A 115343-nucleotide genomic window follows, 5' to 3' on the forward strand; every position below is an offset into this window, starting at 1 on the left:
AGCAGTTGGGCTTTATTTTCCAGGATTCAAACCTGCTCGATACCCTTACAGCGCGCGAGAACATTGCGCTGCCGCTAACCATCGGGCGTCTTTCTGCTGACGAGACGCTCATGCGCGTGCAGGAGATGGCTGCACGCCTCAATATCTCCGATGTACTGGATAAATACCCCTTCCAGCTTTCCGGCGGCCAACAGCAGCGCGTGGCTGCTGCGCGCGCTTTGGTGACAAACCCCAAGCTTGTTATGGCCGATGAGCCCACGGGCGCCCTCGATTCCAAGAACGCTCGCATGCTGTTGGAGAACTTCGAGAACCTCAATCGCACCTATAATGCAACGGTGCTCATGGTGACGCACGACGGCTATGCAGCGAGCTATACCAATCGCGTGCTGTTCATTCGCGATGGCCGCATCTTTACCGAGCTGCGCCGTGGTGACGATACGCGTCAAGCGTTTTTCAACCGCATCATGGATGTGGTTGCCATTATGGGCGGCGAGGTGTCCGATGCTTTGTAAACTTGCCTGGGGAAACGTTCGACGTGCCAGTCGCGACTACCTCATTTACCTGCTTACGCTCGCTTTGGGCGTGACGGTCTTTTATGCCTTCAATACGATTTCACTGCAGGTTGATATCGCGGGCATCAAGACTGCCGGCATGCGTGAGGTCATGTCCGAGCTGCTCTCCGGGCTCACCATCTTCCTTGCGGCCGTTATGGGCATTTTGATGGTCTATGCCAATAACTTCATCATGAAGCGCCGTAAGCGCGAGTTTGGCTTGTACCAGGTATTGGGAATGACGCGCGGACAGGTGGCGCGCATAATGGCCTATGAGACGTTTATCGTTTCGGGGGCGGCACTCGTTCTTGGCATCATCTGCGGCATCGCCCTTTCTCAGCTCATGGTGTTTTTTACCGCATCGCTCTTTAAAACCCAGATTTCGAATTTCCATTTCTTTATCTCGCCGAGCGCTCTGTTTATAACGATAGAATGTCTTGTCGCGATTTTTGTAGTGGCTTTGTTATTCAACTTGCGTGTTGTAGCACGCGTCAAGCTTGTGGACCTCATGGGCGCCGAGCGCAGACACGAGAGCATCAAAACCAGAAACCCCCTGTTGTCGGGCATCGTTTGCTTGGTTGGCCTTGCGCTGATCATTTGGGCATATTGCCGCCTGTTGCACGATGGCCTGCCGCTTACTGCTCCTGTAGACCAGATTGATTTTGCCACGAGGCGTTTTGGAATCACTACGCTCATGGTGACTGCGGGCACGGTTGCCTTTTTCTTTGGACTTTCAGGACTACTCCTCAAGCTTTTGCAGACCATGCGCAAAGTGTACTGGCGCGGCCTCAATATGTTTACCGTGCGCCAGCTGGCAGCAAAGATCAATACCATCTCGATGTCCATGGCAATCATCGCAATGATTTTGTTTTTTGCAATCACGTCGGTTACCTGCGGTATGTCTATAGTGAGCGCTATGAACGCGAGCCTTCTTCGCTGCACGCCGGCCGATTTTTCGTGCAACGTCATGTACAACAACTCCGAGTTCGTCGATTCGGGCGAAGATGGCGAGATAACGAAGTACGTTATGCCGAGTGAGCCCTACGATGTGCAGGCGGCGCTGGAAGAGCAGGGCGTCGATTTCGCAAAGATTGCCAAGGGCGTCCAACAGGTCGATATCTACTCTTCAGTTCCTGCGGGTGAAGAAGACCCCTCGATCATGCTTGACGATTTAATTCGCCGTTCAAAAACGACGTTGCCGGCAGGCATGGACGAAGCTACTGTCATGTATCAGGGTATCCCGGTTGTCAGGTTGAGTGACTACAACAAGTATTTGGCGTTTCGTGGTTTTGACCAACTTCATCTGGCGGATAACCAGTATCTCATCACCTGCGATATGGGCGATACACTTGATGACATGTTCAATAGCATTCTTTCTGCTGGTACGACGATCACGCTGGGCGGCAAGACGCTTGTCCCGGGGGCGGACAAAGTCGACCCGCAGGCGGGGGCTTTTTGCAATTCGGCAATGGGCCTAAATTCCGGCACCGTGGTTTTGCCCGATGCGGTTGTGAATCAGATGGGATTTGCCCTGCAGAACAGCTCGCTGCTGGTCAATTACAAGGATGGGGCCGATGCCCAGAAGATCGATGCCGAGTTTGCAGATTTGGCCTCCACGAATGGTATTGGAACGGGTGTCGGTGCAAATATTTCCCAGGACGATGGTTCCAATATTGGCTTTTGGGGCGAGTCGATCAATCGCAACGAGATGATCGAGCAAGTCGATGGTATGAACGGTATGATTAGCTATCTTTGCATATACATCGGTTTTGTGCTGGTAATTGCTTGTGCGGCTATCATTTCCATCCAGCAGCTCTCGAGCGTGGCCGATTCTTCCAAGAGCGTTCGCGTGCTTTCTGAGGTGGGATGCGATAGGCTGGCTATCGACCATTCGATTCTTTTGCAGCAGGCGGTGCTCTTTTTCTTCCCACTGGGTGTCGGTCTGGCACATTCGCTGGTCGCGCTGCGGGTGATCATCAGCCTGGTATTGCTTTTTGGCGGGTTTGATATCGGTGGCACCGTGGGTCTTATCTGTGTGGTCTTTCTTATTGCCTATGGTGGCTACTTTGCGCTTACCTATGGCATGAGCAAGTGTATCGTGCGGGGGGCCGTGCGCGTGCGCCACACCGAATAGGGCATTGCCGCTGCCGTTTGGTAGCAAAAACATGCAGGTCGGATAAAGGATGCTCGCAGGCAATGCGCCGGGCGAGCATCCTTTCTAATTGTTCCAGAAGGCCTTAGTGAGGCTTGCGCGGTCGGCGCAACCGGTTTTGACCATGATGTTGTGCACATGGGTCTTAACCGTTCCCAGGGCGAGGAAGAGTTCCTTTGCGATTTCCTGGTTGTTCTTGCCCAGTACAACGAGCTTGAGAACTTCCGATTCACGTTTCGAAAGCTTGTGCTTGGAGGTAAAGAACTCCATCTGCTCATCGACATGGCGCTCGAGGTCGGTCACATCGTTTTTGTCGGGTGCTTCGCGCAGGCGAATCGAGAGCACGCTAAAGGCATAGCGAATGATGAGCACGGCGAGGTAACAGGCAAGGATATTCTCGGAGATATTGCGCTCAGAGAGATAGAGCATGATGTCTTGGTAGTTGGTCCCCATGGGTGCCCAAAGGATATTGTAGGCATCTTCTAGGAGCACAAATACGAGCATGATTGCGGTAACAATGAGGTGTTTCTTGTAGCGGCCAAGGCGCATGCGTTGATTTTCATCTTTGGTAGTCGTGTAGTGATACACGATGTAGCCCAGGACAAAGAACAGGAACACCTGGCGCGTGGTGTAGTACGCAAACTGCATAAAAAGTCCTGCCGGCATGAGGGTAAGGATGAGGGCCTCGGCAGCAAGGAAGACGGTCGGAGGGATAACGAGAAGCTTTTGGGAATGCTTGTCGAGGGCGCGCAAAACTGTGGCCCAGATAAACGCTTGGGAGAGTGTGGCGATGAGCGTGCGCAGGATAGGCATGCTCACGGCGTAGTACTCATAGACGGTAAAGGCGAGGTTTTGCGAGATATGCTCGTTGAAGAAAATCTCGATGATTTCCACCGTGTAGCAAATGAAGGCGCCCGAAGCGTAGATAAAGAGCTTGCGTCCAGAAGATGCCCAGGCAGCAATTGACAGGACAGCCGTGACAATAAAAACGATCAGTATACCCAGGGTGTAGAAGAAGAAAATCGAGCTTGCCATGAGCGCCCCTTCCTAATCCCTCGGCTCGTGGGGGAACATCAACAAAAGGTCCCTGCATTATTTGGCGAACGGTGTATCAAAAATATCCTAAACCATGCGCTGGTAATTTAAGCTGCTTATTTAAACCGGTTTATCCAGGTTATAACTTTTTAAACGGACTTTAATCCGGAATAAACTAACGCCTCGTGGCCTTTGGGACGATGATAAAAGAGCGAGGACCCTGCTTGATCTTGAGCCTCGCGGCCGCTGCCTGCCCGTCGGCAAGCGGTCCCGCTCTCCTCATGAAGGGACCAGGCGTATGCTTGGAAAGAAGTTTTCTCTTATAGACGTGGTGCTGTCCGTTATCTGCGTGGTATTTACCATTGAGGCCGCAGCCCCCGCTTCCGCCATGGGTAACGTTCAGTTCTTCTGGTGGGGGTTTTTGATCGTTACGTTTCTGCTGCCTTATGGCTTGGTGGTGGCAGAACTGGGTACCGCGTATGACTCATGCGGCGGTCTGTACGATTGGGTCCGCGAAGGTTTGGGCGACAAGTGGGGCGCTCGCTGCTCCTTGTGCTATTGGGTTAATTTTCCCCTGTGGATCGCAAGTCTTGCCTGTATGGCGCCGAGCATCATTCACTCTCTGTGGGGCATCGAGCTGACGCTGGGGGTCAAGATCGCACTCGAGCTCATCTTTGTGTGGGGCGTAACGCTGCTGGCTTTCTCGCCCGTTTCCGATTCTGAGTGGATCATGAACGGCGGGGCAATTATTAAAGTCTTTGTCGTGCTGGTGGTGGGTGCCTGCGGCGTCTGGTTTGCTTGTACGCAGGGTTTTGCCAACGATATGAGCCCTCAGACGTTCATTCCCGATTTTTCGGATACAAAATCGTTAACGTACCTCTCGATCATCCTCTTCAACTTTATGGGATTCGAGGTTGTAGCAACCTTTGCCGGAGCCATGAAGGATCCCTCGCATGATATCCCCCGAGCCATTATCGTAGGCGGTATTGCCATTGCTGCGATTTATATACTGTGCGGCATTGGAATCGGCGCGGCGGTACCCACCGAGCAGCTCTCGCTTGACTCAGGGATAGTGGATGCCGTGGCGGCTATGCTGGGATCGGCGCATCCTCTAACCGCCGCGGTCGGAATCGCCTTTATGGTGACGCTGTTTGCAAATATGACCTGCTGGTCGTTTGGCGTAAACCAGGTGGCTTGCTATGCCGCGGGGCACGGCAACATGCCCAAAATCTTCTCGCTGTGCTCCAGGCGCACAGGTATGCCAATTGGCGCCGCTATCATGAACGGGGTTATCGCAAGCTTGGTGCTGCTGCTTCAGATGTTCTTGGGCGAGGATTCCGACGTGTTTTGGGTCTTGTTTTCCACCAATGTCGTGTTTTTGCTCTTGAGCTATATTCCGATGTTTCCTGCTTTTTGGTGCTTGCGTATATACGACAGCAAGACCAAACGCGTTTTTCGTGCTCCGTTTGAGGGCAAGGTATTGGCCGCAGCGTTGGCCCTACCTGTAATCGAGCTTGTTTTGGCTATCGTTGCCACCATCGTTCCTTTGGGCATGGGCGCAGAAGAGCTCGCGAAGCTCCCCATGCTTTTGAGCGTCATCGTTCTCGCAGCGGTGGGGGAGGGCGTCCGTATTTACTCGAAGCGGGGCCGTACGAGCGATTTTCCTGGTGTGGCAAAGCGCTAGCGTGTTTGTGGCCTGCGTGCATCGGGCCCAAGTCTTGCTAAAAACAATGAAATAGAACGCAAAAAAGCGCGGTCCGAAGGCTTTCGGGCCGCGCTTGCGTTTGCTTACAAGGGCGTATTTCGACGTATCAGAAGATAATTACAGTGAAGCAGAAGCGACGTGACCAAGGTAGGTGCGATCTGCCAGATGCCTGCGAGGGGCCGTGCTATCAAAAGCGCACGTGGAGCAAAGATCCGCAAAAAAGGTCTGAATCGCAAGAACAAAGGAACTGATTGCTGCCACTGCCACTCCAAGTCGTTCGTCTATAGCCCATGTACCTGGGCATGTTGTCAAATCTACCAAACAGGAGTGTACCGGGGGCGCTTGTTCCCGTTAAAGGAGAGTCGCGATGCGCACAATAAATGCAACGCGAGAGCACAAAATTTAAACAATTAGAACGACAGGGATGAGGAAGGTTTAGTCCGGAAGCAGACGGCCTGGAGACGGAAAAAGGGGTTTGAAAAAATGCTTTAACTGGGTAAAGTAAGCGAATTTGAGATAAACCGCACACGGACGGTGAACGGTCGTTCAAGATGTAATGAAAAAAGGTGTACTGCATCTACCTGCTGGTTTGTGCAGGTTTAGGGAAGGTCTATTTCTTTAGGCGGCCTTTAATCTCGAATAAACTAACGCTTTTCCGCCAATGTGGGAATCATGGAGTTAGCGACAAAGCGGATGCGAAATAGATCGTGTCCACAAGGAAAGTCGGTGCTGCCGACGGAAAGGAATCGCAATGGCGCTGCCCAAGGATTTTCTCGACACTAATGACTTCACCAAAGAGCAGATTCTCGCTATTGAGGATCTTGGCCTGGCAATGAAGAAGGCCATCAAGGTTGACGGCTTCTATCCTCACCTGCTCCGTAACAAGAGCCTTGGCATGATCTTCCAGCAGGTCTCCACTCGTACCCGTCTTTCCTTTGAGACCGCCATGTGCGACCTCGGTGGCCACGCTCAGTTCTATGGTCCTGGCACCATCCAGCTCGGTGGCCACGAGTCCCTGGGCGACACTGCTCGCGTCATGGGAGACCTCCTCGACATCATGATGGCTCGCGTTGACCGTCACAAGGACGTCGTCGGCCTCGCCGCTGGCTCCGCTGTGCCCGTCATCAACGGCATGTCTGAGTTCAACCACCCCACTCAGGAGATGGGCGACCTCATGACCATGCTTGAGAACCTCCCCGAGGGCAAGAAGATTGAGGACTGCACCCTCGCCTTCATCGGCGACGCTACCCAGGTCTGCCTCTCCCTCATGTTCATCTGCTCCAAGATCGGCATGAACTTCGTGCAGTTTGGCCCCAAGGGTCACCAGATCTGCGACGGCGCTCTGCATGTTGGTACCCCCGAGGAGCGTGCTGAGTTCGGCAAGAAGCTCATGGCCATCGGCGAGGAGAACTGCAAGGTCTCCGGCGGCTCCATCGTCATCTCTGACGAGATCGACTGCATCAAGGGTGCCGACTTCATCTACACCGACGTGTGGTATGGCCTGTACGACGAAGAGGTCGAGGGCGAGAACTACATGGACGTCTTCTACCCCAAGTATCAGGTCACCATGGACATGATGAACTTCGCTGGCCCGAACTCCAAGTTCATGCACTGCCTGCCCGCTACCCGCAACGAGGAAGTCGTCGACGAGGTCATGGACGATCCCGAGCGCTCCCTGTGCTGGGTCGAGGCCGAGAACCGCAAGCACTCCATTCGCGCCATCCTGGCTGCCCTCGGCAACCGCACCCCGATCAACGACGAGAACGTCGAGTACTCTGCCAAGGCGGAGCTCCACGCCGCTCTCGACGCTCTCGAGCAGCTCTAAGCTATCGCCTTTCTTTCTGATGGGCGGCAGATGCTCGTCTCTTGCCGCTCATCATCTGCGCCACTGCGCATGAGCACTGGTGCGCTGTCTGAAAACGACTGAGCAAAGGACTAATTATGAGTGACGGAAAGAAAAAGCTTTCCTTCCTGACGGTCATTTCGACCATCATCTGCGTCGTCTTCGTGTGCGAGGCCGCCGCTCCTGCTGCCGCCATTGGCAACCAGCAGTTCTTCTGGTGGATCTTCCTGATCCTCACGTTCCTGCTTCCCTACGGCATGGTTGTTGCCGAGTTGGGAACCACCTATGACGGTGACGGCGGCATTTACGACTGGGTCCGCGATGGCCTGGGCGATAAATGGGGCGCTCGTATCTCTTACTACTACTGGGTCAACTACCCCCTGTGGATTGCTTCTTTGGCAACCATGTTCCCCGACATCCTGGGCATGGTTTTTGGTGTTGAGTTCAACATCGTCGCCAAGATGGGCATCGAGCTTGCCTTCGTGTGGATCGTCTACCTCATGGGCCGCTCCAAGGCTGCCGACTCCGAGTGGGTCCTCAACGGTGGCGCCCTGATCAAGGTCGCCGTGGCAATTATCGTTGGCGCTCTGGGCATCTGGTTTGCTATGGAGAACGGTTTTGCGAACGATATGTCCGCAACCACCTTCCTCCCCGAGCTCACCAACACCAATGCTTTGGGCTATCTGTCCATCATCATCTTCAACTTCATGGGCTTTGAGGTTATCTGCACCATGACCGATGATATGGCCGATCCTGCCAAGGACATCCCCAAGGCAATCATCGTCGGCGGTCTGTCCATCGCTGTCATCTACCTGTTCGCTGGCTTCGGCATCGGCGCAGCTGTGCCCGCCGATTCCATCGACCCCGACTACGGCATGATCGTTGCAGTCCAGACCATGGTGGGCAACTCCATGCTCTTCAAGGTCATCTGCATCGCCTTCCTGATCACCCTGTTCGCCAACATGGCCGCTTGGTCCTTCGGCGTCAACTCCGTTGCTCGCTATGCTGCTGAGCACGGCAACATGCCCAAGGTCTTCGCTTCCATGATCTCCAAGGACGACATGCCCAATGGCGCCAACCTGGTCAACGCTGTCGTTGCCTCTTTGGTTCTCTGCCTGCAGCTGGTGCCCATCGACGCCATTTCCAACGGTGTCTTCTGGATGCTCTTTGGTACCTCCGTTGTCTTCCTGCTGCTCACCTACATCCCGATGTTCCCGGCGTTCCTCAACCTTCGCAAGAACGACCCCAACCGTGAGCGCATCTTCAAGTTCCCGTTCAAGGGCGCGATGATGAAGGTCATGCTGGCCATCCCCTGCATCGAGCTCATCCTGGCCATCGTTGCAACTCTGGTTCCGTTCTCCGCCGACGAGTTTGGCGACAAGATCCCGATGATCGTCATCTTCATCGTGCTTGTGCTTATCGGCGAGGTTGTCCGTATTGTCTCCGCTAAGGGCCGCAAGGAAGAGTACAAGGGTCTGACCCCTGAGCTCGCAGCCCAACGCCTGGCTGAGGAAGCCGAGGCTGGCGACGAGGAGTAAGGCATTTGCCCCTTCTCGGTGCCTACCACCTTATTTTCGATGAGATGGGCTGCGCACCCCTGTCTCCTTGCGCGGCCCGAACTCACCGCCCACGAGTGCGGATATCGACTCGTTGAGGTAATCAAGTGACGTTGCTCTTGAGCTCTCCCTGTGCTCATCTCCTCTCTCGGCGTCATCGGGTCCTCAAACTAACCGGTCGTCCGGCGGGTGCGACCAAAAACAAACCCGCCGCACTTTGGTGTTTTGCCGCGGGCACTCGCGCCTGCGGTGCGATCGCTACGGTTTGGAGGAAATCACATGCGTACGATCACTGAATCCGAATCCACTCCTAAGGCCGATGGCTTCTTTATGCCTGCAGAGTTTGCTCCGCAGGATCGCGTGTGGATGGGCTGGCCCCACCGCACCGACACCTGGGCTCATGGCGCCAAGCCTGCTCAGAAGCAGTACGCCGCCATCGCTCGCGCTATCGCCGAGTTCACTCCGGTCTTCATGTGCGCCAACCAGGTTGACTACGCCAACTGCAAGGCTGTCTTCGAGAACGACGAGAACGTCACCGTCATCGAGATGACCACCGACGACGCTTGGTTCCGCGACACCGCTGCCACCTACGTCATCAACGGCAAGGGCGAGAAGCGCGCTAACCACTGGCACTTCAACGCTTACGGCGGCCTTGTCGACGGCCTGTACTTCCCGTGGGACAAGGACGAGCAGATCGCCCTCAAGATGGCTGAGCTCTCCGGCTGCCGCCGTTATCGTCCCGACGACATGATTCTCGAGGGTGGCTCCATCACCGTCGACGGCGAGGGCACCCTTGTCGTTACCGATCAGTGCCTCCTGTCCCCCGGTCGCACCTGCTCTGCAGTGCTCGAGGAGGAAGAGGATCCCGAGTCCATCTGGCCTAAGTTCAAGAAGAAGTTCGAGCCCTGGAGCGAGGAGCTTCGCGAGTACATGAACGAGCACCTCAAGGATTACCTCGGTGTCGAGAAGGTCATCTGGGTCAAGGAGGGCATCGATCCCGAGGAGACCAACGGTCACATCGACGACGTTGCCACTTTCATCGCCCCGGGCGTCATGGCCTGCATCTGGACCGACGATCCCGAGTACCCGTTCTATGATCAGTGCCACGCTGCTTACGAGACCCTCTCCAACGCGGTTGACGCTAAGGGCCGCAAGATGAAGGTCTACAAGCTCTGCATGCCCGTGAACCCGCTGTTCATGGACCAGGCTTCCTGCGACACCATCGACGCCGACGAGAACGCTGAGCCTCGCGTCCCCGACGAGCCGCTGATCGCTTCCTACATGAACTACCTCGTGACCAACCACGGCGTTATCGTTCCGCAGTATGGCGACGAGAACGACCAGCTGGCCGTCGATATCCTCCAGAAGATCTATGACGAGGTCTGGGGCGAGGGCGTCTACAAGTGCGTGGGCGTTCAGTCCGAGCAGGTCGTCTTCGGCGGCGGCAACATCCACTGCATCACGCAGCAGGAGCCTTCCGCTTAATGTGACAAAAGTCCTCAGACTTGATTTGTCATATTTAGCCGCGTAATAAAACGCCTTATTCGGGCGCCCCTTCGACTCTGCGCCGGGGCGCCCGTCTGTTTTTCACCCTTCTTTGGTTCGAAAGGAACGAGCTATGTCTAAGCCTCTCGGCAAGCCCGACCGCATCGTCGTCGCCCTCGGCGGCAACGCCCTCGGCAACACCCCGGCCGAGCAGATCGAGGCCGTGGGCAACACCGCCCACGCGCTTCTCGGCCTCATCGAGCAGGGCAACGAGATCATCATCACCCACGGCAACGGCCCGCAGGTCGGCATGATCCAGAACGCCTTCGCCGCCGCCCACGACGTCATCGGCACCCCCTCCATGGACCTGCCCGAGTGCGGCGCCATGTCCCAGGGCTACATCGGCTACCACCTGCAGCAGGGCATCGGCCGCGAGATGCATCGCCGCTACAAGCGCTGGCACGCCGCCACCGTCGTCACCCAGATCGAGTGCGACCCCGACGACCCCGCGTTCAAGAACCCCACCAAGCCCATCGGCCCCTTCTACACCGAGGAGCAGGCCAAGCAAATCATGGCCGAGGACCCCGAGATGACCTTCGTCGAGGACTCCGGCCGCGGATGGAGGCGCGTCGTGGCGTCCCCCGAGCCCAAGAAGATCGTCGAGGCCGACTCCATCCTCAACCTGCTCGATAACGAGTTCATCGTCATCGCCTGCGGCGGCGGCGGAATCCCCGTCGTGCGCGACTACGAGAACAAGGGCTGCTACAAGGGCGTGCCCGCCGTCATCGACAAGGACCTGGGCGGAGAGCTGCTCGCCGAGGACTGCTCCGCCGACGTTCTGTTCCTGCTCACGGCCGTCGAGCACGTGGCCATCAACTTTGGCAAGCCCGACCAGCAGGAGCTCGAGGAGCTCACTGCCGACGAGGCCGAGCGCCTGGCCGACGAGGGCCAGTTTGGCAAGGGCTCCATGGAGCCCAAGGTCCGCGCGGCCATCAAGTTCGCCCGCTCCCGCAAGGGCCGCACCTGCATCATCGGCGCCCTGGACAAGGCCGCCGAGACCATGGCCGGCCTCTCCGGCACCCGCATCACGGGCTAGTTTCGCCCATGCGCTGGGGTGGGGGATATGCGTCTCCCACCCCTCCTTTCTTTGGCTGGATTTTGCGCTGAAGACAGCGATCGGCATGTCTTTGGCGTAAAGGTCATCCACAGCACATATCAATGAGCGAAAGGTCCGGTAGTGAGCGCGTTCTACTTCTTCTACGGAATCACGTTCGTCTTGGTTTGCATGGTGGCGGTGTGCGTATCGGTATGCACGTACCTCGTCTCACATCGAACAAGCTACTTGACGGTCTCGGCCTTCTTTTTCTTTGACATGCTCGAAAGCGCCATCGTATTCCTCGATGAGTATCAGGGCCGTAAGATGATGGCGGATATCCTCAGCAACCAATTTCCCATGACTCATCCCATAACAAAACTCGTCCTATCGATTGGAATCATGACGAGCATGTGGGCATTTGCATTGGCGATCGTAAACAAGACGAGCCGGCTTCACGTGCTCGTGCCCTGCATCGCCTTTTCTGCTTTCGAGGCTATGTCGCTTGTATTGCAGCCCGATTCAATCAAACAACTCACCTTTTATGCGTTGCGCTCCTTGTTCATGTCGTGGCGTTTGGCATGATTTTCGTCTGTTACCGCAAAAGCAAGCCGATGGCGCGAAAGAGCTTCTACGCACGCTACGGTAGGTTTCTCATTGTGATGGCCGTGTTGACGGCGTTTGTTCTAATCGAGGATGTACGCGCTCTCGGGCTGAATATCGGGTGGACCGAAGGCATCGATTACCTGTATTTTGTCTGCGGCAGAAACATCCCAGAGAACATCATGAGCGTGGTAGCCGCGATATATACCGTTCGCACGGCGTCGCGGATCTTATCGTTGCGCTTTTCTGCTCCGCCCACAACGTCTGGCACCTCTGCCAAGCAGATTGCGGAGCTCCGTTTCTCGGCATTCTGTGACCAGCGCGGTATCTCCGCGCGTGAACGCGAAGTGCTCGACCTTCTGCTCGATGGCCAGGATAACCGCGCCATAGCGAATGATTTATTTATCTCTGTCGGCACGGTCAAATCGCATGTTCACACGATATTCCGTAAATGCGGTGTCTCATCGCGGTCCGAGCTTCTTCAGAGCTTTTGGGCAGGTTAAAGGCAGGGTTATAGGGGATATAAGCCTCCGCTTACGGCAATAACCCCGTTTGTGCAGACAAGTTTATTCCCGGGGGCGTTATTCAGGTGATAGCAAGCGTCGCGAAAGCGCGGCGATGTCAACAGAAAGGTGGGTAATATGAAGACCTCTATCCCTCCCGTTTCTCGTAGAAGCTTTCTTGGCCTGAGCACGTTGGGCGCTGCGGCTGTTGCGGTGGGTGCCGCCGGTTGCGCCAACAATTCTTTAAATGCCGGAAGCACCGGCAGCGCGATTTCCGATAAGGCATCCATCGTCTTTCGTAACGGCACGATTCAGACGATGGTCAAAGAGGGCGACACCGCGGCCGCTCTGGCTGTTTCGGGCAACAAGATCGTATATGTAGGCGAAGACTCCGGTGTTGACGAGTACATCGATGACAACACGCGCGTCATCGATCTTGATGGCGGTATGGTGACCCCCGGCTTTATGGACGGCCATATCCACGCTCCGGGCAACTGGGTGACCGCGCTGTACGAGATCGATCTTACCGAGGGCACCACGATCGATGAGTATAAGAAGGCGATCAGTGACTTTATAGCCAAGCACCCCGATGATAAGGCTTACGTTGGCGGCTCGTTCATGATCAACGCCTTCGATCAAGAGGATGGCACCAATCCCGGCCCCAACAAGTCCATCCTCGATGAGATCTGCTCCGATAAGCCCATCATGCTATGCGATGTTTCCTATCATTCGGTGTGGGTCAACAGCCGTGCGCTCGAGCTTGCGGGCATCGATAACGATACCCCCAATCCCACGGGCGGCATCATCACCCGCGATGCAAACGGCGAGGCGACTGGCTACTTGATCGATTCTGCTGCCACTATGGTGAGGGAGGTTGTCTCCGTCGAGCATACGGACAAGGAGCTTGAGAACGCTATCGACAAGTACCAGCAGGCGGCTGCGAAATACGGTATCACCGGCATTACCAACCTGAGCGCCGTGGGAGCGTCTACGGCACAGGATTGCCAGTTCTATACTGACCTTGAGAAAGATGGCAAGCTTAACCTGCGCATGCGAGTACTTCCTACCATTACGCCCGGCATGACGGCTAAAGAGGCCCTTAAAACCGTGAAGGATCTCAAGAAGTTCGATAGCAACATGATCTCTACCGGTACGGTCAAGATCTTCTCTGATGGCGTTACCGAGGGCGGCAGCGCCGTGATGCTCGAGCCATATACCTCCGCCGCCGGTAAAGGCGATAACTGGTACGGCGAGTCCGTCTGGGATCAGCAGGAGTTCAGCGACATGGTGGCCGCCCTCGACAAAGAGGGTGTTCAGATTCATGTTCACGCGATCGGCGACGGCGCCGTCCACAATACGCTCGATGCCTACGAGCGCTGCGCCAAGGAGAACGGTGAGCGCGATGATCGTCGCAACACCATGACGCATGTGTGCGCAATCACCGACGAGGACATTCAGCGCGTCGCTGATCTCGACATCGTGTGCGCGCTGCAGTTCCTGTGGATGTATCACGATTCTTTGTGCGACCTCGAGATCGCCTTTGTGGGCGAGGATCGCGCCATGAAGTTCTACCCCGTCAAGAACATGCTCGAGGCCGGCTGCTTTATCTCCGGTGCGAGCGATGGCCCGGTCACCGGCTATGCGCCGCTCGAGGAGATCGAGGTGGCCGTTACGCGCAACAGCCCGTATCCCGAGGAGGAGGACACCGATATGTACCGTTGGCCCGAGCAGGCCATCACGGCATATCAGGCGCTTGAGGCATATACCAAAAACGTTGCCTTCGAGAACTACATGGAGGATAAAATCGGTACGCTCGAGGTGGGCAAGCTCGCCGACCTCACGGTGCTCGACCAAGACATCCTTCATTGCGATCCCAAGAAGATCTCCGACACCAAGGTGCTCTTTACCATCTCTGATGGCCGCGTTGTTTACGAGGGTTAATCGGTAGATAGCAGTCGGATTCAAGCGGGCGCCCGACCAAGCGGTCGGGCGCCCGCTTTTTATGGCCCATCTACGTGTCGCGCAGGCGTGCCACAAGACCCATCCTGTTTGAGACTCCCAGCTTGCGATAGACGGCATTGACATGCTTTTTGACGGTGGATTCAGAGATGAATAGCGACTCCGCCATCTGTTTGTTGGTGTATCCGTCTGCCATTAGTTGGAGAATCTCCATTTCGCGCGGGTTGATGCCCACTTGCTCGGCAAGGGCGGCGATGGGGCTGATATTTCTCGCTTGAACAACAAAGCCGCGCGGATAAAGCTCGCCCAAGCGCAAGCTCAGGTGCCGTGCAAGCTCTTTGAGAATGTGCATCTCAAAACCGGTGAAATCCCCTGCCTCGCGCTCGCGAAAGAGCGTGACGGTACCTAAGGGCGTGCCGTGTGCTGCCAGCGTGGCGCTGCAGCCAAAGTACACGCCTTGCGGCTGCATCCACTCGCGGAAGATGGGGGTTTGATCGCGACGGTCGACGTCAACGAGATCGAGGTCTCGGTATACGTTGACGGCATGAAGGTCAAAGCTCCACGTGGTGTAATCCATGGCGGCATAGCGTTGGTAGTAGGCATCAAGCTCTGCTTGGTCCATAGTCGTGCTTATGGGGTCGATATAATCCGTTTGACCATCTTTCCCCATCGTTACAAGATCGAACATCGAGATGCGATGGGGGATGATATCTTTAATGTGCTCAAGGCTTCCCCGTTGAATATCTGCGAGCTCGTGCTGCGCGTGAAGCCATAGGGAGAACTCGTTGATTGCCTCCCATGCCTTGCTGTCCAGAGGTTGCTTCGGGTCAAGTTCGTTGTGCGCCACCGTGCGTCTCCTGTATTTCGGCTGTCTGTGGCTATTATCGCACGCTGTTGAACACTAGAACTTTAGGGTAACAAAAGGTGCCCATTCGTTCGGCGAAAGGGGAGACAAGGACCATTGAGGGGTCTTTTTCGCAGGGGCATGCTATGTGCTGTCCACAAAAGGCTTTTCGAAAGGAGACGTCCCCATGAAGACCATCTACGAGAGCGAATCGACGCCCAAAAAAGACGGCTTCTATATGCCCGGTGAGTATGAGGAGCAAGAACGCACTTGGATCTTGTGGCCGCACCGTTCGGACGTGTGGCGCTGCGGCGCCAAGCCCGCTCAGAAGGTCTTTACCGAAATCATCAAGACCATCGCTCGCTTCCAGCCCATCACGGTAGGCGTGAACAGCGAGGACTTTCCTGCGGTATGCGAGATTTTCGATGGTGTGGAAAACGTCCGTGTGATCCACATGGAGTACAACGACTCCTGGATTCGCGATCCGGGTCCGGCCTTCCTGGTCAATGATAACGGCGATGTGGCGCTTTCGCACTTCCACTTCAATGCATACGGTGGCTTTGTTGATGGCCTGTACTTCCCGTGGGACAAGGACGCATCCATCGGTCTGCAGGTGGCTCAGCTCGAGCAGGTTAACCGCTATCGTCCGGATGATTACATTCTCGAGGGCGGGTCGTTCAACTGCGATGGTCAAGGCACCGTGGTGACCACCGAGATGTGTTTGCTCAACGAGGATCGCAACCCGCAGTACACGCGTGAGCAGATTGAGGAAAAGCTTGCCGAGTACTTGGGTATCGAGAAGGTCATTTGGATTCGCGATGGCATCGATCCGTTTGAGACCAACGGCCATGTGGACGACGTCGCGTGTTTCTCTGCTCCGGGCGAGGTCTGTTGCATGTGGACCGACGACCCCAACCACAAGTTCTACAAGGAGTGCCAGGAAGCCTATAAGACGCTTTCTGAGGCAACGGACGCGCGCGGTCGTAAACTCAAGATTCACAAGGTGATTATGCCGGCTACCTCGGTATACATGACTGAAGAAGAGGCTTCGACCATCGATCCGGTTGAAGGCGTGCTGCCCCGTACCCCCGAGGATGCCTTTGAGCCGAGCTACCTTAACTTCCTGCCTATCAACGGAGCCGTGCTCGTGCCGCAGTTTGGCGACCCCAACGATGCCCAAGCCCTCAAGGATATCCAGGCGGCATATCCGGATCGCGAGGTTATCGGCATCATGACGCGCGAGGTTATCTATGGCGGCGGTAACATCCACTGCATCACGCAGCAGCAGCCGCGCGCTCGTGTGAAGTAGCAGCGTTCCCCTACAGCAACGGGCCCGTTTCGGTGCTATATGCCGAAGCGGGCCCGTTATCGTTTGCGCAGGCGCCTTGTGCGGTTGGGTTCGCTCTAGGCGAGATCACCGTAGATGTAGACGATAAAGCCATCGCCGGTATCTTGGCTATGGTCTTCGGCGACGCGCTCCATGCCTAGGTGCTCGTAGAATTCCCAGTCGGAACGGTTGTCGGTCATGAGGAAGAATCGCTTGCATCCAAGCTCGCGCATGTGCTCGCGCGCGACTTCGATTAGGCGACGCCCAAGGCCGCAGCCCTGGTACTCGGGCAAAATGATAATGAGGTTAAGTTGGCCATCGGCATAGGGGCTGTCGGATGCACCAAAGCGATTGCCGGTGGCTTTCTCGCGAGAGTCGCCAAACAGGGAGCCTTCAAGATTGTCGTCGGCGGTCTGTGCACGAACGGTTGCTTGATTGAACAGATCATCGTAAGTTTGCTGCCAATAGGGGTTTGTGCGCGGCGCGCCATTGTCGTAGACGCCAACGTAGCATGCAGCGATGACCTTGCCATCCACCTCGGCAACAAGGGCGATGGGCGAGCACTGTGCCTGCATCACGGTATTGAAGCGCGCGACAAGACGCTCGTCCTCTGTGAACCCTCCGCGTCTGAGCCAGCTGCACCATAGCGCAGAATAGATGTCTGCGATCGCATCGGTGTCCGCAAGCTCTGCCGGTCGAATCACAACGTTGTTCAAGTCCATTGAAAACTCCTTGATAGAGGGGGTTATCTAAATGATATGCATGAGTTGCGCAAAGGCGTGCCACCGATTCGGCATCGGTGGCCGATACCTCGGCAAACGCACTGTGCTCCCTGCGGCGCGACGGTATGTTTCGCATATGTGGCCGAGATGTCATTTTTGCCGGTAAAAGACGTTGCACTTTAGTGGGCAAAAGTGGATAATCCAACACATTCGATTTCTCTGGTGTCAGTACCAGGGCGCCACAATACGAAAGCAACAGGTGCATGCCATGGCTATGAATTTCAAGCGCAGGCTTCCCATTCCGATGGAGATTCGCGAAGAGATGCCCCTCGGCCCCGAGCTGATGGAAAAGAAGAAGGACTTCGACGCCGAGGTTGCGCGCATTTTTGCGGGCAAGGATTCTCGAAAGGTGCTCATCATTGGCCCGTGCTCGGCCGACCGTGAGGACTCGGTGCTCGAATATGCCACGCGCCTGGGCAATCTTGCCGAGGAGGTCAAGGACAAGCTCATCATCATTCCGCGCGTGTACACCAATAAGCCACGCACGAAGGGCACGGGCTACAAGGGCCTGCTGCACAATCCCGACCCCGAGTCTCCAGACGATCTGCTCGCAGGCGTAAAGGCCATCCGCCATATGCATCTCCGTGTAATCCAGGAAACGGGCATGTTCACTGCCGACGAGATGCTCTATCCCAGCAACTACCAGTACCTCGTCGATCTGCTGTCCTATGTGGCGGTGGGCGCTCGCTCGGTCGAGAACCAGGAACATCGTTTGGTTGCGAGCGGCATTCCCGTGCCCGTGGGTATGAAGAACCCCACGGCTGGCTCGACCTCCGTCATGCTCAATTCCATCTATGCCGCTCAGGCACACCAGTCGTTTATCTTCCGCAATTGGGAGGTCGAGTGCGACGGTAACCCGCTGGCGCACGCTGTGCTGCGCGGCTATATCGGTCTTGATGGGCGCACCTACCCCAACTATCACTACGAGCACCTGGAGCGCCTGGCCGAGCGTTATACCTCGGAGAAGTACGCGAATCCTGCTGTCGTGGTGGATTGCAATCACGACAACTCGAGTAAGCGCCCCTTGGAGCAGATCCGTATCTGCAAAGAGGTGCTTGACTCTTGCCGCCGCAATGAGGCCGTGGCCGGTCTGGTCAAGGGCTTTATGATTGAGTCTTATCTGGAGGATGGCAACCAGGCGGTTGACGGAGCGGTATTTGGTAAATCCATCACCGACCCCTGCTTGGGTTGGGAAAAGACCGAGGCTCTTATTCGCGAGCTTGCCGAGCGTCTTTAGAACAGTCGGCCCTTAGAGTAGGCGATTGATTGCGCCCGTCGCGAGCGAGTCACGGCGGGCGCTTTGTTGTACGGATTTGCGGGCACGGGGAAGAACGGCCGTCGGTACCAAGAGCAACTGACGCTAGTGCACACTGCTTGTTCTAGCGTTCGCTTTGTTGCAACTTGTCGCGTACAAGCATGAGCGCATATCCCAAGACTACATCGTTCATGCTTTTCCCGCCTTTGGGTGATTGTATGGCAGCTACGCCAGAATCGGCGCATCCGGGCGGCCTGAGGTCTCCTGATAATCGTCGTCTCCATAGAGATAGCCGTCGCCATCGTCATAGTCGTAGATGCCGTAGTGGTCGCCAAAATGGTCATCGTCGTAGACGTAGCACTCGTTTGCGTCGCCGTTCCATCCCTCTAGTTCGACGCCGGGGTCGACAAGCAGGTCGTCAAGCTCGGGGACACCGCTGACGTCAAGCTCGTCCAAGCGGTTGTCGTAGGCCCACAGGGTAGTAAGTTTTTCTGTCTCGGGAAGCTCAAGGTCCTCAAGGTAATTGCCCGAGCAGTCCACAAAGCGCAGTTTGGTGTTCTGCGAAAGGTCGAGAGACTCGAGCTCGTTGTCGCAGACAAGCAAAACCTTGAGGTTTCTGAATACCTCGATGCCATCAAGGTCTTCGACGCCGGAGGCGCATAGGCCGTTTCCGTAGGTGAAATCTTGAGACAGATTGCCGATGGAGGTTACTCGGTCCGCTTCCTTTTGCGAGATGCATCCATCTCCGTCTGTATCGACCTTGCGCGAGAGATAGTCTGCAAAGGCGTCATCGTCTACATCGTCGATGTCGAGAACGGTATCTACGCTGCTTGCTGTCTCGACCATCGCGGAACCGAGAATGAATCCGCCCAAGCCAAAGATAAGCGTGCCGATGATGACAAGGGCTGCGACACCCGCGATAATACCGATTGCCAGTTTATTGTTGCTCTTTTTTGGTGCCTGGAACGCAGGGGGTGCTGGAGTGTAGGGATTGGGCACAGGGGCTTGGTTTCCTGCGCCCGCATTGGGCGCTTGCGAGGGCGCGGCGGCGCTGGTGCCCGCCTGGGACTCGGAGCTCGTCTGGCCTGCAGATGCGCTGGCACCGTCCGGGGCTTGTGCGTCTGCGCCCTGCGTCGATAGGGGTGCGCCACAGGTGGTGCAAAACTTGCAGGTATCGGGAACAAATGCTCCGCATTCAGTGCAGTACATCGTGTTCCTTTCTATCGGGTTCGCATATGGACGCCGAGTCAATAGGTTCTTAGGAGACAGTCTAGTTGAAAGTGTCGTTATAGGCGCGGACAAAGGCGTAATTGTGCGCAAGGGCGGCATTGGCGGTCTGCATTGCTGCGATTGCGGCCATTAAACTCAAACCGCCCGGTGCAGGGGGATACACCGGGCGGCCAAGGGAAAGGAAGGCGATATGTTGAGACGTTCTCGCAGGGTTGGCGCTGCCAGCGAGTCGTCGAGGGTGGCCTACGCAGAAGCTGCGTAGGGACGCTGCGGCCACATCTCCGACGGCGCGGGATTGTTTGTTGCTGCAGAGGTGGCGGGAAGCGCGCGCATGAACGCGTGATAGGAACGTTTGAGGTTCATACGCTGGGCATCGGCCCGGTTGGGAAGCGCGCTGATGCGGATGGAATTTTCTCCCGTCCGCTCAAATACCGGGTGAGGCTTTGCCTTTTGCTTTGTTGTTGTGCGCATGCGATCAACTCCTGTTCAGCATTGCCGGGCGCATGGGCGACCGGCGGTCGATTATCGTTGCGCTCGATATATATGTACCGCCCGGGGCGTGCGTTAAACATGCCCATGTGCACTCCACACGCCATTCAGAATCCGCACACGCCGACACCATATTTGCAGGATGGTATACTGACGCTATTTGATTGTGCGGTATTGATGAGCGAGGATCGAGGCGTGATGCGTCCTTAATGTGGCCCACAGACAACTGATAGACTGATACGCGACGGCTTGCGCCGCCGCCTTTGTTTGCGAGCAATCAAGGGGCATATATGTCTTCACACTCTCGTCCAGCGCTTTCGGCACAGGAAAAACGCCTGGTGGCAATACGTTTTCTTATCTACACCGGTTTTCAATCAAGCTATTTTATCGGCGTCATCGGCACGCTTACCTATGCAGACGGCGCGTCTGTCGCTTTTACATCTGCGGCGGTGCTGTTGATGAACATCTTTGTGATTCTGGGCTCCTTTGCGGGTGGTTCGGCGCTCGATGCATGGGGTCCGCGTAGGCATTACTTCACGAACGTTTTTGGCGTGCTTGCTGTGGGCGCCGTGCTTATGTGTTTTGGACATGCGACCATGGCTGTCCTTGCGGGTGCGGCGCTTTTGGGCTTCATGATCGGATACTCGCAGGTTGCGGCCACATCGTATCCTGCCTATCTTTCGAGCGATCCTGCCGAGCTCAAGGCAATCAACTCGGTGCTCACTACGCTTTCCAACGTGAGCATTATCGTGGGGCCTATTCTGGGCGGTTTTGTAGCGGCTGTGGGCTCTTCGCTTGCCGTCTTTCCGCTCATGATGGTATTTGCTGCGCTGTCGCTTATTCCCGGCTGGGGCTTTAGACCGCAAATGGCGTCGGCTCAATCCGATACTGCTGCGCATGAGAAGACGGATGAGGAGGGTGGGGGCGCCCACGCCTCGTTTGCGATGAGCATCAAGACTGTCTTTACCAATACCTTGCTGCTGCTCCTCTTCGTCATCATGTTCCTTACGAACTTTGGCTACGGCGCGTTTGATCCGTTGGAGTCGTTTTTCTACCGTGATATTTTGCACGTTGGCGTGGAATGGATGGGGTGGCTTTCTTCTGCATCAGGCGTGGGCGCCGTGGTGGGCGCGCTGTTGGTGCTGCGCATGTCCGCACGCCTCGTGAATCTCAAGACGCTGCTCGTGGCGCTTGCGGCGATGGGGCTAGGTAGCCTGGTGTATGTAGGAACACCCTATGTTGCTGTGGCCTTGGTGGGGCAGATTGCCCTGGGAGTGGCATGGGGAGTTATTCATCCGCTTCACAACACCATTGTGCAGACGACGGCTCCGCTCGAACAGCTGGGGCGCGTGAACTCGGTAATGAGCTTTGGCAACATGTTCGCCGGGGTGGCTCCGCTTGTGGTGGCGCCATGGCTTGCCGCACGCTTTGGGGTGCAGCCGACGCTCGTGGGCGCGGCCTGTATCGTTGCGGCAGTTCCTATGGTGTTGCTCCTTTGTGGGCATCGGTATTTGGGCCGGGTAGCTACGATGGAGGCCGATGCAAATAGCGCCGCGCGCACTAAGACGCGCGCTTAGGGGGTAATCATGGAGACCATTGCGAGCTTTACCGTCAATCACCTGCTGCTCGATCCAGGCGTGTACGTTTCGCGCCAGGATCGCGATGAGGCAACGGGGTGCGTTGTCACCACGTTTGACCTGCGCCTGACCAAGCCCAACTGCGAACCGGTGATGAACACGGCCGAGTGCCACACCATCGAGCACCTGGGCGCCACGTTTTTGCGTAACCACGCCGAGTGGTCGCAGCGCATTGTCTACTTTGGCCCCATGGGTTGTCGCACGGGCTTTTACCTGGTTGTTTTTGGTCAGGTGAGCTCCGAGGAGATCTTGCCGCTTGTTCGCGAGCTCTTTGTGTTTGTACGCGACTTCGAGGGCGCGATTCCCGGTGCCGCCCCCGAGGAGTGCGGCAACTACCTGGATCAAAATCTTCCTATGGCAAAGTGGCTTGCCGCTCGCTACCTCGAGCGCGACCTTGACAATATTGACGAGGCGCACCTGCACTATCAGGGGTAGTTTTTCTCGTTAATCGTACGGCGAATGTGTCTGTTACGTTTCTGCTGCACCCCCGGCGCCCCCTTCGTGCTCAGAGAGCTTGCGCCTATAATGGTGCGGTCAAACTGTGCACGGAAGGAGCGCCTATGGCACTCAGCGAGAAGGATGTTCGGGGAATAGCCGAATACGCCAAGATTGCGCTAACCGATAATGAGCTAACCGAGATGACTGCGTACATGAACAACGCCGTGAATATCCTTGAGCCCATTCTTCAATACGACCTGCCCGACGTGGAGCCCACGTTCCATCCTATTGGAAGTCTGTCCAACGTGATGGGAGACGACGAGCTCGAGCCCGCGCGCGATCTGCCGCTTGACGTAGCGCTCGAAAACGCCGGGAGCGTGCGTGACCGTTACTTCCGCGTTCCGTCCATTCTGGGAGAGGGGGAGAGCGAGTAATGGCGCTGAATATCGATTCTCTGACCGCGTCCCAGATTGCCTCTGGCATTGCCACAGGTGACTTTACCGCTACCGAGGTGGCGCACGCATCGCTCGACGCCATTGAGGTGCGTGACGGCGCCGTCAAAGCCTTTTTGCAGGTATCCCCCGAGCTTGCCCTCGATGCTGCTGCTCGCATCGACGCAGCTCGTGCTGCCGGTGAGACCCTGCCCCCGCTTGCAGGTGTTCCCCTGGCAATCAAAGACAACATGAATCTCGTGGGTACGCGCACTACCTGCGCATCGCGCATGCTCGAGAACTACGAGAGCGTCTACACCGCCACCTGTGTCGAGCGCATGCTCCAGGCGGGCTGTTTGCCTATGGGCAAGGCCAATATGGATGAGTTCGCGTTTGGCTCCTCCACGGAGAGTTCTGCCTTTCATCGCACGAACAACCCTTGGGACACCGAGCGCGTACCCGGTGGTTCCTCGGGCGGTTCTGCCGCCGCTGTCGCCGCGGGCGAGGTCGCGCTTTCGCTTGGCTCCGACACAGGCGGATCTATTCGCCAGCCGGCGTCTTTGTGCGGCATCGTGGGACTCAAGCCTACGTACGGTGCCGTTTCGCGCTACGGCGTGGTGGCTTTTGGCTCCTCGCTTGACCAGGTGGGCCCCTTCGGCCGTACCGTCGAGGATGTTGCCCTTGCCATGAACGCTCTGGTGGGTGCCGGTCACGACCCGTATGACTGCACGAGCCAGGACTGCCCGGTCGATTTCCTCGAGCATCTTGAAGACAGTATCGAGGGCAAGCGCGTGGGCATTATCCCGTCCTTTATGGAGGCAGAAGGCCTGACCTTCGAGGTCAAGCAGGCTGTGGAGCGCGCCGCTCACGAGCTGGAGGCTCAAGGTGCCCAGCTGGTTGAGGTTGACCTGCCGCATCTCGATGCCGCTATCGCTGCATACTACGTCATCGGCCCTGCCGAGGCGTTCTCCAATCTTGCCCGTTTTGACGGCATTCGCTATGGCTACCAGGAAGAGGGCTGTGCTAACCTCACCGACCAAAGCTCGCTTTCGCGTGCCCATGGTTTTGGCGCGGAGGCCAAGCGCCGCCAGATGCTCGGCGCTTACCTGCTGAGCTCGGGCGTGTATGACAAGTATTATTACGCAGCCCAGAAGGCGCGCACCCTCATCACGCAGGATTACAACCGCGCGTACGAGCAGGTCGATACTATCCTCATGCCCGCAAGCCCACGCACGGCGTTCAAGTTTGGCGAGATCTCCGACCCCACTCAGATGTATCTTTCGGACCTGTACACCATTTCGATCAACATCTGCGGTAACGGTGGCATCTCGGTTCCGCTGGGTCTTGGCGCCGATACCCATCTGCCTGTATCCGCCCAGCTGGTGGGCCCCGCTTTCAAGGACCGTCAGCTGCTCACGTTCGCTCGCGCGCTCGAGCGCGGCATTGCCGGAGGCATGTCCGTTGCGCCTGATTTTGCCGGGAAGGGAGGCGAGCTGTAATGAAGGAGCTCTCCGAGGTTTTGCAGGATTGGGAGGCCGTGATCGGTCTCGAGATTCACACCGAGCTCACCGCACTCGACACTAAGATGTTTTGCAACTGCAAGCTGAGCCACGATGACGAGCCAAACGCCAACGTGTGTCCGGTTTGCTTGGGTCTGCCCGGTGCCCTGCCTGTGCCTAACAAGCGTGCTATCGAGAGCATCGTCAAGGCTGGTCTTGCCACAAACTGCGAGATCCAAAAGCATTCGATGTTCTATCGCAAGCACTACTTCTATCCCGATATGGCCAAGAACTTCCAGACCACGCAGGGTCCGGTTGCGTTTGCCATGTACGGTCATCTGGATTTGGATGTGACCGGTCAAGGTGCTGCCGAGCGCCCCGATTGCGCATTTGGTGCCGCCGAGGCCGAGAGTCTCGCTTCGGCCTCCGCCAATGCCGAGGGCCTCTCCACGTCCATGACCTCGCAGATGCGTGAGGGCAATCAGCGCGCCGGCCATCTGGCGAGCTACGATGCCTCCAACATGCAGATGCCCGAGCGCCGTGCCGATGGCTCCTATACCGTGCCCATCCGTATCCTTCGCATTCATATGGAAGAAGACGCTGCCAAGATGGTGCACGTGGGTGGTGCCGAGGGCCGCATTACCGCTGCCGCCGAGTCGCTCGTCGATTACAACCGCTGCGGCACGCCACTCATTGAGCTCGTGACCGAGCCCGACCTGCGCACGCCTGAGGAAGCACGCTTGTTTATGGAAAAGCTCCGTCGCATCTTTGTGACCCTGGGCATCTCCGATTGCTCCATGGAGAAGGGCTCCATGCGCTGCGATGGCAATGTGAGTCTTCGTCGCCGTGGCGAGACCAAGCTGGGTACCAAGACTGAGCTCAAGAATCTCAATTCCTTCAAGAGCCTGCATGATGGCCTTGCCTACGAGATTTGCCGTCAGGCCGAGGTTCTTGAAGAAGGCGGCATCATCTATCAGGAGACGCGTCACTGGGAGCCCAGTCGCAAGCGCACGGTGGTCATGCGCGTGAAAGAGACGGCCGACGATTATCGTCTGTTCCCCGACCCCGACTTGGCTCCGTTTGATCTGGACGACACCTTCATCGAGAACTGCCGCGAGCAGATCCCCGAGTTGCCCGACGCCAAGCGTGCTCGTTTTGAGGCCGATTTTGGCATCAAGGCAGCCGATGCCGAGCAGATTGCAGGCGATCCCGCCTATGCCGATTTCTTTGAGAAGGCGGCTGCGGGCACGTCTGGTAAAGAAGCCCAAACAGTTGCGAACTTGTTGGTCAACGAGCTTGTTGGCTATCTTAAGAGCGCGGGTACCGCACTTGATGAGAGCGGTATTGCGCCCGCTCAGGTTGCCGCGTTGGCAAAGCTGCTGGCAAGTGACGCCATCTCGAGCAATCAGGCCCATGAGGTCTTCGAGTTGATGGCTCAGACTGGCGACGACCCCAATAAGATTGTGGACGAGCGCGGTATGCGCCAGGTGAGCGATACGGGGGCGTTGCAGCCGATTGTCGACGAGGTCTTGGCCAACTGTGCGGATCAGGCTCAGCAGTATCGCGACGGCAACCAGAAGGTACTGGGATTTTTGGTAGGCCAGTGCATGAAAGCGAGCCGCGGCAAGGGTAACCCGAAACTCTTCAATGAGTTGCTGAGAACGTCGCTCTCGTAAGAGGGCACTCGGGAGCCCCGGCAGGGCGGGTGCTTCCTCAAAATTTCAAACAGTCCTGCGCAAGACGAAGGCCACATTAAGTGGCCTTCTTTGCGTGCGGAACTCATTTTGAGCAAGCACCCGCCCTGCCGGGGCTCCCGAGTTCTGCGACGACTCGGCCGTTCGGGTCAGGCGAGCTGAATTTAATTTGGTGAATGAGGGCGCCAACGGCGCCCTCATTTTTGTAGATGTGGTAAACGGGCTGTCCCTTTGCTGGCTCCTTACTGGTGCTGGGAACGCCAGGCGGTGGGGGTGGTGCCGGTGTATTGTTTGAAGGCTTGGGCGAAGGCGGCCTGCTGAGGGTAGTCGAGCCGCTCTGCCACCTGCGCTATCGTAAGCGAGCTATCTGCCAAAAGGTCCTGCGCCCGCTCCATACGGCGCCTTCGTATGTAGGCACCCAGGGACTCGCCGGTTTGGGCCTTAAAGGTGGCGCATAGTTTGGAGCGGCTTGTGTAGAGCCTCTCGGCCACCTCGTTGATACCCACACGTCTGCCTTTGTCGAGCGCGCGCTCAATCATTGCCGTTGCTTCTTCGGCAATGGTTATGCTGACGCGTGTGTCTGCCGCCTGCCGCGCCTGCTTGTGGGCCGCGCGCGAACAGGCGAGCTCCGCGACCATGGTCTCCACGATGCCTTGCATATAGACGTGTCCGCCTACGGTGCGGGCGCGTTCCTCGTTAATCCGGCGCAGCGTGTGACAGATGGCGGATGCTGCCTCCTCATGCCACGGCTCGGCAAACGCGTCAAAGACCTCCGCGAACTCGGCGGGATAGCGACGTTCCAGCTCGTCAAAATACCCGGGCAAAAAGAGCACCGAGCGTGAGTGGTAGAGTTGCCCTGCAAACAGTGGGCTTAATTCCTCACCACAGTTATCTTGGACAAAGCTGCAAACAGCATTGTTCGGCCACGGTCCATGCAAGGGTTTAAGGTTTGCAGGCGTTATGCCGGCTTCGGGCATGCACATGAGCGTGGGCGCGCTGACCTCGCTCACGCACGCGTACGGTTCGGGCGTGTATTCGGCTAGGTACATATCGTGCGTCGGGGTAATAAAATGCTCCATAACGATGCAGGCGGGGGAGAGAGGCATGATCCATGCGCGGCCGTGCGCCCGATCGTTTGCCACCTCGCCGGTAAAGACAGCGCCCTTGCCGGAAAGCTCCAGGCCAAACTGCTCAAACTGTGGTGCATAGAGCTCGGTTATGTCGGTCGCCGCCCGATGCATTTTCAAAAGCGTCCCCTTCCTTTGCGGAAACGTCCACGCCTGGCTCGATTGTGTGCCCTAGCTAGCATATCAATGATAAGTTGATTGAGGTTAACTCTCAAGCCGTTAGAAAGGAATCTCATGGCAAAGGGACCAAAAAAGGAAGGCGGCGGCATCGGCGAGCTACTTGCATATGCCGGTGACCGTAAATTCCTAACGTATTTGGGCATGGCCCTCTCGGCGTTCTCGCAGCTGTTGAGCTTTGGCCCGTACGTGTGCATCTGGCTTGTTGCGCGAGACCTGATCGCTGTGGCCCCCAACTGGAGCGAGGCCGCCGACATCGCGATGTATGGTTGGTGGGCTGTCGGTTTTGCCCTGGCAAGCATCGTGGTCTATTTCGTGGGACTCATGTGCACGCACCTGTCCGCGTTTCGCTGCGCGTCCAATATCCGCAAGACTACGAGCGAGCATCTGCTTAAGCTGCCGCTCGGCTACTTTGACACGCACGCCACCGGTGAGCTGCGCCGTATCGTAGACGGATGCGCCGCCTCCACCGAGACGCTGCTTGCGCACATGCTGCCCGATATCGCCGGCGCCACCGCCATGGTCGTGGGCCTGCTCGTACTGCTATTCGCCCTCGATTGGCGTTTGGGCACGGCATGCTTAATCTCGGTCGTCGTTTCGTTTGGGGCCATGGCCACCATGATGAGCGGCAAGGGCGGCGAGTTTATGAAGGCCTACATGGGCGCGCTGGTCAAGATGAACAAGACCGGCACCGAATACGTACGCGGCATCCCCGTGGTCAAGGTATTCCAGCAGACGGTCTACTCCTTTAAGGCGTTTCACGATGCGATCGCCGAATACGCCGACATGGCGCAAAACTATGCGGGTACGTTTTGCCGAGGTCCGCAGGTGCTCAACCTTACCGCGCTCAATGGTCTTGTGGCATTCCTGTTGCCCGTGGCGTTGCTGTTGGCGCCGGGCGAGACGGACTTCGCGCACTTTATGGTCAACTTTACGTTTTACGCGATCTTTTCGGCCGTGGTGCCGACGGCCATGACCAAGCTCATGTTTGTGGGCGAAGCATCTCAGATGAGTGCCGATTCGCTGGCTCGCATCCGAAGCGTTATGGATTCCAAGCAGCTCTCCGTGCCTGCCCAGCCCAAGCACCCTGCTGGCAGTGATGTGCGCTTTGAGGATGTGAGCTTTACCTACGAGGGCGCCGAGGCGCCTGCCGTCAACCATGCGAGTTTTAGCGTTTCCGCAGGTAGCACCCTCGCGTTGGTGGGTCCCTCAGGTGGCGGTAAGTCAACTTGCGCAAGCCTGATCCCGCGTTTTTGGGATGTTTCCTCGGGTCGAGTGCTCGTGGGCGGCGTAGACGTTCGCGACATGGATCCGCATGAGCTTATGGACCAAGTCGCCTTCGTGTTTCAGACCAACCAGCTGTTTCGGCAAACACTTGCCGAAAACGTGCGCGCCTCCAAGCCTGCGGCCACTGACGACGAAGTGCGTGCGGCCCTCTCCGCGGCCCAGTGCGACGATATCGTGGCCAAGCTCCCGCAGGGCATCAATACCATGCTCGGCGCCGGCGGGGCGTACCTTTCGGGCGGCGAGGTCCAGCGCGTAGCACTCGCTCGCGCAATCCTTAAGGACGCGCCTATCGTGGTGCTCGACGAGGCCACCGCGTTTGCCGACCCGGAGAACGAGGCGCTCATCCAGCGTGCCTTTAGCAAGCTGGCGGCGGGTCGCACGGTCATTATGATCGCGCATCGGCTTTCGACCGTGGTGGGGGCCGACAAAATCGTGGTACTCAACCAAGGAGGCGTGCAGGAGACTGGCACCCATGCCGAGCTGCTGTCCCAAAACGGTCTGTACGCCAAGATGTGGGCCGAATACGAACAGGCTGCGAGCTGGAAGATCACCGCTGCGGCTGCGGCTGCGGATGTCGCCGTCGCGAAAGGGGGCGAGGCCTAAATGTTCGCCTCATTCCAAAAGAAGTATTTCCTATCCGATAAAGGCATCGCCGGCGTAAAACGCGGCGTCTTCTGGACCGCGCTCACCAATCTTATTACCATGGCCGGCGTGGGCTTTCTATTCCTGGTTATGGCCGGCTTTGTCGAGCATCTCGCCAGCGGGGCCGACCTGCCGGATGCCCTGCCGATCGTGGGCGGCCTCCTGGTCTTTTTCGTGATGCTCTTTGCCTCTAACTGGCAGCAGTATTACTACACCTACTGCATCTTTTACGAGGAGTGCGGAAAACAGCGCATGGAGATCGCCGAGCGCTTGCGCAAACTGCCGCTGTCGTTTTTTGGCCGTCGTGATCTGGCCGATTTAACCGAGACCATCATGGGTGACGTTCAGACTATGGAGCATGCCTACAGCCATGTGCTGGGAGAACTCTGGGGCGCCATCATCGCAAGCGCCATCGTGTTCGCGTCATCGCTGTTCTTTTGCTGGCAGCTGGCGGTCGCGGCGTTTTGGAGCATTCCCGTGGCCTTTGCCGTGCTGTATCTGACGCGCGGGCCCATGACCCCGGTGTTCGACCGCGTGCGCGCCGAGAAGGTCAAGGTCACCGAGGCGATTCAAGAGACGCTCGACTGCGTGCGCGAGATCCGCGCCACCAACCAGGAGGCCCATTATCTTGAGGGGCTCAACGTCGTGATCGATGCCGAGGAGCGCAAGACCACCAAGGGCGAGCTCGTCAACGGGCTTCTGGTCAACTCCGCCTTCTCCATTCTACGCTTGGGAATTGCCACCACGCTGGCCACGGGCGCCGCGATGGTCGTCTCCGGTCAGGTCGATTTCATGGTGATGTTCGCGTTCCTGCTTATGGTGAGCCGTATCTACGCGCCGTTTGATCAAGCCCTTATGCTCGTGTCCGAGCTGTTTGTCGCCGAGTCGTCTGCCAAGCGCATGCGTTCCATCATGGAAGAGCCTGTGGCGCGGGGCAGCGAGCAGTTTGAGCCCGTAGGCCACGATGTGGTGTTCGATCACGTGGCATTTGGCTATGGTGCGGGCGAGGACGGCCGCGCCGGCGAGAAAGTTCTTACCGATGTGAGCTTTACCGCCAAGGAAGGCGAAGTTACGGCACTGGTCGGTCCTTCGGGCTCCGGTAAGTCCACGGTGAGCCGCCTGGCCGCGCGCTTTTGGGACGCCACCGAAGGCACGGTCACCGTGGGCGGCGTGGATGTTGCGAGCGTGGATCCCGAGGTGCTGCTGCGCGACCACGCCATTGTGTTCCAAGACGTGCTGCTCTTTGACGACACGGTGATGGGAAACATCCGTCTTGGTCGTCGCGATGCCACCGATGAGCAAGTGCTTGCGGCTGCGCGTGCCGCCAACTGCGACGAGTTTGTGAGCCGCATGCCGCAGGGCTATGACACCATGATCGGCGAGAACGGCTCCAAGCTGTCCGGCGGCGAGCGCCAGCGCATCTCCATCGCCCGTGCGTTGCTCAAAGACGCGCCGATTGTGTTGCTGGACGAGGCGACGGCGAGTTTGGATGTGGAAAACGAGACCGTGGTGCAGCAGGCGCTCTCCCGCCTGCTCGCAGGCAAGACGGTTATCGTTATTGCCCACCGTATGCGTACGGTGGAAAATGCCGACAAAATCGTTGTGCTCAAGGATGGTGTGGTTGCCGAGCAGGGCACTCCGGCGCAGCTCAAGGCGGCAGGTGGAGAATTCGCCCACATGGTTGCGCTGCAAAAGGAAGCGGCTGCCTGGCAGCTGTGATGCGATAAAGATTTCCAGTAAGCTACCCTCTGTTGACTATCAAACTGCGAAAGACTAAACTTCCTCAAATGTGCACCCGGGCAAACTTTTCCCGGGATGAAGTGTCGCCGCGTCACGAATCGGCGCGGAGAAGAGAGGGATACCATGAAGAAGTCTGCATTCAACACATTGCTCGTCGGCGGCGGTTTTCTGCTTGGCACGGCCGGCCTCAAGCTGCTTACGAGCGCTCCGGTGAAGAACGCATGTGTACAGGGTATCGCATGCGGTATGCGTATCAAGAACGGCTATCAGGACATGGTCGAGCAGGCCAAGGCCGAGGTTGACGACATGGTCGCCGAGGCGGCGTATATCACCGCCACCGAGTCTGGCGCGACTGCAGACGAGGCAGCCGAGTAAAACGCGCTGGCACAACTATGAAATTCTCGATTATCAGCGAGATCCCCGGCAGGACCCGTCTTCAATTGGCGGGTCCTGTGCCAGAGAGCGATCTCGATGCGCTTATCAAGCTAAGCGCGGGCATCGACGGCGTAAACAAGGTGCGCGTCTACGGACGCATCGGCCAAATGGCGCTCGAATTCGACAACCCGTGTCGTGCAAGCATCCTCGAAGCAGTGGGCGCGATTGACGCCCAGGCCATAGCCGATGCAAAGTCGGGCTATGTGATGCAACTTGAGCCGCGCAAGCACAAACTCATCATGGATCTTGCAACGCTTGTCGGCGCGCATTACGCACGCCGCTGGTTCTTGCCCATGCCGCTACGCGCTATCTTTATCGTGGCCGGGTACATGACATTTTTGCGCGCTGCGCTTCATGAGCTCGCGCGGCCGCGCCTAACTGTCCCCGTGCTTGACGCGTCGGCTATCGGCATCTCGTTTGTTAAACGTGACGTCAACACCGCGGGACAGACGATGTTTTTGCTCAACGTCGGCGAGCTGCTTGAGGACTACACGCGTGCCATGAGCGAAAACGAGCTCATCAACTCGCTGCTCGACGTACCCGATAAGGCCCAAAAGATCGTTGGCGACACCGAGATAAGCGTTGCCGCTACCGAGCTTGAGCCTGGCGACCTGGTTGCCGTGCGCACCGGCATGTCCATCTGCATTGACGGCGTGGTCGAGCAGGGGAGCGCCATGGTCAACCAGGCGACCCTGACTGGCGAGCCCCTCGCCGTCGAGCGCAGCGTGGGCGACGATGTGTTTGCTGGCACCGTTGTGGAAGACGGCAGCATCTTGGTGCGCGTGCGCGCCAACACGGCCCAGACCAAGCTGCGCTCGATCGTCTCGCTCGTGCAGACGGCCGACTCGCTTAAGTCCGAGGGCCAGTCGCACATGGAGGACCTCGCCAACAAGATCGTTCCGTGGAACTTCCTGCTTGCGGGCCTTGTTGCGCTTACCACACGGAGCCTCATTAAGACCTCGGCGGCGTTGATGGTCGACTATTCGTGCGCGCTTAAGCTCACGGGCTCGGTTGCCGTCATGACCGCTATGAGCGATGCCGCCAAGATGGGCGTTATGGTCAAGGGTGCGAAGTATTTTGAATCGTTTGCCAAGGCCGACACCATCGTGTTTGATAAGACCGGCACGCTGACCGAGGCGCAGCCGCGCCTTGCCTGTGTGCTCACCACCGATGGCTGGAGCGAGGACGAGGTCCTGCGCTTTGCCGCCTGCTTGGAGGAACATTTCCCGCATCCGGTGGCGCGTGCCGTGGTCAACGCCGCCCGCGAGCGCGGGCTCGAGCACCGCGAACGCCATGCCGCCGTCGAGTACATCGTAGCGCACGGCATCGCTTCGTCCATTGAAGGGCGTCGCGCCATCATCGGTTCCGCGCACTTTGTATTTGAGGACGAGTGTGCGCAGCTCGAGTCCGACATCAAGGAGCAAATCGAGCTCCAGATGCAGGGCCTGTCGCCGCTGTATCTGGCGGTCGATGGCAAGGTCGTCGGCGTGCTCGGTATCGAGGATCCGCTCAAGCCCGGGGTTCGTGAGGCCATCGCCGACCTGCATGCGCTGGGCGTCAAGCATGTCGTTATGCTCACGGGCGATTCGGAGCGCACGGCCGAGCGCATTGCGCGCGAGGCGGGTGTCGACGAGTTTAAGGCCGAACTGCTGCCCGAGGACAAGTACGCCTATGTGGAGCGCATTAAGAGCGAGGGGCGCCATGTTGCCATGGTGGGCGACGGCGTCAACGATTCGCCGGCGCTCGGTTTGGCCGACGTGGGCTTGGCGATGGGTGGCGGAAGCGACATCGCCAAGGAGGTCGCCGATATCATCCTGACCGATACGGATCTTGCCGCCATTGTTCGGTTGCGTCGGATGAGTCAGGGACTTATCGATCGTCTGACCAGCTCATATTCAAAGGTAATGCTTACCAATTCGGCGCTTTTGGCTCTCGGCATCACGGGGGTCATTACTCCTCAGGTTTCGTCGCTATTGCATAACGGCTCGACAATCGCCTACAGCCTTAACAATGCGAAGGCCTATTTGCCGCCGGTCTCGTAGTTGCGTGAACTTGGACAACAGCGGGTCATCGACATTTCGTAAAAAGTGCGCGCCGTCACGTTTGTGGCGGCGCGCCTCGGCTTGACTCGCTATTCCTTACGCGCTACGAGATGCGCGCGGAAACCTTTTTGAGCTTCGAGCTTGAGTAGGGTGAGCCCGGCTCCCTCGGCGAGCGCACGAAGTTCGGATACCTTGGAAATCCGGACGTCGCCGTGGCCCATGAGGCGGGCCAGGGGAAGCTCGATGTTGTTCATAAGCCATACCACGAAGTCGTTCGACGTGTAGTCACGGAGAATCAAGCGTCCTCCGGGGCGCAGGACGCGTGCCGCCTCGGAGAAGAACCTCTCCGGATGCGGGTAATGGTGGAAGCTGTTGGAGCAAAGCACCGCATCAAAGCTTTGAGGCTCAAACGATAGGGCCTCTGCATCTCCAACGACGAAATGAACGTTATCGAGCTGCTTGGCACGGGCAACATCGATCATCCCGGGTGTAAGGTCGAGTCCCGTTAGGTGCTTGTTGGGATACTCCCTGTGGAGTAGCTTCAGGACTGCTCCGGTTCCACAGCCCACGTCGAGTACGTCTTGAAACAACTCTTGCTGCAGCTCCTCGAGCATTTGCGGGTAGTCGTTTTTGCATATCTCGTAGATGCCGGCGTGGCCGGATTCATAGATACGCGCCGCTTCGGTAAATTCCTTGATGGAAAGCCGCTTGAGTTGTTCTGCCGATTTGGCCATGACTCCTCCTATTCCTGTACCTTTAAGGCCTCTGCGAGGCTGACGTGCTTGATGGAGCGCGTGTGCAGAAGCGCTACGGCAAGGTAAGTCATAAATCCGATGCCTAAACAGGCCGCCATGGACCACCAGGGTACGTAGATTTCTATGTTGCCGTTGTAGGAAAGTAGCATCGAGCGAAAAATTGCCGTGAGCGAGCCGATGATCACAGGCAGACTTAGCACGAGCGATGCCGCCACGCATAGCGTAATCGAGCGGATATAGAGATGCGAAATTTCGTTATCGCGGTAGCCAAAGACTTTCATGTAACTGATGGAACGGGCGCTGCGGTCGATAACGGCTTTGGTCAACAAGTACATAAACAGCAGGAAGATGAACACAGCAAGGCCGACCATCATGCCGATCAAATTGCTCATCATGCCGATAAACTGGTCGCCTACTGCGCGCATGTCGTCGGGCGTGGTATCGCCGGCAAAGTAGCGAGAGTCGAGGTTGAGTGCCTCATCGCTTACGTAGCCGTTGAAATACGAGGTGTCGTTGCCAAAGAGCTTGTTGAAGTCGTTGATGCTCAGGTAGATATTCATGTCCGACTTGGAGCCCCATTCAGAGCCGTTGCCCACGTATTTGAGGGAATAATCCTTATCCTCGTACTTGTCGTAAAGCTTAACCTGTTGATCTTCGTCCCAACCGAACTTATCGACAAGTCCGCGTCCGAAGACAACGCGGCCATCGCCAACGCCCAGGTCTTTCCAGTAGCGAGAATCGGTCGAGACGCCCCAGATGGCTATGGTCTCTGTTCCATTTCCCTCGCCGCGGTCGTATTGCAGCTGGTATACGGCATATTTTTCGGCCTGTGCAATCTTGCTTGCGCCATTGTCGACCGTGTTGACGGGATGAATGTCGTCGGTATCGGTATCGATTTCGGACGCCTTGTCGATGAGGTCAATTGCCTCGTCGCGACTGCAACCCAGGGCATCGGCAAGATCGTCGAGGCTCGCGTAGAGCGCGTCTTTCTTGTTTTGGACCTTTGCGAGCGCATCTTGTGCTGCGGTTAGGTTTGCGGCGGACGGAGAAGCGGTTGCAGCAGCGGCGGCTTCCTGTGCGGCATCGGCGTCGTCGTCAAGCTCATCTTGGGATTCCTGCGCCGCAGAAAGAAGTGCACCGTCGACGGATTGCAGGCGTTCAAGGGCCGTCCACTGTTCACGTTCCTGGTCGCTCCCCTCAAGCTCAAGCGGGGCCTTGAGCGTGTATTGGTGCTCGGCGACGAGGCTCGTCTCGAGGTTGTCGGCATAGTGCGTCATCGTAGGGAGGATCGCCAAGCCAAAGAGCAAAAGCAGCGATGCGAACGCTATGCCTACGAAAAGCGTGGCAAAATTGCCCAGGTTGCGCAGGAAGACGCGCAGGCGGAAGCGGGAGACAAAGCCCATGCGCTCGGGCAGGCGCAGACCACGCTTGGTGCCCGATTTGCCGCTCGCCTCGTGGCGCAGGAATTGCAACGGCGTTTTGCCAATCTTGCGCAGCAAGCCTACGAGGGTAATGAGGATGAGCGCGGCGGCGGGAACCACGGCGCACTTCACGAAGATCTCCCAGCTCCAGTACACCTGGAAGGGAGGAAGGCTATACGAACCGTAATAGAGATTGCGCATGGGCTCGGTAAAGAAGGTCACGCCGAGCGCGCAGCCCAGAAGCGCGGCGAGCACGCCCACGATGGCGGGAAGCGCGAGGTAGTGCAGCACGATCTCGCGACGGCGATAGCCGCTGGCGAGCAGCGTGCCGATGATGGCGCTCTCTTCCTCAATGGTGGCATCGGTAAGGACCACAAAGACGAACGCCATGATCACGATGATGATGTCGAGCAGCGTCGTCCACATCATGGAGTCTCCGTCTACATCATCGCGGGCGTAGCCGATACCCTGGTTTGAGTCGGCGTCAATAAGGTCGTCCACGCGTGCGTCAGCATTCTCGAGCGCCTCGACCATATCTTTTTCGGCGTCGGTGCGGTCTGCGACGGAGAGGCCACGGTTGTCGAAGGTGAAGGAGTAAGTGTAGACGGGTGCGCCGCCGGCGTTTTCGAGTGCGGCAAAGCCCTCATCTGTGACTTCCGCCACGCCATAGGTGATGGTGTTGATTGTAAAATCGGAGTTATTGAGGAAGAGAGCCTGACTATCGGGCTGAGTCATGATGCCGCAGATGGTGTAGGTGCGGCCCTCAAGCTCGACGGTGTCGCCTATGGCCAGATTGTTGTTCGTAGCAAAGACGCGATCGATGGCCACCTCGTTGTTCGCATGGGGCTCCGTGCCCTCACAGTAGGACGCGATATCGACTTTGGTGCGGTGCGTATAGGTGCGTAGCGTGCGCTTGGTGCCGTCGTCGCTGGCAGACTTTTTGATGATAGCGTCGATGGAGAAGTTCTTATAGAAAGTAACGCCGCCAGCATCTTTGGCAGCATCCTCGGCTGCTTTGAGCTGTTCGTCGGTTGCCTCGAAGGATGTCGCTACGCGTCCATCTTCTATGGTGTACTCGTCGCGCATGCCGTCGATGATGCAGCCGATGGAGTGAGCGGCGAGCAAGAAGCCCGATGTGAGGGCGATGCTCCCGCACATGAGCAGGAAGATACCCAGATATTTACCGATATTGTGGCGCAGCTCGCGGGGGAGCCGCCTGGCAAGAGGAGTCATGGGGCGCCTACCAATCGAGCTCGGCGGCGGATACGGGAGAGTTATTGACCTCGTCTTCTGCTAGATGCCCGTCGCGCAGGCGCAGCACGCGATCGGCCATGCGGGCGATGGCAGCGTTGTGCGTCACAATCACAAGGGTGCAGCCATACTTTTGGTTCACGCGCTCCATGAGCTCGAGCACTTCTTTAGAGGTCTTGTAGTCGAGGGCGCCTGTAGGCTCATCGCAGAGAATCAGGCCTGGGTTCTTGACGAGGGCGCGACCGATGGCGCAGCGTTGCTGCTGGCCACCGGAGACCTGCCGCGGGAATTTATTGCGGTGTTCCCAGAGGCCCAGAGAACGTAAGAGCTCTTCCATGGGGAGAGGGTTTATGGAGAGATGCGCGGTGACCTCAATATTTTCCTTGATGGTGAGGTCGGGCACGAGATTATAGAACTGGAAGACGAAGCCGAGTTCGCGGCGGCGGTACTCGCCGAGGGTCTTGTTCGAAAGCGAGGTGAGGTCGCAGTCGCCAACCGAGATGGAGCCTCCGTCGGCGTCTTCGAGTCCGCCGATAAGGTTCAAGAAGGTCGACTTGCCCGAGCCTGAGGGGCCGAGCATGACGCAGATTTCGCCGCGGTTCACGGTGGCGGTAATGCCATCGAGCACCTGGACACGGGCTTCGCCATTGCCGTAGTGCTTCTTGAGGCCATTTACCACGAGATAGGGGGTGTTGCCCTTCATGGGACGCTCCAATCGTTGCACGCAGGCTAACGGAGCAATCAATATGGGCAGAGTTAGCCTAGGCTGAGTTCAATTAGGCTAACAGTAGCATAGGAATAGACAGCTTGGACAAGAAAGAGCTTTTCGTAACAAAGGCTCTCATTGAGGCGCGACGAAACTCCCTAAAGAGATTGTTTGCCATCATGAGGCAGAGGACTCCATGTGCACCATGCGTGCTCTACGCGGCCATGTCCGTCTTTGGCTTGTGGTTTAGGCTTGTGTTTCTTCAATTATTTCTGCATAAGCGTCAACAAAGCGCTGCACGTGTGGCGCAGGGTCGTCTCGGAAGGACTCGACCGCCGGCCTTCTCGTCTCGATATTGTGTTTGCATTAAGGTTGCCACGCATGAAAAAACCCTCCATTTCCCGAGTTCAAGAAATGGAGGGCAGTCCAAGATGCATCCAAGAGAGCTGCTGCGTATATGCCAAGAGCAAGCGGCCGGTTTTTTGGCGCTATTTTATACCAGGGTGGCTGTGGCTTCCATGGTGTTTGCCTCGGCGAGCATACTCATTGCAGCGTCGCCATCGCCCTCGAGGGCGGCGAGGCCACGGTAGAGTCAGGCGTTGATGTTCTGGTGCGTGGCCTTTTTAGCCTGAAGCTGACGTGCGATATCCACGAGACGGGCGAGCAACTCCTTTTTTGGCTGGAGAACTCCTTGACGTGGGCGACGGGTTTAGCGACAGACGATAGTAGGACGTTAGAGACTCTCAACAAAGCGCTGGCAGGCAGCTCTTCCGGCTTCATCCCACTTGAAGACGCCGGCGTCTTCAAGGACATGGCCAAAGACGGACCCGACCTCTTCGTGGAGGATGCCGAGAGCATTTTCTTCTGTGAGCTCATCGCCGCGGCGCTTGTAGATCTCCTCTGCCCATGCGGCATGGCTCGCGCTTAGCTCATCGGTAGCAAGACCGGCGATATCGCCTGTCAGCAGATGCTCCTTCACGGCATTGAGCTCGGGCACAAGGCGCGGCGGTAAGATGGCAAGGCCCATGACCTCGATCAGGCCGATGTTCTCTTTTTTGATGTGATGGTATTCGGCATGCGGATGGAATACGCCCAGGGGGTGCTGCTTGGAAGTGATGTTGCAGCGCAGGGCAAGATATACCTCGTAGGATCTTCCGCCCACGTTGCCGTCCTCGTCAACATGGCGCACGACGGGAGTCACCGTGTTGTGACGAGTGCCGTCTGGATCGTGGGCGATGATACCCACGGTCTCATCGCTCCAAGCACGCCAAGAATCGATAACGTGCACTGCGGCTTCAAACAGCGCTTGGCGATTGGCGCTGCGCAAACGCAAGACGGAGAGGGGCCAATGCAACACAGCGCCCGCAACCTCGGGGAAAGCGTCCATCGAGAAGATCTGCGTGACTTCTGCGCGCATCATGGGGAACTCGTGCGCTCCGCCCTGAAAATGATCGTGCGAGAGAATCGATCCGCCTACGATGGGCAGGTCGGCGTTGGAGCCGATGAAATACCCGGGCACGGTATCGACAAAGTCGAGCAGGCAGGTGAGCGCCGCGCGATCGATGTGCATGGGGCGGTGCTGTGAGCTCATGGCAATGCAGTGCTCATTGAAGTATGCGTACGGCGAATATTGCAAGCCCCAACGCTCACCGCCAAGCTCGATAGGGATGATGCGGAGATTTTGACGTGCAGGGTGCGCACCGCCCGCAGCGCTTGCGCCGCGTCCCGGATAACCCTCGTTTTCGATGCAAAGCTGACATGCGGGGTATTTCTCGCCATCGTTTTGGGCAGCTCCCGCGGCAGCAATCTCGCGCGGATCTTTCTCGGGTTTCGAGAGGTTGATCGTGATTTCGAGGTCGCCCCAGCCGGTGGCCGTGGTCCACTTGATATTGCGCGCGATGGCCGAGCGGCGTACGTATCCCGCGTCGCAGCAAAGGCGATAGAACCAATCGGTGGCGGCTTGCGCGCCTTGTTTGGCTGCGAGACGCTTGAATTCGGCAGCGACCTGGCTGGGCTTTGGCATGAGGATGCCCATTACGCGGCAGGCGATGCGGTCGCGTCCGCTGGCGGTGTCGTCGGCGACTCCGTTTTCCACCGATTGCTGTACGATGGTCGCAAGGGCATCGTCGAGGTCGAAATCAGTATCCGCAAAGGAGCTGCTGTCGCCGAGAACCCACGCCGTGTCAGGGGCAGGCCCTGTGGCGCCGATGCACTCAAGAACGATGTTGTAAGACCATGCGTGATCGTTTTCAAGCTCCAGGCCATGGAGCACCGCGTAATCGATGAGCGCCTGAATCGTATTGCGAAGAACGGTTGCGTCAACTACAGCCATGTTGCGTATGCTCCCTCGTCAGAAACCTTATAGTGACGGCTTGAGCCTTCGCCCAGCCAGTAATCCATGCGATCGATGAATGAATCGGTGATATCGAGGGGAACAAAAGCCTGGATGGTTCCGCCAAAGCCGCCACCATGGATGCGAACGGCGCCGCGTCCGGCTAGTATATGCTCAGCAAGTCCCAGCGCATACATGGCGGGCTCTTCGCGGCCTAGCTGAGCGGTGACATTTTGCAGATACATGGCGGAGCTGGCACCGCTTTCGCGTGTGAGGTTAAGGAACCTATCGATATCTGCTTCTTGCAAAGAATTCCAACGCTGGTCAACTAAGTCGTTTTCGTACCAGTAATGGATGCAGCGCAGTACGGCCCTGTCTCCAAATTCGGCGCGCAGTGCAGGGACCTGACGGTCGAAATCCTCTTTGCTGACTTCGCACAGGCGCGTATGCCCGAATTTTGCGGCAATTGTCTGCATCTCGCCAGGGATGGCGGCGTAGTCGTCGGTAGATGCGGCATGATCGGCTCCGACTTTCACAAGCACCAGTCCGTATCCGTGCTCTTCGAAATCGAATTCGAGCTTTTGCGTTTTGGGGTGAGCGACATTCTCAAAGTCCATGAAGGCAAGTCCACCCAGGCATACGGCTGCCTGGTCCATGAGACCGCAGGGCTTGCCGTAGTAGTGATTTTCGGTTCGTTGACTCATCTGTGCAAGGGAGACGGGGTCGATGGAGGGGGCAGACCAGAGTGCCTCCATGGTTCTGCCGATGGCCGCCTCGATGGCAGCCGAGCTCGAAAGTCCGCCACCGGAGGGGACCGTGCAGGTCATAGCAAGGTCAAATCCTGCCGGAATGGCTCCCGTTGCGGCAATCTCGTGTGCCATTCCGCGCACAAGGCTTGCTGTAGTGCCCTTTTCTTCTTCTGCGATTTCGAGGGAGTCGAGCGTGACCTCGAAGGGTTCATACCCTTCGGAAGCAACGCGCACGACGTTGGTGCCGTTTGCGCGGGCGATGCCGTCAACTGCCACGTCGAGGGCCGCAGCGATGATGTGCCCACCTTCGTGATCGGTATGATTACCCGATATTTCGGAACGTCCCGGCGCATGCACGTGCAGCATGCGTTTTTCGTCGACGGGGCCAAAAGATGATTCGAAAAGCTCTTGAAGATGGGTCAAAAGCATAGAAGGAGCGGCTTCGCTCATGAACGTTTCCTTTCTCGTGACTTGCATTTGCAGGCGTTGCCCGTTTACTTGTGCGAAAAGCGGTACAAGATGGTCTGAGCGTAAGGATGGCCGGGTTCGCAGCGTGGGTGGATCCAGTCATCGTGATGCATGTTGTCGGGCCAAAACTCGGGCTCAAAGGCAAATCCGTAACGGGGACGATACTCGGCGCCCTCCTTGGCATTTGCATCTTCGAGCCAGTTTCCCGTATAGAGATGGGCGCCGGGTGTGGTGATCGATATGTCAAGGACGCGTCCGCTTTTGAGGCTCTCGGCATGAAGCGCCGGGCGCGCGGGCGCATCCGGGCGGTAATTGTCGATGCAGAAGCAATGATCGTATCCACGTGCCTGGCGGAGCTGGTCGCAGTCTTGTTCGATATCGCGACCGAGCGCCTTTGGCTGACGGAAGTCAAAGGGCGTTCCTGCGACGTCTTCCACCGTTCCCAGGGATACGTTATCGTCGCGAAGGGGTAGATATTTTTGCGCTTGTACGCACACGGTCTGCTCGAGAATGCTTCCGGATGCGTGGCCGGCAAGGTTCCAGTAGGTGTGGTTGGTCATATTGACAAACGTTGGAGCGTCGGTGGAGCACTCATAGTGCACCCTCAGCGTGACGCTCCCGTTTTCATTGGATACAAGCGAATAGCAGGCGGTAAGGAGGCGGTTTCCCGATAGACCGTATTCTTTATCAGGCAATTTAAGCGAGAAGCAAACTGATGCTCCATCTTCCGACGGACTGGCATCCCAGATGCGCTTATGAATGCCGTATTCCAAGTCGGTGTGAAGATTGTTGCGCAGGGAGGGGCCATCATTTCCCGGCATATGGTAAAGGGTCCCCGCGATGGCGACCTCTCCTTGGTCCGTTCGATTTGCCGAGGGGCCGATGGTTGCTCCGTAGCAGGCAGGATTGTCAAAGTAGCCTTCGAGCTGATCGAATCCGAGCACGATATCGTCGAGGTTGCCATTTTGGTCGGGCGCGACAAGCGAGAGCAAGGTCGCTCCAAAGTCCATAACACGTGCTGTCACGTTGCCACAGACAAGCGTATAGATATGTACTTCTGCTTTGTTGCCGATTGTTCCAAAGCGTTCGATATCGGCCATGCGGCGTCCTCCGATGTTCGTATGCGATGTGCAAACTGCCGTTCAGCGATATGTGTGAATGCCACAGCTTCATTATTGTTAACGTACTCATTGGGCTATAGCAGCCAATTGCCCAATTTCTGCAATCGGTGCAAAACATCCTGCGAGCGGCATTGCGCCCTCGTATGTTGGATGTCCGCTGCGCTTGGAATATAGTGGGCCCTTATTGTGTACCTTGCGAGCTTGAGAGTGGTGAAGACCATGCGGGGGGATGAGCGAACAGAGTCGGGTGCGCCGCGGGGGCGCACCGTTTCGATGGTCGATGTCGCGCGTCTCGCGGGTGTGTCACAGCAGACTGTATCGCGTGTTGCCAATGACATGCCAAATGTGAGCGAGGCAACGCGAAAGCGCGTGCGTCAGGCAATGGATCAACTTGGCTTTCGCGTGAATTACGCCGGCCGTTCGCTTCGAGATGGCAAATATCACTCGGTGGGTTTTTGTGTAAATGACATCACCGAGTTTGGAAACCTTACGATGCTCGATGGCATCACCGCCGCCGCGCGCGATTGCGATTATGCCGTCACGCTTGTGGAGATGAGCAAAGACCGAGAATTCTCTCTCGGCGAAGCGGCGCGTATGATGTCCGCGCTTCCCATCGATGGCTTGATATTCGGCATGAGCCGTTTGGCTCCCGATTTTGAGGAGTTCAGGCCTCTTCCCAGTTTGCCTACGGTCATCGTCACCATGTGTGAGCATCCTGTCTGCACGACGGTCGACTCCGACCAGTACCATTGCGCATGCATGCTTATGGACCATTTGCTCTCTTTTGGGCACAAAGAGATTCGTTACGTGGGAGGACCGGCTTCTTCGATTGACGAACAGTTCCGTCGGGCTGGATGGAGGGATTCCCTTGAGCAAAACGGCCTTCCTGTAGTAGAGCCACTACATGGTGACTGGTCTGCAAGTAGCGGCTATCAAATCGCCTGCCGTATGATCGAGCAAGATCGCACCTTTACTGCCGTCTTTGCGGAGAACGACCAGATGGCAAATGGAGTGGTGTGTGCGTTGCGCGAGCACGGCATACGAGTTCCCGAAGATGTCAGCGTTGTGGGCGTCGACGACTCTTTGGCCGAGTACGTTCCCAACAGCTGTCTGACCACGGTGAGGTTCGATACGCTCAGGCGTGGCACTGTGGCATTTGAGCACGCTCTTATTAAAGGCGAGAAGAGCGGAGGCCCGGTTGCCATTCGCATTCCCGGAGAGCTTATCGATCGAGGTTCAGTGTCACAGGCAAGACGCAGACGTGCGCTTTAATGCGGGTTTGTGAGTGTCGGGCAAAGCTATCCTTTGGGGAGAGGCGCTAATGCTCGACCGAGGCCTTCGCAGCGGACACGGCGCGGGCGCGTGCCTTATGACGGGGCTATTTCGAAAGAACTCGAAAGCAGATGAGGGGTCTTTTGTCCAGCTCCCCAACAGGGGCTTTCTTTTTCTGTGCAAAACGTTAGCGAATCAAGGAATGGATATCCTACCGTTCACGGGCGCTTTATAAACCGTTCGGCAGTAAGCGAGAACGTTGCGACAGTTCCATGTTTATCGAATGTTAACGTACTCAAATAGTAAGCGGGCCGGGGCGCGAAGCACCACAAACCGGGTGCCGCCTCTAATCGGTCCTTGGCGGGATGTAGCCCGCCGCAAGAAATGGGACGTGCTCAAAGCGCGCCCAACAGGAAGGGAAGAACGTTATGGCACTTTCTCGTCGTGAATTCCTCAAGTATTGTGGCCTTGGCATGGCCACGGTGGCTGCAAGCGGCCTCGTGGGCTGCGGCGGCTCCGGCGGCGACGCTGGCAGCGCAGCTGCAGGCGGTTCGGTTGCCAACGCTGACAAGCCCGTTGTCTTCTACAACCGTCAGCCGTCCAACTCCTCCACCGGTGAGCTCGATATGACTACGCTCAACTGGAACAAGGACACTTACTATGTCGGTTTCGACGCCAAGCAGGGCGGCGAGCTCGAGGGCGAGATGGTTGTCGAGTACATCAAGAATCACGCAGCCGACATCGACCGTAATGGCGACGGCGTCATTGGTTACGTTCTCGCCATCGGTGACGTGGGACACAACGATTCCATCGCCCGTACCCGCGGCTGCCGCAAGGCCCTGGGCACTGCTGTCGAGAAGGACGGCCAGATCGTGTCCGACCCCGTGGGCACCAACACGGACGGCAAGTCCGACAAGGTCAAGGACGGCGAGATCGAGGTCGACGGCAAGAAGTTCATTGTCCGTGAGCTCGCAAGCCAGGAGATGAAGACCTCTGCTGGCGCTACCTGGGACGCTGCAACCGCCGGTAACGCCCTGTCCGGTACCTGGGCTTCTGCTTTTGGCGACCAGATCGACATCGTCGTCTCCAACAACGACGGCATGGGCATGTCCATGTACTCCAACTGGGCCAAGGAGAACAAGGTTCCCGTCTTTGGTTACGACGCCAACTCCGACGCCGTTGCCGCTCTGGGCGACTCCGAGTTCCCCTATGGTGGCACCATCTCCCAGAACCCCGCTGTTCAGGCTTACCTCACGCTGCGTCTGCTCCGCAACGCGCTTGACGGTGTCGACGTCAACACCGGCGTGGGCGAGGCCGACGCTGCCGGCAACGTCATCGCCGAGGAGGACTTCAAGTACAGCGAGGACGACCGCTCCTTCTACGCTATGAACCTCGAGGTTACCGCCGAGAACTACAAGGACTTCACCGATCCGGCGAACACCCTGTACGAGACGGCTCAGGCCCAGCTCGACGAGGGCGACAGCCCCAAGAAGAAGGTCTGGCTGAGCATCTACAACTCCGCCGACAACTTCCTGGGCTCTACCTACAAGCCGCTGCTCGAGAAGTACGCTCCGCTGCTCAACCTCGATCTCGAGATCGTCCAGGGCGACGGCCAGAACGAGTCCTCCATCACCAACAAGCTCGCCAACCCCGCTGACTTCGATGCATTTGCCATCAACATGGTGAAGACCGACAACGGTGCTTCTTACACGTCGAATCTCGGCCAGTAAGATAATGGCTGCCAAAAAAGGCATGTGAGTATGTTTGCAAGGGGGATCAGGAGACTGCTCCCCCTTGCCTTTCCGAGATCATGAGTACGTAAACAATCGGGCATGGTCTCATATCAGGACGTTCTCCCTATCGTAGCTGCGCAAATCACATTGCTTGGGGAGGACATCGAGGGAAACGAGGGGTGAATACATGTCAGACAAGCAAGACGACATCGTCCTGTCGATCCGAGGGATGAGCAAGACGTTCGGGCGCAACCGCGTGCTCGACCATATCGACCTCGACGTCCGCCGCGGTACCGTCATGGGCCTGATGGGTGAGAACGGCGCAGGCAAGTCTACGATGATGAAATGCCTGTTTGGTACCTATCAGAAGGACGAGGGAACTATTTTCCTCGATGGCAAGGAGGTGAGCTTCTCCGGGCCTAAGGATGCTTTGGAAAACGGCATCGCTATGGTGCACCAGGAGCTCAACCAGTGCCTCGAGCGCAACGTGGTCGACAATCTGTTTCTGGGCCGCTATCCGGTCAAGGGCGGCGTGGTCGACGAGGCGCGCATGCGCAAGGAAGCATCGGACCTGTTTCGTCGCTTGGGCATGACCGTTAACCTAACTCAGCCCATGAAAAACATGAGCGTCTCCCAGCGCCAGATGGTCGAAATCGCCAAGGCAATGTCCTATAACGCTAAGGTCATCGTCTTGGACGAGCCCACGAGCTCGCTGATGGCGCAAGAGGTCGACAAACTGTTCGAGATGATGCGCAAGCTTAAAGAGCAGGGAATCGCACTCATCTACATTTCGCATAAGATGGACGAGATCTTCGAGATTTGCGACGATGTATCGGTTTTGCGCGACGGCAACCTGGTTATGACTAAGCACACGAGTGAGACCGATATGAACGAGCTCGTGAGCGCGATGGTCGGCCGCTCGCTGGACAATCGTTTCCCGCCGGTGGATAACGTCCCTGGCGATAACGTTCTTTCTGTACAGCACCTGTCTACGAAGTTTGATCCGCACCTGGTCGATATCACGTTTGACGTGCGCAAGGGCGAGATTTTTGGCCTATATGGCCTGGTGGGAGCCGGACGCACCGAGCTGCTCGAGACGATTTTCGGTATTCGCACCCGTGCTGCGGGACGCGTGTATTTCCGCGACCGCCTTATGAATTTCTCTTCGGCGCGTGACGCTATGGAGCATGGTTTTGCCCTCATTACCGAGGAGCGTAAGGCCAACGGCCTATTCCTTAAGGGAGACCTGACGTTCAACACCACCATCGCCAACCTCGAGCAGTACAAGAATGGTCTTGCTCTCTCTAACGACAAGATGATCCGCGCCACGAACAAAGAGATTAAGACCATGCATACCAAGTGCATGGGTCCAGACGATCTTATTTCGAGCCTTTCTGGTGGCAACCAGCAGAAGGTCATCTTTGGTAAGTGGCTCGAGCGCTACCCGCAGGTGTTCCTGATGGACGAGCCCACCCGTGGCATCGATGTTGGCGCCAAGTACGAGATTTACCAGCTCATTATCGATATGGCCAAGAAGGGCACCACGGTTATCGTGGTCTCTTCCGAGATGCCCGAGATTCTCGGTATCACCAACCGCATCGGCGTCATGTCGAACGGACACCTTTCCGGCATCGTCAACACCAAGGAGACGAACCAGGAAGAGCTGCTCCGCTTGAGTGCTAAGTATCTGTAAACGAAGGGGATGGAACACATGCCTACCGTATCCGGTAAGATCTTGTCGGTCGAAGAGGAGACAAAGCTCATCCAGCCGATCGACAGCTATGTAAGCGAGATCCAAAAAAAGGTCGATGCCCTGCGCGCCAATGGCACTACGCGCATCGTTGAGCTTCAGAGCAGCATCGATGCCGCCAAGAGCGACCGCGTGCTTACCAAGGACGAGCGTGACAGCCTCATCAATGGCTACAAGGCTCAGATGGAGAAGGCCAAGGAGGTTGAATCCCAGAATAAGGGCAAGGTTAGCGAGCTGATCGCCGATGCCGAGAACTATTTGAAGGCCCATTTCGAGACCGAGTACTTGGCTCCTGTCAAGGCAAGCTGTGCTGCCGAGCGTGAAGCAGCCAAGGCCGCATATCAAAAGAGGCTCGCTGAGCTTGAGAAGGAGCATCAGGCCAGCATTGCCGGCATCAGTGACCAGGCAGAGATCAAGGACGAGAAGTACGTCTACAAGAACAAGCAGTTCGATGCCAAGGTGACCTATCAGCAGGAGCTGCAGCAGATCAAAGATCGCGAGCACGAAGCATTTGCCTACCGTTATCACATGATCGACCTGCTGCGCATCGGAAAGTTCACATTTACCGAGAACCTCGCTCAGCGTTGGGAGAACTATAAGTACACGTTCAACACGCGCACGTTCCTGCTCAACAACGGCTTGTATATCGCTATTGCGCTGGTCTTCATCGCGCTGTGCGCCATTACGCCCGCGGTCAAGGGCACGCAGCTGCTCACGATGCAAAACGTGCTGAACATCTTCCAGCAGGCATCTCCGCGTATGTTCCTGGCTCTAGGCGTTGCGGGCCTGATTCTTCAGACCGGTACCGACCTGTCGATTGGCCGTATGGTCGGTATGAGCATGGTTGCCTCGACTATCATCATGCACGCCGGTCCTAACACCGGTACTGTCTTTGGCGTTGCCTTCGATTTCTCCACCATGCCCCTCGTTGCCCAGATCCTTCTGGCACTCGTCGTATGCATTGTTCTGTGCACGGCGTTTTCGGCTATTGCCGGCTTCTTTACCGCTAAGTTCAAGATGCACTGGTTCATTTCGACGATGGCAAATATGCTGGTGATTTTTGGCCTCGTCACCTATGCCACCAAGGGCGTGTCGTTCGGTTCGATCAATCCTAAGATTCCTGCGATGGTGACCCCGCGCGTCGGTGGTTTCCCGACGATCATCTTGTGGGCTGTCGCCGCTATCGTGGTTGTATGGTTTATCTGGAACAAGACCACGTTCGGCAAGAACATGTTCGCTGTCGGCGGCAACCCCGAGGCTGCTTCCGTCTCCGGCATTAACGTTTTCGCCGTTTCCATCGGTGCTTTCATTCTCGCTGGTATCCTGTATGGCTTTGGTTCTTGGCTTGAGTGCATCCGCATGGTCGGTTCTGGCTCTGCTGCTTACGGTCAAGGCTGGGAGATGGACGCTATTGCTGCGTGCGTCGTTGGCGGCGTCTCGTTTACCGGCGGTATCGGTAAGATTTCCGGCGTGACCGTTGGCGTGCTGATCTTCACCGCCCTGACGTACGCACTTACCATTCTGGGTATCGACACCAACCTTCAGTTCGTGTTCTCCGGTCTGATCATTCTTGTTGCCGTTACCCTTGACTGCCTCAAGTACGTTCAGAAGAAATAGCCCCTTGGCCCCTGTTCGTTCGACTCGCGAACAGGGGCCCCTTTTTATGCCAAGCGTTTATGCTGATACCTGCACGAAAGGTGTTCCCATGAAAAAAGTTGTCGTGTGCTGCACGATGAGCGTCACCTCAAGCCTTTTGGTGATTAAGATGCGTGAGATTATCGAACAACGCGGCCTGGATATCGACATCGAGGCGCTTCCTGCGAGCGATGCCGTCAATGAGATTTCCAATGCAGACTTGATTATGCTTGCTCCCATGGTTAGCGATGCTAAAGAGGCATTTGAAGGAGCCGGCGCGAAAAAGGTTGTGGTTATCACATCCGATAACTATCTCAACTATCGCGCATCTGACGTTCTTGACCAGGCGGTTTTGGCCCTTGACGAATAGGGAAGCAGGGCTGTTCGCGTTTAGTGATTGATTTTTAAGATAATGATTGTGCTGGCCCGCGCGTATATCGCGCGGGCCTTTTTGATGCTGCAAAGACCGATGGATTTGTGCGGTGAGGCTTTTGGCGCTTGCGTTTTGCAGGTTACAGATAGCGCAATTAGGCCAGAGCGGCTGCTGCCTCCATGGCGTTTGCTTCGGCAAGCATGTTTATCGCGGCGTTGCTCTCGTCCTCGAGGGCGGCGAGACCGCGGTAGAGCCAGACGTTGATGTTTTGATGTGTGGCCTCTTTAGTCTGAAGCTGACACGCCACATCCGCGAGACGGGCGAGCAGCTCCTTTTTTGAGCTGGAGAACTCCTTGACGTTGGCGACGGAGTGTACGGGCACGCCGCGTTTCTCACTTACGTGGTCAATGAGCCCGCAGATCGATTCGGTTTTCTCGTTGAGCTCTTCATCGGAGAGTCTGGCCTGGAGCGAGGCGAGGCCGTCGATGACGACGGTTGCGGGATGTCCACAGGGGATGAAGTCTTCAATCTCATCCATGGCCTGGGAAATCGTTCCACCAAGGCCGACGAGTGCTCCGGCGAGTCGGGCGTTTTCGTTTTTCATCATTGGTATCCAATCTAGGGGTTAGGGCCTAAACGGTTGTTTGATAGAGTAGCTATTCTTCGCATGGGAGCAAACTTGTTCATATTTTTGTCAACAAGTTCTCGCAGGCTCTTCACGAAATGGCACTGTTATATTTCAAATTTGTTAAGAACGTGCTGGTCCAGAGGCTGGGCGGACGCATGTGTGATCTGACATGCGATTGAGGCGGCGTACAGTCGATACAGAGTACAGTCGAGACAGAGTGCGTTTCAAGCCAACGTGCAATCGAGCCGGTGTGCGTTCGTACCGGTGTGCGCTCGAGTCGGTGGCTCGCAGCAGAAAATGATTGGCGGTAAATCGAACATTTTGTGATAAGTGGCGGTAAGTAGTGCATTTATGTGCGAAATCTTGCCCCGAGACGTTTCGAAAACCGCCACTCGTTTGGGAGCGTTCCATACTTGAGTGGCGGTGTTTCGTACGTAATGCGATAGTTGTTGTTTCTCATGTTTGAAAAACCGCCACTCGACCCGCGGCGGTGCCGGGACGAGTGGCGGAAATACGCGCACAATCTCGCTCAATCGCTTTCGCTGCCATCTGGGTTCGAAGAGCTGCCATGCTTTTGCAGTTTGACGATCGATGTAGGCCCGCCCGCCATCCTCATCGCCAGAGCCGCCACGCATTTGCAGCTCAGATACGAACGGGCGAGAGCGCTGCCGGGGACGGTCGGCGCTGCCGGGGACGGTCGGCGTTGTCGGCGCTATCCGATAAACGAGCGGATTGCCTCGAGTTGTCGTTGCGCTGCCTGCCTGCCCTGGATATACAGGTCGAGGAGCTTGGACGCATCGCGTTCAACGTGCTTGACGGTGACAGGCTTTGCGGGCGCGATGACGAGTGCACGGCCCTGGCGCTCGTACTCCCAAATGTGTTCGCGCTGCTCGTTGTAGCGATCGTGGCGCGTGGCGATGGCGTCGAGGAGATAGGGGTACTCGGCATAGCGAGCATTTGCTGCCGGCATGAACTCGTAAGAGCCCTTTTTGTAGTTACGATCCTGGGTGAGGATTACGATTGCGCGATCGAAGCCGGCATCTTCCAGCACGTGCTCCACAGGCACGGAATCGGCGACTCCGCCATCAAGGTAGAGATGCCCGTTGAGTTCGACAATAGGGGTGACAAGCGGCAACGACGTGCTGGCGCGTACGGCGTCCAGGTCGAGGGTCGCATCCTTGACGGGGAGATAGTCGGCGGTGCCAAAAACAATATCGGTGACAGCGACGTAGAGCTCGAGGGGGTTGGCCTTAAACGTCTCGTTATCAAAGGGGTCGATGTGATCCTGGATGTCGTTGAATAAGAAGTCGTAGCCCACCATGCTCCCGCTTTCGGCAAAAGACTTGGTGCCTACGTAACGCGAGTCGCCGCAAAAGGCGAGGTTCAGGCGATTGCAGCGGCCAATTTGCTTGGATTTGAAGTTGACGCCGTTAAGAGCACCGGCAGATACGCCATAGCAGGCATCGACTGTGATGCCATTCTCTAAGAAGACGTCGAGCACGCCGGCTGTAAACTGTCCGCGGAAGCTGCCGCCTTCAAGTACCAAAGCGGTCTTTCCCGCGTTGTTTGCTTTTTCGCTCATCGTGGCCCCTTTCGAAGTCTGTATCGGGCAAGGTGTGTTCCTGGGACTTCTTCTACCACAATGGGACGTTCTCAAACCAACTTGGGTAAATCTCAGAGCAATCTATTCGGCGAATCGCTTTGATTGTTCCGGGCGATAAGGCTCGGCGATGACCTAAATGCACCAAGCTCGATCTGTTGAGCTATAACCTCTCTAACTTGGAGTTCGAGAAGCAAATCAAGAATAAAGCCAATTGAGGCTGCCTTGATGTTTGCACTTCTTGATGGGCAGTAGAGAAGTGAACATCGACGGCACATGAATAGCATGGCGCTCAACGTGGTAGAATACAGGTCCGCGTTGAGCGCGTGTTCTTTGAAAAGGTCGATGTTGCTGCCGTAGTTGTGATGTGCAGCAATGCCATGACCTCTCGATTGAGGGGGTGACTGGTTTCGACACGATAGCCTTGAGAGAGGAAGCAAGCCGAGGTCTCCTCGCCTCGTAAAACAGGGGTACCGTCAAATTGAATTGACAACAACACTTCTTATGAGCCCATGGCTCTCGCTGCTTAATTTATAGCTGGCGCGTCAACCCGGTGATTTCCCCGACACCGGTGCGACGTCATTTTAGGGGAATGCTCCTGCGCACGTAATCGGTATGGCGCGGGCTAAGACCGAACCGGTTGGGACGCTGCGAGCGTGTCGCTGCGCGCAATGCGTCCGAGATTAAATCAGCGACTGAGCTTGGAGATGCCGATCAGGGGGCTTTCGTGGACCGGAGTTCGATTCTCCGCACCTCCACCACATGGAACAAGCAGGTAGATATGGGTATCTACCTGCTTTTTTATTGCTGTTAAGTCTTGCGGAGAATCGAACTCTATGCAGGGCGCGAGCGTAAAGAAAACGCGGAGCGTTTTTAGCGAGCGGGCAAGGACGGCGATAGCCGGCCGCAGCCGGTGCGGATTCGCGTAAGCGAATGCGCGGGATTCTCCGCACCTCCACCACATGGAACAAGCAGGTAGATATGGGTATCTACCTGCTTTTTTATTGCTGTTAAGTCTTGCGGTGACAAAAACAAGACAGGTTTACTTTGTCACATAGGGTACCTAACAAAATGCACCCCCGGTTACGCGAGCGCTCTCCGGGTGTTGAATATAAGAAAGAAAAACGGCGGAAAAGCCTGAAATCCAGGCTTTTCCGCCGTTGCGTACATATTGATATGTGTGACCGCTGCGAACTAGTCTAGGTAGCGCGAAAGGAACTCGCGCGTGCGGGGGAGTTTGGGCGCGGTGAACATCTCGTCGGGGCTCGATGCCTCGGCAATGACGCCCTTATCCATAAAGACGAGCTCATCGGAGACGTTGCGGGCGAAGGCCATTTCGTGCGTCACGACAACCATCGTCATACCGCCTGCGGCAAGATCTCGCATGACGCTCAGTACCTCGCCGGAGATTTCGGGATCGAGCGCGGACGTGGGCTCGTCAAAAAGCATGAGATCGGGCTGCATGCACAGGGCGCGGGCAATTGCAACGCGCTGCTTTTGGCCACCAGAAAGACGGGCTACATCGGCGTGTGCAAAATCGGCAAGACCCACGGCTTCGAGATGGCGCATAGCCGTCTGCTCGGCTTCGTCTTTGCTCATTTTCTTGAGCGTGACGGGAGCGAGCGTGCAGTTGTCTAGTACGTTCATATTGTTGAAAAGATTGAACCCCTGGAATACCATGCCGATTTTCTCGCGCAGCTTGTTTACATTTACGTGGTCGGCGGCGAGGTCTGCTCCATGGAACCAAACATGGCCGGCATCGGGGGTTTCCAGCAGGTTGAGACAGCGCAAGAGCGTCGACTTACCCGATCCAGAGGCGCCGATGATGGTAACCACCTGGCCGGGCATAACCGAAAGCTCGATGTCGCGCAAAACAACGTTGCCGTCAAAAGATTTGCGCAAGCCTTCAACGCGAACGACGGGTTCGTTTGCAGAAGGCGAGAAAGAAGTTGCGTCCAAAGCCATGACTAGGCCTCCGTTCCAAGAGAAAGGGGCTTTGCGTCCGAAGTGCTGCCAAGGGGCTTGCTCTTAACGTTGAGGCGACGTGACAGACGTCCCAGCAGCCACGATGCGATGGCAGTCATGATGAGATAAGCCACAGCGGCGACCAGATACGCATTGAGCTGTTTGTAGTAGATGCCCGCAACAGTGCTTGCGGCAAAGGTGAGGTCGAACACGCCGATGACGGAAAGAACCGAGGAATCCTTGATGTTGATGACGAGTTCGTTGGAAAGACCGGGGATGGCAAATTTAATACCCTGGGGGAAGACGACCTTGATCATTGCCTGCCATTGCGAAAGGCCAAGCGAGCGCGCTGCTTCCATCTGACCCATGTCGACCGACTCGATGCCACCGCGCAGTACTTCCATCATGTAGGCGGTGGAGTTGAGCGAAACTACGACAAGGCCTGCGGTGAAGCGAGACCAGATGTTGTTGACCTCGGTAATGCTAAAGCCAAAGCTGCTCACAACGGCGATGCCCAAGTAATAGATAATGACGCCCTGCACGAGCATTGGCGTGCCGCGCACGATGGTGGAGTAAAACTTGGCAAAGCCCACGCCAACCTTCTTAAGGAAGCGTGTGAAGTCGTTATCGGACCGATCGATTTCCATGATGCGGATGGCAACCAGCAAAATTGCCAGGAAAAATGCGATGACCGTACCAAAGACGGCGAGCTCGATGGTGGTGACGACGCCGGCGATATAAGTTTGCTTGCCCTGCTGGAACATATAGAGCACCTGAACGAGCATATCCTTGGGCATAGAGGTTGCGCTGGCTGCGGTTGCCCATGCAGAGGCAAATCCCAGGACAACGCGATCGACGACGAGTACGGCCACGATCGCCCAGATGACATACGACCCAAGACGAAGAGCGCGGACGACGCCCGGTTTGGTAAAGGGTGCCGTTTGTGCATAGGTCTTCCAATGCGTGAATTTAAACACCAACGCCACGGCAGAAAGAACGATCCAGGCTACAAGCAGGTAATACATCACGAGTTCAACGGTGAACGCGTGGGCGAGAAAGCTCATAGGGGAGCGGGGTTGGCTGGAGAGCATCATGCCGATTGCAGCGAACGCAGAGGTGCCGAGCAGCACGTAGCGATGATCGCGGCGGGTAAATGAGGCGATGCGTGAGAATGCGGACGCCATAATAATCCTTAGTGTAAATCAAGAAAGGGCGAAGATGCGATTTTCGCCCTTCAGCGTACATGCAGTATGCGGCGATTAGGCCGGCTGGCGATCCATGCAGTCCTGCCAGATCTGCAGGCGCTCTTTTTGCGAGATATCGCTGATGATCTTATTGAGTTCGTCGAGGATGTCGTCTTGGCCCTTTGCGATGGCGGCGTTGTCGGGGTTGCTCGGATCGGAGAAGCCCTCACCGTCGGCCAGCTCGACCTTCTTGAGGTCGGGGTAGTTTTCAAGCAGGTTGGGCAGCGACATGGAGGAGAAAGTGATGGCGTCGCAGGTGCCGTTCTCGATGCCGTCGACTACAAGCGGCACGGTAGCAACCGGCGTAAGGTGATTGACCTCGGGAATCTCGTCAATGAGCTCGTCGTAGAAAGTGTCCTTCTGGCCAAGGACGGTGGCGCCGGTGAAGTCGGAGAGTTTAGTGGCGTTGGCGTACTTGGAATCTTTCTTCACGACCACGATCACTTCGTCATCGATATAGGAATCGGTGAAGTCGGCAGACTGGGCTCGCTCGGGCGTGACCGACATGCCAGCGCAAATGATGTCGATGGTGCCGTTGCCAAGAGCGTCGACAAGCGCGCCAAACTCCATCTTGACGGCGACGGGCTCCATGTCGAGCGCCTTGGCGATTCGCTTGGCGATTTGCACGTCATAGCCATCGGCATAGGCGCCCGAGACGTTCTCGATGGGAATTGTAGTGTCAGATTCAGCAGACTCCTGCCAGTTGTAGGGAGCGTATGCGGCTTCCATGCCGATGCGCAGGGTCTTGCCGTCGCCGAGCTTGCCGACGGCTTTCTTGGAGGAGCTGGATTTAGAGGAACCCGTGTTGGAGCCGGTGGTTTGTGCAGCAGGGCCGCAACCGGTAAGGAACGTTGCACCCGCAACGGTGAATGCGGTGATGCCGCTGAGTTTGAGGAAATCGCGGCGTGAGCATGCGCGCCCAAACGCGCCGAAGTTTTTCTCCATGATGAGAGCCTCCAAAAAAGTTGTGTTACCCCTTCCGCACGACGCAACCGGAAGAGACTCATTCTCTTCCCCCTTGCAACCTAATGCGAGAAAGTTACGCGCGCTAATCAACTAGAATACGACGAATGGAGCCGCTACCTGCAAAAAAGCACAGACGGAAACAATGCAGAAACGTTAGGCGCCGTGCCAGGTGGTCGTAGCACCAAGAATAACCTGTCGTTTTGGCACGTGGGGTTCGTGCGGTAGACGCCGGCGATTAAGTGGCTACCAGCCGAGTAGTGGTTTTGGTGCGCTTCCGGGTTCGCTATTTCCGGTTTGCGTGGCGGCGTGTCCTGTTGAGTGGCGGTTTTTGGTGCATTTCTAATCGAGTGGCGGTTAATCGTGAGTTTGGGGAGGCGAATCGTTCTCAAAACGTCGGATTATCCGCCACTCATTTTGGAATGCACATTTTACCGCCACAGGTTGGCCTAGTGGCGAGTGCGGGCGGCGACCGAAGGGCGCGTCGGGGGGAGGAAAGAATCTTGTCGAGGGGCGAAAAAGCCGCCAGCGGGCGCGCCGGTGACACGAGGGGGTATGGCGAGGTCGTTGAGCGCATTACAGAAGAAGTCGTACTTGGCCGGGTAGCCATGATCGCTTGCATCCTATGGGCAAAATGCGGGCATCATCCTTCATTTTCATGGCCAATGCCTCGGTGGGCACGGCACTTATCAAATCGCAATCGCGCCCGTGTTGATATTCTCCCCTGTACCAGTGCGACCACTGCTGGCTATGCGCGTTTTTCTGCGTTGATCGTGCACTGAGACAATCGTCTCAAACCTTTATTGGAACGTGTGTCACCTGGTATGGCTGCCCCCTTTTCTAAACAATCAGGCTAAGGGCGTCTGGCAAAAGAAGGGAGCTCACTATGAGCAAGAAGATGAGGGGATTTGCCATGATGGCGATCGTCTTGCTGCTGGCTCTGCCGGCGCTGGCGATAGGCGCTATCCCAGACTCAAACGCTTCTCCTGCAAGCGAAGGGGGAGGGGCACAGACGACCATAAAGGTCGACCCCGATACCCGCGACCGTTGGCGCCACTGGGCGGCGGGTGGCGGTGACGAGTCGCACATCTCGACGCAAAACATCGGGCGCATCTGGACCGACAAGACCGTCCGGGTGGCGGATGACGAGAAGTCCGACTTCCTAACCACACTCTCGGTCATGTCATCTACCTCCGACACCACCACAGCTGAGGTCAAGCCCCTCGACATCGTATTGGTGCTCGACGCGTCCGGATCGATGGACGATGCGATGGGCGGCCGCGACAGCACTAAACGCATCACGGCACTCAAGAGTGCTGCCGGTGACTTCATCGACACGATTGCCAAGCAGAACGAGGGCCTTCCCGCCGAGAAGCAGCACAAGGTTGCCATCGTCAAGTTCGCGGGCAAGAAGTCCAGCAGCGTGGGCAACGGCACCTACCGCAGCGAAGGCTATCGCTACAACTACTCGCAGGTCATGAGGGAACTCACGCCCTGCGATACAAGCCTCAAGAACACCGTCAACTCGATCAGCCCCGCAGGCTCCACGCGTGCCGACTTTGGTCTTCAGCTTGCGCAATCTCAGCTCGCGAGCAATGGACGCGCGGACGCAAAGAAAGTCGTCGTCTTCTTTACCGACGGTTCTCCTACGAGCACTAACGGATTCGAGAGCCGAATCGCCACGAGCGCTGTTACGTCTGCCAAGGCGATGAAGGATTCCGGTGCCACCATCTACACCATCGGCATCTTTAACGGGGCCACGCCCACAGACGATCCCACGAAGAGCGGCACGAGCGAAGAGAACAGATTCATGCACGCGGTGTCGAGTAACTACCCGCTCGCTACATCATATGATGCAGGATCGCTTGGCTTGCGTGCGCAGAACTCCAACTACTACCAGTCTGCGGCCACGGCCTCCGAGCTCGAGAAGGTCTTCAGCGGCATCTCAAGCTCTATCACCACGGGGACGGGCTATCCCACCCACATCGAGGACGGGTTCGGCCCGCATGAGACCGGCTACATCACGTTTACCGACACGCTGGGCGACTTCATGCAGGTTGACAAGTTCCACAGTGCCCAGATTAACGGCACGTCCTTCTCGGTCGCCGGTATGTCCACCGAGGGCAACACCGACACCTATACGTTTGAGGGTACGGCAAAGGACCTGGTCGTTACCGTCGAGCGTGCGGACGCGACGAACCCGCGCTAGGGCGATAAGGTTACCGTCAAGGTGCCGGCATCACTCATCCCGCTGCGCGAGTACAAGATCGATAAGGCAAAGGGCACCTTTGAGGTGGCGGACATCGATGCCGTCAAGCCTCTGCGCGTGACGTATGCTTCGAGCGTCAAGGACGTTGTGCGCGACAACCTTTTCACGCCCGCAAACGTCGCCGGGCTCACTGACTATATCGATGCCAACGGGGATCACGACGCCAACACGGTGAGCTTCTTGGCTAACAAATGGTCCGGCGGAGACCTGGGCGATACGCATGCCAGCTTCCGTCCGTCTTCTGCCAACAGCTACTACTATCTCCAGAAGGTGACGCCTCTCTACACTGATGAGGCGTGCACTCAGCGTGCAACCGGGAGCCTCGAAGACGCCGCGACGTACTACTACAAGGACGAGTACGTTATCCGTGGCGATGACGGAAAGCCAAAAGATGCCTACACCGCGGTTGCCATCGACGGCAGCATGATCTCGAGCTTTGAGGGGGCCCTTACCTCCGACGGCACCGGCTATGCGCTTGCCAAGGGCACCGCGCGCCTGCTCTTCATCGACCAGCTTCACACCGAAAAAAGCGTCGTGGGTGGCAACGTCACCGACACCGCGCGCGACGTGCTCAACCCCGAGTGGAATGACAGCTCGAGCCTGGCAGGCGCAACGCAGGTCAACGCCCATCTGGGCAACAACGGCATAATTACGTTTGGTTTAGGCACCACGCCCGCCAAGCTCGATACCAAGGCGAACTTCGGCTTGACCAAGGTGCTCGAGGGCCGCGCGTGGACCGATGCCGACAAGTTCACGTTCGAGATTGGTCTCGCGTCCGGTGACCGCGATGCCCAGACTATGCCTCAGACAAGCGTTACCTTGACTAAGAGCGACGCAGACGGACAGGGTCACGCCGCCATCGACTTCGGCACCATCGCGTACACCAAAGCTGGCACCTATGTCTACGAGGTAGTTGAGAAGGCCGGCGATGCGAGCGGTATCGCCTACAGCACCAACCGCGCTAGGATCACCGTGTTGGTTACTATCGATAAGGCCGGCGTGCTCTCTGCAGCCGTCACCAAGGTCGAGAATCCTACATTTACCAACACGTATACCTCCGAGTTGAGTTATTCTGCCGCCGGCGGCCTTGTTATCACCAAGACGCTCAACGGCCACAGCATGGCTGAGGGACAGTTCACGTTCACCGTGACGCCCACCGACGCCGCCTCCGCCAAGGCGCTTGGCCTGTCGGAGGGCGACAACACGTTCGTGACGCCAGCTGCTGCCGATGGCGCGACGGTATCCATCGATATCCTCGGCGGGCGTGACGTCACGTTTACGCAGGCAGACGCCGGCAAGACCTACAGCTATACCGTTAGCGAGAAAAATGGCGGCGCCCCAGGCTATACCTATGACACCTCCGTGCGTACGGTGACCATTGCCGTGACCGACGACGGCGTGGGCAAGCTTACGGCCACCACGACCGTTACCGGCGGTGCTGAGGGCGACAAGACCTACACCTACGTCACGGGCGAGACATCCGAGACGGCAAAGGTCCCGTTCGTCAACAGCTACTACGCCTCCACCAATGACCCGGGCGGCTTGAGTGCAGCCATCATCGCCACCAAGAAGATTGAGGGGCGCCCGCTCGCTGATGGCGAGTTCACATTCCATCTGGCCTATGCAGGCACCACTACTTCCCTCCGCACGGTGCGCAACAGCAAGGACGGCACCGTTGACTTTGGGACCTTCTCTTATGACACCGCCATGTTGGCAGACCTGGTCGACAGCGGCCGCGCGACCAAGAGTACGAACAAAGACGGCAACTTCGTGTGGACCGTTGAGTACGTGGCATATGAGGATGAGGCTAGCCTGCCCGCGGGCGTGAGTGCTGGGCTTGCGAGCTTCACCGTGATCGTGCGCATTGTTGACAATGGCAACGGCAGTCTTGAGGCGACAGTACAGACTAAGGGCGAATGCGTATTCCGCAACGTGTACTCCACGGGAGATCCAGTGACCATGCGGCTTAACGGCACCAAGTCGCTGACCTCGGCCGATGGTCTCACGCCGGCGAGTATCGCGGGCAAGTTCACCTTTACCGTGAAGGGCGAAGACGGAGCGCCTATGCCCGAGCGCACGAATGCAACGAACGATGCCGACGGCAACATCGACTTCGGTGGCATCATTTTCACCCTCGCGGACCTCAACCGTGCCCTTGGCGACAATGGCACGACGGGTGAGGACGCTTCGGAACTCGATGAGGCAGCGACCGATGATGAAAGTGACCAGGCGCTTGACGGAGCCGATGGCATTGCTGCAAAAAGCGCGCCTGCAGGGGACGATACGACGTTCGATCTCGGGGGACCCGTGGCATCGGGCGAGGCTTCGGTGACCGACGCTCCTGCTACCGATGAGGGCGGTGGGGACGTGGCGCCGGCTCCTGTCGAGGAGTCCGGTCCCGTTGGCGATACGATTATTGAATCCGATGGACCCATGCTGCTCGGCATGCCTGAAATCGAGACTGTGGCGTATAAGATTGCCGACACCGCAGCACCTGCGGCGACTAAGTCCCGCTCCCATACCTTTGTCTACACCATCGAAGAGAGCGGAAGCGCCCCCGGCGTCGCCAACGACCCCGCGAGCACACGCACGGTTTCTTTTACCGTGACCGACGACGGAGCAGGACACCTGACGGTCACGCGTAACCCCGCAGAGGGCCCGGCCTTTACGTTCACCAACAGCTATGGCGTGAAGCCTGTCACGTCGAGCGTGACCGACCAGCTCGAGGCTACCAAGGTGCTTGAGGGCCGCGACCTTGACGCCGGAGAGTTCACGTTCGAACTCGTCGAGGGCAATACCGTGGTGGCGAAGGGTACCAACGCCAAGGACGGCAGCATCACGCTGAGTCCCATCACATACAACAAGCCCGGCACGCACACGTATACCCTCCGCGAACGCGGTGCGGGAACGCACGATCGCGGCATGACGTTTAGCGGTGCCTCCTATATTGTGGTGACCACGGTTAGCGACAACGGAAACGGCACGCTTTCGGTGAAGCATGCGTTCGAAGACGCTCAGACGGCGACTTTCACCAACGTCTATCGTGCTGCCCCTGCGAGCGTCAAGATTACGGCGATTAAGACGCTTGTCGGGCGTGACCTTAAGGACAGCGAATTTACTTTCGCGCTTACGGGTGAGGGCGATGCGGCGGATATAAGTCGAACCGCCAAGAACGATGCGCGCGGTAACGTATCATTCGATGAGCTGACGTTCGAGGCACCCGGTACCTACACCTTCAGGATTGCCGAGGTCAAGGGTACCGAAGAGGGAATGACTTACGACGAGAGCGTCTATACGATCACGGTCACCGTTGTTGACAACGGAGAAGGTCAGCTCGAGGCGTCCCTCAGCTACACCAAGAATGAGGAGGCTGTCGAGGCGATTGAGTTCTGCAATACCTTCACCGAGCAGAAGACTCCCGAGAAGCCCTCGGTAAAACCGGATACGCCCATACCGCCTACCACGCCCAAGGGACCCGGCAAGCCAGGCAAATCTGGCGGCGTCGTCACTCGAAGCTTCCTGCCCCAGACTGGTGACACCGCTGCGGTGGCCATGGTCATCGCAGCAGCACTCGCCATCGCGGGAATCGCCTTCATCGCCTACGGACGGCATCGGCGCTAACGCCTTGCGCGATACGACGTAGCTTCGCCCACTCCCCTCAAGGGCCCGCTCCGTTTGGAGTGGGCCCTTTTCCGTGGAGCGACTTTATGCCTCTACGAAGCGTTGTACCAGGTCCAGAAGAACGTGATGAGAGCCGTGCGCGAAGCGGTACCTGTCTTCTTGTTAATCGATGCGATGAGACGGTAGAGCGTCGAGCGCGAAAGGAAGAGCGCGGATGCGATATCACTCACGCTGTCGTCCATAGTCAGAAGGGCGCGCACTACATCGCCCTCGCGTGGAGTGAGGCTGTATGCCCGGCAGAAGCGCTCGAGGGGCTCCTCAAGCGAGAGAGCGGCCGGCGGTGTCGATGCCGCCTCGCTCGAGCGCGCGTCGTCTTGCTGCGACATATTCTCGGTATTGATGTCGGCTCGGGGGTTCTCGTGTGGGTTCTCGCATCCGATCTGCTTAGTTCCCGAGCTCGAGAGAAGCGATGCGGCGACGCCTGCGAGCAGGACGACTGTGGCAATTATCATGCCAAGAGGGTTGCCGTCGTCGACCAGGGCAATGGCAGGCGCGCTCACGAGCATCGAGCCGATGTTGTTGAACACACGGCCCATGCTCGGCCACAGCTCATGCATTCTCATATGAGCAGAGAGTTTCATATAGGTCGTGGTGAAGAAGACGACGAATACGCCCGACCCCAGGTAGAAGACGATGGCGCTCGCGCGTATGCCGACATTGCCTATGAGGATGAAAAGGGCGCAGGCTGAGAACATCGCGACGGCGGTCATGATCATGCCGACACGACGCGTGTCGAGCTTATCGAAAAGTATGCCGGCGGCGAGGGCGCTTGGCACGAGGAAGAGGCGCGGCCACGAGCCGAGGTCGATGGCATTGGAGGCATGCGATAGGGTGAGTGCGGAGTTGAGGGCTGCAAAAACTCCCGTGAGGCAAAAGATCGCCACGGCGAGACGCACGGCAGTCTCTCTGGCTGCGGGGGTGGACGCGGCGCCCATGGTAGAAAGATCTTGCCACGCGACACCACCGGGTGCTTTCGTCTCGGCAATCGCATGGAGAAGGGTCACCACGGCGAGCGTGGAGAGTACGAGGACAATCTGGTTGGGCATATCGCCTGGAACGAGGATATGGAAGATAAACTGAAAAACGATTCCCAAAGCATAGGTGATAGCGACGGCGCGCGCCAGATAGGACGTCTTGGCATAGCGGCGTGCAAGGAACGAATGGGCGGCGCTGCCGATATAGCCGAGTGCCGCGAAGAGGACGATGCCCCCGGCGAGGAACACCCAGGTGCGTCTGGCCATGATCGTGACGACAATCGCGGCGACGGCGAGCGTGCCTATGAGGGTCGAGACATCGTGCCGCCTGGTGGGGAGGCGGTAGCATAGATAGGGCCTGAGGATGAAACCAATGACGCTCGAGCCGAGCATGAGACTCTCTAGGGGCGAGACGAGGGAAGGGCCAAAGAGTAGTGCTGCATGCTCGTCGAAGATAAAGGTACTTGTAAGGAAGACGAAAAAGAACAGGGCCAACCTAATGAGCTCCCGATATCCTGTCTGCGTCCGCTGTGTTTTGTGCATCTGCGCTCGCATAAAGGCTTCCTTTCGATATCGATTCTTCGTATTGTACAAAAGGTCTCAAGGATGCGCGAAGGATGTTCGTCCGCATGTGCAGAAACTCTGATAGAACGCCGAATTATCGTTGACTTAAAGCGTTCGCGCGGTATACTCGACAAGTTACTTTGCAGAGCCCCGTGAATCTCTGTTAAGACACGTAATGTACATGGAGGAGTCAAGTGATTCAGAAATCGACTCACTACGCCAAGCAGGGCGAGGTCCAGCGCAACTGGGTTCTCGTCGATGCCGAGGGTGCTGTTCTGGGCCGTCTGGCCACTCAGGTCGCAATGATCCTGCGCGGTAAGAACAAGCCTCAGTTCACCCCCAACTCTGACTGTGGTGACTTCGTGGTTGTCATCAATGCCGATAAGGTCCAGCTTACCGGCAACAAGGCCAACCAGAAGGTCTACTACCGTCACTCCGGCTACAATGGCGGCCTCAAGGCCGAGACCTTTGTCGAGGCCATGGAGAAGCACCCTGAGCAGGTCATCGAGCGCGCCGTTCGCGGCATGCTCCCCAAGACCACGCTTGGCCGTCAGCAGCTCAAGAAGCTGAAGGTCTACGCTGGTGCCGAGCACCCGCATGCTGCTCAGAACCCGACCAAGATTGACCTGGAGGCTTAAAGATGGCTGAGAACACCGTTGTTTATTACGGCACCGGCCGTCGTAAGAACGCCGTTGCCCGCGTCCGTCTCGTTCCCGGTACCGGTAAGGTCACCGTTAACAAGCGCGATGCCGAGGAGTACTTTGGCCGCAAGCAGCTGGTCGAGGACGCTCTCGCTCCCTTCAAGGTTACCGATACCCTCGGTTCCTTTGATGTCATCGCCCTTCTTGATGGCGGCGGCATCTCCGGCCAGTCCGGCGCCCTTCGTCTGGGCATCGCTCGCGCTCTTCTGAACGCTGGCGATTACCGTGCCGACCTCAAGAAGGCCGGTTTCCTGACCCGCGATGCTCGCGTGGTCGAGCGCAAGAAGTACGGTCTGAAGAAGGCCCGTCGCGCTCCGCAGTTCTCCAAGCGCTAAGCATTTCGCCTGGTATTTGGACTCAAAAACGGAGTCTGCCGCATGTTCGGCGGGCTCCGTTTTTTCATGTCGCTGGATCGCATCCGGCGTTTACATACTGAATTGCTTTGTTGTTGACACATTCTGATATTCTGTTCAAATCGGACGTGCTTCGCGTTACGATAATGTCTGTGCGCTATATCGCGTACGACAAGGAGGATCATGCTGAGCGGGCTTTTCAAGACTTTTGGCATGCGGAGCAAACGCAATACCTTGCTCTCGCCGCTTGCGGGTAAGGTAATTCCTCTCTCTGAGGTGAACGACCATATTTTTGCCGCTGGGCTCTTGGGCCAAGGCGTTGCCATTGAGCCCTCGGGTAACCATGTGGTTGCCCCTTCCGATTCTAAAATCGAAGCGATTTTTCCCACTGGCCATGCCGTGGCGCTTCACACCAACGAGGGTATGGATGTTCTCATCCATGTGGGCCTTGATACCGATCGTCTGGATGGAAAGTACTTCCACGTTTGCACCGCTATTGGACAGAACGTGAAAAAGGGCCAGGTGCTTATCGAGTTTGACCGCCAGGCTATCAAAGATGCCGGCTTTGACGTTACTGCCCCGATTCTGATTTGCAACTCTGTTGAGTTCTCCAGCATCAAGGGCAACGTGGGAAGCACCGTTTCGGAGCTTGACGAGCTTATTACCGCTCGCGAGAGGTAGCGCAAGAAAAGACCACTATACGCCTTATTTAGCGCTATGCTTTTGAGGGTTAGTTATTGCTCTTTGAAAGGGGCCTTTTATGATTAAAATCGTTCGCGCTCGCGATTATGCGGACATGAGCCGCAAGGCAGCCAACATCATTTCTGCTCAGGTTATCCTCAAGCCCAACTGTGTTCTGGGCCTTGCTACGGGCGATTCTCCCATTGGCACCTATGACCAGCTTATCGATTGGTACAAGAAGGGCGATGTCGACTTCTCTCAGGTCAGCACGTATAACCTCGACGAGTACTTTGGTATCGCGGATGACGATCCCCAGAGCTACCACTACTTCATGAATAAGCATTTCTTCGATCATATCAACATCGACCCCAAGAACGTGCACGTTCCCGCTGGATCTAACACCGACGTCGATGAGGTTTGTGCTTCTTTTGACAAGATGGTTGCCGACGCTGGTTTCTGCGATCTGCAGCTTCTGGGCATTGGCCGCAACGGCCATATTGGCTTCAACGAGCCGGACGACGTTTTCTCCAAGGGCACGCATTGCGTCAACCTGACCGAGAGCACCATTGAGGCTAACAGCCGTCTGTTTGAGCGTGAGGAGGACGTGCCGCGTCGCGCCTACACCATGGGTGTTCAGACCATCATGAACGCTCGCTCCATCTTGGTTGTTGCCAATGGCGAGAAGAAGGCCCAGGCCGTTCACGATATGTGCTTTGGCCCGGTTACTCCGCAGTGCCCTGCTTCCATCCTGCAGTTGCACACCAACGTCACGGTCGTTGCCGACGACGAGGCGCTCGCTCTGTGCAAGGGCATGCTTGCGTAGTTTCGATTTGATGCGCCTTGGTGCGTAGATAGCGTCAAGGTTGTACGGCCCCGAAGTGATTCGGGGCCGTTTTTTTATGCTGAGTTATCAACAAAAATGCGCCAATCTAACCCATTTCTTACGGCAATCTCAAATAAATCAAACAGCCCGGCCGGACATTGGCAAAAACTCTGATTAACACGTTTAATTCTGTCGGACAAATATGCAATGGTGAGCGCCGTAAAATGCACCATAAGCGGTAACGAATGTATAGTTACGTTGACAAATGTCATTGCTAAAGTGTCAATACTGAAAAAAGATTCCAGGGTTTTAGCAGGTAAATATATATGCCTTGGGAAGTTGACGGTAAGTATCGCGAAACAGGGGAGATATGCTACATATCTCCCCTCAAATCTAACAAACAAGATCTCTTCGCCGAATTTACTATGCCCCTCTGGCAACCAGCTCGTATCTTGAATCGACAAGGCTCACGTTGTGCGAGAGTGGGGGATGCAGTGGGTGTTGGCAAAACGTATGTGGGGGACTTAAAGGGCGAATCGGATACGGGAGAGTTCTATCGAGTGCCAGCTGGATTTTCTGCGCGCAGAGACCGATTGGTGCAAGATCTTGTGCGCAAATGCCGCGATGGTGGCATGGCCGTGGTAAGCGCACCGGCGGGGTTTGGCAAAACCGCACTTCTTCTTCAATACGCGGATAGTATTAAAGAGGATATGACGCGCGGTGACGTGGGTCTTATCGATGCGCAGGGAATGCGTCCCGCTGAGCTTGGGGAGCGTTTGCGACGTCTGCAGTGCGATATCGCGCCAACCGCTTCGCCCGTTGTGATTGTGGACAACATGCCTCGCTTTGGAAAGGCGGGGCTGCAACGTGTGGTTGATACGCTAATTGATTTGCGCGATCAGGGCTTCGAGATCGTTGTCTCCTGCCTTCCCACCAACCACGAATTCATCAAGGTAGTGGGGGAGAGCTCGCTCATCCCCGCTCGATCCTTGCTGGTTCAGCCGCGAGAATACGCTCAGTGGGCGCGTTTATACTCAATCTCGGCCTCGCTTGATGTCTATCATCTGACACAAGGTGTCCCAGCTCTTATTGCCATGCTGCAAAGCATCAGCTCACAAGAGGCAGACGGCTCTGCTCTTAACGCGGGTATCCTTGGGATTTATGAAGCGATCCTCAACAGCTTGCAGCAGGCGCGGGATGGCTTGTTCAGGATCGTTTGCTTTATGTTGGCGATGGGATCGGGGACGATAGCCGATCTTGAGGCGTGCGGGGTGCGCGTGAAGCCGAACGTGTTGTTGCAGCTTTCGCGCGATTGGCCTGTGTTTGGATTTGCGGTCAATACCGGCGAGTTTAAGTGCTTGGGGCTAGGCGCACAGATCAAGCGCTCGCTTCAGCAAATGGTCGCTCGGCTTTCGAGCCAAATCGTTAGCCATGCCGGTCGAATGCTCGTTAAGGCCTCCCGCTTTGACGATGCGGTTGAGCTGTGCGAGAACGTGCTGGAAGATAATGACGCCATCGCCTTGCTTGCGATGCGCCCTACCGGATTTGTCCTGAGTGGCCATGGCTTGTTTATTAGTCGATTGCTGGGCCGGCATGAAGCCTCTACAGAGGAGCCGCTTGAAGCAGGTGCTTTGCTTGCGGCATGTCTTGCGGCGTTGACGCTTGGCGACCTTCGTCTTGCACGCGCTGCGGCACTCGAGCTGAGGAAGCGCGCCTACGATATGGAACGCGATGTCGACCCAACGGAATGGGCATGTGCCTGCGCGTTTGTGGCTCTGTGGGATTCGTGCGCGGGAATATCGCTTCCGACGCTTTCGGAGCATTTTTGCAGAGGCGCAAGGTCGTCGCATGCTGATCGGTTGGAGGCTTGTATTGCCGCCTATGACCGCCTTATGGCAGGCGACGGAAACATCGCTGCCTATAGTGCTCCAGAGCCTTTGCCGCAAAACAGAAGATGCAATGGGGTCGATTTGCTGGAGATTCTCGAATCTACGGTGGAGGTGCTCAAGCAAGCCTTTTGCGGCCGCCCGGAAGACCTCGGCGAGGCGATGTCTCGTTTAAGCGGCCTGCGCGATGTGCTTCTCGAGCGCAGGCTTTTGCCTTGTGCCGCGCGAGTGCGTATGGCACAGGCGGTGGGGCACCTGATGCGTCTCGAGCCGATTGCCGACGAGCGGGCATTTGTCGATGCCAATACGATGGCGGTTCGGCAATCCGATTTGCCAACTCAGCTGTTTTGCCTTGCGGCGGAAGGCTGGCAGGCATTGACGTTGGGGCAGGTGATGAATGCGCAGTTTCGTGGGCAGCAAGTGGAGAAGCTCGCAGACAAGTCGAATATCTTTCTGCGCGGTTGGGCTCATTTGCTGGTGCAAAGCGCTCAGCTAAGGGATGCCTCGATGATAACCGTTCGCGAACAGGCAGATCTTTTAGATCTTGCGACGCAGGTCAAAGATCCGGCTTGGGCGTGGTCTACGGCGTTGCATCTTTCGGCTGCACGTTTTGACGCGGAGCTTTCGGCATGGTTTTCGATGCATCGGTCCGTATTGCTGGATTCCTCTTTTGCAACGCGTGCCTGTCTTACTATGTCAGTGCTGGGGGATAGATCCGATTCGGCACGTCGTCTCGTTCCGCTCCGGCACCCATCGCAGTATCGAGGCGTTATCGATGAGGTAAAGGAGGTGGAGTCATATGAGACGATGCTCTATTTGGGGACTCCCGATGTAGGGCAGGTAACTATCAACCTCTTTGGCGGCTTTCACGTGTTGCGCAACGGTCATACCCTGACAGATGAAGTTTGGAAGCGCAAGAAGGCAAGTGCGCTTGCTGCGCGCCTCGTGCTTTCGATCGATACCTTTGTGGACCGTCGGGTGATTTCTGAGGAGATGTGGCCGGAGATGGATTATGCCCATGCGCGCAAGAGTCTCTATACTGCGCTCTCCTCTCTGCGGGGTGCATTGAGTCAGCGGAAGGACGGTCCTCAGTATGTGGTAACACAGGCCGATGCCATATCCTTCAACGGTGATTATGTTACGTCTGATATTCGTCGTTTTGACGCGTTGGCGCGTGAGGTCTTGCTGCGCAAGACGGGTAGGAGCGCACAGGAAGTTATCGACGATTGTTTGAAGCTCGAGGAGGTATATGCGGGTCCGCTTTTTATCCCGAGCATTGGCAATACGCAGTTTTTTGTTCAGCTGCGTCGCATGTATCAGTCCAAGTTTATCGACTGCATGATTCGCGGGATTGATTTGTCCGTCGAGGCTGGGAACACGGCATCTGCTACTTGGCTTGTCGAGGCGGCCTTGAGACAAGAAGCGACGCGCGAAGACGTGATTAGACGTGCTATGGCTGTCTTTGACTTATGCGGACGCCGGCGTGAAGTGGTCGAGCTCTATAACAGTCACCTGCACTATCTGGAGCATGAAGTGCATGCGCTTCCCGAGGAAAAGACGCGCATCGCCTATGAGCAAATCATTGGAAGGTCCAAGGCCCCTGTCATGCTGTGAGCGCCTGGGCAATATAAAAAAGCGCGCTCCTCCAGGTGGGGGAGCGCGCTTGAGCAAAAGCGTATACGTGCGTGTTAGTCGAACTTGATGTGGTCGACGTCCTTGCGCGAGCTCATGCGATAGAGCGAAAAACGGTGGCCAATGACCTGGACCACGTCGGCGCCGCAGCGCTCTGCGAGCTCGTTGGCGGCTTCGCGCGCCGTAAGATCACTGCCGTCCTGGACATTGCATTTGATAAGCTCGTGCGCTTCGAGGCACTCTTCCGTCTGCGCGACGACGCCGTCGTTGATGTCCCCGCGGCCAACGTTGACGACGGGATTGAGGTGATGCGCCAGGGCGCGGAGCTGGCGAACCTGTTTACCGGTGAGGGCCATGGAAAGCTCACTTTCTGCTGCTACTCTGTATTCCGTGCAATACGATAACGTACCGCAGGTCTGCATGGGGGCGAAAACCTGTGCATACACAATTGCAGTATGCCTTGGAGAGGAGCGCGGATGGCGATGGAGACCAAGCGGAGGGATGGCCGCGCGATCGATGGACACATGTCTCATGCCCGTAGGCCCGTCAATGCGCTTGATGCCGCCAAGAGGGCGGCTCATGCCAAGCCGGTGGAGCGAGAGCGCCTGCGCGCTGCGGCTGCGGGCACGCGTCGTGTGGTATCGAGCGGTGCTGCCGAGCACTCAAGCCGCGCTGTTTCGTTCGCGGCGGCACTGGTGGGAATCGGGCTGGCGCTTGTTGTTGTATATCTGATCGGTGGCGCTCTGACGGGCATAGCTCATCACCGTGATGGTGCGGCTGCCGGGGAGGCGGAGGTTGCGGTGGTCCGCTCTTCCGAGGGCACCGTAAAAAAGAGCATCGAGTACGGTGGATTTGTTTACCGTTTATCTGCAACAGGCGATGGATGCGTCCTTCAGCGACGCGCCCAGGGCTCCGAAGACAAACCGAGCGACTTGTGCGAGATGGACGGTTCCCCGGTGGGCGTCATTGAGTACTCGGGTGCGGTATATGCCATATCGACAACCGATGCAGATTATCACGTGACAAGTCTTGCTTTAGGCGACGGCTGCATGCCGGTCGAGCTTGTTCAAGGAGACGGTTGCGTGCGGAAGGCCAGACTTTCCAAAGGCGTCTTAGAGCTCGAACTGCGGGATGGAACGATGAAGAATATCGAGCTTTGAGCGTGGCTGCTCTAAAGATACGAGAGGTAGGAAACGTAGTTTTGCGAGCTCTCGGGCACGGCAAGCGTAATGGTTTGACCCCAGGGGCTGATGGAGACATACGATGGGTCTGTGTAGGTTGTGACCGTGACGTTTGTGCCTTGATACGAGGTCTGGAAACTGCCCGCTACGGTGGCATCGGCGGGAAGCGTTGTGACGCTCCAAGAAGAGATATCAATCTGGTTGATGATATCTTCGACCTGACCTTCAGAAAGACCGGTCGCGGCAGCGATGTCGCCAGCGTGGGAACGAAGCTCGCTGTCGAGTTTTCCTTTGATTCCCGAAGCATCGAGCGCGACGTTGGCGGCAGTAGCTCCGGCACCTCCCCCAAGCTGCTGGAGGGTGGATGCCAACGGGGTTCCTGCAAGTAGCGTGTTACACAGTACGGAAAGGATGCCAAAGACAACGACGATGCCCATGAGCACGCCGCCAAAGGTCTTAAAAAACTTCTTCATGTACAGCCTTTCTGCTGCGGGGTGACTGGTGCGTAGCCCCAAACAATAGCAAACGGGCCGGTTGGCGCTGAGTCCAACCGGCCCGTAACACACATCAAACAGGATGCGCTAGTTCTTGAGCGAATTGAGCGGAGCGGGGAAGCGGCCACCGCGATGCGCAAGAACCGTGCCTGCGTTCGGATTGACGGGCATGATGGGCGCGCGGCCAAACAGTCCACCGTAGTCCACGCACTCACCCAGGCCCTTGCCGATGGCAGGGATGATACGGACGGCCGTGGTCTTATTGTTGATGACACCGATGGCCATCTCGTCGGCAATGATGCCGGCGATGGTCTCGACGGAGGTGTCGCCGGGAACGGCGATCATATCGAGGCCGACAGAGCAGACACAGGTCATGGCCTCAAGCTTCTCGAGCGAGAGAGCGCCTGCCTCGACGGCGGCGATCATGCCCGCATCTTCGGAGACGGGGATGAAGGCGCCCGAAAGACCGCCGACGCTGGAGCTGGCCATAACGCCGCCCTTCTTGACGGCGTCGTTAAGCATTGCGAGGGCACACGTGGTGCCGGGGCCGCCGCAGGTGCCCACACCGATGATCTCGAGGATGCGGGCAACGGAGTCGCCTACGGCGGGGGTGGGGGCGAGGGAAAGGTCCACGATGCCCTTTTCTACGCCCAGACGGCGGGAAGCCTCGCGGCTCATGAGCTCTCCGGCGCGCGTGATCTTAAAAGCGGTCTGCTTGATCTTCTCGGCAACTTCCATCATAGAAGCGGTGTCGGGAAGCTTCTCCAGGGCGGCTGCCATGACGCCAGGGCCGGAGACGCCTACGTTGATGACGGCATCTGCCTCGCCGCCACCGTGCACGGCACCTGCCATAAAGGGCGAATCCTCCACCATGTTGGCAAAGCAGACGAACTTGGAGGCGCCTACGGACTCGTGGTCGGCCGTGAGCTTGGCCGAGTCGATGATGGTATGGGCTGCCATGAGCACGGCATCCATATTGATGCCTGCGCGCAGGCTCGCCACGTTCATGGACGAGCAAACGCGGCTCGTGCCGGCGAGCGCCTCGGGGATGGATTGAATCAAACGACGGTCGGCGTCACCGATGCCCTTCTGGACAACGGCGGAAAAGCCGCCCAGGTAATCGATTCCGAGCGTCTCGGCGGCGCGGTCGAGTGCGTGGGCAATGGGGGTGAGGTCCTCGTCCTTGCAGCATGCGGCGATCTTTGCCACGGGCGTGACGGAGACGCGCTTGTTAACGATGGGGATGCCGTATTCGCGCTCGAGACCCTCGGCGGTCTGTACGAGATTCTCAGCAGTGCTGGTTACATGGTCATAGACCTTGGTGCACATGCGATCGAGGTTCTCGTCGGCACATCCCATAAGGGAGATGCCCATGGTGATGGTGCGGATGTCGAGGTTTTGCTCCGCGACCATGCCGCGGGTCTCTGCGATTTCTTGAGGCGTGATCGCCATGCGCGCTCCTTATGCTTGAGTCCAGCTTGTGGGCACTATTCTACCGTGCTTTACCTGTATGCGGCGATAGGGTGTCGTTCTCGTTACCCATTTGTCAAAAAACGGGGACAAATCCTGCGGCGCTGTTCTGCTGTTTTGGATCTAGCTGCCAAAGACCTCTTCGGCGATGCGTGCGGATTCGGCGGCGTCCTTAGCATAGTAATCGGCGCCGATTTGCTTGGCATACTCGGGGGTGAGGACAGCGCCGCCTACGATAATTTTGACGCCGGGCACCTCGGCATGCAGCAGGCGGATGGTCTCCTCCATGCTGGTGACTGTGGTGGTCATGAGAGCCGAGAGGCCCACGAGTTTGACGTCACGTTCGCGCACTGCGTCGAGCACGGCTTGCGGGTCTACGTCGCGACCCAGGTCAAAGACGGTGTAGCCGTAGTTGTCGAGGAGCATCTTGACGATGTTTTTGCCGATGTCGTGGATGTCGCCCTTGACGGTGGCGACGCAGATCTTGCCTTTGTCGGCAATTTCGCCAGCGGGCATGGCCGCCTTGATGGTATCAAAGCCCACGCGCGCCGCTTCTGCCGATGCCATCAGCTGCGGTAGGAAAAACTTTCCCTGGTCAAACAGAACGCCAACTTCGTCGAGCGCGGGGATGAAGTGGTCGTTGATGAGCTCCATGACAGGAATTGTTTTGAGGAGTTCCTTGGTCGTGGCGGCAATTTCTCCCTTGCGTCCGCTAATGACCAAGCGAGCGATGGGGTCCTCGTTTGTCGGGGAATCTGCGGTTGCGGTAGGCGCGGCGGCCGTTTTCGGTGCCAGTGCAAGGGCAGGGTCGGCAGCGATCTTGTAGGGATCGGTCCGCTCGGCATAGCGGCCAATGTAGTCGGCCGAGCCCTCGTCTTCGGCATTGATCACGCGATAAGCGCGGACAGCATCCATAAAGCGGGCGGATCCGGGATTCATGATGGGGGCGTCGAGACCAGCTCCAAAAGCAGCGGCCAGGAAGGTCGAGCCCAAAAGTGGGCGCGCAGGAAGGCCAAAGCTCACATTGGAAACGCCGAGGGCGCACTTCACGCCCAGGCGCTCCTTGACCATGCGTACGGCACGCAGGATTTCGATTACCTGAGCCTGATTGGTGGAGGCGGTCATGACCAGGCAGTCGATGAGAATACGATCGCGGGCGATGCCGTAACGCTCGCACTCATCTACGATGCGCTCGGCAATGGCAAAGCGCTTCTCGGCCGTCTCGGCGATACCGTCCTCGTCGAGCGCCAGACCAATCACGTTGGTGCCGTAGTGAGCTACGATGGGCAAGATCTCGTCCATGATCTGGCGCTTGCCGTTGACCGAGTTGATGATGGGCTTTCCGGCATAACGACGCGTTGCAGCCTCGACGGCGGTGGGGTCGGTCGAGTCGATCTGCAAAGGCAACAGCGTGGAGCCTTGGAGCTGTTCGCATGCCGCTTGGATCATCTTGACCTCATCGATCTCGGGCAGGCCCACGTTGACATCGAGGATATCGGCGCCCTGCTCCTGCTGGCTGATGCCCTGGGACACCACGTAGTCGAGGTCGCCGTCGCGCAGGGCTTGTTGCAGGCGCTTTTTGCCCGTGGGATTGATGCGCTCGCCGATGACGGCGATGCGATGGCCCGCGACGGGAAGGGTAACGCAGCTCTGTGCACTTGTGACGTACATGGCGGGGTCGTGATGGCGCAACTGTGGCGTGCGTCCTTCGATGAGCTGCTTGAGCAAGCGCATATGGTTGGGCGTGGTGCCGCAGCATCCTCCCACAACGCCTACGCCGTCTTCGATCATTTCGGCGACAGCGTGGGCATATTCGGGTGCGCCGATGTCAAAGACGGTATTGCCTTCGTCGTCTACGTGCGGAAAGCCGGCATTTGCCTGTACGAGTACAGGTTTGTCGGTAACGTTGAGCATGCGTTTTGCAAAGGGACGCAGGTCGGCAGGCCCCTGACTGCAGTTGATGCCTACGACGTCTGCTCCTAAGGCGTCAAGGGTGATAGCGGCGACCTCGGGGTTTGTGCCCAAAAACGTACGGCCATCCTCTTCGAAGGTCATGGTGGCAAAGATGGGCAGGTCGGAGTTTTCCTTGGCAGCAAGGACAGCGGCCTTGGTCTCGGCAAGGTCGGTCATGGTCTCGATGATGAACAGGTCGACGCCTGCCTTGACGCCCGCTTCGACCTCTTCTTTGAACAGCAGGTAAGCTTCATCGAAAGACATGGTGCCCAAGGGACGCAGCAGGGCTCCGATGGGGCCGATGTCGCCTGCCACATAGCGCGCTCCGGCGGCGCGGGCACACGCGACGGCGGAGGCAAAGACGTCTTCCACGCTGGCTGCCCCGTTGAGCTTGTGCGCGTTGGCGCCAAAGGTATTGGAGGTAATTACGTCGCACCCCGCCTCGACGTACTGGCGCTGGATGCCCGTGATCACATCGGGATCGGAAAAATTGAGGAGCTCCGGAAGGGCGCCCGCCTTCATGCCCGCCGCCTGCAGCATGGTGCCCATGCCACCGTCGAACAGCAGATGTTTCTCGCCGCGCAGCACAGCGCGCAGGTGCTCGTCGCAGCGCAAGGTTTCAATCGTTCGCGGCGCGTAGGCTGCCCCTTCGCGTCGTGCGTTGTCGATGGGTGCGGTGAGCGGATGGCCGTTGGCGTCGGTGGTTTTGAGCGTGTATTTCATGAATGAGCCTCGCATCTTCAAAGGCGGGTATCGGGGTGTTGGCGTCTGCACAGGCGAGATAGCGCGGGTTACCGTGTTTTCTCACCATAGCAGGTCTCGCCCCGTGCGCGGAAGGCGCAGCTGGGGCGCAGCCTGCAGATATTGCAGGTGGGCCGCGTATTGGCGTCGTGCACCGGGCCATCGAACAGCCCGATGAACGCCGTCACGCTCTTGGTGGGCATGAGCAGGTTTGTTGTTGTGACGGTAAGGCCCAAAAGGCGGCTTGCGTTGAGCGCGGCGAGGATGCTTGATTGGGCCGAGAGCGGGCAATCCCCGTAGCCGGGGCTAAAGCGCCAGTTTGCGCTCAGGCCCACATTGGCTGCTTGCGTGCGAACATCGCGGTCCATCTGTTCCACGGCGGCTTCGATATACGAGGAGCACGCGGCGTCGAAGAGAGCGGCGTCAAGTGCCTGCTGGCTTGCCAGAGTGCGCAGTTTGCGTTCGCAATTCATACCGAGCGTGCAGGCAAGCACCGTGCAGAAGGCGGCGTCTTTGAGATGACGGTAGATATCGCGTCCGGTGAGGACGATCTCGCTGTCTACGAGCTGGATGCAGGGCATTCCATCGTCGTCGGCGCCGCTGGCGTCTACACAAAAGGTGCGGCGCACGCCCTTGGGTTCAATAGAGAGTTCGAGCTCTTCGACGCAACGTACGATTCGGCGCTCAAGGTCGAGGTCAATCTCTTGGCCGCCGTAGCCTAGGTAGCGCAACATCTCCGCACGGTCCACACGGGGGCGCGCAGAGATGTTGGGCCGATAAAGCACGGGTGTTGCAAAAGAGGCCGGGAGATCCATTATTTTCTGAGGGCCTCGATGGCGGCGCGGGCAACGGATGGACGGTTCATGGTGTAGATGTGCAGGCCGTCGGCGTCGGCATCACGCAAGCCCTCAAGTTGGCGGCAGGCGTACTCGATGCCAGCCTCGCGCAGGGCGTCCGGGTTGTCCTCGTACTTGGCCAAAAGCTTGATGACCGGAGAAGGCAGCGACGCGCCGCACATGAAGACCATGCGGCTGATCTGCTGCTTACTCATGAACGGCATGATGCCTGCGGTGATGGGTACCGTGATTCCCGCGCGGTCGGCCATCTCGCGAAAGCGGAAGAAGCACTCATTATCAAAGAAAAGCTGCGTCACAAAGAAGCTCGCTCCGGCATCTTGCTTCTGCTTGAGGTGCTCGACGGAAAGCTCGAGGTTCTCGCAGGTGATATGTCCCTCGGGGTAAGCGGCTGCGCCTACGCAAAAACCAGCATCCACAAGGGTGGGGATGAGGTCTTTGGCGTAAGGGTATTCGGCGCGTGCGGCATCGGCGGCGTTGGTTCCCTGGGGCAAGTCCCCGCGCAGGGCAAGGACGTTTTCCACGCCGGCCTGGCGCATCTCATCGATTTTACGTTGCAGTTCATCGTGCGTGAGGGAAATGCACGTCAGGTGGGCGACGGACGTGATATCAAAGTCGTGCGTGAGCATCGAGGCGATTTTTGCGGTGGCGCCGGAGTTGCCCGAGCCTCCAGCGGAGTAGGTGACACTCACGAAATCGGGGTGAAGATCCTGGAACTGCTCGGCAACCTCGCGTGCGTGCTCGAGGGTGAGCTCGCCTTTGGGCGGGAACATTTCAAACGAGATGGGCTGAGCGCCCGTTGCCTTTGCAGATGAGAAGATGTCGGCAACCTTCATGGGACCTCCGGGATGCGTTAGTGCGGCGTGTCCGCCGTTGTGTGGCAGAAATTTTACCGCAAGCATTGGCGATAGCATCCAAGCTGTTTCATTTGTTAACCATAGGTATTGTCTATTGCAAAGTGAGCTTGCTACAGATTCGTGACAGGCGCATTTCCTGTGCGTTGCGAGTTGGGGACGCTCATGTTTCGCGTTCCTTTTCCCATCTTCTGAAAAAATCGTTTGACGTTGGGTTTTAGCTGCAGCTGCGGTATTCTCAACACGTTGGTTTCCGGCTGGCAACGTCTTGTTAATGCCGTCGAAACACGTCGCGCCTAATCTACGAATCGTTCGTTGGTAACAAACGCCGGCTGTAATCCGGTGTGAACATGAAGGGAGTTCCGCATGGCCGATCTTACCGACCGCTTCGGGACCATGGTGTTCTCGGAAGATGTGATGAAAGAGTATCTTCCCAAGGACATCTACAAGCGTCTCGCCGCCACCATCGAGGACGGCAAGCCGTTGGACCTGGACGTCGCTAACGCTGTTGCTCATGCCATGAAGGTCTGGGCTATTTCCAAGGGCGCCACGCACTACGCTCACTGGTTCCAGCCGCTCTCGGGCATTACGTCCGAGAAGCACGACAGCTTCCTCGAGCCCAACCACGACGGCACCGCTATCACCAAGTTCACGGGCAAGAACCTGATTCAGGGCGAGCCTGACGCCTCGAGCTTTCCCAACGGCGGCCTGCGTGCCACCTTTGAGGCTCGCGGTTACACCGCTTGGGACTGCACGAGCCCTGCTTTTATCAAGGACGATGTTCTGTGTATCCCCACGGCCTTCTGCTCCTACACCGGCGAGGCGCTTGACAAGAAGACTCCGCTTCTGCGTTCCATGACGGCTCTTGATCGTGAGTCCAAGCGCGTATTGGCCCTCTTTGGCAAGAAGCCCAAGAAGGTCGTTCCCTCTGTGGGCGACGAGCAGGAGTACTTCTTGATCAAGAAGGACGCTTATCGCAAGCGCAAGGACCTGGTTATCACCGGTCGTACGCTTTTTGGTGCTACTCCCTGCAAGGGCCAGGAGCTCGAGGAGCACTACTTTGGCGCTATTCGCCCCACTGTCTCTTCCTACATGAAGGACCTCGATAGCGAGCTATGGGCCCTGGGCATTCCGGGCAAGACCAAGCACAACGAGGTCGCTCCCTGCCAGCACGAGCTCGCTCCGGTTTACGGTGAGGTCAACGAGGCCGTTGACCAGAACCTCGTGATGATGGAGAAGATGAAGCTCATCGCCTCTCGTCACGACCTGGTATGCCTGCTGCACGAGAAGCCCTTCGAGGGCATCAACGGCTCGGGCAAGCACAACAACTGGTCGCTGGGCACCGAGTCCGAGAACCTGCTTGATCCGGGCGATACCCCGCTCGATAACTTGCAGTTCATCGTCTTCCTCACCGCGGTGATCGAGGCTGTCGATAACTATCAGGAGCTGCTGCGTGCCTCCGTTGCCTCTGCCGGCAACGATCACCGTTTGGGCGCAAACGAGGCGCCCCCGGCGATCGTCTCCATCTTCCTGGGCGACCAGCTTACCGAGGTCGTCGAGAAAATCGCCGACGGCAAGGCGTCTGTCCACGCTACACATGGCGTTCTTGACCTGGGCGCTAACACGCTGCCCAAGCTTATGCAGGACAACACCGACCGCAACCGCACCTCTCCGTTCGCCTTCACCGGCAACAAGTTCGAGTTCCGCGCCTGCGGCTCCGAGCAAAACGTCTCCGACCCCAACATGGTTCTCGACGTTGCCGTTGCCAAGTCGCTTAAGTTGTTTGCCGACGCGCTCGAGGGCACGCCCGAGGACAAGTTCCAGGATGCTGCACTTGATTACTGCAAGAAGGTTCTGACCGAGCACAAGCGCATTCTCTTCTCTGGCGACGGCTATTCTGATGAGTGGCCCGTCGAGGCCGAGAAGCGTGGCCTTGCTAACAACAAGACCACGGCCGATGCCCTGCCCGCCTTCGTTGCCGAGAAGAGCATTGCGCTCTTTGAGGAGATGGGTGTCTTGACCCGTGCCGAGGCTCAGTGCCGCTACGACTGCAAGCTCGAGAAGTACAACAAGCTCATGAACATTGAGGCTACCACGATGGTTCGCGAGGCGCGTCGTACCTATCGTCCGGTCATTACCGCTTACGCCACCAAGGTCGCCAAGGGTCTTGAGGCCATTCGCGCTGCTGGTGCCGATGCTGCCATGCAGTGCGAGCAGAACACGCTTAACAAGCTCTGCTACGGCATCACCGAGATCAACGATTCCATCAAGGCACTCGACGCCCTGCACAAGGAGGCCGAGGCACTGGACGGTCAGGAGCAGGCGAACAAGTATGCTCACGAGGTTGTTCCTGCCATGGATAGGCTTCGTACCGCCGTTGACGCCATGGAAGAGATCGTGGCTCGCGATTACTGGCCCGTTCCGACCTACGACGACATCCTGTTCTACGTCTAATCTCAACTGAGTTGCCAAGATAGATGGAAAGGAGCCTCGCTTTATGCAGGGCTCCTTTTTTGCGATGCGGAGATGACGTCATGCCGCGAGCGATACCGTGCGCAGACGGCGGAGGCGCGGCTGCAGCCTTGTGACTACCGTGTGCCTCTTTTCATGCGAGAGGCTCCAAGGGAGACCGCAGCGATGCCAAGGGCGCCTATCGCTATCCATAGGGGTGATCCGTCACCGGTGCCGGGTAGTCCGCTGCTATGACCTTTGGATTTTGTGCCGTTTGGTCGCTGAGGCGTTTTCCGGTCCGTGTCGCCGCTCGTACCAGGGGTCGGCTCGGGATCGGGTTTGGGCTCAGGGGCTGGAGTCGGTGTGGGCTCGGGATCGCGCCACTGCGCGTAGAGCGTGATCGAGGCACCCTGTGTGGAGCAGAGATTTATGACCTGCTGTGCATCTTCATAGGTATCGCCCGATCCGTCGCGTTGCGTGTTCCAACCGATAAATGTCGAATCTGCTAGTCCGTCGTTGTGGAAGACAAACGTGTTTTCAGGCAGGTAGAAGGCTTGCCCGTAGGTTGCCTCGATGGATTGCATGGCGGGACCATCGGCAAGATTGCCATCGAAATGCACGAAATAGGCGATGGGTTTCCACTGGGCGAAGAGCGTCAAAGTGCCCTCGCTATCCATAAGATTTTTGACAGTAGCGCCATCTGCAAAGGTGTCCCCGCTGCCGTTCGGCTTTGTATTCCAGCCGACAAAGGCGTAGCCCGTGCGTGCAAAATCACAGGTAAAGAGGTCTGCTTCAGTGTCGTAGGTGAGTGTCTGCTCCTCCATGGTACCCGTGGTGTCGTCTGCATTGGGGTCAAAGCGAATGCAATAGTCGATGGGGCGTGAGGTGGCATACATCGAGAGCGCCCTGTCTACAACGACCGTGGTCGGATTGGATACCTCGGACGAGCCCTCGGCAAAGTGCACGGTGCCGTCGGGCGAGGTCCATTGATCGAATGCGTAGCCGCGTGCAGTTCCACGCGCCACCAGAGTCACATGCGACCCCTCCAAGTACACCGTATCGGTACCCGCTGCGATGGACCAGCTTGGCTGTACATCGACTCCTGCAAGCTTGTTATCGCAGCTGGCAGCAAGCGAGTAGAGGTTGAGGGACACGACATCGGCGCCATCGCCTACTTCGACAGTCTTGCCAGTGTCCTTGTCGTCAAGCATAAGCGTGTACGTGCCAGCGGGAAGCGCGCCTTCGCGCTTCAGCGCATAGTATGTCGCTCCCGATGCGTCGGCTTTCTCTTCAAAGGGAGCAAAGGAGGTCCCTCCGTCAACGAGCGTGAGCCTCGACGCAAAGCCTTTTGCGGCACTGTTGTCGATTCCGACGGTGACGGTAACGTCATGCGCGGCGACGTTGTTGTCAATCCAGCGAGCCGTGAGAGTTAGGCCTATGGGCGAGCCGTTCGCGTCGAGGAGGATATTGCCGTCGACGTCTTTCGCACAGAGATTCGTGACCCATGCACCGTCAGAGATCGCGCCGCCCACAGATGCGGAGGGTGCCCAGCCGGCAAAGGTGTATCCCGGCTTGCTAAAGCGGTTGGCGGGAAGTTGACCTGCGACGTCGATGTCGAACAGCGCGTCATCCATATGGCCGGTAGCGCCCTCTCCGCCTTCGAAATGAATCGTGTAGGGCTTGCGTGTCCACTGGGCGTAGAGCGTGACGGTTGCGCCATCGGTGTCGGAAAGATTGCTCGCGGCCTCTCCGGGGGCAAAGGCGGTGCCGCTCCCATCGGCAGCGGTGTTCCAACCGCTGAGCGTGTATCCTGGAATAAAGAGCGTAGAGCCCTCGCCGATTTTGTAGGTTTTGCCGTATTTGGCGACTATGTCATCGGGCGCGGCGCCCGATGCCGTGGCGCTTGAGCCTGCAGGCACGTTGACGTCGAAATGGACCGTGTAGGATACCGGACGCATCTGCGCATACAGTGTATACGAGCCGTAGGATCCCGAGCCATCGGTGCCGCCGCTGTAGATCCAGTTGCCCTGCGCATCGGTCAGGCGAGTGTCGTTTACCGTGACGTTTGGGGAGAGATTTCCGCCGGCATCCATCACCTGCTCGCTATAGGGGTTGGGCGATGCCGTGTATCGCTCGGCAACTTGCCCTGTTGCGATGGCAGGCTGGATCGTCTCAACGCCTTCTCCGAACAGGGCAAGGGCGTGTCCGTCTGTTCCCGTTCCATACGGGGAGAGGGTAAGCTTGCATGCTGGATGCAGCGTTCCGGTCTTTCCGGACGCGGCAGAGCCCGTATAGGGAACGTTTTGCGACTGCACGCTTGCATCGACGCGTACAAGCGTTGTCTCCGCGGGCAGCCAGGGACAAAAGAGCACGTCTTTCTTGCCGTTGCCAAACTCGTCATCAAGACTTATCGCGGTGACATCGTTCATGCCATAGTTGCTGCTCAGACCTTTGACGACTGCCTGGGATTTACCAAGGTCGAGCTGTTTGTTTTCCAGCGTGCCCATGGTTGCCGCTGTGGGCGAAACCTTATTGTGGGCGGCATCGGTGGGGTCTACCTGAAACGTGCCCAGGTTGGTTACGGAGCCGCCCGCGGCAATGAGGATGGAACCTCCCGTGATGGTCGCCGCAAAGTATTTGTCTTTTTGGGTGTTGTATCCGTTGCCATTGGAGCCAAAGGCGCTCGCTTTGCTACCCCCTTTGGCAATGATGGTTCCGCCGCTGATATCGACCGCCACATGTGGATACGACCCGGGGCCGTTTGTGCCGCCTCCGCCGATGGCGTGGGCGTGGTCGCTGGTCGCGTAGGCGCGAACGATTCCGCCCGTGATGGTGATGGTTTGGCGTCCGGTTGCCCTGCATTCATTGCCGATGGCGGCAGCGTGGGACGAGCTCGCTCCACCGCCAAAAGCAGTGACGTTTCCGCCGGATATGGTGATCGACTTGCACCAGTGCTCGTTGGCCGTTCCGCCGCCACTGCCGATGCCGCAGGCGTATTCACCGGCGATTGCCTTGACGGTTCCGCCTTTGATCACAATGCTGTTGACCTTTGAGCGGAACGACCCGCCGATGCCTGCGCCAAAGCCTCCACCCGTGGCATTGACGGTTCCACCCTCGATTGTGATAGTGCCATGGGTGAGGCCCTGCTCGTCGCGGCCGCATCCGATCCCGGCACCGCTATCGCCGCCCTTTGCCGTGACGTTGCCGCCTTTAATGGTGATGTTTCGCATGGTCCCGTGAAAGCCGCACCCGATTCCCGCGCCGCCCGCGCTGCCGTATGCTTCGATAGTTGCGGTGCCTTCAATCGTGATCCCGTCGACACTGCCGCCGGAACCGCCGCCGATGCCAGCGGCATCGGTTCCGCCTCGAGCGATTACTTTGCCGCTTTTGAAGACGATGTTTCCGGTGACTCCATTGGAGACGAGCTTGTAGTTAGTGCCAATGCCGGCGGACATGCTGCCAGAAGCCGCTGCTGCGCTGATGGTTCCCGGGTGTTCGGAATCGGCCGTGGAGAACACGAGCTTGGTTTGCGTTCCCTCCTTTTGGATTGCGGGGCTCGTAAGATAGCTCGACAGTTTTGCCTGAGCGTTTGCCTCGCTGATGATGTTGACGGTTCCGCCCGTGTTTTCAATCTTTATCGAAGGGCATGTCTTGCCCGTATTGGCCGAGATACCGGGATTGATGTTGAGGCCGTCGGCAAGATAGAGAGTGACGTTTCCCGTTTTGACGTGAACCCATGTTGTGCTGCTGGAGCCGCAAAGGCGGTAAGAGCCCGGCTTGTCGATGGCGACGGTGGTGTTGGCGCCTTTGTCAGAGATGTCGATCGTGGTTATAGCGTCATCGGCAAAAGCGGGCGTTGTGGCAAGGGCGAGCCCCAGGGTGCAGAGCGTAGCGAGCGCGAGCGTGCGCGAAAGATGGTTGCGTAGGGCGTGAAACATGCAGGATAGAGCGTCGGTCATCGCGGTGCCTCCTCGTGCGTCTGTTGCTCCGATTTTATCATGGGGCTTTTGAAGAGATGGTTTTGTATGGGGACAAAAGGCGGACGGTGGTGCGAGCCGATTGGGTAAAAAGCGATTCGCGCCGAGTTTTGCGACGTTATTGCAGCGCTCGCGCCTTGCGTGCTGCGCTGGAAAACGCTGCGCGTTTCCCCAGCTCCGCACCCTGCCGGGTTCGAATCCCGGCTCATGGGCGGCAAAAAGCCCGCTACCGGAAGGGTAACGGGCTTCTCAGACTCAATGGTGCCCCCAGCGGGATTCGAACCCGCGATATCCACCTTGAAAGGGTGGCGTCCTTGGCCGCTAGACGATGGGGACAGCGCAGTTGAGTATACCAGATATCTCGTCTACGAAAAGCTTATCTTTCGTGTAAATTCTTATTGTTAATCAGTTAACTTCTCAGGCGATGTGCCTTCAGCGAATATACTGTCTCCTTGCTTGTTCGAATGACCGCTCAGATCAAGGAGCCCAAATGAAAACTCAGCAGATTGCACGTGCCGGACTGTGTGTGGCACTCTTGGCCGTTTCCGCGTGGGTGAGTGTTCCCCTCGGTCCCATTCCCTTTACCTTGCAAACCATGGCCCTGGCGCTCATCCCTGCCGTTCTTGATAGGCCTACGGCTATTCTCGCAGTTGCGGTGTATCTGCTTTTGGGCGCCATCGGCCTGCCGGTGTTTTCCGGTTTTTCGGGCGGTGTTATGCGCCTCGTAGGCCCGACTGGCGGCTTTTTGTGGGGCTTCCTCGTAGGCATGATCGTCGCTACGACGCTGGTTCGCCTGCTGCCCCAGACCATGCCGCTCTTTGCTCGCGTGCTCGCAGGCGATGTTGCCTTGCTCGTCATTTCCTATGCGTGCGGAACGGCTCAGCTCATGATCGTCGGCTCGATGAGCGTGGCGCCTGCCATGGCGGCGGCCGTCTTGCCGTTCATTTTGCCCGATGCTGCAAAGCTTGCCATCGGTGCTGGCGTGGGTTGCGCTGTAGACAAGGCTCTTTCTTCGACACTTTCCCGCGCATAGTCATAAAGAGGCAGAGCGTAAAAATAACCCCGGCAGGATGTGGCATACGCGCCTTTTCCTGCCGGGGCTATTGTGATGTGCCGCCGCGCATGACAGCTGCAGCTGCTTGATCTTAGAATCCTTGACGACGAGCGAACTCCTCGGAAAGCTCTTCCATGCCTTCGATTGACTGAATCCAAGCGGGAAAATCGGGGGTATCCACGATGATGCTATCTGCTTCCCATACCGCTTGGTGCGTAAGGTTCCAGGGCTCTTGCGGCTCGGGCCTTGTGGGCAGGTACGGCGTGAGATAGGTGGGATTGAGCAGGAAGAACGCGCCGCCGTCGCAGCGTTGGGCAAAATCACGAGCCGCGCGACGGGCGTTTTTGCGCCGACCGAGCTTATACAGCAGCAACGTTCGGCCCAGCAGATACCAAGGAGACGACTCCAGCTCTTCGCCTCCCTCGTGAACCGTGGCGAAAAAGGCATCCTCGTCTTCAAGGCGAGCCTGTGCCAGCAAAATGGTGCCGACGGCGCGATTGCCGTATCCGCGCGCACGCATGACACGCCTGGCATATGTGATGGCGGCGCGATAGCGAGCGCTTCCCAAGCAGCCGGTCGAGAGCGCTTCGAGCGTATGGAGCCAACCGATCATCATGGGGCAAGAAAGCGTGCGGCGCGCCATCTCGTCTTCGGAGAGCGACTCGTTCCAGTAGTGCGGTGCATTTGCATCAAAATCGGCAACTGTTGTGCTCAGATACTCACGCGCCTGCTTCTCAAGTTGCATGATGTCGCCCAAGCAGTTGTCGAGGGGGACATCGGCCAAGAGGGTGTTCAGTAGCTGTGCGTCGATACAGCTATGATCGGTTTCGATAATCTTGAAAAGCGAGAGGCGAATATCGTTAAAAAGCGCCTCTCGTTTCTTGTCGAATTCCTCGTCAGGAAGCTCTTCTAAGTGCTCGATGCCGTAAATGAGCTGCTCGCGAACGCGCGCATACGAAATGAGCGCCTGCGCTTGAGCGGAGGTGGCATAGGAGTCAGGATCTTGCTCTATGCGTTCGTGCAGCAAATCCTCTGCCGCTGGAGTGAGGTTTGGGTGCTCCTGCTCATATTCATACTGCAAAAACGCCGGAATATACTTGCGCGGATCCATTAGTTGTTACCCCGCTTTCGGGCGGCGTTTACCATCGCGGAAAGCTGCGCTACATCTTCATCAAGCGCCGACTGCACCAGTTCGTGATTGGCGAGCCAAACGGCGAAGCCGGCGTTTTCGGGTGCTCCGAGGCCTTCCTGAAGCAAGGGGGTCGCTTCGCTGATGGCGAGAATAAGCTCATCTTGGCTGCCGGGCATCACGTTTACACGTGCGTACAGCCCGTCGGGAAACTCGGCCTGATAGAACAGCGCCTGCGATGTGTGCGGATAGGTGCGCAGAAGGAGGCGGAGCACATGGCTCGCTCCTTCGAAGTCAAAAGCTCGGTACAAAACGTTGATCTGAGCAAGCAGGCTCCAGGCGTCCTGGCGCGGCTCAGACCTATCCGGGCGACGCGGCTGGATAGGGGAGGCGGCAAACGCGCGAGGGTGCTCGGCCTTAAAGGCTTTAAGATCGGCGATATCGCACTCCAACTTGGCAAGGGCGAGCATCGCGGTGTAGCGAACATCGGCGGGGTCATCGGGAGCGATCTCTAAAAGATCGCGCGCGGCGTCGAGGGAAAGCTTGTACTGGCCCGCTATGAGAGCGCGGGAGGAAAGAGCGGCAAGCCAGCGAAGATAGGGGCGTTTGCCCAGGTCTTGAGCATATTCTTCGTCATAGGGATTGTCGGCAGACTCAACGAGTTCTTCGATATCGTGCTCAACTGCCGCGCGGTTATCCAAAAGATAGGAGACGTACTCGTCGTTTGAATTTGCGCATATGGCCGTAAGCATGCGACGAGCGTCCCAGTTCTTGGGGTCAAGCTCCACCGCTTCGCGCAAAATGGCCTCGGCGCGATCATCCTCTTTGTTGATCTGGTCTTCGTCGGTGAGGAACGGCACCCGGTAGTCGGCGAGTTCTGCTGCCTTTGCTACCAGGTGGAACGAGCGGTCGCGGTCGGTTTTGACCAGCGCATCCGGGTCTCGTTGATATTGGGTCATGCCGCGCTCGATAACTGCGGCGTTATCGAGCGGGTAGATATGCTCTCGACGTAAAAGTTCCAGGATGAGGCGCAGGCAGTCCTCCTGAATGGGATCGAATGCCATGGGCCACTCCTCTCCGTGTGTAATGGTCAAAAGTATAGAGCAGCGAAGCCGCTGCGCCAAAGGGCTATGTACCCAAGATGGAGATGTGCAACACGCCGAGAAAAACTTACGTTTACTGAAAAACGAAAGGCATGAACGGACATAAAGCCTATAATCTCATCGGAACGCGATGCGGATTTGTTTCGAATGTCCTTTCGAAACCCTAACCGTAAGCGGAACCGGCCATGAGATGGGGGTAATATCCTCTTATGGTAAAGCGTTTGAGCGCACCGTCGTCCGGTGCGCTCGCCGCTGCTTTTGGTCCTTGCGGAGCCAATTAGGTGCTCCGTATTAATACAAGCCGAGAGGGGCTTGTCGATTTGGAGGCAAGGTATGGGACGTTTCACTAACCCGCGCGATCTGTATTTCGGTGAGGGCGCTCGCCACGAGGTGAAGAACCTCAAGGGCAAGAAGGCCATCATCGTTTCTGGTGGCAGCTCTATGCGTCGCGGCGGGTTCTTGCAGGACGTTGAGGCCGACCTCAAAGAGGCCGGCATGGAGGTTCAGCTTTTCGAGGGCGTCGAGTCCGACCCCTCCATCGAGACCGTCATGAAGGGCGCAGCCGCTATGCGCGACTTCGAGCCCGACTGGATCGTAGCTATCGGCGGCGGTTCCCCGATCGATGCCGCTAAGGCCATGTGGGTCTTCTACGAGTATCCCGAGGAGTCCTTCGATAACATCATCCAGCCGTTCAGCTTCCCCGAGCTGCGTCAGAAGGCTCACTTCTGCGCCATCTCCTCTACCTCCGGTACCGCTACCGAGGTTACTGCCTTCTCCGTCATCACCGACTACGCCAAGGGCATCAAGTACCCGCTGGCCGACTTCAACATCACCCCTGATGTTGCCATCGTCGACCCGGAGCTCACCTACACCATGCCTGCTAAGCTTTGCGCTCACACCGGTATGGACGCTCTGACGCACTGCATGGAGGCCTACGTTTCCACCTTTGCTTCCATGTTCACCGACGCCAATGCTCTCCATGGCATCCGCGAGATCGTCGAGTGGCTGCCCAAGTCCTATGCTGGCGACCATGAGGCCCGTCAGCACATGCATGAGGCTCAGTGCATCGCCGGCATCGCCTTCTCTTCGGGCCTGCTCGGCATCGTTCACTCCATGGCTCACAAGACCGGTGCTGCCTTTGAGAACGGCCACATCATCCACGGTGCTGCTAACGCTATGTATCTGGGCAAGGTCATCCAGTGGAACTCCAAGGATCCGCGCGCTGCCGAGCGTTACGCTTACGTGGCCAAGGAGGTCCTGCACCTTCCCGGCGAGACCAACGAGGAGCTCATTGCCGCGCTCGTCCAGAAGATTCGCGACCTCAACGACCAGCTCAACATCCCGCAGTCCATCAAGGATTACGCGAACGGTGGCGTGAAGGTCGACGCCGAGAACCCGCAGATGGTTTCCGAGGAGGAGTTCCTCGCCAAGCTGCCCGAGATCGCAGCGAACGCCGAGACCGATGCCTGCACGCCCGAGAACCCGCGTGAGACCAAGGCTGCCGACTTCGAGAAGATCCTCAAGGCCTGCTACTACGACACCGATATCGATTTCTAAGATAAAATCCTAGGTGTTTAGCCATTACGAGACCCCTGCGCTATCGTGGTGCAGGGGTCTTTTTTGTGGAAGCGAGGGGTAGCATGCCAGTGGTATTTGGGGCTCCGGGACGGTATGTGCAAGGGCCGGGGGAGCTTGGGCATCTTGGCGCTTGTGTTGCGCGTCTGGGCCGTCGTGCGTTCATTGTGCTTGACCCTGGGACCGATGGGCGCGTTGGACAGACGGTTGATGATAGTTTTTCGGCTTGCGAAGGCGTCTCGAAGCCGGTGTTTCGCGTGTACGATGGCCCGTGCTCCGAGCGTGCTTGCCGGGGTCTGGCTCGTGCCTGTGCGCAACTCAAGTGCGATTGCGTTGTGGGGATGGGCGGCGGCAAGATGCTCGACATCGCAAAGGCCGTGGCACACTATGCGGGACTTTCTCTTTGCGTGGCGCCCACAGTGGCTTCAAGCGATGCCCCATGTAGTGCACTTTCGGTGCTCTACGACGATGGCGGCAGTTTTGACAAGTACCTGCATCTCGATCGGACGCCCGACCTGGTGGTGGTCGATTCGGCCGTTATTGCGCATGCACCGGCGCATTTGCTCGTGGCAGGCATGGGCGACGCGCTTGCTACGTATTTTGAGGCCCGGGCATGCAGGGAGTCGGATGGCGAGAATGAACTGGCGGGAGCTTCCGGCGTTGCCGCGACGGCACTTGCTCGGTCGTGCTTTGAAGTGCTTATGGCCGATGGCCTGCAGGCTAAGGCCGATGTCGAAGCGGGAGAGCTCACTTCTGCTGTCGAGCGTGTGATCGAATGCAATATTCTTTGCTCGGGCATTGGCTTTGAAAGCGGCGGCCTGTCGCTCGCACATGCTGTTGCCAATGGAATTGCTGCACTTAAGGGCGTGCGCGTGGCGCATGGTCTTGCCGTGACATATGGCTTGTCGGTGCAGTTTGCAGCGGCTGCAGCGTTGACGGGCAAGCCTTTAGGGGATGACGAAGCCCGCGCGCTGGCATTTTGCCACGCTGCCGGTTTGCCAACGTGCCTTGCAGACCTGGGATTGGAGGCCTTGCCCAAGGAGGATTTGCATTCGGTTGCCGTGCGCGCGCTTTCGTGCACGAGGAATATCGGCAACGTGCCGTATGCGCTGGATGAGGATGCCCTGGAACGTTTTCTTCGTATGGCAAGCTAGGGATGGCGAGGTGTTCTTGAGGCGATGCCCCTTGTTTGTGGGGAATCCGGTGGGCATCCGGGCGCTTCGGTCCCTGTTTGGATAATCGCGTGCTGCACTTTTGGATCTTACGTTCTATCAATTACGGGCGCCCTCTCGTATTCCGTTTGGGAGACGAGAGGGCGCCCGCTGCATTGGAGCGTTGCTGATTGCGAAATTGGGTTTATGCGAGGTCGTCGAGCTTGACGACGCGCTCGCTGCCATCGATGTCGCAAAAGCGTGCGGTGCCTGCCTTGACGCTAAAGAAGGCAAGACGTCCGTCGTTGGCGCTGCTGTGGTGCTCGCCGATGCCGACCATATGCTTGAATCCTGCTTCGCGCACGGCATCGCTCACTTGGGCGTCGTCTGCTAGATTTGCCGTGCCCGAAAGGACGATCCAGCACTCACCGGGTTTCCAGCCGGAGAGCTCGAACTTGGGATGAGCTTCGAGCTCAAACCAAACATCCTTGTCGCGCGAGGTGCAAAACCAAAGCTTCCCGGCGTCTGCCATAGCAAATGAGAACGGGCGCACCCGTGGCTGGGTGGGGTCATTAACGTCGATAGTGGCGAGGTACCATGCGGGCACGCGGTGCAGATATGAGACGATTTCGTCCATGAACGGCTCCTTTTTTTGCGGTGAATGACGGAATGTGACAAATTAAACCTGTCGACTTTTTGTCACATTAGAGGGGGAGGGGTTTCCATTCGTCGTGGTTGCAGATCCAGGCTTTGGGGCCCTCGAGGCTAAAGAAGACGAGCGTGGGGTCGCATGCGCCATCGTAGTGCTCGCCCAGACTTTCGAGATGTTTCCATCCTGCCTCGCGAATCTCGTCGGAGACGCAGTCGTCCATGCCGGCGCGGCCGCGCAGGATAAGCCAGCCGTGCCCCGGCCACCAGGCGGTAGCCTCGAGCAGAGGGTTTTGAAGCAGCTCTTGCCAAACATCTTTGGTGGTTGCGGTGCAAAACCAGAGCTTCCCGTCTTGCTTGGCGGCAAACGAGAAGGGACGCACATGGGGCTGATTGTCTACGCTCGTCGCAAGGTACCAGGCGGGGATAGACGTAAGGTACGTGAGTGCGGTGTCGATGCCGGAGGCGGTCGAGGAATCGTCCATAGGGCTCTCCTTTTGTTAGAGCAGGATAATGACGGCTGCGGCGCAAAGGATGAGTGCGAGCATGAAGATGCCTGCTGCGACGTCATGTGCACAAAAGCGCAGTGGGTGCAGGCGCGTTCGCCCCGCCTCTCCATGGTGGCAACGTGCATCCATGGCCGAGGCAAGCGTCTCTGCATGACGAAACACACTTGCAAACAGCGGGATTGAGATAGAGGAAAGAAACTTCAAGCTGCCAATGGGGCCGCTCGCCACCTTTGCCCCTCGGCTTACCTGTGCTTGATAGGTCTGGGAAAGCTCGGTGGCAAACTGGGGCATAAAGCGCAAGGCGATGCCTAAGATCATGCCAATCTCATGCGCCGGAAAACCGACGCGCGCAAGGGGCATGAGCAGCTTCTCGACCGCCTGCGTGAGGTCGAGTGTGGTTGTAGTCATGGTGACGAGGCTCATCCCGCACATCATCAAAAACATGCGACATGCGATAAAGCAGCAAGAATAGATGCTGCCCTCGCTAATCTGAATAAAGCCCAGATGAAAAAGGACTCGGCCGCTCTGCTCGGTGAAGAGCGTAAGGATGGCAACGAATGCTACAAGCACCATGAGCGGCGCCACGGAACGCACGGCGTAGTGCGCGGGAATGCGCGCCAAGGCATACGAAATGCCAATGCCGATAGCGAGCACGGCGAGCGCCGGGAAGGTATGCGAGGCCAGGGCGATGAACAAAAAGCCAAAACCGGCAAGCAGCTTGGTGCGAGGGTCAAGGCGATGGACAAACGAGCGCCCGGCGTAGTAGCTGCCAAAGGAGAAGGCTTCCATTACGCAACACCTCCGGCGGCAAGAGCGACGATGCTTTTGGCAAGCGTCTTGGTGGAATAGAGGCGGCGATGGGGCAAGGGGATGCCGGCGTCACGCAGGAGGCGCGCCATATGCTGTGGGGCGGGCAGGCCCAAGCCGATGGATTTGAGGTCGCGGTCGCTTGCAAAGACCTCGCGCGGCGTGCCAAGCGAGACGATGCTGCCCTTGTTCATAATGAGGACGCGGTCGCAGTGGGTGGCGATATCCTCCATGCTGTGCGACACCATGACGATGGTGAGCCCGCGGGCATGAAGGTCATCGATGAGCTGCAGAAACTCTGTACGAGCGGCAGGGTCGAGGCCGGCAACAGGCTCGTCGAGCACCAGCACGCGGGGGCGCATGGCGAGCACGCCGGCAAAAGCGCAGCGACGCTGCTGACCGCCAGAGAGCTCAAAGGGACTTTTCTGCGCAACTTCATCGGCATCAAGGCCTACGAGTCGGAGGGCCTCGAGCACGCGCTCGGTGACCTCATTGGCGGATAAGCCCAGGTTTTGAGGTCCAAAGGCAACGTCTTCAAAAACGGTGTTGGCAAAGAGCTGATGTTCCGGATATTGGAATACCATGCCGACAGTGGTCTTTGCCGTCTCGTTGACGTGCTTGTCCGCCATGCTGGCACCTTGGAGCAGCACGCGCCCCTGCGTGGGGTGAACAAGGCCGTTCATGTGCTGGATGATGGTCGATTTGCCCGATCCGGTGTGGCCCGCGATGCCGAGCATTTCGCCTTCGTGCACATCAAAGGAGATGTCGCGCAGGGCCCAAACGGCATTGGGATCGTTGCCCCATTCGGCGGCTTGCGTTGCAGGCGCGTTTTTCTTACGGCGCCGCGCTCGCTCGCGGGTGGACTTTTCGTAGCTGTAATACACGTGCTCAAACTGGATGAGCGGGGCAGTGTCACTGCTTTGCGGCGCCTCATCGCTCGCCGCGGTTTTATCGCATAAGGACGTTTCGATATGACGTCCCATAGCGGCGCGAATCTCGGTAACAACCGATTCTTCGTCAACATGGGGCGTGATATCCAGTCCGCGCCTTTTGAGCTCCAACGCGAGCTGGCAAGCAAAGGGCTCCTCGAGATTGAGGGAGTGCAACTCGTCGGCACGGGTGAGGATTTCTTCGGGCGTGCCTTCCAAGGCGATACGTCCGCGATCGAGGAGCACGACGCGATCGGCAAGGGCCGCTTCCTCCATAAAATGGGTGATCATCACGATGGTCATGCCCGCATGATTGAGCTCCTGGCACACCTTGAGTAGACCATGGCGGCCGCGCGGATCGAGCATCGAGGACGCCTCGTCCAAAATAAGCACCTCGGGGTGCATGGCAAGGGCGCCGGCAATGGCCACGCGTTGCTTTTGTCCACCCGAGAGAGCGTGGGTCTCGTGCTGCTCAAAGCCCATGAGGCCCACGCTTGCGAGGGCGTCCGCCACGCGCTGCGAAAGTTCGCTTGTGGGGACGCCCAGGTTTTCTGGTCCAAAGGCAATATCGTTTTCCACGAGCGTGGCGACCAGTTGATCGTCGGGGTTTTGAAACACCATGCCTACACGCGAGCGCACGTCGTAGACCAGCTGCGGGTCGGAGGTGTTCAGGCCGTCGACTTCGACGCTGCCGCTATCGGGCACGAGCAAGGCGTTCAGGTGCTTGGCGAGGGTTGACTTACCGGAGCCGTTTCCGCCGAGGATGCACAGAAATTCGCCGTCGGCAATGTCGAGCGTGACGTTCGAGAGCGTGGGGACTTTGCCGTCGTAGGAAAACGAAATGTCTTTACACGAGATCATTACTTGCCCTTAACCTGCTGCTTTTCTGGTGTGATAAGGTTCGAGATCGCCTTGTACACTGCAAGCGTCAGCACGGAGTTGAGCGCGGTCTTGATGAGGTTGAAGGGGATGATCGCCGGGCCGATGAGCGGCATGATGAAGTCCATCGAGGGATACCAGAACCACACGCCGATGGTGAGGTTGGAGACGATGGATGCTGCTGTGGCGCAGACGATGCCCAGGATAAGGCCGGTCACGGCGCCGCGGAAGCTGTGGAGCTTCTTGTACGTGAGCGCGGCGGGCAGGATAAAGAAGATCGCCGCCACGATGTTCATGAGACCGCCGACCCAGTCGCCCGTGGTGAGCGCGTGGATGACCACGGCGAGCACGCCAACGGTAAGGCCCGATACGGGACCGTAGGCAAAGCCGCAGACCATGGCCGGCACCAGCGAGGGGTCATAGCTCAAAAACGGAGCCGAGGGAAGAATGGGGATTTGCACATACATGAAGATCGCGCCGATGGCGCACATGAGTGCCATGGTGACCAATTGCTTGGTCTCCCACTTGTTGGTGTTTTGAAATTGGATATGCGTAGACTGCTCAGACATGAGATCACCTGCCTCTTCTATCCGGACTCTAACCGTTGGCACCGGATTCTCACCGGATCGGCCTGCAGGCAACCCAATGCCAGCCAGGCTCGCGGGCTTATCGGATGTGCACCTGGCAACCGCTGCCGGGGACGCGACGCGGGATTGCGCCGGCCGATTTACCGCCAGTGGGGAATTTCACCCCGCCCTGAAACAGCGACTGCATCGTAGCATCGTGGCCGTGCGCGTGGCAACCCGTTTGCGTTCCGTTTGGGCGGCAGGAGTTTCCAAAAGGTGCATAACATAAGGTGAACGGCGGCGTTTTTAAATGTTTCGAGCACGCTTTTGAGGGAATGGAGGCTTGGGATTGAGCCGCGGCGGGGTCTTGTGGCGGGGCCTTGCTCCTTTGTAGGAAGCTTTGCGTCCGCAAAGGCCGAGTTGGCAACAAAGTTTCTGATTTCAGTAGCAGTCTGGCACTTTTTAAAGTAGAGGCTTCTGCTAGGAGGAAAAACAGCAGGAAATAGCGCCTTTAAAAGGCGGTCTACTTGAGAAAGTCGAATACTGGTACTGAAATCAGGAAGTTTGTGTTGTGCATGGCGGCATTCCGTGGTTTAGACGTCATTTTGCTACAAAGCCTTCACGCCGCGCGGGTACCCGTGACCTTGGCAATCGAGGGGAGGGGGCGTATCGCGCCTGCGTCCCTATAAGGAAGACAGCCGATGAGGGCGAGTCCAATGAGGGCGATCGACAAAAGAAAGCGGACGCGCCCGGGTATGGAATCGCGGGTGCGTCCGCATGCACCTGGGGCGAGGGGAGAAGAGAAGGGTGAAAAGGGACCCTCGCATGCCAGATGGCTAGATCTTGAATTAACGGGCGCTGCAAGAGGCGACCACGTCTACTCCAGTATCGCATACGTTCGCAAGTACGATATCGCCCATTTTGACGGGAGCGGTCACGCGAGCTTTGCGAATGGCATCCATTGCTTGTGCCTGCAGCGATAGGGGGATGGCTTCGCGCGTGCGCACGGGGATGAGGGGCTCGCCGGTATGTGCCCCCTCAAGGCGTACGGTCGAGGCGAGGACGCGCATGGGGCACGTTGCCTCCTGGCGCCCAAAACGCTCGCCGCGTGGGCAGCTGTTGCCGGCGACGGAAACTACGGAGCCGGTTTCGTCGAGCGTTACCGTAAGGTGGCATTCGGATGGGCACACCGTGCAATAGAAGTCTTTGACCGTGCAGTTACTCATGGCCATCGTCCTCCTCGATAACGCTGATCTCGATGGATTCTTTTGCCGCGGCAGCAAGTTTTGCCGGTAGCGGGAAGAACTCCATGATGCTGGGGATAAACGAGCGCGGTTTGCCCTCGAGTGCCGTGGCGCCATCGACGGTGATGCGCACGTGCGCGCGCTTGACGGGGCGGCGAACGCGGAAGAACAGTTTTGCGGTCTCCCCGCGCGTGAGGCGTGCCGGCACCACGTAGCTGGCGATGCCTCCGGCATTGATGGGGACACTCTCGCTGGTGGCGGCAAGCGTGCCTGCAGCATATGCGGCTGCGGCAGCGCCCGCGCGCTCCGCCTCGCGCGTCACGTTGTCGGCAAGGTCATGTACGTGCAGTACGTTGCCGCATGAGAAAATGCCCGGAACGGTGGTTTCGAGCGATTCGTCTACAACGGCGCCGCGCGTGCGTGGGTTGAGCTTCACGCCAGCCGCAGCTGAGACCTCGTTTTCGGGGATGAGGCCCACAGAAAGCAACAGCGCGTCGCAGGGAATTGTGCGCTGCGTTCCCTCGATGGGATGCAACTGCTCGTCGACTTGCGAAACCTCCACCGCTTCAACGCGGTTTTTGCCAATCACACGGGTGACCGTGGTGGAGAGATGCAGGGGGATGCCAAAATCCTCAAGGCAGTTTTTGACATTGCGGTGTAGGCCATTGGCATAGGGCATGAGCTCGTAGACGCCTTCGACCTCAAAGCCCTCAAGCGCCAGGCGGCGCGCCATGATAAGGCCGATGTCGCCAGAGCCCAGGATGACAAAGCGACTTCCGGGCTTGAGATTCTCGATGTTGATGTAGCGCTGTGCGAGGCCCGCGGTAAAGACGCCGGCAGGACGGCTGCCGGGGATTTTGATCTCGGAGCGTGTGCGCTCGCGGCAGCCCATGGCGAGGACCACCGCATGGGCAGTGAGGGTTACCATGCCCGTTTCGCTCATGAAGACGACGTCTGACGTGCCAGACTTGTCGTCATGGTGAACAGAGAGCACCATGGAGCCCAGGTAGACCTTGATGGGGGAGTCTTCTACGCGGTCGATGAAACGCTGGGCATACTCGGGACCGGTGAGCTCTTCTTTGAAATAGGTGAGGCCAAAGCCGGGGTGGATGCACTGGCGCAGGATGCCACCGAGTTGAGCATTGCGTTCGACGATTGCGGTAGAAGCGCCGGCGCCGGCCGCTTTGAGGGCTGCAGCCATACCGGCGGGGCCACCGCCGATAACAACGACATCGTAGGTGATCTTGTTCATTTAATCATCGCCCTTCACGGGACCGAGGACTATTTCGGAGCCAGGGTTCTCCAAGAGAACCTTAGCAGGGGCTATACCCAACTCGCGGGACAAAATGTCCACGACGCGGCTTTGGCAAAAACCGCTTTGGCAACGGCCCATTCCAGCACGGCAACGGCGCTTGACTCCCTCGACAGAAGTAGCGCCAGGCGTACGATGGATGGCGGCGACGATTTCTGCTTCAGGGACCGTTTCGCAGCGGCAAACAATGCGCCCCCATGCGGGATCGCCCTGGATGAGCTCGTCTTGATGCTCGGTGGAAGCAATGTCGAAATCTTCCGGTGCATGACGAATGGGGTTGAAATGTGGGTTTTGGGGCAGGGGAACTCCTGCGTTGCGAAGGCATTCGACCATATATTCCGCGATGGCCGGGGCACTGGCGACGCCGGGAGACTGGATGCCCGCTGCTTGGAACAGGCGGTGCTGCAGTTTGGATTGACCAATGAAGAAATCGTTTGTATCGGTGATGACGGCGCGGCCGCCAGCGAATTGGCGAATAGATGAGCGAACGTCGAGAGACGGCACGAGTTTTGTGGCACCCGCCATGAGCTCTTCAATATCTGCAGCGTAGCAGGAGAGGTCGCCCTTTTCGCGCATGATGGCGGTGGATCCGATGAGAATATTGCCATGCACCGTTCCCATTACGACAACACCCTTTGTTGTGGGGGTGGGAACGGGATAGATGGGCATGATCGACTTGGCCGTGACGTTCTTGTCGAGAACCAGCAGATTGCCCTGGCGCCAGTCGATTGCAAAATGCTCTCCGCCAGCCATGTGGGAGATGGTGTCTGCGTAGCATCCCGCTGCATTTATGAGCCATTTTGCGGAGATATCTCCCTTGGGTGTATGCAAGATAAAGGAGTCATTTTGCTGTTCGATGCTACGGACAGGGGCGTTGAGCAAAAACTCGACGCCGTTTGCAGCGGCGTTTTCTGCAGCTGCGATGGCTACATCAAAGGGGTCAACGATGCCTGTATGGGGGCAATAGAGCGCCTGAATGGCATTGGGTGAAGCCTGGGGTTCGAGCTCATGGATCCGCTCGGGACCGATGATTTCCAGTCCGTCCACGCCGTTCGCCTGACCGTTTTCGAGTAGCGTTTGCAAGTGCGCACAGTCGCTTTGGGTAAAGGCCAGCACCATAGATCCGGTTCTTATAAACTCAAAGCCAAGCTCTTTTGACCAAGCGCTGTAGAGCTTATTGCCACGCGCGTTTACCTTGCTTTTCATAGTTCCAGGCGCGGGGTCGTATCCAGAGTGGATAAGACCTCCGTTTGCTTTGGTGGTTCCGCAGGCAATGTCATTGGCTGCTTCGACAACGAGCGTCTGGGGCGAATAGCGCGATAGTTCTCGCGCTATGGCACAGCCTATGATGCCTCCACCTATGATGGCGATATCGCATGCAATCATATGGCCTCCAAGGTTCCCTTTGGGAGAATGTGGACATATTGTCTCACTAGCAACAATAATCAACACAAATCAAAATATGGCAATGGAAAACCGTTTATCTTCGGTAAATGGAAGGCGATTTCGGGGGGGGGTAATACGATCTATCGAAGATATATGTGCGAGAAACAATAAAAAACAAGGATATTCAACGCCATGTGTAGGTGCGTTGAATATCCTCGAGCTTGAAAAATGTGAAAATGAAGAGAGGGGCCGGTCGTTATCCAAGAAGCTCTGGAGTGCTTGTCTCCCTGTCGTCGTCGATGATGCTGCAGCCTTTGCTGCGCAGCGCCTCGTGCCATTTGGCGTCGAGGGGACGGTCGGTGATAACTGCGGTGATTTCGTCAAAATCGCAGATGCGCACGAAGGACGTTTGGCCAAATTTAGTATGGTCGACTACGAGATACTGCTTATCGGAGCGTTCGATCATCAGGTGGCGGATGGACGCCCACTGGTCGGTTGACTCGGTGATGCCGTTGTTGATGGAAACGGTTCGGCACGAGATAAATGCCTTGTCAACGTAGTATTCGGCAAGGGCTCGTTGCGCAATCGTTCCAAAAAATGCCTGCTCTTTAATAGAAAACTCACCGCCAACGCTCACCAATCGAATGTTCTCGCTTTGGGCAAAGAGGTTCATGATCATTAGGTTGTTGGTGACTACCGTGATGTTGAGGTCGCTGAGGGCCTTGGCAATGTGATAACAGGTGGTCGAGTTGTCCAAGAAGATGGCATCGCCATTGTTTACAAGGTTGCAGCAGCGCTTGGCGATAAGCTCCTTCTCGTTAATATAGACAGCTTTACGCAGGTCAATGTCAATGAGGTTTTCGACACCGCTTTGAATGAATGCTCCGCCGTGGGTGCGCATGAGCACACCCTCCTTTTCCAGGGCTTTAAGATCGCGTCGAATCGTTTCGCCGGTTACACCGAATTGCTCGGCGAGTGCAGCAACAGAGGCGCTTTTTTTGGCGATGATGATTTCTTTGATCTGCTGTTTACGTTCTGCGGCGAGCATCGGTTTCACCTCGATGTTGATTTAAGTGCTTGCTAATCAATATAGCAAGCACAAAACAAAATGCCACGGTGAACTTCCTTTATATGGCCTTTTACCACTCAACTTGTAATTACTACCGTTTGGAAGAATGGCAAAACAATCAGACTTGAACATGTTGACAGTGTGGAATTGGAGCATAGAATCAAATCAAATCAACACGAACCAACACTAAGCAATGGAGAGGAGTTGAAGGAATGGGTCTTATGAATGAGGTGCAGGCTCGTCAGGCCATTGTGGACGCCGGTACTGTGCTTTATAAGCAGGGCTATGTTGTGTCCAATGACGGCAATATCAGCGTGCGCATCTCTCCCGATACCATCGTCGTTACGCCTACGGGTGTTTCGAAAGGCGATATGAATCCCGACATGATGGTTGTCATGAACCTCGACGGCAACGTCATCTCGAAAGGCCTTCGTGGCCCGTCGAGCGAGGTAAAGATGCATCTGCGCGTCTATCGGGAAAACCCCGACGTCACCGCGGTCGTTCACGCACATCCCATCTACGCAACGTCATTTGCAATCGCGGGAGTGCCGTTGGACAAGCCGATTCTTTCTGAGGCGATGCTGCAAGTTGGCGTGGTGCCCGTTGCGCACTACGCAAAACCCGGTACGACCGATGTTCCCGATAGCATCGCTCCGTTTGTTAAGGATTACGCAGCGGTCATGCTTTCCAACCACGGCGTGCTTACCTGGGGCTCCGATCTCGAGCAGGCGCTCGCGCGCATGGAAGTGGTCGAGAACTACGCCAAGGTCACCCTTGTGGTGAATCAAATCGGTTCTGAGCGTGGTCTTTCTCAAGATCAGGTAGACGGTCTTGCAGGCATTCGTCAGAACATGGGGCTTTCGCCCATTGTGATGCCCAAGGGCAACGCAGAGGTAATCAACGGGACCGACGTGATCCCGCAGGGCAACTAAGGATAAGGAAGAATCGCATGGTTCTGAGGAAAGAGCTCGTTCAGGTTCACCAGAAGTACGCCTCTCAGGAAGAAGCGCTTCGATCGATCGCACAGACGTTTGTTGATCTGGGCGTCGTCAAGGAAAGCTTCCCGCAGGCGATCATCGACCGCGAGGCGGTCTATCCAACGGGTCTTCCTGCGTCCGAGTTCGATATCGCTATCTCGCACTGCGACAGCGACCACGTGAACGAGAGCGCCATCGGTGCCGTCGTTCTTGATGAGCCGGTCGAGTTCGAGATGATGGGCGGCATGGGGGATGGCCCGCTGAGCGTTCGCCTGATTTTCATGCTCGCTATCAAGGATCCCAAAGCTCAGGTTCCTACGCTGCAAAAGATGATGGCAATCATCCAGAATCAGCAGCTTTTGAAGGATATTCGCGAAGCCGATACCGCAGAAGAGGCGTTTGACCTCATCGCTCCGGCACTCGCTGAATAGAAAGTCATTATGGTCGCGCCTGAAAGTGGGCGATCGAAAGGGAGAAAGGACGAAAGATGGCTGAGATTAGTATCCTCTCTGTTTGCGGTTCGGGGGTTGTTACCTCCCACATGGTCGCAAACAAGCTTGTCGAGATGTTTGAGGACGAGGGCTACGACGTTACCACCGACGAGTGCAACCCCTCCGAGCTCGACGGCTATCTGACCCGTGGCAGCTACGACTTTATCGCTTACTCGAGCCCTATCGGCGACGACACCCACGGTGTGCCCGCGTTTAGCGCTATGGGCCTGATCACCGGCCTCGGCGAGGACGAGTTCAAAGAGGAGGCCCTTGAGGCTCTTCATGCTGCCGGCAAGTAACTGCCCGCACTGATTTGCATTTACGAATGCTGCTTACACGAAAGGGGATGGCATGGACGCATTCCTGAGCGCCTTGAACATGTTCTTCACGACATTTAAGGCTGCCGTATTTGTACCTGTTTTTATTTTTGTTATTGCTTTGGCAATGGGCGTTAAGCCCAAGAAGGCCTTCTTCTCGGCCCTGTCTGCAGGCGTTGGCCTTGAGGGCTTCTCTTTGGTCATTGGCTCCTATAGCCCGATCCTGTCGCCGATTATCGACAACATGATCAACGCTGTGGGCATTAACCTGCCGATCGTTGACCTTGGCTGGCAGACCACCTCGATCATCGCTTACTCTTATCAGGTTGGCATGATCTACATCGCGGTCGCTATTGCTCTTCAGGTTATCCTGTACCTTGTGCACTACACCACGGTCTTCCAGGCCGGCGACCTTTGGAACAACTATTCCTACTTCGCATGGGGCTCCTGCCTGTTCGTTTTGACCGGCAACTTCTGGCTCGCCATGGCTTGCATGGTTGTCCAACAGCTCTACACCCTGCTTTGCACCGAGGTTATCGCCAAGCGTTGGTCTAACTACTATGGTTATCCCAACTGCACCATTGCCTCCCTGCACACCGCTACCGTGGGCATCTTTGCCGTGCCGCTGAACCTGCTGCTCGACAAGCTCGGCCTGTACAAGGTCAACGCCGACCCCACTGTCCTGCGCAAGAAGCTCGGCTTCATCGGTGAGCCCATGACCCTCGGCCTCTTCCTCGGCCTGTTCATCGGTATCGTCGGTGACTTCAACAAGCTCGGTGAGCTTGCTACCTGGGGCGAGATCACGACTTGCGGCATCGCAACCGCCGCCGTCATGGCTGTCTTCCCCAAGGTCTCCGGCATCTTCGCTGGTTCCTTCTCGCCGATCACCGAGGCCGGCAAGAAGAAGATGAAGGCCGCTGGTCACGCTGACCGCGAGTGGTACCTGGCCGTCAACGACGCTACCGGCTATGGCGAGGCTGCAACCCTCATCACCGGCATCCTCCTGATGCCCACCACGCTCGTTGTGTCCTTCATCCTTCCTGGCAACCTGGTTCTGCCCATGCTCGACCTCGTCGCCATCCCCTACATCATCCAGCCCTTCATCGCTTGCTCTAACGGCAACATCCTGAAGTCCTTCATTGGCGGCCTGATCTTCATGATCGCCAACCTGTACTTCTGCACCCTCACCGGTCCTGCCTTCACCGATGTCGCTATCTCCACGGGCATCGACCTGCAGGGCGCCACGATGGTTACCTCGCTCGTCATCCTTGGCCAGCCTGTCGGCGCCATCATCTTCCTCGCCTTCCTGACGCAGAACCCGATCATCATCGGTGCTGTTGTCGTGGTCTACGTCATCTGCTACGTCCTGGTTCACAAGAACATGACTGCTATTCACGAGTTCATCGAGAACAGCGCTTTGAACCACACGACCAAGAAGGTCGAGACTGCTGCCTAATTCAGCCTGCTTGCTGAAGTAGCAATGCTCTTGCGGCGGGCCGGACATAATCGCCGGCCCGCTTTTTTAAACCACTAATGTTAGAGAGAGGACAACATATGGCAACCGCTGCCGATGTTAAAGTCGAGTACAAGACGCTTGTAAAAGAGTCTGGCCTGCGCATGCTTGAGAGCGGTCTTACCGTGGCCACATGGGGCAACGTGAGCTATTGCGATCGCGAGACGGGTCTTGTCTACATTACGCCGAGCGGCATGGACTACACCACCATCACCGAGGACGATATTTGCGTCTACGATCTGGATGGCAATCATATCGAAGGCGATCGTCGTCCCTCCATCGAGCTCCATCTGCATATCGGCATGTTTAACGCTCGTCCTGAGGCTTGCGCTTGCATTCACACGCATCCTATCTTCTCGACGGTCTTCTCCTCGATGGGCGAGGATATCCCCATCGATATCCATGACGAGGCCGCTCAGGCTCTGGGCGATACGGTGCGTTGCTGCGAGTACCAGCTGCCGGGCACTCAGGCTCTGGCCGATGAGGCCATGAAGACCATTGGTGACAAGGCGAATGCTTGCATGCTTCGCAGCCACGGCCTCGTGTGCATCGGCGCCGATATGGACGCCGCCTTCAAGGTTTCCACAGTTGTCGAGATGGTCGCAGAGATCTACTGGCGCATTCGCGCAACCGGCGGCACGTACGTGCCGATCGCGGCCGAGAACGTTTCTGCCATGCAGGAGTTCGTGAAGACCAAGTACGGCCAGTACTAAGATTGGCGCGCGGCAGTGTGGGGACGCTATCGCGCGATGTAAAGGCAATAACCGAGGGAGAACATCATGGCAGCATCGCCTACTTATACCTACACGTTTAAGGTCGAACCTCAGATGTTTCGACGTGCCCTGTATTTCAACACGTTTGGCAAGCAGCGCATTCAATCGGTCATCATCGCCGCTATGGCGGTGATGGGAGTGGGGATGCTGCTGGCAAATCTCGTCTTTCATGTTGAGATGACAAGCGTGATGCAGCTGTGCTACATCGTTATCATCGCTGCGGTTCCGTTGTTGCTGTTCTCCTGCGAGCATAGCTATCGCGACTACAAGAAGTCGCCTTTGGCCGATGCCGTGCGCTCGGTGTCTATTAACGAAGACTGGCTTAAGTTCAAGGTTGCCGGTGGTGCCGACTCCGAGAAGATCGAGTGGCGTCAGGTTTCGGCAGTCTTTGAGCTTGCGGAGTTCTTCATTATCTATCGCGATGCCAATCTTATGGTGCTTTTGCCCAAGAGCGCTGTGGCCGCAGATGAGCTGCCTAAGATTCGCGCCGTCATGCGTCACAACCTTGGTCGCGGTTTCCATCTGCGTCGTATTGGACAGGTTGCTGCGGCATAGCCTGTTGCGCGCATAGCGCGTTGCGGCATTGTTATTCGTCAACTCTGCCGTTCAAAATCAAACCCGTCATTATTCTCCCTCTGATAGGAAGATTTTGGACGGCGTCTTGAGCCTGGCCCCGTCGGTCCCCACCGGCGGGGCCTTTTTGCGTAGAAACAAACAGTGCGTCGGATAAAGGTGCGGATCTGTTCAGCGCTCGCCTTCACCGCGAAGCCCTTAAAGAGACCGCTCTCGTTAGCGTTGTGTGCAACCTCACCTTGCTTTTGGATGGTTGGTGCACGATTAATCTCTTTTACACTGCCGTTCACCCTCTGATTAGCTCCGTTCATCTTCGAATATCTCGTTTTGACTCCAATTTGAGAAAAAGAAGATAAAAATAGGTGCTGTCAAAAGAAAAAGTAGATAAACAGAGATTCGTTTACCGGCTTTTTCACTTTTGGGAAGAGGGAGGACCTGCATGAGCTCGATTTTGGATACGCCGCTTCTTAAAGAGGCTGTCGCATCGTGCCATTACTTCTGGGAGGCCGGTTGGGGTGAATTCCACGCTGGCAATCTGAGCTATCTTCTGTCTGAAGAAGAGCTGGCTGATTTGAAGCCATTTTTCCGTGACGATCCTATTCGCGTTCCCGTAGCTTTCGATACTTGTGGCCTCGAGGGCCGCTATTTCCTGGCTACTCGTTCTGGCGGTCAGTTTCGCACGTTGCCCAATCGCGTTGAGCGCGACATGGGAATCATCCGCGTGGTCGAGGGCGCTTACGAGATCGTGTGGGGCTATGAGGACGGTGCCGGTAGGCCCACGAGCGAGACTCCTGCTCACCTGCTGTGTCATGCAGCGCGTCTGTCGCAGAATCCCGATAACCGTATTGTCATGCACTGCCATCCCACGTACCTCAACGCCATGAGCACGATTGCCGATATGAGCGAAGAGGCGCTGACCAAGACGCTTTGGTCGCTCAACTCCGAGTGCGTGCTTGTGTTCCCCGATGGCGTTGGCGTGCTTCCGTGGATGAAGTGCGGCGAAGGCCCCATCGGTCCGGCAACTGCCGAGAAGATGAAGACCTATCGCGTAGTCGTGTGGCCCTATCACGGCATCTTCGCTTCGGGTTCTTCTTTCGACGAGACGATTGGTCTTATCGAGACTATCGACAAGAACGCTCATGTCTACGTTTCGGTCGGCGGAAACATCAAGCAGTGCATCACCGATGAGCAGGTGCATGAGCTTGCCGATCACTTTGGCCTTGAGACCGCTTTTTAATAACCCCTGTATTTGATTTGGAGCGTTGTATGTCACAGGACGCAGTATCGCTTGGCTCTCTCATCCACGAGGACATGGTCTATTTCGATGTTGAGGCCGAGACGTGGCAAGACGTCGTGCGAATCCTGGCGGGTCATGCCATCGAGCACGGATATGCCGTCGAGGGCTATGCCGAGGATGTCATCGAGCGCGAGGAGCTTTATCCCACGGGCCTGCCCACCGATGTCATGAAGGTGGCCATTCCGCACGCCATGGTCCAAGACCACGTGAAAGAGGCTGCGATTGTCGTCGGTAAGCTTGCGCACCCCATCGACTTCAAGGAAATGGGCGACGGCGAGAACGATGTTCCCGTCGAGATGGTCTACATGCTCGTAGCTAAGGGCGACAAGCATCATCTGGCTGTGCTCCAGCAGCTTATCAGCGTGTTTGCAACGCCCGAGTTCATGACCGAGCTCAAGACCGTCGAGGACCCGGCTTCGCTCAAGGCAACCTTGATTGACCTGGCAGGAAAAGTAGTCCTTTAGCTTCGGGATTTTGTTCATGTGCAGCAAAGAGCAAATGAACGTTCCATAGATACTCAGATTTGTCTCATAAGGAAGGGAGGAAACAATGAAGAGGATCATCGTTGCCTGTGGAGGTGGAATCGCGACATCCGCAACCGTGGCCACCAAGATCAACAGCAGGCTCAAGGATGCACGTTTGGCGAACATGGCCAAGTGCGACGCGGTCGATATTAAGTCGCTTGACCGTGAGTTTTCCGGTTCGGACCTATACGTTTCGATCACTCCAGTTCGCGGCAAGGTTATCGAAGCCCCGATTCCGGTTATCAACGGCATGCCATTTTTGACTGGCGTGGGTGCCGACGCGTGCTTCGACAAGATTGTGGAAACGCTGGGCCTCAAGTAATGCATCTAGCAACGCATCAACAGGAATGTTGGATTTAGCAAAGGGAGTGTAATACATGGAACTCCTCGCATCATTCTTCCAGGCCATCTTGGATCTGGGATCGTCCGTCTTCATGCCTCTGGTCGTTATGATCATCGGTTTGATCGTAGGTCTCAAGCCCTCTAAGGCTTTTGGCGCAGGTCTGACCCTCGGCGTCGCTATCGTGGGTATTAACCTCGTTGTGAGCTACATGTCGACCTCCATCGGTGAGCCCGTCCAGGGCTTTGTCGAGACACTCGGTCTGCAGCTTTCCGGTCTCGACATGGGTTGGTCGCCGGCGCTCGGCCTCGTGTGGTCTTGGCGCTACGTCTTCTTGATGTTCGTTATCCAGATTGCGATCAATGTTGTTATGCTGCTGCTCAACCAGACCGACACCCTCAACGTTGACATGTGGAACGTTGCCAATCAGGGTTTCACTGCCTTCTTGATCTACTGCGTGACCGGCTCCGTGGTCGCAGGCTTCATCGCTGGCGGTATCCAGGTCATCCTTGAGCTCAAGAGCTCCGACGCCACCAAGTATCAGATTCAGGAACTGACGGGCTGTCCGGGCATCGGTATGCCGCATCCTATGTTCCTTTCGAACATCATCTTCTATCCCATCGCTTGCGCACTGGACAAGGTGTTCCCCGCCGAGACCAAGCTCGACTGCGCTGCTCTGCAGGACAAGATCGGCATCTTTGGTGAGAACCACGTTATCGGCTTCATCCTCGGTACCGTTATCGGCCTTATCGCAGGCCAGGGCGAGCAGGCATTCGCAACCGGCGTTATGGCCGCAACCGCTCTTACTCTCTTCCCGATGGTTTCCAAGCTGTTCATGACTGCCCTGACTCCCATCTCCGAGGCTGCCTCCGCATGGGTCCAGAAGCGCTTCCCCGGCCGTCAGATGGTCGTCGGCCTGGACTGGCCGATCCTCGCCGGTAACTCCGAGATCTGGGTCGCCATCATCCTGACCATCCCCGTTGCCCTTGCCGTTTCCCTCGTGCTTCCCGGCAACACCGTTCTGCCCTTCGGCAACCTCATGAACGTCTGCGTCTGCGCCGCTGCTTTCGTTTCCTGCAAGGGAGACCTGCGCAAGATGATTGTCATCTCCTGGCTCATGGTCCCCATCCTGTGCTGGTCTGCTTCCGACTTTGCTCCGATGCTTACCCAGCTTGCCCAGGAAGTGGGCGGCACCCTGCCCGAGGGCGGCCTGCAGCTCGCTTGGTGGGGCATGGATATCGCCGAGGTCCGTTGGGCAGCCGTCGAGGCCTGCCGCGGCAACATCGGTGGCATCGCAGCCATCGTCGGCTACCTGGCTCTTTGCATCCCTTACTTCAAGGCTCAGCGCAAGGAAGAGCGCGCCGCAGCCGAGCGCATGGGCGTCGAGTACATCGGCAAGTAAGCTCATCGCTTCAAGTATTTAGCTCTAGGAGGTCATTGGAATGTCCAAGAAAGCATCGAACCTGCTCAAAACGATCGCGTGGTGCGTCATGGTTGTGCTCGCTGTCTACTACCTGGTATGCGCATTTACGACCAGAAACCTCGTCGCTACCGCAATCGCTGCTTTCTTGGCATTCATCGCGGTCAAAACGTCTGCAATGGTCCCTATTCCAGAGATCTATCGCAATCAAGGCGTGACCGAGGAGATGTTCTCCGGCAAGCGTAAGAAGAAGTCTGCGAATTAATCGCCCCTTCTCTCGACTTGTACTTTTGCCCGCGCTGCATGCTTCGAGCAAATGCGCGGGCCACCAACGACAAAAGTTCTGAAACGATTCGAAAGGAATTCGATTATGAGCGACCAGACCATGAAGGCAGTACGTTTCTATGCCCCCGGCGACATCCGTGTTGAGGAGATCCCCGTTCCGCAGCCCGGTCCCGGTGAGGTTGTCATCAAGAACAAGGTCACGCTGACCTGTGGTACCGACGTCAAGACCTATAAGCGCGGTTATCGCTATGAGCCTCCCTTCGGCTTTGGCCATGAGGCATCCGGCGTCGTCGCAGCCGTGGGCGAAGGCGTTACCAACTTCAAGGTTGGCGATCGCGTGGTGGCTCACAACTCTGCGCCCTGCGGTCACTGCTACTACTGCAAGCGTGGCGATGAGTCCATGTGCGAGAGCCTGATTCAGAATCAGTTTGATAACGGCGCTTATGCCGAGTATCAGCTCATTCCTGCTCCCATCGTTAACATGAACATGTTCCACATGCCCGACGAGATGAGCTACAAGCAGGCCGCTCTTCTGGAGCCTATGGCTTGCTCCGTCTACGGTACGGCCAACTGCCCGATTGAGATTGGCGACTACGTGGTCGTTAACGGCTGCGGTCCCATCGGCCTGGGCTTTGTGCGCATGTGCGTCCTGCGCGGTGCTCACGTCATCGCTTGCGATATGTCCGCCGCTCGTCTTGAGGCTGCCAAGAAGCTCGGCGCTGTCGATACCGTCAAGGTCGACGAGGTCGAGGACCAGGCTCAGGCGGTCAAGGATCTTACCGAGGACGGCCGCGGTGTAGACGTTGCCATCGAGGCAACGGGTGTTCCGTCGGTCTGGGAGAGCGCTATGCACATGGCTCGCCCGGGTGGTTTCGTCCTGCTGTTCGGTGGCCTGAAGAAGGGCTCCGAGGTTTCGCTCGATGCCAATCTCATGCACTACAGCCAGCTTACGGTTAAGGGCGTGTTCCACACCACCCCGATGTATGTCCACAGCACCTTCGAGATGATCAAGATGGGCCAGTTCCCCGAGGAGATCTTCGTCCAGAACGAGTACTCCATCGACGACACCGAGAAGGCAATTCTCGAGCACGCCTCCGGCGCGGTCATCAAGAACGCAATCGTCTATCCGGACTAATCGTCTCCTTTGCTTCCGAACTGGTTTGAGCGGCACCAACGACAGTTATTCAGCCAGTTCGGAAGCCCTTTCGCGGGCACGCAATGCGGGAACGTCTTGCCTGCGCGCCTGTGCGAACATGGATGAGCGAAACCTCGCTTTTCCATATTCGCGCATGCACATGCTTGTTACGTTGTCCCCCAATCGAATCCCGCGCTGACCTCGGGCCATCGCGGGATTTTTTTACGAGAGGATTTGCTATGAAAAAGTTCATCAACGATCCGGCTGATGTCGAGCGTCAAGTGGTCGATGGTTACGTGAAGGCATATCCGTCGCTCATCGCAAAGGCGGCAGACGATATCGTCGTGCGCGCACATGCCAAACGCGATAAGGTTGCCCTTGTTTCTGGTGGCGGCATGGGCCATGAGCCGGCACATCTTGGATTTGTAGGGTCTGGCATGCTCGATGCCGCGGTGGGCGGCGCGGTGTTTACTTCGCCCGCGGTGGACAGGGTCGCCGCCGGGATTGGAGCGGTGGCGCCTGGCAACAAGGGTGTCTTGCTGGTCATCAAGAACTACACGGGTGATGCCGTGAACTTTAAGATGGCTGAACAGGCAGCTAAAGAAGACGGATTTAGCGTTGACCATGTGGTCGTGGACGATGACGTGGCGGTTCAGGATTCAACGTTTACCGTTGGCCGCCGTGGCGTGGCGGGCACCGTTTTTATTCATAAGTGCGCCGGCGCAGCAGCCGAGGCTGGGGCAGAGCTGCCGGAGGTGAAGCGCGTTGCCGAGAAGGTTATCGCCAACGTTCGCACTATGTGTGTCGCTATCGAGCCCTGCACCGTACCGGCTGCAGGAAAGCCTGGTTTTGAACTCGCGGATGACGAGATGGAGATGGGCGTTGGTATTCATGGCGAGCCTGGTGTGCGCCGCGCTGCCATGGAGCCCGTTGACGCCATGGTCGACGAGATGCTTGAGAAGATCTTGGGCGACATCGACTATTCCGGCCATGAGGTCGTAGTGATGGTCAATAGCTCGGGCGCTACTCCGCCCTATGAGCTCGCTATTGTGAATAACCGCGTACACGATGTTTTGACTTCTCGGGGCATCCCCGTTTGGCGTACCTATATGGGTCCGTATATGACATCTCTCGAGATGCGTGGCTTCTCTATTTCGATTTTGCGCCTGGACGATGAGATCAAGGAGCTCTTGGCGGCGCCCGCTCAGGCTCCTGCATGGGTCGAGGGGTCCGTGGTGCGCGAGGCGACCGATGCCGCTCCTGCAGCGGCAAAGGTGCGCGAGCAAAAGGTTGAGGTTGCCGATGGCGGCGTTGCCGACGAAGCGACGGAGCTTGTGTGCCGTGCACTTTCCGAAGTCGCAGACGTGCTCAGCACCCATAAAGATGAACTCACCGAGCTCGATATGCCTATTGGCGACTCCGATCACGGTATCAATATGGCCCGCGGCTTCGAAGCTGTCCGTGAGCAGCTGCCCGTTCTTGAAAAGGGCGGCGTCCCCGCAGCTCTTCGCACGGCTGGGATGACGGTTGTTTCGAAGGTGGGCGGCTCTTCGGGTCCGCTATACGGAACCATTTTGCGCAAGCTGGGAATTACTGCAAAAAAGATGGGTGGGCTGACGCTCGATTCGTTCACCGTAGGCCTCGATGCTGGGTTCAAGGGAATTCAGGAGCTCGCTGGTGCCAAAGAGGGCGATAAGACCATGCTCGATGCCATGGCTCCCGCTATCAGGTCGCTCGAGCGTAGCGTCGAAGCACATCAAGGTATTGCCGAAGCACTTGACGCGGCTGCCGCAGCTGCCGCCGAAGGAGCAGAGACTACGATTCCGCTTATTGCGCGTAAGGGCCGTGCCAGCTATCTGGGCGAGCGCTCCGTGGGCCACAAGGATCCCGGTGCAGCTTCCTTTGCTTACTGCATGGCGGCGATCGCGCAGGCTTACAAGAATTAAGAAAGAGAGGCGGGCTCGATCGATACGACCGGGCCCGAACTATTGGAGGGGTCTTTTATGGTTGGAACCGTTCTCGTTTCGCATTCGCGGGCTTTGGCCGAGGCAATGGTGGACTACGCTCATATGATGGCGCCGCAGGCAGTGGTAGTTGCTGCTGGCGGCTTGGAAGATGGAACATTTGGTTCGAGCTACGAGAAGATCGAGGCTGCAATCGAGCAGGCGCAGCAGGGTGATGGAGTCGTGGTGCTTATGGATATGGGCAGCGCGGTCATGACTGTCAAAATGGTGCTCGAGGATATGGAAGATGATACCGTTGCCATGGCGGACTGTCCTTTTGTTGAGGGCGCTGTCGAGGGAACCGTACTGGCCCAGTCGGGCGCTGCGCTTGCCGAGATTGTTCAGGCGCTGAGCAACGTTGGTGCCGTTCATAAGCTATGATTTGATTTGTGTAATTAAAGGAAGCATATCGGTGAAAAATGAGTTCAAGGGATGCTTCTTTGTTTGGCGCTGTGGCGTTTAATGCTCACGGCGCAAAGGGGTGGGCGTTATGACTACGGCGACAGAAAAGGCCGGTGAGCGGAAGCTCTTTCCCGAGGAGCGTCGTGCCGCCATTTTGGGCATTCTTTCGCGGCAGCCTAAGGTGATGGTAAACGACCTTGCTAGCAAATTTGGGGTTTCGACCTTTACGGTCCGTGCTGATCTTGATGAGCTTGAGAGCGAAGGCAAGTTGCGCCGCTGCCATGGTGGGGCAATGTCTGTGGCAAAGACCATGAAGGTGGAGGACTATCAGAAGCGGCGCTCTCATGCGAGCGATGCCAAGAGCGCCATCGGTGCTGCCGCCGTTCAGTTTGTCGAGGCGGGCGATTCGATCATTATCGATACCGGCACCACAACCCTGGAGCTTGCAAAGCATCTTGTGGGAATTCCCGACCTTACGATCGTGACCAACGATTTTGAGGTCGCTGCCTTTATCGAGGCGAAAATGCCTGAGGCCGATTTGCTCTTCTTGGGCGGGTGGGTGCGCTCGGGATATCGCTACGCCTATTCGCTCGAATCGCTGCGCTCTGTTGAGCATCTGCATGTTGATAAGGCATTTCTTTCTGCAAACGGCATGACGGTCGAAGACGGCTTCACGTCAGAAAGTTACGAGCAAGCTCAGCTTAAGGCTGCGTATGCGCATGCTGCCTCGGAAACTATTATGCTGATTGACACGGGGAAGTACGGTAAGGTGACCTTTTCCGGCTTTATCGATTTCGATCAGGTAGACGCTGTGGTGACAGAGGAGACGCTTGAGCCTGCTGTTGCCGAGGCTATCCAGAAGAAACATCCCGGTATCGAGCTCATCAGCGCTCGTTAATTGTTTGGGCGAGACTTTAAATTGCGTCTTGAACCTGGTCCCGTCGGTTCCCACCGGCGGGACCTTTTTGCGTAGAAGCGTAGTCGCGCTACAACAGCTTCTTCAGATAGTCGCTTTTTGCATAGAGGATACGGTCGATGTAGATTGCGTCTGACGCACGGTAAAACGCAAGATAATTTCCCGAACGAACGTAGCGATACTCGCTTTTGACTGCGTAAATTGAGGATAGGGGAGTGCCGGATTGGGGAAATCGAGCAAGGAGGCTAATCCGATCCAGAATCTCACCAATGGTTGTTTTTGCCGCCCTTGGGCTTGAGAGTTCGTCGGAGATATAACTGTAGATGCTCTCAAGATCGTCTCGGGCGAGGGGAGAGAATTTAACGTCTAGGGACACGGCCGTTCCTTAAAGCGAAAAAAGCGCCCGTACGGACTCCTCGGATAGCCAACCGGACTGCTCTCCCGATGCCTTGCCGGCTTCGAGTTGCGACATAAGCGTCCCTGCGGCATTGAGGCGATCAAAGTCTTTCATGTCCAAAATCGCATAGCGCCCACGTCCGTTTTTAGTCAAAAAGACGGGGGATCCCTCGTGCACATCGGAAAGGACTTCGTTATAGCTGCGCAGATCAGAAACAGGTTTGATGGCAGGCATTGTTCGCCCCAATCGAAAGATAGCTCGAAATATATTACGTAAAATATTCTGACATATTTCAAATGGCAGACAGCTCTCCATGCCTCTTTTGTTTCCAAACGGTCACGGCCGCATATGTCAAAAACTCTTTCATATTAGAGTGCTATCCTTTCGAGCTATTCGATAAGCGATGGGCGCTGATGCGTAAATATGCATTAAACGCGCTTAAATATGCATTTGGAGATGAAGGAATCGATGGCTATCAAGGTTGGTGTCGTTGGGGCAGCGGGCTACGCAGGGGTCGAGCTGGTGCGCTTGCTTATCTCCCACCCCGATTTCGAGCTCACTGCCATCACATCCAACGCCGACGCCGGGCAGTCGCTTGCAAGCGTGTATCCCGCGTTTGCCGGCGTGTGCGACCTTGCCTTTACCACGCACGACGATCCGATCATCAAGACATGCGACGCCGTGTTCCTGGCCGTCCCGCACACGGCTGCACTCGCTGCCGTACCTGGCCTTCTTGCTGCGGGCGTCTCGGTATTCGACCTTTCGGCCGACTACCGTCTCTCCGATCCCGCTGTCTATGAGAAGTGGTACGCCACGCCGCACACAAGCCCCGAGCTTTTGGCAACGCGCACGTTTGGTCTGCCGGAGATTTTTGCCGAAGACCTTGCAGGTGCCGCCGTGCGCCACGCTGCAGGGGAGGCCACGCTTGTTGCTTGCGCCGGGTGCTATCCTACGGCAACCTCACTGGGCGCATACCCTGCTATCGATGCCGGCTGGCTGGATGATGGCGCCGTGGTTATCGTCGATGCTATCTCCGGTGTGACGGGGGCCGGCAAATCGGCCAACGCCCGCACGCATTACTGCAGCGCCGACGAGTGCGTTGAGGCCTACGGTGTATGCAAGCATCGCCATACGCCCGAAATCGAACAGATTCTCGGTCTGCCGGACCACGTTGTGTTCACGCCGCACCTGGCACCTCTCAAGCGCGGTCTGCTCTCGACCATCAATATTCCGCTTGCCGAGATTCCTGCGCAGGAGCTGACACTCGACATGGTAGTTGAGCGCTATCGCGAGTTTTACGAGGGCCGTCCCTTCGTGCGCGTGCTCGATGCCGGGCAGATGCCCAAGACGTCCTCGGTTGCCGGCAGCAACGCCTGCCAGATCGGTCTTGCCCTTAATAAGACCGCGCGCATGCTTGTGGTGACCTCTGCAATCGACAACCTCTGCAAGGGTGCAGCAGGCCAGGCGATTCAATGCGCGAACGTGGTCTTTGGCCTGGACGAGCGACGAGGCCTCCCTCTTATTGCCATGCCTGTGTAGATCGTTGTATGCACGACGTTGGCTGGCTAAACTGGTACGCAAAACAAATGCCATCGTTGGGGAGTTTCTCGTGTTTGATATCGATTCGTTTGATCTTCGCCTGCGCGCCGTGCCGGAAGGGGGCGTGACGAGCGCCCGGGGCTTCAAGGCTGCAGGTATCCATGCTGGCTTTCGCAAGAACCCGGAGCGCCTGGATTTCGCCATGGTCGCCGCCGAGGCGCCTGTTGCTGCGGCCGGTGTCTTTACTACTAACCGTTTTTGCGCGGCTCCGGTTCAGGTGTGCCGTGAGCATCTGGGCGGCCGCGACTGCGGCTATGGCCAGGTTCAGGGCGTCATTATTAACTCTGGCAACGCCAATGCTGCTACAGGCGAGCCCGGCTTGGCGCTTGCCCGCGAGAGCTGCGAGATCGCTTCGCAAATAATGGGCTGCACCCCCGAGCAAGTGCTCGTGTCTTCAACCGGCGTGATTGGCCAGCAGTTGGGTATCGAGTGCTTTGAGACGGGTATTCCGGCGGCATACGACGAGCTTTCCGAGCAGGGCGGTGCCAATGCCGCTCGAGCTATTATGACCACCGATACGCATCCTAAGGAGTATGCCGTTACCTATGCGAGCGGCGAGCTCGAATATGCCGATTGCCAGTTCACGGTAGGCGGCATGTGCAAGGGTTCGGGCATGATCATGCCCAACATGGCAACGATGATCTGCATCATCACGACGGATGCCCCTGTGGCGCCTGCGACTCTTCATACGTTGCTAACCAGTTGCGTCAACAAGACGTTCAACAAGGTAACGGTTGATTCGGATACGTCTACTAACGATACCTGCATCATGCTTGCTTCTGGAGCTGCAGGTGTCGACGTCCCCCTTATCGAGGAGGGGAGCGACGCCTACGAGGAGCTTCGTTACGCCGCGTATTCGGTATGCGAGGCCCTGGCACGTGGTATTGCCTCGGACGGAGAGGGCGCGTCGAAACTCGTAACCGTTAACGTGACGGGCGCTGCAAGCGAGGAAGATGCCGACACCGCCGCCCGCGCTGTTGCCAACTCTCCGCTGGTCAAGACTGCCATTGCTGGTCACGACTGCAACTGGGGCCGCATCGCCATGGCGCTGGGCAAGTGCGGCGTGGTCTTTGAGCAGACCGACGTGTCTATCGACATTATGGGTATGCCCGTGTGCCGCAAGGGTCTGACGGTTCCCTTTGATGAGGACGAGGCTCTGCGACGATTCGAGGCGCCCGAGATCGTAATCGATGCCGATCTGGGCGCAGGAGAATGCTCCACAACAGTTTGGACCTGCGATCTTACGCATGAGTACATCACCATCAACGGTGATTACCGCACATAATCGCACGCCGGTTAATGCTCCCATCCCGCGGTGCTTACGCATTGCGGCAAACTTCATAAGGATGTAGCTATGAAATACGCACGCGATGCGAAGCCTTCGTTGCTCAATGAACAGACCGCCCAGATGCTTTTCGAGACCCTGCCGTGGATTAAGAACCTGACGGGAAAGGTTGTCGTCATCAAATACGGCGGCGCAGCCATGGTCGATGCCAAGTTGCGCGAGGACGTGATGAGCGACATCGTCCTGCTCAAGATCATGGGTATGCGACCGGTGATTGTTCACGGTGGCGGCAAGGCCATCAACGAGGCGTTCTCGCACTACGACCTGCCGGTCGAGTTTAAGAACGGCCAGCGCGTGACGACGCCTGAGGCTATGGATATCGTGCGCGAGGTCTTGGGCGGCAAGGTTAACCAAGAGCTTGTTGCCGCCATTAACCAGCATGGCAACCTTGCTGTGGGCGTATCGGGCAGCGACGCCGGAACGCTTATCGCATCCACGCTTGACCCCGAGCTCCAGCGTGTGGGCAAGATTGAGAGTGTGAACGTCGACTACATCGAGCGCCTCATCGACGGCGAGTACATTCCCGTGATTGCCACCATCGCCAAAGGCGAGGACGGCGGCTTCTACAACATCAATGCCGATATCGCTGCAGGTGCCATTGCAGGCGCT

Annotated in this window: 94 protein-coding genes, 1 tRNA gene, 1 other RNA gene and 1 riboswitch (2 of these 97 running past the window's edge); of the genes, 57 read left to right on the forward strand and 39 right to left on the reverse strand. The window is 57.3% G+C overall.

Features of this window, described 5'->3' with window-relative positions; all coding sequences use genetic code 11:
* Window positions 1-512, forward strand: the 3' portion of a protein-coding gene (locus tag HF320_RS01495) for an ABC transporter ATP-binding protein (RefSeq protein WP_284697652.1). 301 nt of this gene lie to the left of the window's left edge; only the last 512 of its 813 coding nucleotides appear in the window; the start codon falls outside the window, past its left edge; the stop codon is at window positions 510-512.
* Window positions 502-2685, forward strand: a complete 2184-nt coding sequence (locus tag HF320_RS01500; RefSeq protein ID WP_169276753.1) for an ABC transporter permease — start codon at window positions 502-504, stop codon at window positions 2683-2685. Before HF320_RS01495 ends, HF320_RS01500 begins: the two co-directional genes overlap by 11 nt.
* 84 nt (window positions 2686-2769) lie before the next feature.
* On the opposite strand, the gene HF320_RS01505 is transcribed toward HF320_RS01500, so the two are convergent.
* Window positions 2770-3738, reverse strand: coding sequence for a helix-turn-helix domain-containing protein (locus HF320_RS01505; RefSeq protein WP_169276754.1), 969 nt, complete (start codon window positions 3736-3738; stop codon window positions 2770-2772).
* Between the two features lie 298 nt (window positions 3739-4036).
* Between HF320_RS01505 and HF320_RS01510 the strand changes: the two genes are divergently transcribed.
* The 8 genes from HF320_RS01510 to HF320_RS01545 all read left to right on the forward strand — a co-directional run bounded on the left by HF320_RS01510 (window position 4037) and on the right by HF320_RS01545 (window position 14467).
* A complete protein-coding gene (locus HF320_RS01510; protein WP_169276755.1) occupies window positions 4037-5422 on the forward strand; it encodes an APC family permease in 1386 nt (461 codons plus the stop codon).
* A gap of 772 nt (window positions 5423-6194) precedes the next feature.
* Window positions 6195-7268: a putrescine carbamoyltransferase gene (gene ptcA, locus HF320_RS01515; RefSeq protein WP_169276756.1), complete on the forward strand. Its 1074-nt coding sequence runs from the start codon at window positions 6195-6197 to the stop codon at window positions 7266-7268.
* A 116-nt stretch (window positions 7269-7384) separates the two neighbouring features.
* Window positions 7385-8824, forward strand: a complete 1440-nt coding sequence (locus HF320_RS01520; protein WP_169276757.1) for an APC family permease — start codon at window positions 7385-7387, stop codon at window positions 8822-8824.
* Window positions 8825-9121: 297 nt separating this feature from the next.
* Window positions 9122-10327 (forward strand): agmatine deiminase family protein, encoded by a 1206-nt coding sequence (locus HF320_RS01525; protein WP_169276758.1) that lies wholly within the window; start codon window positions 9122-9124, stop codon window positions 10325-10327.
* Window positions 10328-10460: 133 nt separating this feature from the next.
* Complete coding sequence (gene arcC / locus HF320_RS01530; protein WP_169276759.1) at window positions 10461-11423, forward strand: carbamate kinase; 963 nt, start codon at window positions 10461-10463, stop codon at window positions 11421-11423.
* Window positions 11424-11564: 141 nt separating this feature from the next.
* Entirely contained in the window at window positions 11565-12005 is a 441-nt protein-coding gene (locus tag HF320_RS01535) for a hypothetical protein (RefSeq protein ID WP_169276760.1), read from the forward strand.
* Entirely contained in the window at window positions 12002-12526 is a 525-nt protein-coding gene (locus HF320_RS01540) for a helix-turn-helix domain-containing protein (RefSeq protein WP_169276761.1), read from the forward strand. The genes HF320_RS01535 and HF320_RS01540 overlap by 4 nt, the downstream gene beginning before the upstream one ends.
* A 138-nt stretch (window positions 12527-12664) precedes the next feature.
* Entirely contained in the window at window positions 12665-14467 is a 1803-nt protein-coding gene (locus HF320_RS01545; RefSeq protein ID WP_169276762.1) for an amidohydrolase, read from the forward strand.
* A 70-nt stretch (window positions 14468-14537) separates the two neighbouring features.
* On the opposite strand, the gene HF320_RS09165 is transcribed toward HF320_RS01545, so the two are convergent.
* The gene (locus tag HF320_RS09165) at window positions 14538-15332 is read right to left on the reverse strand and encodes a LuxR C-terminal-related transcriptional regulator (protein WP_169276763.1); all 795 of its coding nucleotides are present in this window, start codon (window positions 15330-15332) and stop codon (window positions 14538-14540) included.
* Window positions 15333-15516: 184 nt separating this feature from the next.
* Here HF320_RS09165 and aguA point away from each other — a divergent pair, with 184 nt between their 5' ends.
* Entirely contained in the window at window positions 15517-16638 is a 1122-nt protein-coding gene (gene aguA, locus HF320_RS01555) for an agmatine deiminase (protein ID WP_169276764.1), read from the forward strand.
* A 95-nt stretch (window positions 16639-16733) separates the two neighbouring features.
* Here aguA and HF320_RS01560 read toward each other — a convergent pair whose 3' ends face one another.
* Entirely contained in the window at window positions 16734-17378 is a 645-nt protein-coding gene (locus HF320_RS01560) for a GNAT family N-acetyltransferase (RefSeq protein WP_169276765.1), read from the reverse strand.
* A 244-nt stretch (window positions 17379-17622) separates the two neighbouring features.
* Between HF320_RS01560 and HF320_RS01565 the strand changes: the two genes are divergently transcribed.
* The gene (locus HF320_RS01565) at window positions 17623-18675 is read left to right on the forward strand and encodes a 3-deoxy-7-phosphoheptulonate synthase (RefSeq protein WP_432417933.1); all 1053 of its coding nucleotides are present in this window, start codon (window positions 17623-17625) and stop codon (window positions 18673-18675) included.
* Window positions 18676-18918: 243 nt separating this feature from the next.
* Here the strand turns inward: HF320_RS01565 and HF320_RS01570 are convergent, their stop codons facing one another.
* Together HF320_RS01570 and HF320_RS01575 are read right to left on the reverse strand one after the other, a co-directional pair.
* Window positions 18919-19902 carry a zinc ribbon domain-containing protein gene (locus HF320_RS01570; protein WP_169276767.1) on the reverse strand — a complete coding sequence of 328 codons (984 nt, stop codon included), beginning with the start codon at window positions 19900-19902 and terminating at the stop codon, window positions 18919-18921.
* A 264-nt stretch (window positions 19903-20166) separates the two neighbouring features.
* On the reverse strand, window positions 20167-20394 hold the full coding sequence (locus HF320_RS01575) for a hypothetical protein (RefSeq protein ID WP_022386902.1): 228 nt from the start codon (window positions 20392-20394) through the stop codon (window positions 20167-20169).
* A gap of 308 nt (window positions 20395-20702) precedes the next feature.
* Between HF320_RS01575 and HF320_RS01580 the strand changes: the two genes are divergently transcribed.
* The 5 genes from HF320_RS01580 (at window position 20703) to gatB (ending at window position 26093) form a co-directional block, all read left to right on the forward strand.
* Complete coding sequence (locus HF320_RS01580) at window positions 20703-21989, forward strand: MFS transporter (protein WP_169276768.1); 1287 nt, start codon at window positions 20703-20705, stop codon at window positions 21987-21989.
* 9 nt (window positions 21990-21998) lie between these two features.
* Window positions 21999-22484, forward strand: coding sequence for an S-ribosylhomocysteine lyase (locus HF320_RS01585; RefSeq protein WP_022386904.1), 486 nt, complete (start codon window positions 21999-22001; stop codon window positions 22482-22484).
* Window positions 22485-22609: 125 nt separating this feature from the next.
* Window positions 22610-22921 (forward strand): Asp-tRNA(Asn)/Glu-tRNA(Gln) amidotransferase subunit GatC, encoded by a 312-nt coding sequence (gene gatC / locus HF320_RS01590; protein WP_169276769.1) that lies wholly within the window; start codon window positions 22610-22612, stop codon window positions 22919-22921.
* Complete coding sequence (gene gatA, locus HF320_RS01595) at window positions 22921-24417, forward strand: Asp-tRNA(Asn)/Glu-tRNA(Gln) amidotransferase subunit GatA (protein WP_169276770.1); 1497 nt, start codon at window positions 22921-22923, stop codon at window positions 24415-24417. Before gatC ends, gatA begins: the two co-directional genes overlap by 1 nt.
* Complete coding sequence (gene gatB / locus HF320_RS01600) at window positions 24417-26093, forward strand: Asp-tRNA(Asn)/Glu-tRNA(Gln) amidotransferase subunit GatB (protein ID WP_169276771.1); 1677 nt, start codon at window positions 24417-24419, stop codon at window positions 26091-26093. The genes gatA and gatB overlap by 1 nt, the downstream gene beginning before the upstream one ends.
* Window positions 26094-26353: 260 nt before the next feature.
* On the opposite strand, the gene HF320_RS01605 is transcribed toward gatB, so the two are convergent.
* Window positions 26354-27352, reverse strand: coding sequence for a helix-turn-helix domain-containing protein (locus tag HF320_RS01605; RefSeq protein ID WP_248276573.1), 999 nt, complete (start codon window positions 27350-27352; stop codon window positions 26354-26356).
* Window positions 27353-27472: 120 nt separating this feature from the next.
* Between HF320_RS01605 and HF320_RS01610 the strand changes: the two genes are divergently transcribed.
* The 4 genes from HF320_RS01610 to HF320_RS01625 all read left to right on the forward strand — a co-directional run bounded on the left by HF320_RS01610 (window position 27473) and on the right by HF320_RS01625 (window position 33561).
* A complete protein-coding gene (locus HF320_RS01610; protein WP_211158909.1) occupies window positions 27473-29305 on the forward strand; it encodes an ABC transporter ATP-binding protein in 1833 nt (610 codons plus the stop codon).
* The gene (locus HF320_RS01615) at window positions 29306-31063 is read left to right on the forward strand and encodes an ABC transporter ATP-binding protein (RefSeq protein WP_169276773.1); all 1758 of its coding nucleotides are present in this window, start codon (window positions 29306-29308) and stop codon (window positions 31061-31063) included.
* Between the two features lie 144 nt (window positions 31064-31207).
* Complete coding sequence (locus HF320_RS01620; protein WP_169276774.1) at window positions 31208-31459, forward strand: DUF6110 family protein; 252 nt, start codon at window positions 31208-31210, stop codon at window positions 31457-31459.
* 77 nt (window positions 31460-31536) lie between these two features.
* Complete coding sequence (locus HF320_RS01625) at window positions 31537-33561, forward strand: heavy metal translocating P-type ATPase (RefSeq protein ID WP_349290685.1); 2025 nt, start codon at window positions 31537-31539, stop codon at window positions 33559-33561.
* Window positions 33562-33650: 89 nt separating this feature from the next.
* Here the strand turns inward: HF320_RS01625 and HF320_RS01630 are convergent, their stop codons facing one another.
* The 6 genes from HF320_RS01630 to HF320_RS01655 form a co-directional block, all read right to left on the reverse strand.
* On the reverse strand, window positions 33651-34295 hold the full coding sequence (locus HF320_RS01630; RefSeq protein WP_169276776.1) for a class I SAM-dependent methyltransferase: 645 nt from the start codon (window positions 34293-34295) through the stop codon (window positions 33651-33653).
* Window positions 34296-34303: 8 nt separating this feature from the next.
* Window positions 34304-36970 carry an ABC transporter permease gene (locus HF320_RS01635; RefSeq protein WP_169276777.1) on the reverse strand — a complete coding sequence of 889 codons (2667 nt, stop codon included), beginning with the start codon at window positions 36968-36970 and terminating at the stop codon, window positions 34304-34306.
* A 7-nt stretch (window positions 36971-36977) separates the two neighbouring features.
* On the reverse strand, window positions 36978-37691 hold the full coding sequence (locus HF320_RS01640; protein WP_169276778.1) for an ABC transporter ATP-binding protein: 714 nt from the start codon (window positions 37689-37691) through the stop codon (window positions 36978-36980).
* A 736-nt stretch (window positions 37692-38427) separates the two neighbouring features.
* The gene (locus tag HF320_RS01645) at window positions 38428-40026 is read right to left on the reverse strand and encodes a UDP-glucose--hexose-1-phosphate uridylyltransferase (RefSeq protein WP_169276779.1); all 1599 of its coding nucleotides are present in this window, start codon (window positions 40024-40026) and stop codon (window positions 38428-38430) included.
* Window positions 40017-41225 carry a galactokinase gene (locus HF320_RS01650; RefSeq protein WP_248276549.1) on the reverse strand — a complete coding sequence of 403 codons (1209 nt, stop codon included), beginning with the start codon at window positions 41223-41225 and terminating at the stop codon, window positions 40017-40019. The genes HF320_RS01645 and HF320_RS01650 overlap by 10 nt, the downstream gene beginning before the upstream one ends.
* Before the next feature lie 44 nt (window positions 41226-41269).
* Window positions 41270-42343, reverse strand: a complete 1074-nt coding sequence (locus HF320_RS01655) for an aldose epimerase family protein (RefSeq protein WP_169276780.1) — start codon at window positions 42341-42343, stop codon at window positions 41270-41272.
* Between the two features lie 294 nt (window positions 42344-42637).
* On the opposite strand from HF320_RS01655, the gene HF320_RS01660 reads away from it, so the two are divergent.
* From HF320_RS01660 to HF320_RS01680, 5 genes are all read left to right on the forward strand, one after another.
* Window positions 42638-43636 (forward strand): LacI family DNA-binding transcriptional regulator, encoded by a 999-nt coding sequence (locus tag HF320_RS01660; protein ID WP_169277003.1) that lies wholly within the window; start codon window positions 42638-42640, stop codon window positions 43634-43636.
* Between the two features lie 428 nt (window positions 43637-44064).
* Window positions 44065-45366 carry a substrate-binding domain-containing protein gene (locus HF320_RS01665; RefSeq protein ID WP_169276781.1) on the forward strand — a complete coding sequence of 434 codons (1302 nt, stop codon included), beginning with the start codon at window positions 44065-44067 and terminating at the stop codon, window positions 45364-45366.
* A 190-nt stretch (window positions 45367-45556) separates the two neighbouring features.
* Complete coding sequence (locus HF320_RS01670) at window positions 45557-47062, forward strand: sugar ABC transporter ATP-binding protein (RefSeq protein ID WP_169276782.1); 1506 nt, start codon at window positions 45557-45559, stop codon at window positions 47060-47062.
* 18 nt (window positions 47063-47080) lie between these two features.
* A complete protein-coding gene (locus tag HF320_RS01675) occupies window positions 47081-48736 on the forward strand; it encodes an ABC transporter permease subunit (protein WP_169276783.1) in 1656 nt (551 codons plus the stop codon).
* A gap of 88 nt (window positions 48737-48824) precedes the next feature.
* Window positions 48825-49124 carry a PTS sugar transporter subunit IIB gene (locus HF320_RS01680; protein WP_169276784.1) on the forward strand — a complete coding sequence of 100 codons (300 nt, stop codon included), beginning with the start codon at window positions 48825-48827 and terminating at the stop codon, window positions 49122-49124.
* 157 nt (window positions 49125-49281) lie between these two features.
* Here HF320_RS01680 and HF320_RS01685 read toward each other — a convergent pair whose 3' ends face one another.
* Together HF320_RS01685 and HF320_RS01690 are read right to left on the reverse strand one after the other, a co-directional pair.
* Complete coding sequence (locus HF320_RS01685) at window positions 49282-49734, reverse strand: hypothetical protein (protein ID WP_169276785.1); 453 nt, start codon at window positions 49732-49734, stop codon at window positions 49282-49284.
* A 733-nt stretch (window positions 49735-50467) separates the two neighbouring features.
* Window positions 50468-51337, reverse strand: coding sequence for a patatin-like phospholipase family protein (locus HF320_RS01690; RefSeq protein WP_169276786.1), 870 nt, complete (start codon window positions 51335-51337; stop codon window positions 50468-50470).
* A gap of 414 nt (window positions 51338-51751) precedes the next feature.
* Here HF320_RS01690 and ssrA point away from each other — a divergent pair.
* Window positions 51752-52116, forward strand: a transfer-messenger RNA (tmRNA) gene (ssrA, locus tag HF320_RS01695).
* Between the two features lie 433 nt (window positions 52117-52549).
* On the opposite strand, the gene HF320_RS01700 is transcribed toward ssrA, so the two are convergent.
* The 3 genes from HF320_RS01700 to HF320_RS01710 form a co-directional block, all read right to left on the reverse strand.
* The gene (locus tag HF320_RS01700) at window positions 52550-53320 is read right to left on the reverse strand and encodes an amino acid ABC transporter ATP-binding protein (protein WP_169276787.1); all 771 of its coding nucleotides are present in this window, start codon (window positions 53318-53320) and stop codon (window positions 52550-52552) included.
* A 2-nt stretch (window positions 53321-53322) separates the two neighbouring features.
* Window positions 53323-54504 carry an amino acid ABC transporter permease gene (locus HF320_RS01705; protein ID WP_211158910.1) on the reverse strand — a complete coding sequence of 394 codons (1182 nt, stop codon included), beginning with the start codon at window positions 54502-54504 and terminating at the stop codon, window positions 53323-53325.
* 75 nt (window positions 54505-54579) lie between these two features.
* The gene (locus HF320_RS01710) at window positions 54580-55509 is read right to left on the reverse strand and encodes a transporter substrate-binding domain-containing protein (protein ID WP_169276788.1); all 930 of its coding nucleotides are present in this window, start codon (window positions 55507-55509) and stop codon (window positions 54580-54582) included.
* Between the two features lie 904 nt (window positions 55510-56413).
* On the opposite strand from HF320_RS01710, the gene HF320_RS01715 reads away from it, so the two are divergent.
* Both HF320_RS01715 and HF320_RS01720 read left to right on the forward strand, forming a co-directional pair.
* On the forward strand, window positions 56414-57736 hold the full coding sequence (locus HF320_RS01715) for a VWA domain-containing protein (RefSeq protein ID WP_169276789.1): 1323 nt from the start codon (window positions 56414-56416) through the stop codon (window positions 57734-57736).
* A gap of 21 nt (window positions 57737-57757) precedes the next feature.
* Window positions 57758-61417 (forward strand): Spy0128 family protein, encoded by a 3660-nt coding sequence (locus HF320_RS01720; RefSeq protein ID WP_169276790.1) that lies wholly within the window; start codon window positions 57758-57760, stop codon window positions 61415-61417.
* Between the two features lie 92 nt (window positions 61418-61509).
* Here the strand turns inward: HF320_RS01720 and HF320_RS01725 are convergent, their stop codons facing one another.
* Window positions 61510-62946, reverse strand: a complete 1437-nt coding sequence (locus HF320_RS01725; RefSeq protein ID WP_169276791.1) for a helix-turn-helix domain-containing protein — start codon at window positions 62944-62946, stop codon at window positions 61510-61512.
* Between the two features lie 263 nt (window positions 62947-63209).
* Between HF320_RS01725 and rplM the strand changes: the two genes are divergently transcribed.
* From rplM to HF320_RS01750, 5 genes are all read left to right on the forward strand, one after another.
* Window positions 63210-63653, forward strand: coding sequence for a 50S ribosomal protein L13 (rplM, locus tag HF320_RS01730; RefSeq protein ID WP_052445398.1), 444 nt, complete (start codon window positions 63210-63212; stop codon window positions 63651-63653).
* A 2-nt stretch (window positions 63654-63655) separates the two neighbouring features.
* Window positions 63656-64051 carry a 30S ribosomal protein S9 gene (rpsI, locus tag HF320_RS01735; RefSeq protein WP_169276792.1) on the forward strand — a complete coding sequence of 132 codons (396 nt, stop codon included), beginning with the start codon at window positions 63656-63658 and terminating at the stop codon, window positions 64049-64051.
* A gap of 201 nt (window positions 64052-64252) precedes the next feature.
* On the forward strand, window positions 64253-64750 hold the full coding sequence (locus HF320_RS01740; protein WP_022387322.1) for a PTS sugar transporter subunit IIA: 498 nt from the start codon (window positions 64253-64255) through the stop codon (window positions 64748-64750).
* Window positions 64751-64829: 79 nt separating this feature from the next.
* Window positions 64830-65573, forward strand: a complete 744-nt coding sequence (nagB, locus tag HF320_RS01745; protein ID WP_169276793.1) for a glucosamine-6-phosphate deaminase — start codon at window positions 64830-64832, stop codon at window positions 65571-65573.
* Between the two features lie 710 nt (window positions 65574-66283).
* Window positions 66284-69073, forward strand: coding sequence for an AfsR/SARP family transcriptional regulator (locus HF320_RS01750; RefSeq protein ID WP_169276794.1), 2790 nt, complete (start codon window positions 66284-66286; stop codon window positions 69071-69073).
* Between the two features lie 74 nt (window positions 69074-69147).
* Here HF320_RS01750 and yhbY read toward each other — a convergent pair whose 3' ends face one another.
* Complete coding sequence (yhbY, locus tag HF320_RS01755) at window positions 69148-69447, reverse strand: ribosome assembly RNA-binding protein YhbY (RefSeq protein WP_169276795.1); 300 nt, start codon at window positions 69445-69447, stop codon at window positions 69148-69150.
* Between the two features lie 120 nt (window positions 69448-69567).
* On the opposite strand from yhbY, the gene HF320_RS01760 reads away from it, so the two are divergent.
* On the forward strand, window positions 69568-70251 hold the full coding sequence (locus HF320_RS01760) for a hypothetical protein (protein WP_169276796.1): 684 nt from the start codon (window positions 69568-69570) through the stop codon (window positions 70249-70251).
* A gap of 11 nt (window positions 70252-70262) precedes the next feature.
* Here the strand turns inward: HF320_RS01760 and HF320_RS01765 are convergent, their stop codons facing one another.
* The 5 genes from HF320_RS01765 to HF320_RS01785 all read right to left on the reverse strand — a co-directional run bounded on the left by HF320_RS01765 (window position 70263) and on the right by HF320_RS01785 (window position 76620).
* Entirely contained in the window at window positions 70263-70745 is a 483-nt protein-coding gene (locus HF320_RS01765) for a hypothetical protein (protein ID WP_169276797.1), read from the reverse strand.
* A gap of 108 nt (window positions 70746-70853) precedes the next feature.
* Window positions 70854-72218, reverse strand: coding sequence for a PFL family protein (locus HF320_RS01770; RefSeq protein ID WP_169276798.1), 1365 nt, complete (start codon window positions 72216-72218; stop codon window positions 70854-70856).
* Between the two features lie 141 nt (window positions 72219-72359).
* A complete protein-coding gene (locus HF320_RS01775; RefSeq protein ID WP_169276799.1) occupies window positions 72360-74912 on the reverse strand; it encodes a homocysteine S-methyltransferase family protein in 2553 nt (850 codons plus the stop codon).
* 68 nt (window positions 74913-74980) lie between these two features.
* Window positions 74981-75664, reverse strand: coding sequence for a vitamin B12 dependent-methionine synthase activation domain-containing protein (locus HF320_RS01780; protein ID WP_248276550.1), 684 nt, complete (start codon window positions 75662-75664; stop codon window positions 74981-74983).
* 80 nt (window positions 75665-75744) lie between these two features.
* Window positions 75745-76620 carry a methylenetetrahydrofolate reductase gene (locus HF320_RS01785; RefSeq protein WP_169276801.1) on the reverse strand — a complete coding sequence of 292 codons (876 nt, stop codon included), beginning with the start codon at window positions 76618-76620 and terminating at the stop codon, window positions 75745-75747.
* Between the two features lie 384 nt (window positions 76621-77004).
* Here HF320_RS01785 and HF320_RS01790 point away from each other — a divergent pair, with 384 nt between their 5' ends.
* Window positions 77005-79092 (forward strand): glutamine synthetase III family protein, encoded by a 2088-nt coding sequence (locus HF320_RS01790; protein WP_169276802.1) that lies wholly within the window; start codon window positions 77005-77007, stop codon window positions 79090-79092.
* Window positions 79093-79226: 134 nt separating this feature from the next.
* On the opposite strand, the gene HF320_RS01795 is transcribed toward HF320_RS01790, so the two are convergent.
* Both HF320_RS01795 and HF320_RS01800 read right to left on the reverse strand, forming a co-directional pair.
* Window positions 79227-83048 (reverse strand): InlB B-repeat-containing protein, encoded by a 3822-nt coding sequence (locus HF320_RS01795; RefSeq protein ID WP_169276803.1) that lies wholly within the window; start codon window positions 83046-83048, stop codon window positions 79227-79229.
* Between the two features lie 277 nt (window positions 83049-83325).
* A tRNA-Glu gene (locus tag HF320_RS01800) sits at window positions 83326-83402 on the reverse strand.
* A gap of 154 nt (window positions 83403-83556) precedes the next feature.
* Between HF320_RS01800 and HF320_RS01805 the strand changes: the two genes are divergently transcribed.
* Window positions 83557-84099: a biotin transporter BioY gene (locus HF320_RS01805; RefSeq protein ID WP_169276804.1), complete on the forward strand. Its 543-nt coding sequence runs from the start codon at window positions 83557-83559 to the stop codon at window positions 84097-84099.
* A gap of 112 nt (window positions 84100-84211) precedes the next feature.
* Here the strand turns inward: HF320_RS01805 and HF320_RS01810 are convergent, their stop codons facing one another.
* A complete protein-coding gene (locus HF320_RS01810; RefSeq protein WP_169276805.1) occupies window positions 84212-85231 on the reverse strand; it encodes a hypothetical protein in 1020 nt (339 codons plus the stop codon).
* Window positions 85231-86313, reverse strand: a complete 1083-nt coding sequence (locus tag HF320_RS01815; protein WP_169276806.1) for a SirB1 family protein — start codon at window positions 86311-86313, stop codon at window positions 85231-85233. The genes HF320_RS01810 and HF320_RS01815 overlap by 1 nt, the downstream gene beginning before the upstream one ends.
* Before the next feature lie 372 nt (window positions 86314-86685).
* Between HF320_RS01815 and HF320_RS01820 the strand changes: the two genes are divergently transcribed.
* A complete protein-coding gene (locus HF320_RS01820) occupies window positions 86686-87909 on the forward strand; it encodes an iron-containing alcohol dehydrogenase (RefSeq protein WP_169276807.1) in 1224 nt (407 codons plus the stop codon).
* 83 nt (window positions 87910-87992) lie between these two features.
* Window positions 87993-89081: a glycerol dehydrogenase gene (locus HF320_RS01825; protein WP_169276808.1), complete on the forward strand. Its 1089-nt coding sequence runs from the start codon at window positions 87993-87995 to the stop codon at window positions 89079-89081.
* Between the two features lie 202 nt (window positions 89082-89283).
* On the opposite strand, the gene HF320_RS01830 is transcribed toward HF320_RS01825, so the two are convergent.
* The 9 genes from HF320_RS01830 to HF320_RS01870 form a co-directional block, all read right to left on the reverse strand.
* Window positions 89284-89715: a pyridoxamine 5'-phosphate oxidase family protein gene (locus HF320_RS01830; RefSeq protein ID WP_169276809.1), complete on the reverse strand. Its 432-nt coding sequence runs from the start codon at window positions 89713-89715 to the stop codon at window positions 89284-89286.
* Window positions 89716-89782: 67 nt separating this feature from the next.
* Complete coding sequence (locus HF320_RS01835; protein ID WP_169276810.1) at window positions 89783-90211, reverse strand: pyridoxamine 5'-phosphate oxidase family protein; 429 nt, start codon at window positions 90209-90211, stop codon at window positions 89783-89785.
* 15 nt (window positions 90212-90226) lie between these two features.
* Window positions 90227-91024 carry an energy-coupling factor transporter transmembrane component T family protein gene (locus HF320_RS01840; RefSeq protein WP_169276811.1) on the reverse strand — a complete coding sequence of 266 codons (798 nt, stop codon included), beginning with the start codon at window positions 91022-91024 and terminating at the stop codon, window positions 90227-90229.
* Window positions 91024-92832, reverse strand: a complete 1809-nt coding sequence (locus HF320_RS01845; protein ID WP_169276812.1) for an energy-coupling factor transporter ATPase — start codon at window positions 92830-92832, stop codon at window positions 91024-91026. The genes HF320_RS01840 and HF320_RS01845 overlap by 1 nt, the downstream gene beginning before the upstream one ends.
* A complete protein-coding gene (locus tag HF320_RS01850) occupies window positions 92832-93419 on the reverse strand; it encodes an ECF transporter S component (RefSeq protein ID WP_169276813.1) in 588 nt (195 codons plus the stop codon). Before HF320_RS01850 ends, HF320_RS01845 begins: the two co-directional genes overlap by 1 nt.
* Window positions 93420-93424: 5 nt before the next feature.
* Window positions 93425-93618, reverse strand: a riboswitch (FMN riboswitch).
* A 646-nt stretch (window positions 93619-94264) separates the two neighbouring features.
* On the reverse strand, window positions 94265-94642 hold the full coding sequence (locus HF320_RS01855; protein WP_169276814.1) for a DUF1667 domain-containing protein: 378 nt from the start codon (window positions 94640-94642) through the stop codon (window positions 94265-94267).
* On the reverse strand, window positions 94635-95912 hold the full coding sequence (locus HF320_RS01860) for an NAD(P)/FAD-dependent oxidoreductase (RefSeq protein ID WP_169276815.1): 1278 nt from the start codon (window positions 95910-95912) through the stop codon (window positions 94635-94637). The genes HF320_RS01855 and HF320_RS01860 overlap by 8 nt, the downstream gene beginning before the upstream one ends.
* Entirely contained in the window at window positions 95913-97358 is a 1446-nt protein-coding gene (locus tag HF320_RS01865; protein ID WP_169276816.1) for an NAD(P)/FAD-dependent oxidoreductase, read from the reverse strand. It abuts the gene before it with no gap.
* A 256-nt stretch (window positions 97359-97614) separates the two neighbouring features.
* Entirely contained in the window at window positions 97615-98406 is a 792-nt protein-coding gene (locus HF320_RS01870; protein WP_022386173.1) for a DeoR/GlpR family DNA-binding transcription regulator, read from the reverse strand.
* A gap of 233 nt (window positions 98407-98639) precedes the next feature.
* On the opposite strand from HF320_RS01870, the gene HF320_RS01875 reads away from it, so the two are divergent.
* From HF320_RS01875 to HF320_RS01945, 15 genes are all read left to right on the forward strand, one after another.
* On the forward strand, window positions 98640-99359 hold the full coding sequence (locus HF320_RS01875; protein WP_211158911.1) for a class II aldolase/adducin family protein: 720 nt from the start codon (window positions 98640-98642) through the stop codon (window positions 99357-99359).
* A 17-nt stretch (window positions 99360-99376) separates the two neighbouring features.
* On the forward strand, window positions 99377-99835 hold the full coding sequence (locus HF320_RS01880; RefSeq protein WP_022386171.1) for a PTS sugar transporter subunit IIA: 459 nt from the start codon (window positions 99377-99379) through the stop codon (window positions 99833-99835).
* A 56-nt stretch (window positions 99836-99891) separates the two neighbouring features.
* Window positions 99892-100194, forward strand: a complete 303-nt coding sequence (locus HF320_RS01885) for a PTS sugar transporter subunit IIB (protein WP_022386170.1) — start codon at window positions 99892-99894, stop codon at window positions 100192-100194.
* 52 nt (window positions 100195-100246) lie between these two features.
* The gene (locus HF320_RS01890) at window positions 100247-101668 is read left to right on the forward strand and encodes a PTS transporter subunit IIC (RefSeq protein ID WP_211158912.1); all 1422 of its coding nucleotides are present in this window, start codon (window positions 100247-100249) and stop codon (window positions 101666-101668) included.
* 98 nt (window positions 101669-101766) lie between these two features.
* Entirely contained in the window at window positions 101767-102438 is a 672-nt protein-coding gene (locus tag HF320_RS01895) for a class II aldolase/adducin family protein (RefSeq protein ID WP_169276817.1), read from the forward strand.
* A 66-nt stretch (window positions 102439-102504) separates the two neighbouring features.
* The gene (locus HF320_RS01900) at window positions 102505-103053 is read left to right on the forward strand and encodes a YcxB family protein (protein WP_075844494.1); all 549 of its coding nucleotides are present in this window, start codon (window positions 102505-102507) and stop codon (window positions 103051-103053) included.
* Between the two features lie 457 nt (window positions 103054-103510).
* Window positions 103511-104308: a rhamnulose-1-phosphate aldolase gene (rhaD, locus tag HF320_RS01905; protein ID WP_169276818.1), complete on the forward strand. Its 798-nt coding sequence runs from the start codon at window positions 103511-103513 to the stop codon at window positions 104306-104308.
* A 29-nt stretch (window positions 104309-104337) separates the two neighbouring features.
* Window positions 104338-104832 carry a PTS sugar transporter subunit IIA gene (locus HF320_RS01910; protein ID WP_169276819.1) on the forward strand — a complete coding sequence of 165 codons (495 nt, stop codon included), beginning with the start codon at window positions 104338-104340 and terminating at the stop codon, window positions 104830-104832.
* Window positions 104833-104917: 85 nt separating this feature from the next.
* A complete protein-coding gene (locus tag HF320_RS01915; protein WP_040221175.1) occupies window positions 104918-105214 on the forward strand; it encodes a PTS sugar transporter subunit IIB in 297 nt (98 codons plus the stop codon).
* 55 nt (window positions 105215-105269) lie between these two features.
* On the forward strand, window positions 105270-106634 hold the full coding sequence (locus HF320_RS01920) for a PTS galactitol transporter subunit IIC (protein ID WP_138378192.1): 1365 nt from the start codon (window positions 105270-105272) through the stop codon (window positions 106632-106634).
* Window positions 106635-106674: 40 nt separating this feature from the next.
* The gene (locus tag HF320_RS01925) at window positions 106675-106917 is read left to right on the forward strand and encodes a hypothetical protein (protein ID WP_169276820.1); all 243 of its coding nucleotides are present in this window, start codon (window positions 106675-106677) and stop codon (window positions 106915-106917) included.
* A 105-nt stretch (window positions 106918-107022) separates the two neighbouring features.
* Window positions 107023-108072 carry an alcohol dehydrogenase catalytic domain-containing protein gene (locus HF320_RS01930; protein WP_229064843.1) on the forward strand — a complete coding sequence of 350 codons (1050 nt, stop codon included), beginning with the start codon at window positions 107023-107025 and terminating at the stop codon, window positions 108070-108072.
* A 239-nt stretch (window positions 108073-108311) separates the two neighbouring features.
* Complete coding sequence (gene dhaK / locus HF320_RS01935; protein WP_169276821.1) at window positions 108312-110018, forward strand: dihydroxyacetone kinase subunit DhaK; 1707 nt, start codon at window positions 108312-108314, stop codon at window positions 110016-110018.
* A gap of 57 nt (window positions 110019-110075) precedes the next feature.
* Window positions 110076-110456 (forward strand): dihydroxyacetone kinase phosphoryl donor subunit DhaM, encoded by a 381-nt coding sequence (dhaM, locus tag HF320_RS01940; RefSeq protein WP_169276822.1) that lies wholly within the window; start codon window positions 110076-110078, stop codon window positions 110454-110456.
* A 109-nt stretch (window positions 110457-110565) separates the two neighbouring features.
* Complete coding sequence (locus HF320_RS01945) at window positions 110566-111375, forward strand: DeoR/GlpR family DNA-binding transcription regulator (RefSeq protein WP_169276823.1); 810 nt, start codon at window positions 110566-110568, stop codon at window positions 111373-111375.
* Window positions 111376-111463: 88 nt separating this feature from the next.
* Here the strand turns inward: HF320_RS01945 and HF320_RS01950 are convergent, their stop codons facing one another.
* Together HF320_RS01950 and HF320_RS01955 are read right to left on the reverse strand one after the other, a co-directional pair.
* Window positions 111464-111769 (reverse strand): type II toxin-antitoxin system RelE/ParE family toxin, encoded by a 306-nt coding sequence (locus HF320_RS01950; protein WP_040221168.1) that lies wholly within the window; start codon window positions 111767-111769, stop codon window positions 111464-111466.
* A gap of 9 nt (window positions 111770-111778) precedes the next feature.
* A complete protein-coding gene (locus HF320_RS01955) occupies window positions 111779-112024 on the reverse strand; it encodes a type II toxin-antitoxin system Phd/YefM family antitoxin (protein WP_022386165.1) in 246 nt (81 codons plus the stop codon).
* Window positions 112025-112258: 234 nt separating this feature from the next.
* Here HF320_RS01955 and argC point away from each other — a divergent pair, with 234 nt between their 5' ends.
* From argC to argB, 3 genes are all read left to right on the forward strand, one after another.
* Window positions 112259-113329 carry an N-acetyl-gamma-glutamyl-phosphate reductase gene (argC, locus tag HF320_RS01960; RefSeq protein ID WP_169276824.1) on the forward strand — a complete coding sequence of 357 codons (1071 nt, stop codon included), beginning with the start codon at window positions 112259-112261 and terminating at the stop codon, window positions 113327-113329.
* A 70-nt stretch (window positions 113330-113399) separates the two neighbouring features.
* Window positions 113400-114674, forward strand: a complete 1275-nt coding sequence (gene argJ / locus HF320_RS01965; RefSeq protein WP_169276825.1) for a bifunctional glutamate N-acetyltransferase/amino-acid acetyltransferase ArgJ — start codon at window positions 113400-113402, stop codon at window positions 114672-114674.
* 69 nt (window positions 114675-114743) lie between these two features.
* Window positions 114744-115343, forward strand: partial view of an acetylglutamate kinase gene (argB, locus tag HF320_RS01970; protein WP_169276826.1) — the 5' portion only. 384 nt of this gene lie beyond the right edge of the window; only the first 600 of its 984 coding nucleotides appear in the window; its start codon is at window positions 114744-114746; its stop codon lies off the right edge, out of view.

The sequence above is a fragment of the Collinsella acetigenes genome, assembly GCF_012844445.1.
In the GTDB taxonomy this organism is placed as follows: Bacteria; Actinomycetota; Coriobacteriia; order Coriobacteriales; family Coriobacteriaceae; genus Collinsella; species Collinsella acetigenes.

Excerpts from the sequence above, each read along its gene's own strand:
- HF320_RS01500 (WP_169276753.1), top strand. The coding sequence starts at position 502 with ATGCTTTGTAAACTTGCCTGGGGAAACGTTCGACGTGCCAGTCGCGAC.
- HF320_RS01505 (WP_169276754.1), bottom strand. The coding sequence starts at position 3,738 with ATGGCAAGCTCGATTTTCTTCTTCTACACCCTGGGTATACTGATCGTT.
- HF320_RS01510 (WP_169276755.1), top strand. The coding sequence starts at position 4,037 with ATGCTTGGAAAGAAGTTTTCTCTTATAGACGTGGTGCTGTCCGTTATC.
- ptcA (WP_169276756.1), top strand. The coding sequence starts at position 6,195 with ATGGCGCTGCCCAAGGATTTTCTCGACACTAATGACTTCACCAAAGAG.
- HF320_RS01520 (WP_169276757.1), top strand. The coding sequence starts at position 7,385 with ATGAGTGACGGAAAGAAAAAGCTTTCCTTCCTGACGGTCATTTCGACC.
- HF320_RS01525 (WP_169276758.1), top strand. The coding sequence starts at position 9,122 with ATGCGTACGATCACTGAATCCGAATCCACTCCTAAGGCCGATGGCTTC.
- arcC (WP_169276759.1), top strand. The coding sequence starts at position 10,461 with ATGTCTAAGCCTCTCGGCAAGCCCGACCGCATCGTCGTCGCCCTCGGC.
- HF320_RS01540 (WP_169276761.1), top strand. The coding sequence starts at position 12,002 with ATGATTTTCGTCTGTTACCGCAAAAGCAAGCCGATGGCGCGAAAGAGC.
- HF320_RS01545 (WP_169276762.1), top strand. The coding sequence starts at position 12,665 with ATGAAGACCTCTATCCCTCCCGTTTCTCGTAGAAGCTTTCTTGGCCTG.
- aguA (WP_169276764.1), top strand. The coding sequence starts at position 15,517 with ATGAAGACCATCTACGAGAGCGAATCGACGCCCAAAAAAGACGGCTTC.
- HF320_RS01560 (WP_169276765.1), bottom strand. The coding sequence starts at position 17,378 with ATGGACTTGAACAACGTTGTGATTCGACCGGCAGAGCTTGCGGACACC.
- HF320_RS01570 (WP_169276767.1), bottom strand. The coding sequence starts at position 19,902 with ATGTACTGCACTGAATGCGGAGCATTTGTTCCCGATACCTGCAAGTTT.
- HF320_RS01575 (WP_022386902.1), bottom strand. The coding sequence starts at position 20,394 with ATGCGCACAACAACAAAGCAAAAGGCAAAGCCTCACCCGGTATTTGAG.
- HF320_RS01580 (WP_169276768.1), top strand. The coding sequence starts at position 20,703 with ATGTCTTCACACTCTCGTCCAGCGCTTTCGGCACAGGAAAAACGCCTG.
- HF320_RS01585 (WP_022386904.1), top strand. The coding sequence starts at position 21,999 with ATGGAGACCATTGCGAGCTTTACCGTCAATCACCTGCTGCTCGATCCA.
- gatC (WP_169276769.1), top strand. The coding sequence starts at position 22,610 with ATGGCACTCAGCGAGAAGGATGTTCGGGGAATAGCCGAATACGCCAAG.
- gatA (WP_169276770.1), top strand. The coding sequence starts at position 22,921 with ATGGCGCTGAATATCGATTCTCTGACCGCGTCCCAGATTGCCTCTGGC.
- gatB (WP_169276771.1), top strand. The coding sequence starts at position 24,417 with ATGAAGGAGCTCTCCGAGGTTTTGCAGGATTGGGAGGCCGTGATCGGT.
- HF320_RS01605 (WP_248276573.1), bottom strand. The coding sequence starts at position 27,352 with ATGCATCGGGCGGCGACCGACATAACCGAGCTCTATGCACCACAGTTT.
- HF320_RS01610 (WP_211158909.1), top strand. The coding sequence starts at position 27,473 with ATGGCAAAGGGACCAAAAAAGGAAGGCGGCGGCATCGGCGAGCTACTT.
- HF320_RS01615 (WP_169276773.1), top strand. The coding sequence starts at position 29,306 with ATGTTCGCCTCATTCCAAAAGAAGTATTTCCTATCCGATAAAGGCATC.
- HF320_RS01620 (WP_169276774.1), top strand. The coding sequence starts at position 31,208 with ATGAAGAAGTCTGCATTCAACACATTGCTCGTCGGCGGCGGTTTTCTG.
- HF320_RS01630 (WP_169276776.1), bottom strand. The coding sequence starts at position 34,295 with ATGGCCAAATCGGCAGAACAACTCAAGCGGCTTTCCATCAAGGAATTT.
- HF320_RS01635 (WP_169276777.1), bottom strand. The coding sequence starts at position 36,970 with ATGACTCCTCTTGCCAGGCGGCTCCCCCGCGAGCTGCGCCACAATATC.
- HF320_RS01640 (WP_169276778.1), bottom strand. The coding sequence starts at position 37,691 with ATGAAGGGCAACACCCCCTATCTCGTGGTAAATGGCCTCAAGAAGCAC.
- HF320_RS01645 (WP_169276779.1), bottom strand. The coding sequence starts at position 40,026 with ATGGCTGTAGTTGACGCAACCGTTCTTCGCAATACGATTCAGGCGCTC.
- HF320_RS01650 (WP_248276549.1), bottom strand. The coding sequence starts at position 41,225 with ATGAGCGAAGCCGCTCCTTCTATGCTTTTGACCCATCTTCAAGAGCTT.
- HF320_RS01655 (WP_169276780.1), bottom strand. The coding sequence starts at position 42,343 with ATGGCCGATATCGAACGCTTTGGAACAATCGGCAACAAAGCAGAAGTA.
- HF320_RS01660 (WP_169277003.1), top strand. The coding sequence starts at position 42,638 with ATGGTCGATGTCGCGCGTCTCGCGGGTGTGTCACAGCAGACTGTATCG.
- HF320_RS01665 (WP_169276781.1), top strand. The coding sequence starts at position 44,065 with ATGGCACTTTCTCGTCGTGAATTCCTCAAGTATTGTGGCCTTGGCATG.
- HF320_RS01670 (WP_169276782.1), top strand. The coding sequence starts at position 45,557 with ATGTCAGACAAGCAAGACGACATCGTCCTGTCGATCCGAGGGATGAGC.
- HF320_RS01675 (WP_169276783.1), top strand. The coding sequence starts at position 47,081 with ATGCCTACCGTATCCGGTAAGATCTTGTCGGTCGAAGAGGAGACAAAG.
- HF320_RS01680 (WP_169276784.1), top strand. The coding sequence starts at position 48,825 with ATGAAAAAAGTTGTCGTGTGCTGCACGATGAGCGTCACCTCAAGCCTT.
- HF320_RS01685 (WP_169276785.1), bottom strand. The coding sequence starts at position 49,734 with ATGATGAAAAACGAAAACGCCCGACTCGCCGGAGCACTCGTCGGCCTT.
- HF320_RS01690 (WP_169276786.1), bottom strand. The coding sequence starts at position 51,337 with ATGAGCGAAAAAGCAAACAACGCGGGAAAGACCGCTTTGGTACTTGAA.
- HF320_RS01700 (WP_169276787.1), bottom strand. The coding sequence starts at position 53,320 with ATGGCTTTGGACGCAACTTCTTTCTCGCCTTCTGCAAACGAACCCGTC.
- HF320_RS01705 (WP_211158910.1), bottom strand. The coding sequence starts at position 54,504 with ATGGCGTCCGCATTCTCACGCATCGCCTCATTTACCCGCCGCGATCAT.
- HF320_RS01710 (WP_169276788.1), bottom strand. The coding sequence starts at position 55,509 with ATGGAGAAAAACTTCGGCGCGTTTGGGCGCGCATGCTCACGCCGCGAT.
- HF320_RS01715 (WP_169276789.1), top strand. The coding sequence starts at position 56,414 with ATGAGCAAGAAGATGAGGGGATTTGCCATGATGGCGATCGTCTTGCTG.
- rpsI (WP_169276792.1), top strand. The coding sequence starts at position 63,656 with ATGGCTGAGAACACCGTTGTTTATTACGGCACCGGCCGTCGTAAGAAC.
- HF320_RS01740 (WP_022387322.1), top strand. The coding sequence starts at position 64,253 with ATGCTGAGCGGGCTTTTCAAGACTTTTGGCATGCGGAGCAAACGCAAT.
- nagB (WP_169276793.1), top strand. The coding sequence starts at position 64,830 with ATGATTAAAATCGTTCGCGCTCGCGATTATGCGGACATGAGCCGCAAG.
- HF320_RS01750 (WP_169276794.1), top strand. The coding sequence starts at position 66,284 with ATGACGCGCGGTGACGTGGGTCTTATCGATGCGCAGGGAATGCGTCCC.
- yhbY (WP_169276795.1), bottom strand. The coding sequence starts at position 69,447 with ATGGCCCTCACCGGTAAACAGGTTCGCCAGCTCCGCGCCCTGGCGCAT.
- HF320_RS01760 (WP_169276796.1), top strand. The coding sequence starts at position 69,568 with ATGGCGATGGAGACCAAGCGGAGGGATGGCCGCGCGATCGATGGACAC.
- HF320_RS01765 (WP_169276797.1), bottom strand. The coding sequence starts at position 70,745 with ATGAAGAAGTTTTTTAAGACCTTTGGCGGCGTGCTCATGGGCATCGTC.
- HF320_RS01770 (WP_169276798.1), bottom strand. The coding sequence starts at position 72,218 with ATGGCGATCACGCCTCAAGAAATCGCAGAGACCCGCGGCATGGTCGCG.
- HF320_RS01775 (WP_169276799.1), bottom strand. The coding sequence starts at position 74,912 with ATGAAATACACGCTCAAAACCACCGACGCCAACGGCCATCCGCTCACC.
- HF320_RS01780 (WP_248276550.1), bottom strand. The coding sequence starts at position 75,664 with ATGTTGCGCTACCTAGGCTACGGCGGCCAAGAGATTGACCTCGACCTT.
- HF320_RS01785 (WP_169276801.1), bottom strand. The coding sequence starts at position 76,620 with ATGAAGGTTGCCGACATCTTCTCATCTGCAAAGGCAACGGGCGCTCAG.
- HF320_RS01790 (WP_169276802.1), top strand. The coding sequence starts at position 77,005 with ATGGCCGATCTTACCGACCGCTTCGGGACCATGGTGTTCTCGGAAGAT.
- HF320_RS01795 (WP_169276803.1), bottom strand. The coding sequence starts at position 83,048 with ATGACCGACGCTCTATCCTGCATGTTTCACGCCCTACGCAACCATCTT.
- HF320_RS01805 (WP_169276804.1), top strand. The coding sequence starts at position 83,557 with ATGAAAACTCAGCAGATTGCACGTGCCGGACTGTGTGTGGCACTCTTG.
- HF320_RS01810 (WP_169276805.1), bottom strand. The coding sequence starts at position 85,231 with ATGGATCCGCGCAAGTATATTCCGGCGTTTTTGCAGTATGAATATGAG.
- HF320_RS01815 (WP_169276806.1), bottom strand. The coding sequence starts at position 86,313 with ATGGCATTCGATCCCATTCAGGAGGACTGCCTGCGCCTCATCCTGGAA.
- HF320_RS01820 (WP_169276807.1), top strand. The coding sequence starts at position 86,686 with ATGGGACGTTTCACTAACCCGCGCGATCTGTATTTCGGTGAGGGCGCT.
- HF320_RS01825 (WP_169276808.1), top strand. The coding sequence starts at position 87,993 with ATGCCAGTGGTATTTGGGGCTCCGGGACGGTATGTGCAAGGGCCGGGG.
- HF320_RS01830 (WP_169276809.1), bottom strand. The coding sequence starts at position 89,715 with ATGGACGAAATCGTCTCATATCTGCACCGCGTGCCCGCATGGTACCTC.
- HF320_RS01835 (WP_169276810.1), bottom strand. The coding sequence starts at position 90,211 with ATGGACGATTCCTCGACCGCCTCCGGCATCGACACCGCACTCACGTAC.
- HF320_RS01840 (WP_169276811.1), bottom strand. The coding sequence starts at position 91,024 with ATGGAAGCCTTCTCCTTTGGCAGCTACTACGCCGGGCGCTCGTTTGTC.
- HF320_RS01845 (WP_169276812.1), bottom strand. The coding sequence starts at position 92,832 with ATGATCTCGTGTAAAGACATTTCGTTTTCCTACGACGGCAAAGTCCCC.
- HF320_RS01850 (WP_169276813.1), bottom strand. The coding sequence starts at position 93,419 with ATGTCTGAGCAGTCTACGCATATCCAATTTCAAAACACCAACAAGTGG.
- HF320_RS01855 (WP_169276814.1), bottom strand. The coding sequence starts at position 94,642 with ATGAGTAACTGCACGGTCAAAGACTTCTATTGCACGGTGTGCCCATCC.
- HF320_RS01860 (WP_169276815.1), bottom strand. The coding sequence starts at position 95,912 with ATGAACAAGATCACCTACGATGTCGTTGTTATCGGCGGTGGCCCCGCC.
- HF320_RS01865 (WP_169276816.1), bottom strand. The coding sequence starts at position 97,358 with ATGATTGCATGCGATATCGCCATCATAGGTGGAGGCATCATAGGCTGT.
- HF320_RS01870 (WP_022386173.1), bottom strand. The coding sequence starts at position 98,406 with ATGCTCGCCGCAGAACGTAAACAGCAGATCAAAGAAATCATCATCGCC.
- HF320_RS01875 (WP_211158911.1), top strand. The coding sequence starts at position 98,640 with ATGGGTCTTATGAATGAGGTGCAGGCTCGTCAGGCCATTGTGGACGCC.
- HF320_RS01880 (WP_022386171.1), top strand. The coding sequence starts at position 99,377 with ATGGTTCTGAGGAAAGAGCTCGTTCAGGTTCACCAGAAGTACGCCTCT.
- HF320_RS01885 (WP_022386170.1), top strand. The coding sequence starts at position 99,892 with ATGGCTGAGATTAGTATCCTCTCTGTTTGCGGTTCGGGGGTTGTTACC.
- HF320_RS01890 (WP_211158912.1), top strand. The coding sequence starts at position 100,247 with ATGGACGCATTCCTGAGCGCCTTGAACATGTTCTTCACGACATTTAAG.
- HF320_RS01895 (WP_169276817.1), top strand. The coding sequence starts at position 101,767 with ATGGCAACCGCTGCCGATGTTAAAGTCGAGTACAAGACGCTTGTAAAA.
- HF320_RS01900 (WP_075844494.1), top strand. The coding sequence starts at position 102,505 with ATGGCAGCATCGCCTACTTATACCTACACGTTTAAGGTCGAACCTCAG.
- rhaD (WP_169276818.1), top strand. The coding sequence starts at position 103,511 with ATGAGCTCGATTTTGGATACGCCGCTTCTTAAAGAGGCTGTCGCATCG.
- HF320_RS01910 (WP_169276819.1), top strand. The coding sequence starts at position 104,338 with ATGTCACAGGACGCAGTATCGCTTGGCTCTCTCATCCACGAGGACATG.
- HF320_RS01915 (WP_040221175.1), top strand. The coding sequence starts at position 104,918 with ATGAAGAGGATCATCGTTGCCTGTGGAGGTGGAATCGCGACATCCGCA.
- HF320_RS01920 (WP_138378192.1), top strand. The coding sequence starts at position 105,270 with ATGGAACTCCTCGCATCATTCTTCCAGGCCATCTTGGATCTGGGATCG.
- HF320_RS01925 (WP_169276820.1), top strand. The coding sequence starts at position 106,675 with ATGTCCAAGAAAGCATCGAACCTGCTCAAAACGATCGCGTGGTGCGTC.
- HF320_RS01930 (WP_229064843.1), top strand. The coding sequence starts at position 107,023 with ATGAGCGACCAGACCATGAAGGCAGTACGTTTCTATGCCCCCGGCGAC.
- dhaK (WP_169276821.1), top strand. The coding sequence starts at position 108,312 with ATGAAAAAGTTCATCAACGATCCGGCTGATGTCGAGCGTCAAGTGGTC.
- dhaM (WP_169276822.1), top strand. The coding sequence starts at position 110,076 with ATGGTTGGAACCGTTCTCGTTTCGCATTCGCGGGCTTTGGCCGAGGCA.
- HF320_RS01945 (WP_169276823.1), top strand. The coding sequence starts at position 110,566 with ATGACTACGGCGACAGAAAAGGCCGGTGAGCGGAAGCTCTTTCCCGAG.
- HF320_RS01955 (WP_022386165.1), bottom strand. The coding sequence starts at position 112,024 with ATGCCTGCCATCAAACCTGTTTCTGATCTGCGCAGCTATAACGAAGTC.
- argC (WP_169276824.1), top strand. The coding sequence starts at position 112,259 with ATGGCTATCAAGGTTGGTGTCGTTGGGGCAGCGGGCTACGCAGGGGTC.